Source organism: Ideonella sp. (genome assembly GCF_036277275.1).
Taxonomy (GTDB): Bacteria; Pseudomonadota; Gammaproteobacteria; order Burkholderiales; family Burkholderiaceae_C; genus Ideonella.
The window spans coordinates 1-113,392 of the sequence record NZ_DASUNH010000052.1 but is presented as its reverse complement, the minus strand read 5'-3'; the positions used below and the strand labels follow the sequence as shown (position 1 = coordinate 113,392).

Here is a 113,392-nt window from a genome sequence, read left to right as displayed (position 1 = left end):
TGAAGTGATTTGTTTGTATCCAACTTGTCCAAACAGAATCGGCGTGAGTCATGCCCGAGTTCCCCGCCATCATCTGCACCGTCGACATCGCCTTGCTGACGCTGCAAGACGATGCCCTGCACGTGTTGCTGCTCAAGCGTGACCGCGAGCCGTTCAATGGCTCGCTGGCCTTGCCGGGGGGCTACCTGCATGCACAAGAAGACCAAAGTGCCGAAGACGCCGCCACCCGGGTGTTGCGCGACAAGGCCGGCATTGTCAGCCCCTACCTCGAGCAGTTGGCCACCTTTTCCGGCCCGGGGCGGGACCCGCGAGGTTGGAGCATCTCGATCGCGTACTACGCGTTGCTGCCGGCTGGCGTGCTGGCGGTCGACGGCACCGGGCGCCAATTGCGCCCGGTCGCCAAGTTGCCGGCGTTGCCGTTCGACCATGGCCGCATCGTTGCCGCGGCCGTCGAGCGTGTGCGTAGCAAGAGCCAGTATTCGTCGCTGCCGGTCTACCTGTGCGACGAAGCGTTCACCTTGCCGCAGCTGCAATCCGTCTACGAAGCGGTGCTGGGCGAGCCGCTCAACAAAGTGAGCTTTCGCCGCAAGATGGACGAGCTCGGCATGCTCGAGGCAATCCCCGGCGCGCAGACCTCGGGCGGCGCGCACCGCCCGGCGCAGCTCTACTGCCTGCGCCGCGAGTTCCGCCATGCGTTGTCGATGTTGGATCGGGGCTTGAGTGTCTGATCCAATCACCCTGGCGGATCGTTTCGCGGGCTGCCTGCTGGGTCTGGCCTGTGGCGACGCGGTGGGCACCACCGTCGAGTTCAGCCCGCGGGGTTCGTTCCCGCCAGTCACGCCGCTCCCATTGCCCAGGCCAGATGGCGCAGGACAAGCCGACTCCCGGCCGCGCGCGGCGGTCAAACCGGCGCCTTGACAAGAAACGAAACACGCCGATACCGCGGCGAAAGGACGCGGGGGGCTCCGGCCGGCACGATGGCGACACCTGAACTTCCCATTCGCCGTCAAAGGAGCCGACCATGCGAACCTGGATCAAGAACACCCTCATTGCTGCCCTGGGTGCGAGCGTCGCGCTCGGTGGCATGGCCTTCGCCAGCAACGTGCGCGATGGCTGCGGCTGGCACGGCCACGGCTCGATGAACGAGGCCGACTCGGCCAAGTTCCGAGAGAAGATGGTCGAGCGCGCCAGCAGCGTGCTGGAGCTGGACGCGACGCAGCGCCAGCACCTCGTCGCGTTGGGCGAGACGCTGCACGCGCAGCGCCAGAACTTCATGCCCGGCGGCACCCACCCGCGCGAGCAGTTGCAGGCGCTGATCGCCGGCGAGCGCTTCGACGCGACCCGCGCGCAAACCCTGGTGCTGGAGAAGACCGAGGTCGTGCGCTCGGCGAGCCCGGCGGTGATCGCCGCGATGGCGACCTTCTACGACAGCCTGAAGCCCGAGCAGCAGCAGAAGCTGCGCGACTTCATGGCGCGTCGCGGTCACCACGGCTGGAGAGGTTGAAATGTGGCCGCACCGGCCGGTCGGCCGCGCGTTGATCACGCTGGCGATTGCGCTGGTCGGTGGCCTGGCGCTGCTGCTGGACGCAGCGGCGCCGCCATCCGACGGCGGCCTCGTCGCCTGGCACGCCGTGAGCATGCTGGTGCTGGCCGCGCTGGCCTTCTGGGCCCTGTGGGCGCCGCAGATGCCGCAGGCGGTGGGCCAGGTCGTCACCGGCGTGCTGGGCCTGCTGCTGCTGGGCGGCCTGGCGGTGGCGGTGCAGCGCCTGCCGATGCGCGACGAGGCGACCATCTGGAGCGCCATTGCCAGTGCGCTGGCGCTGGCCGGGACCTTGTTTCTTGTCGGCACGCGCTGGGCGCGGCGCGAAATTCGCTGGTGAAGACGTGGCACACCCGGCGCTGGCGTACTGGCGCCACCCATCCGGGATGGTGGCGCGACCGCTTTGGGCGACGCCGGACGTCAGGATGCGCCAATGCATAGCCTGACGCCTGGACAGCCGGCTTGGCTTGCAAGCCAAGCCTTGGACCGGCCGCGCGCTGGCCGCGCGTGTAGCAATGCGGGGGCTGCGGCCATTGCAGCCCCCGGAGGGAACGCACGGGCCCCCGGCCGTGCGACGATAACGACATGCCCCGCATCCTGCTGATCGACGACGACGAGCACCTGGCACCGCCGCTCGCCACGTACCTGAAACGTTTCGACTTCGAACTTGCCTGGGCAGGCCGGCCCAGCCTGGGGCTGGCGCGCCTGCGCGAAGAGCGGTTCGACGCCGCCATCCTCGACGTGATGCTGCCCGAGATGGACGGCTTCGAGCTGCTGCGCACGATCCGCCAAGGCGGTGGCGCGATGGCCGACCTGCCACTGATCATGCTCACCGCCCGCGGCGAGCTGCCCGACAAGGTGGTCGGGCTGGAACTGGGCGCTGACGACTACCTGCCCAAGCCTTTCGAGCCGCGTGAGCTGGCCGCGCGCCTGCACACCGTGCTGCGCCGCCACCGCGTGACGGCGGCTTCGGCGCCGAGCGTGGCGGTGTCGCCGGACCAGCTTTGCTTCGAAGAGATCTCGATCGACCTGGCGCGGCGCGAAGTGCGCCGCCAGGGTGCCGTGGTCGAGTTGACCGGCACCGAGTTCGAGCTGCTGGCCCTGCTGGCCAGCGAGCCGCGCAAGGTCTTCAGCCGCGATGAGATCCTGAATCGCCTGCGCGGCCACGACGCCGAGCTGGCCACCCGCGCGGTCGACATCCTGGTCTCGCGGCTGCGCCGCAAGCTCGAGCCGCTGGACTGCATCAAGACGCTGCGCAACGCCGGCTATGCCTTCGCCGGTGCGCCGACCGAGAACGGCGCGAAATGAGAACACATTCGATGCCCTCCGGCGCAGCCCGGCGCAGTCCGTGCCCGGGCAACGCGAGCTGGCATCAGCGCTGGCACCGCCGCATGCGCCACTCGCTGGGCCTGCGGCTGATCGTGCTGTTCCTCGCGCTGGCGCTGGCGATCAGCTGCACCTTCATGTTCGGCATGCAGCGCGCGTTCAGCACCGGTTGGCGCGACGTGATCAAGCCGCTGGTGGCCGACTATGTCGACCGCCTGGCCGACGACCTGGGCAGCCCGCCGGACATCGCACGGGCGCAGGCGCTGACCGAGAAGTTGCCTCTATCGGTCGAGATCGACGGGCCGGTGGTGCACTGGCGCTCACCGACGACCCGTCCGCAGTTCATGGATGAGCACCCGCACGAGCTGCTGGTGCGCACGACCGCCGACGGCCACCGCATCCGCTTCGGGCTCGATTCGCAGGCCTGGATGCAGCGGCCGCGGATGATCGGCTGGATGACGCTGACGGTGCTGCTGATGCTGACGGCGGTGGCATGGAAGCTGGCACACCACCTGTTCGGGCCCTTGAAGGCGATCGGTGCTGGTGTCGAGCGTTTCGGCCGCGGCGATTTCAGCCAGCCGATCCAGTTGCACAGGCACGACGAACTGGGTCAGCTGGCAGAGCAGGTCAACACGATGGCGGCCGATCTGTCAGGCATGCTGGATGCGAAACGCGCACTGCTGCTGGCGATCAGCCATGAGCTGCGTTCACCCCTGACGCGCGCGCGGCTGAATGCCGAGCTGGTGCCCGAGGGCCCGGAGCGCGACGCGCTGCTGCGTGACCTGGCCGAGATGCGCGACCTGATCACCAGCCTGATCGAGAGTGAACGCCTGGCCCAGCCGCACGTCGCGCTGCAGCGCGAGCCGACAGATTTCTCGGCGCTGGTCGCCAATCTCCAGGCGGGGCCCTTCATCGGCAAGCCGCTGATGGTCGACATCCCCGCAGATCTTCCGGGCGCCGAGGTCGACCGCACGCGGCTGACGCTGCTGATGCGCAACCTGATCGACAACGCGCTGCGCCACGCCGTCGATGCACCTCAGCCACCCGAGCTGCAGGCGCGCCTGGCCGATGGGGTGTTGACGGTCACCTTGCGCGATCATGGCCCCGGCGCGCCGCCCGAGGTGCTGGCTCGCCTGGCCGAGCCGTTCTACCGTGCCGACGCCGCGCGCCAGCGCGCCACCGGCGGTGTCGGGCTGGGGCTGTACCTGTGCCGGCTGATCGCCCAGGCGCATGGTGGCAGCCTGCGTTTCGAGGCGGCCGATCCGGGGCTGCGCGTGGTGCTCAACCTGCCTTGGTCTGGAACAGCGCGTCCATCGCCTGGTTGAAGACGCCGAAGTCCAGCGGCTTGGTCCAATAGTCGGCAAAGCCGCTCTGCAGCGCGTGGCGGATGTCCTCGGGCATCGCGTTGGCTGACAGCGCGATGCACGGGATGCGCAGCGTGCGCGGGTCCTTGCGCAGCTGGGCCATCACCTCCAGCCCGTGCAGATCGGGCAGTTGCATGTCCAGCAGGATCAATGAAGGCGCGACCTCGGCCGCCTTGCGCAGGCCGCTGCCGCCGTCGGGCGCGCTGTGGAAAACCAGGCCGGGCCGGCGTTCGGCCAGCTCCTGCACGATCATCACGTTGACAGGGTTGTCTTCGATGTAGAGCAGTACCGGCTCGTTGCCGGGGGGCGCCGGAGCAGTGGCTGCCGCGGGGGCTGATGCAGGCAGCGGGGTGGGTGGAGCGGATGGCGAGACGGGCCGCGACACCACGATCGGAGGTCGGGGTGGTGGTGGCGCCGCTTGCTGTTCAACCACGACGAAGCTGCGGGCCTGGGCCGCCTCACCGTCGGCCCGGCCCAGCCACAGTTCGAACTCGCTGCCGTGGCCGGGTGTGCTGCGCGCCGACACCTCGCCGCCCATGCGCTCCATCAACGTCTTCACCACCGCCAGGCCGATGCCCACGCCGGGCACGCCCGGCTGGCGCTCGGCGGCGCGGTGAAAGGGCTCGAACGCACGCTCCAGCGCCTCGGCCGACATGCCGTGGCCGCCGTCGCGCACGGTGATGCAAACCCGATCGTTCGGCACCGTGCGGGCGCTCAGGTCGACCCAGCCACCAGGTCGGTTGTACTTGACGGCGTTGGTCAGCAGGTTAAGCAGCACCTGCTTCAGCCACAACGCATCGGCCTGGGCGGCCAGGCCGGGGGCGCATGGATCGCGCCGCAGCGTCACGTTCCACTCCTGTGCCATGCCTTCGATCAGCGGCAGGCTGTCGGCGAACAGGTCGTCCAGCGGCACGCGGCCCAGCGGATGCGCGGTTTCGGCCTCGCCGCCGGGGCGGGCCAGCTCCAGCACATCGTTGATCAAGGCCAGCAGGTGGCGACCGGCGGACTGGATGTGTTCGAGCCTGGCGACCCGGGCATTCGCACTTTGCCGCTCGCCGTCGGCCAGCATCAACTCGGTGAAGCCGAGGATCGCGTTCAGCGGTGTGCGCAGCTCATGGCTCATGCGTGCCAGCAGCTCTGACTTGGCCTCGCTCTCGCGCTCGGCCACCGCCTTGGCCTGGCGCTGCGCCTCGGCCTCGCGGCTGGCGGTGATGTCCCAGTTCACGCCGAGGCGGCGGATGATCTGGCCCTGGTCGTTGAACACCGGCACCGAACGTGAGGCCAGCCAGCGCGCCTGTCCATCGGGCAGCATCACGCGGAACTCGTACTGCGTGGCGCCGCGGCCGCCGATGGCGCGCTGGATCTGCTGGCTCACGTAGTCGCGGTCTTCGGGATGCAGCAGCTGCGTCATCTCGGCGATGGTCGGCGCCTGTGGCTGCGGCGGGAGGCCGCGCAGCAGGAACATCTGCTCGTCCCAGCGGCTGGTGCCGTCGGGCAGGTCCCATTCCCAGGTGCCGATGCCGGCGGTGCGGGCGATCAGCGCGATGCGCTGGTTGGCATCGCGCAGCCGCTGCTCGGCCAGCAGCCGCTCGCTGACGTCGATCGCCATGCCGACGAAGGCCACCAGATTGCCTTCGTCGTCGCGCACGGCCATGCGGCGGGTCAGCACCTGGCGCCACTGGCCGTCCTCGTGCCTGAAGCGTGCCAGCGCCTCGACCTGCTTGCCCTGCTCGCGCGCGCGGTGCGCGGCCTCGACCATCAGTGGCCGGTCGTCCGGGTGGATCGCCAGCATCATGTCGTCCACCAGCCAGCCCTCGGGCCGCGGCGGCAAGCCCAGCAGCCGGAAGCCGGCGGCATTGGCATGCACCCGCTGCGTGGCCAGGTCGAGCCGCCAGATGCTGACGTTGGACATGTCCAACGCCATGTGCAGCTGGTCAAGGTCGAAGCTCGGGTCGCGGGGCGTGGCGGTCATGGCGGGTGAAGCGCAGCCGTCGGCGGCTCGGGCGAGTTTAGGCCGGCGTCGCGACTTGCCTCCAGAATGAGCCCATGAAATCCGTCAGCCTGTGTTCTCCGGTCCAGGGTGTGGTGATCGCCGTCGAGGCCGCGGTGGGGGACGCGGTGGCCGCCAACCGGCCGGTCGTCGTGATCGAGTCGATGAAGATGGAAGTGCCGGTCGAGGCACCGTTTGCCGGCTGCGTGCGCGCCCTGCACATCGCGGTGGGCGACACGGTGGGCGAGGGCGAGGCCTTGGCGCGCTTCGAAGAGAGCGCCGAGGCATCGTCTGCCGCGACACCGGCCGCCACGCCCGTCGCGGCGGCGGCGCACCCCGAGCTGCAGACGCTTCAGCGCCGCCGCCATCAGCTGACCGATGCCGCCCGCCCGGAGGCTGCCGCGCGTCGCCATGCGGCCGGTGGTCGCACCGTGCGAGAAAACGTTTCCGACCTGTTCGACGCGGGCAGCTTCAGTGAATATGGCGCGCTGGCCGTGGCGGCGCAGCGCAGCCGGCGTTCGCTGGATGACCTGGTGGCCAACACGCCGGCCGATGGCCTGGTCACCGGCATTGGCACGGTCAATGCGGTGGAGGTGGGCGCGGAACGGGCGCGCTGCGCGGTGATGGCCTACGACTACACCGTGCTGGCCGGCACGCAGGGCGTCTTCAACCACCGCAAGAGCGACCGACTGCTCGAGCTGGCCGGCCGCTTGAAGCTGCCGGTGGTGCTGTTTGCCGAAGGCGGCGGCGGCCGGCCGGGCGATGTGGACTGGCCGATCGTTGCCGGGCTCGACTGCACCACGTTCGCCCGCTGGGCCGCGCTGGCGGGCCAGGTGCCGCGCGTCGGCATCGTCGCCGGGCGTTGCTTTGCCGGCAACGCCGCGCTGCTGGGCTGCGCCGACGTGATCATCGCCACCGACTCGGCGAGCATCGGCATGGGCGGCCCGGCCATGATCGAAGGCGGGGGCCTGGGCAAGGTGGCGCCCGAAGACGTCGGGCCCGTGTCGGTGCTGGGGCCCAACGGCGTGATCGACCTGCGGGTGGCCGACGAGGCTGCGGCGGTGGCCGCCGCCAAGCGCTACCTCGGCTACTTCCAAGGCGCGCTGTCGGCCGGTGAGGCGGCCGACCAGGCGCCGCTGCGCCATGCGCTGCCGGAAAGCCGCAACGCGCTGTACGACCCGCGCCTGATCATCCGCACGCTGGCTGACGTGGGCTCGGTGATGGAGTTGCGTGCCGAGTTCGGCCCCGGCGTGATCACCGCGCTCGTGCGCATCGAGGGCAAGCCGGTCGCGCTGGCCGCCAGCCACCCGCGCCACCTGGCCGGCGCGCTGGACGCCCCGGCCTGCGACAAGCTCGCCCGCTTCATGCAACTGGCCGACGCCTTCGAGCTGCCACTGGTCACGCTGGTCGACACGCCCGGCTTCATGGTCGGCCCGGCGTCGGAGGCCACGGCGATGGTGCGCCACGCCGCACGCCTGTTCGTCAATGCGGCCGCGCTGCGGGTGCCGGTGTTCAGCGTGGTGCTGCGCCGCGGTTATGGCTTGGGCGCGATGGCGTTGACGGCGGGCCACTTCCACGCCCCGGTGGCGACGGCCGCCTGGCCCAGCGCCGAGTTCGGCGCGATGGGCATCGAGGGCGCCGTGCGGCTGGGCTTCAGGAAAGAGCTCGACGCGGCAGGAGAGGGCCGCCAGGCCTTGTTCGACCAGCTCGTGGCCGAGCACATCGCCCGCGGTCGGGCGATCAACATGGCCAGCCACCTGGAAATCGACGACGTGATCGACCCCGCCGAAACCCGGGCGTGGCTGGCCCGCGGCCTGCGGGCGACGGCCGGCGCGCCACTGCCACCGCGGCGGGGTTTGCTGGACACCTGGTAGGGGGACGCTCGAGCCGCGCGTCCCAAGCCTTGTCACAATCCCACCATGCTGCTTTCACCACCCATCTGCCCGCCAGACCAGCAGGACGCCGCGCTGGCTGAACTGGGCTTTGCCGTTCTCGGGGCCGCCGGTGCGGCCGAACTGCTGGGCGAGCCGGTGGCCGCGCTGGCGCGCTGGCTGCCGTTCTGGGACGAGCTGCCGCCCGACGCGTACTTGAAGGACGGTGGCCGCTACCGGCGTCGGCGGCACGGCTGCTTCATCATCGATGGCGAATCCGTGCTGCCGCAGCCGCACCGTCCGCATTGGCAGCCGGTCGAATACAACGCGCTGCACGGGGGCATCGAGCGCCATTTCGATCCGCTGCCCGAGGCGCTGGTGGCCGACCCGCTGTGGTCGCGCTGGCTGCTGATGGGGGCCGCGCGCGCCTCGGCGCTGGAGTCGGCCAAGCGCCGCGCCCGCGGCGACTCAGCCCCCGCGGGCGGCCCGGGCGTGCAGCCGTGGTACGTCGAGGCGCATCTGTTCCGCATCGATACCACCGACGGCATCGGCCGCCCGACACCAGAGGGCGCCCACCGTGACGGGGTCGACCTGGTCGGCGTGACGCTGATCGCTCGCGAGGGCATCAAAGGCGCCGAGACGCGGGTCTTCGCCGCCGAGGGCCGCGAGGGCCTGCGTTTCACGCTGAGCGAGCCGTTCTCCACCCTGTGGCTCGACGATGCGAAAGTGATCCACGAATCCACCCCGATCCAGCCGCTGCAGCCCGGCGGCAGCGGGCACCGCGATACCCTGGTGCTGACCTACCGCGCCGGCGGTTTCCAGGGCCCAGGCAGCTGACGCAGAGCAGCGCCTCCGACAACACCACAAGCAGAGGGATACGACATGAGCGAGACAACCAGGTCGACGGCGGCCGAGAAGGAAGAAGCGAACAAGCGCCAGCGTGCGGCGGTCGACCAGGCCCTGTCCGAAAGGCCGGCGTGCAGCGGTGGCAGCGTGGTGCTGGGCGGCCGGCGCCTGGCCTACCAGGTCGACGCCGGCTTCGTGCCGGTGCGCTCGGGCACCTTGGGCGAATCGCACGGCGAGCCGGACGCGGCGATCTTCATGACCGCGTACCAGCTGGAGGGTGAGGCCGCCGCCCACCGCCCGATCTGTTTTGCGTTCAATGGCGGCCCCGGCTCGGCGTCGATGTTCCTGCACCTGGGTGCGCTCGGTCCGAAGCGCGTGCGCGTGCGCGACGACGGCGGCATGCCGGCGCCGCCGTACCGCGTCGAAGACAACCCGCTGTCGTGGTTCGAGCACTTCGACCTCGTCTTCATCGACCCGCCGCACACCGGTTTCTCGCTGACCGCCAGCGAAGACGCACGCAAGAAGGCCTTCAGCGTCGACGGCGACGTGGCGATGCTGTGCGAGGCGATGCGCGCCTGGCTCGGCAGGCACCGCCGCTGGGGTTCGCCCGTCTACCTGTGTGGCGAGAGCTACGGCACCACGCGCGCCGCGACGATGGCCGAGTTGTTGTGCGAGCAGGGCGTGGCACTGGCCGGGTTGATCCTGGTGTCTTGTGCGATGGACATCCAGGCGCTCGAATTCGCGCCGCGCAACGACCTGCCGTACGCGCTGTTCCTGCCCGCGTTCGCCGGCACGGCGCAGTACCACGGCTGCCTGAAAGGGCCGTTGGCCGAATCGGCCGACGCCGCGCGCCAGGCCGCGCAAGACTTCGTGCACACCGACTACCTGAGCGCGCTGCACCGCGGCGCGACCTTGACCGACAAGGAGCGTGACCGGATCGCCCGCCGCGTGGGCGAGCTGATCGGCTTGCCGGCGGCGGTGGTCGAGCACATGCACCTGCGCGTGTCCGACTTCCGCTACTTCCACGAGTTGCTGCGTGATCGGGGCCAGGTGCTGGGCCGGCTCGATGCGCGAGTCGCCGGCCCGATGGGGCCGGACCGCAAGCGCGAGTGGGAGTTCGACCCGTCGATCGACGCGCTGGTGGCGCCCTACACGATGGCGGCGATGGATTACTTCCGCAGCACGCTGGGCATCGGCGAATCGGAAGGTTCGGTCGAGCGTGTCTACGTGCCGATGTCCGAACAGGCACACAAGGCGTGGAACTGGAACCGCGGTGACGGCCAGGGCAACAGCTTCACCTGCACCAGCACCGATCTTGCGCGTGCGATGCGCCGCCTGCCGCACCTGGGCGTGTTCGTCGCCAGCGGCCAGTTCGACCTTGGCACGCCCTACAGTGCGACCGACTGGAGCCTGGACCAGCTCGACATCAACGCCGAGGTGCGCGCACGCATCACCCACCGCTACTACGGCGCGGGCCACATGATGTACACGCGTGAAGCCGACATTCGCCAGCTGAAGGCCGACCTGGCCGATTGGCTGACCGCGCTGCCCCGCTGACCAGGTCTTTTCATGCATCCCTTCCGCTGGCTCAGCCTGCGGCAGCTGCTGACCCTGCCATATGTAGCGCTGGTGCTCGGGCTCGCCGTGGTGCTGGGCCTGCTGTCTTACCGCACCGGGCGCGATGCGGTCGACGAGCTGTCCGAGCGGCTGCTGGCCGAAACGGTGGGCCGCATCGCACGCGCCGTCGACCAGCAGCTCGAAGGCTCGCGCCGCGTGCTGGACATCGCCTTCCCGGCCGGCGAGCCCGCGCCCGACGAGATCGAGCCTGCACTCGAGGGCTTGCGCATGCGCTTCTGGCTCGCCACCTCCGTCCACCGTGAGCTGAACAACTACGCCTACTACGGCGACGAGCAGGGCCGCTTCTTCGGCCTGTGGCGCGACGGCGTCGACTCCGCCGAGTTGCGCCTGCGCCTGCGCGGCGAGGGCCCGCGCACGCTGTTCCGCTTCGAGGGTCCGCGCGGCCTGCTGCACGACAGCATGCCCGAGGCCAAGGTCTTCGACCCGAGGTTGCGGCCCTGGTACCAGGCGGCCAAGGCGCGCCCTGGCGACGGCTGGTCGCCGATCTACATCGACTTCCGCACGCAGGAGCTGGTCACCACGCGCACACGGTCGGTGCCGGGGCCCGACGGCCAGATGCGTGGCGTGGTCGCCACCGATGTGTCGCTGCGCCAGCTGAGCGAATTCGTTCAGTCGCTGCAACCCAGCGCGAACGGCGTGGCCTTCGTCGTCGAGCCGAATGGCGACTTGATCGCCACCTCGCGCGGCGTGCATCTGCAGCGTGACACCGACGGCAGCGCCAAGCGCCTGAACGCCGCCGCTGCGCAAGACGCCTTGCTGTCGATGACCTATGCCCACGTGAAGGCACTGATCGACGAAGTGGGCGAGGGCGCGGCCACGCGGTCGACGCGCATCGACGGGCCCGATGGCGCGTCGGTGCAGGTGGCCTCCGCGCGCCTGCGTGACAACGCGGGGCTGGACTGGATCATCGCCGTCGCCGTGCCACGCAGCGATTTCTTGCACCGCGTGACGGCCAACCTCTACCAAAGCCTGGCGCTCGCGCTGCTGGCGGCGCTGGCGGTGGTCGGCGTGGGCTGGATCAGCCTTGGCGTCGTCTCGCGCGACCTGCGTGCGATTGCGGTGGCGGCGCGCCAGATCGGCGATGGCCATTTCGATACACCGCTGACCATCGATCGGCACGACGAGATCGGCGACCTCGCGCAGAGCTTTGCGACGATGCGCCACAAGCTGTCGACCGACCGCCTGACCGGCCTGGCGAACCGCGAGGCGACGATCCGCCGCATCAGCGACCGCATCGAGCAGCACCGGCGCGACAGCGACACACAGCCGTTCGCGCTGCTGTTCCTCGACGTCGATGGCTTCAAGAAGGTCAACGACCACTACGGCCATGGTGCCGGCGACCAGGTGCTGCGCGAGCTGGCCAACCGCATGGCCGCGTCGGTGCGCGAGGGCGACCTCGTTGCCCGCTGGGCCGGCGACGAATTCCTGATCGTGCTCGACGGAATCGGCCAGGTCGAGCTGGCGCGGCGCATCAGCGATCAACTCGAAGCCCGCCTCAGCGAACCGATCGACGCCGCCCGCGACGCGCAAGTCGGCGTCTCGATCGGTGTCGCTCTGTACCCGCGCGACGGCGACGACGTGCCGTCGCTGATCCAGCAGGCCGATGCCGACATGTACCGGCGCAAGCGCAGAAGCTGAATCGGGCCGGCGGCGCCGGAGCGACGGCAAGAGCGCTGACGGCAGTTTCATTTCCGAACGCACGGGTGCTGCCGCGCGCCCCACACTGCAAGCCTTGCCGGGTACCAACGACCCGGCCCGATGGGACTGCGCACGTGGAGCAAACGCCATGAAGGTTTCGTTGCCGTTGACCCTGGGCAGCCGCCGTGCGGCCGGACCGGAAGTGAGGGTTCTGGTGGCGGCCCTCGTGTGCATGGTGACTTGCGCGGCGGTGGCCAACGAGCCACGGGGGTTGACGGCCCCATCGACATCGGCCTATGACGACCGGGTGCTCGCCGACAGGCCGGTGATGTATCTGCCGCTCGGCGGCGCCAACGGCACGAAAGACCTGAGCGGGCGCGGCCATGACGGCACGCCGTACCACGGCCCGACCACGACGACCTTCGCCAACGGCGACCCGGCACTCAAGTTCGACGGCGTGCGGCAGTACGTCGAAGTCGCCGACCGCGACGACCTCAGCGTCAGCTCGTCCGGCGTGCTGACGATGGAGGCTTGGCTGCGGCCCGACGTGTTGAACTTTCCGAACGAGGAATCCGACACGACGCCCTACGTGCACTGGCTCGGCAAGTCGACCAGCGGCCAATCGGAGTACGTCGCGCGCATGTATTCGCACGATGCCGATTGGGCCGGCGACGGCATCGACCCACCGCGCCCCAATCGCATCAGCGGCTACGCCTTCAACCTGAGTGGTGGCCTCGGCGCCGGCAGCTACTTCCAGGAGCCGGTGGTCGCCGGTGAGTGGATCCACTACGTGCTGGTGATCAACACCCGCAAGACCAGCGCCGACTACCCGACCGGCTACACCAAGGTCTACCGCAACGGAAAGCGGTGGGACCAGGACTCGCTGCTCGACTACCAGATCGTGCCGAAGAACGGCAGCGCCCCATTCCGTATCGCCAGCGTCGGGCTGCGCGGGTACTTTCAGGGGGCGATTGCGAAGGTGGCGGTGTACAAGCGCGAGCTGCCGGCGAAGGCTGTTCTGGCGCACTACAGCATGGTGCGGCCGTAGGCGGCAAAGGCCCGCCCGGTCGACACTGCTGGAGCGGCGCCTGCCGGCGTCAGCCCCGGCGGGCTGCCTCGATGGCAGCGATGTCGATCTTTGTCATCTCCATCATCGCGTCGAAGGCGCGCTTGGCGGCCCGGCGATCGGGGTCGGTGATCGCATCAGTGAGGGCCCGTGGCGTGATCTGCCACGACAAGCCCCACTTGTCCTTGCACCAGCCACAGGCACTTTCCTGGCCGCCGTTCTTGACGATCGCGTTCCACAAGCGATCGGTCTCGGCCTGGTCGTCGGTCGCCACCTGGAACGAGAATGCCTCGTTGTGTTTGAAGGTCGGCCCACCGTTCAGCCCGAGGCAAGGAATGCTCATCACGGTGAATTCGACAGTCAGAACGTCACCTTGCTTGCCATCGGGATAGTCGCCCGGCGCGTGAAGAACAGCCCCCACGGCGCTGTCCGGAAACGTTTCGGCATAGAACCGCGCGGCCTCCAAGGCGGTGCCGTCGTACCAAAGGCAAATCGTGTTCTTGCTGACCATGTCGTTCTCCAATGGGTTGGGGTGCGTGCGATCGAACCACGAACCACGAAGCGCGGGCAACTGGCGTTCCCTGGCGTGGCGCGCGCAGGGTGGACTGCGGATGGTGCGTGGCCGATCTTGGCCGATCGCGCCCGCCGTCGGCCGAGCAGCAGGACCGGCATGCCGAGTCAGAAGCGGCGCCGACGGATGTGGGTTCGCATGCGCTTTTTCGTCCCCAGCTGGCACAGCGAGGCCGACATCGCGGAGACAGTACAGCTCCTTGCCTGGGAAGCGTGCGCTGCAGCGGCGTGTCAGCGCCGGATCTGCGGGTTCGACAGATTGTCCCTATACCATTTGACGGTCATGGTCAGCCCGGCCTCGATGCCCACCTCGCAGCTGAAGCCAAGTTCAGTGCGTGCCTTGGTGACATCCAGACAGCGGCGCAACTGGCCTTCCGGCTTGTCGGCAAGCCAGCGGACGCCACCCATTGGATTGATTTGGGCTTGCAAGTGCCGGACCACTTCCGCGATGGGTGTCTCCACGCCCGAAGAGAGGTTGACCACCTCCGCTGCTTCATAACGCTCGGCGGCCAGCAGCAGCCCCCTGGCAACATCGGTGGCGTAGATGAAGTCACGGGTCGATCGGCCCGTGCCCCACACTTCGACCGGCTCGCCGCTCTCCTGCGCCGCCAAGAACTTGGTGACCAAGGCGGGCACCACATGAGCCTCCGCCAAGCGGTAGTTGTCCCACGGGCCGTAAATGCCTCCTACGATGCAGACGACAGCGGGGAAGCCATACTGCGCATAGTAGGCCGCCGACTGCATGCACAGCATCCGCTTGGCCGAAGAAAAAGGCGCGCTCTCTTTTTGCGGCAGGCCGTTCCACAAATTCGTTTCCTTGACCGGCATTTCCGCGTCCGCCGGATAGCCGCATCCCGCTGCCGTCGCGACGAATCTGGAAGCGCCCGACATCGCCGCATGGTGCAGGACCTGAGCGTCCATGAGCAGGTTTTGATAGTAGAACTCCGCCGGGCGTTGCTTGTTGGCGAGAATGCCGCCGACCAGCCCGGCCAGATGGAAGACGACGTCGGGTCGGTGCTGCGCGAACAACCGCTGGACGTCCGAGCCTTGAGTGAGATCGAACTCGCCGTGCGCCGGCGTCCACAGCGCTCGCGGGTTGAACTGGCGCAACAGGGCGACGAGGTTTCTGCCGATAAAGCCGGCGCCGCCGGTCACGAGGACTGTCTTGTTTTGCCAAAAATCAGGGTTCATTGTTGACCTCCCGTTGCTCTTGATATTTCCAGTCGGCGTTGGCGGTTTCAACCACATGGCCCGCCAGGCGGAAATCGATGACGCCTTTGACGAACTCCGCCTGATCAAACGCGCGCGCTCTGGTTCGGCCCAGCAGCTGCGCCAACATTTCCGGTGCGGCGTTCAGCGAGCACCGGTGGGTGATAACGCAGCCGTAGCGGTCTGCCGCTTGCGACAGGACGGTTTGCGCCAAAGCCAAGTGGCGGAGGGCGGTGCCACGGTGGCCGGTCACGTGGATTCTTTTGCCGTCCGCGCACACTCGCTCTGCCACGATGCCCGGTTGCGGGATGCCACACACGTTGGCGCGACGCACGCTGTTGAGGTCGAGCCCTGGCAGCGCGGTGATGCAGTCGCCGTCGGCGAAACCGCCTAGCAGATCAGTGCAGCCTCCTTGCCGCAGGGCCGGCAGGATGGACTCAAGCATCGACGTTGCCGCCGTCCTGGGCGTGCATAGGAACGCGGCGTCCAGTTTGCGGCCCGCCAGCCGCTGCGACACGGCGGCGGCGAGGTTCTCCTCGCCGGCAACCAAAACGAACCGGGCCGGCAAGATTCCCCGATTTGCCACCCACTGCCGCCGACGTTGAGAGTTAGTGATCAACAGCACCTGGGCCGCGCCCAAGTCTTGGGCCGACAGCACGGCCAGCAAGCCGGCCGGACCGGCGCCGATGACGGCGACGGTTTGCATCGCCACCGCCTGTCCGACCAGTTCGAAACCGTACAGGACGGCGGCTAAAGGCTCCACTAGCGCGCCCAGCAGCGGATCCAGGTCGGAGACCTCGGCCTGCACCACCAAGCCCCAGGCAAGTTCGCTCGCCGACACCCACCGCCTTTCTTGCATCAGGCCGTCGCACGAGTGGCCGAGAATCTCGGCTTGGTTGCGGGGGTTGACAGGGTTGAAGATGACGGTGTCGCCCGCCTGAAAGCCGCACCCGTCAATGCCCGCCGCCAACACTGTGGCCATCCCTTCGTGGCCGAGGATGGCCGCCGTGTCTGAGCGGTGGTTTCTGAGGATTTGCAGGTCGGTTCCGCAAATGCCAACGACAAGGGGAGCCACCAGCAGCCCGTCCGTTCGGAGCGAGGGCGTGGGCACGGCGGCGATCTTGACCCCCGCCGGGGTTCTTGCCAGCGCCCTATGAGTTGACATGCCGACCCTGCAGTGCCTGGACGCGTCGGCAGGCGTCTTCGACTTCCGCGAACGTCACGTCGTTGCAGAATACGGATTGGCCAATTGCCGTCGGCATTGGCAGGCGCTGCCTGCCGTCGCGGTGCAGCACAGTTTCTTGCAACCCGCGCCACAACAGGCCAGGCCCGCAGCAAGGATGCGTGAGCGGAAGGCCCAACGCGGCCACCAGGGACACGATCCTGTCCCACACCATCCGCCCTATCATGCCGCGCTGCCATGCGATGGTGGATGACAGCACCATGTCAATGGCCACCGCCTCGCCGTGCAACAGCTCCTCCGCTGCCGCCATTTCCACCACCGGGCTGAAGGAGTGGCCAAAATCGACGACGCGGTCGAGGTTTGCCTCCCACAAATTCGGTTCAAGCTGGTCGAGCATGAGGACAGTGGCGCGGCGCATGAGTTGCGCGCCCGCCGAAGACTGGAAGCGTTCAGCTATCAGTTCGCGGCCATGCAGTTCGAGCATGGCGACCAGTTCGGCGTCCAGCATCAGGGCGATTTTCAGAACCTCCGCCAAGCCATTGCGTATGTGGCGCTCGGGCAGCACAGTGAGGAATGCCCTGTCTATCAGTACAGCGGTGGGAGGATAGTAGTAGCCCAGGCGGCTTTTGCGGCCATCGAAGTTGACCCCGACCTTGACCCCTATGGCCGCGTCCACCATGGCCAACAGCGTGGTCGGTACACGGACATAGGGAGTACCGCGCCGGTATTGGCTGGCGGCCATGCCGACGATGTCAAGCAACACGCCTCCGCCCATGGCGATGATCGGGGTGCGCCTGCGCGTCTTGGCGGCGTCCAGGCAGCGCACCACTTGTTCGGCTCTCTGCAGCGTCTTGGTCTGCTCTGCGCAGTGCAGGACGAGGAAGCTAGGTGCTGCCCCGCGGGCGGCGAAATAGGCCCTGATCCGCTCGCCGAAGTGCTGCTCCACTTGGCTGTCGATGACCACCACGCCGCACGCGGGAGCGTCGGCCAGGGTGGCCAGGGCGTCGTTGAGCGGATCCAGCGCCGCCGTCGTTTCGTGGACGGCATAGGCGACGGCTTTCGCTGTCGACAAGACGCGGAGAGTTTGGCAACTGCGCAAAGGTCGCAGAGCTGTCTGCCGGAGGCGCGATGTGGCCAGCCGTCCACAGCCGAGTAACGCGGAGTCGTCGCTGGTCTCGTCCAGCACGATGCGCTTCCGGAAGAAGGTGGGGTCGGAGGTGGTGACTTGGTACAGGCCGAGTCTCTCAAGGTGTGCCACGAGCGGGCGATAGTGCGCCTGCCCCAGGCCGCGGGCGACGCCCCCGCTGAGGATCAAATGCTCTACCTCGGGATCCAGGGCAAACAGCCTAAGAATCATCTCCGCCAGCGGCAAGGTGATGGCGGAGAGCAGTTCCAGGGCGAGTGGGTCGCCGGCGGTGGCCAGGCGGGCGAACCGTCCGGCGTCGAAAACCGGCGGCGAGCCGCGGGCGTCCTCCAGAAGATGCCCGGCTTCGCCCGGCATCGCAGCGGCCAGATGGCGCACCAGTGCTTCCAGCCCCCTGCCCGAACAAAAAGCGTTGAGGTGGTCTTGTCCGCCGCAGTCGCAAGGCAGGTGGATGGCTTCGCCTCTGAACGTGAAAGCTATGGGAATGTGACCGATTTCCCCTTGAATGCCGTGGACACGGTCGACGGGGTAGGCCTCGAGCCGTCGATCGTAGGTTCGCAGTGCGATGCCGGTGCTGACCGTGACCAGCGACAGACGCGAAGCCTTGGCATAGCAGGGCTGGGCCACGTGATAGGCCAACGCAGCTGTCACGTCGTTGACCACGATCCATTGCACCTCGGAGTCGGCCTCGGCGAGCGCGGCGGGAAGGTCGAACGGCAGGCAGTTCGGCCCCCAAAGCGGCCCGGAGTTCAGCACGAAGCCGGTGTGTGCGTTCAGGGCCGCGCCCATGGATACGGCGGCGCATCCACCGGCGCCGCCCAATCGCCGGGTTTCGCTCGCAAGATAGTCCACCAACGAGGCTTGCAGCGCCCGGACTGGAAGGCCAGGGTTGTTATGGAAACTGATGGCAGGGGTGCGGCGAATGTCTTGCAGCGTGTTCCCGTCCAATAGCAAAGCGCTGCGGAACCATGTCCCGCCGATGTCGAAGACACAAATCGGGGGGGAGCCAACCACGCTCATGGAGTGTCTCCATCATTGGCCGCAGCCACGTGCCTACCCACTTCCACGACGCGGCCATTGAGGCCCGCGCCGAGGTCGCACACCAGTCGGCAGATGGGATCGGCGAAGGCCGAAGGAGGGATGTAACCGGCGAAGTCGAAGAACGGTGGACGCCGCAGCCGCAAACCCGGCGTGACCACCTGCCGCGTGGGCAGCAGTTGCACGACATTGACACCGCGCCCGACCATTTCGGCGGCCAACCCTTCGAAGAGCGCACGCGCCGCCGCCTTAGACGCGGCATAGCCGACGCGCAACGGGCCGGGAGAGAAGGCGACATCCGAAGTGACGCCGGCCACGAGCCCCCTGCCTCTTTTCAACAGATGCGGAAGCGTCGCCCGGACGGCAAGGAACACACCCCGCGCATTCACGTTGAACAGGGCGTCCCACTCTTCCAACGTCGTTTCTTCAAAGGGATGGCGCGAAGGGCTGGCGTAGTCCACCGCGCTGGCCACCACGGCGTCCAGACGATTTCCGTGGGTGCTCAACCATTGCTCCATCGCCTGCACGGCATGGACGCCCTCGGCAAGGTCCGCGCGGATCCAGTCGGTACCGGGATTCCAGCCGTCAGGCGCCGCTTCCTCCCATTGGCCGGGCGGCCTCCTCGACACAATGGCGACACGCGCCCCCCCGGCCGCCAGGCCGACCGCCATCGCATGGCCAATCCCGCTCGACCCGCCGGTCAGCAAGATGGTCTTGTTGGACAAGTTCCCGGCGTGTGTTGGCATTCCGGATTTCGGGCTAATAGCATCTGAGCAAGGTGGGCGAGACGTGCCCGATCATCGAGCTCGGGAAAAATGGGATGGCGCAGCTTTCGTCGGTTTGCCTGATGATCCTGGCCACATATTTTTCGAGGCTGTTTTCGCTTCGATAGGCGCGCCCTTGCAACTGCGCTCTTCGCCGATAGTCGGACTTGTTGTCGGCCATGTGGGCGAGCGCCGCTGCTGCTTCTTCCACGGTGTCCACTGCCGCCCCACCGCCCTGCGTGATCAAGCTGGCGCAGAACGTTTCCTTGTGCGTGAGCAGGCATTTGTCGGCGCAAATGGCCTCCACCGAGACCATCGACCCTTTGAGGCGATAGACCTTCTTGTCGTACAACTGGATCGCCACGTGGCAGGCTAATAGCAAGTCGAGGTAGCTCTCTTCCTCCAGATGCATGTCCACCAGCTGGACATAGTCACCCGGATAACTGGCGAGGGTCCTGATCGCATCGTCGATGCTCTGATTGGAGCCCACCAGCTTGGGTTTGCAGTGAATGACGAAGCGCAGTTTCCCCGGCAGGCCCAGACTTTCGGCATGCCTGACCAGTTCGGGCAGGAGCAGAAATCCCTTTTCTTCGCGGGCGGCTCCGAGGAACGTGGCCGTCAGCACATCACTGTCGTCAGCATTCAGATCCGCTGAAAACTGCCTGGGCGGCGGCAGGAGCAAGGGCCTGACGTTAAACCCGTACCTCAGCGTGTAGTGCTCTGCCAATTGCGGAATTTCCGCCCAGAAGAACACCTTCCTGTCGATCGCCGCGGCAGTCCTGAAGCGTTTCAGGTTCTCCGAAAAGAAGGTGCCCGGCTGCTTGCCAGGCATGACGTCCGGCCCGAAAGGTGTACAGGCATGGATGCAGGGGCCGCGTTGCCAGTCCGCATCCGACGTGTACAGCGCCAACGCATCGAACAGATCACCAAAGACGGTCGGAAAGAACACGTGGTCATCGACATCCAGATCGGCGATGGCATTGACCAGTTCGTTCAGCAGTGTTCGATCCGGGTGTTCCGGCAACTCATGCTTGCGAACGGGATGAAAGCGGTCGTACATGGTGACGGAAAAGACGGCACGCGCCTTGACCTCATCCGCAGGCTCGGGAACGAAATGCTGGTGGGTCAACCAGACGACATCCAAGCCCAGCAGCCGCGCCGCATGGGTGATCTGCCGGGCCAGATAGAGGTGGTGGCCTTGTTCGTCGTACAAGGAGGGGTCTGCAACGACGAAGCGCGGCTTGCCGGCGGCCATGTCACGTCCCGGTTCTGGTGGGGCGGTGACCCTGGTTGTTCAGGGCGACAAGAAGGCACAGGGCTTCTTCCCACGCAAAGAAGCGCTCGATGGTGGCCGATGGGTGGTCCAGCGAGGTGACGTCGATCCTGGCCTTGATGTCGGGCGTGAGCGCGAGGCGGGTGAACTTGAGATAGTTCTCCTCGCTCATCGAGTAGCAGTCGATCAACTGCCGCAGCACCGGCATCAGTCTCCGGCCGGTGGTGGCCCACCCGCAGCGTCGAAACCGGCCGCAAGGTTGGCCGTAGACGGAGAAGACAGCCTTGTCGTTCCTGAATCGGTCGAGGGCCTGACGAAACTCGGCGACCGCGTTGTCCGAGGGGAAGCAATCCTCCTCCAGGATCAGCATGTCCTTGTAGCTGTTGCACATCTCGACCAGGCCCTGGATGACCAGCTTGTCGCGCCCCACCCGGCCCGCTTGCCTGTGAATCTTCCTGATCGGGTACCTCTTGAGCAGGGCGTGGACCTCGTCGGTCCTGCGCCGCAGATCCTCATCGCCTTGATGGCCGTCCAGCCATGCTTCCGCCCAGGGCAAGGCATCCTGCCTTTGCAAGCCTTCCAGAACCACAGCCATCGACTCCGCGTTGGTATGTCCGAAGATGGCAATGCCGAAGTCGTCTCGCTTCTTCAGCGGCAAGGGGATGCTGCTCGCCGTGACGCACAGCGGGTCGATCGAAGGCATGGCGCGGACACGCGCCAAGAGCTCGCTTCTTTCGAACTCGAGCCGGCCGATCCGATCGTTGAGGTCTTCAACGAGATCACTCTCCCCGGTCCAGCTCCGCCACGCAGCCAATGCACGAACGCCGATGCGAGTGCCCATGATTCTCCTTCTGCAAGTACCGCCTAGGCATTCCTCCAATGGGTCCGGATCTCCAGCGCCCGGACGATCTTCAGGACTTCGGTGAGGCCTTCCGCCATGTCGACCTGCGGACGGAAGCCGAGGTCGCGGAAGCGAGCGTAGCTCACGGCATAGTCCCTCGCGTCCGCGTCGGCGCCAACGCCGGTCTCGTAAATATGGAACGGCGCCTGATCTTGAATCGCTTTGGCCACTTCCGCTTTGGTGAGGTTGAGCGACTCGTCGCCGACGTTGAAGCAACCACCCGCCAACTCGTCATGATGTTCGAGCGCCACCAGGAAGGCGGCAGTCATGTCACGCACGTGCAGGAATGTGCGCCTCGCGCCGGGCTCGTAGAGAATGGCCTGCCGCTGGGTGACCGCCATGTAGGCCAGATCGTGCACCAGCAAGTCCATGCGGAAGCGAGGCGACACGCCGAACGCGGTCGCGAGCCGAAGGCACACGCCGCCCGCCGCGAGAGCGGTTTGCTCGGCGCTGGCCTTGGTTTCGCCATACAGCGTGAGTGGACTGAGCGGGGTGTTTTCCGTGCATAGCCCGTCAACCTTGCCGTAGACGGAACCCGTGGAAGCATGAATCAGCCGCTGGCCCTTGGCCAGGCTGCGACAGACGTTTTCGGTTCCGCCGACGTTGATGGTTTGGGCAGCGACGGGGTCGCGGGAGCAAGCGGGGTGGCCGACTATCGCCGCGAGATGGATGACGGCGTCGTGCTTAGCCACCTCCTCGCCCACCAGCTTTTGGTTGCGAACATCGCCGCGCACGATGCGCAGCGCTGGATGGCTCGCCACGTGCAACAGCGGTTCGATGCCGTACATGAAGTTGTCCAGCACGGTGGCCCTGAAACCACGGGACAACAGCAAAGGCACGAGCGTGCTGCCGATATACCCGGCCCCGCCGGTCACCAAGATGCTCATGCCCACGGCTTAACTCCTGAAGTGGCGTTGGTTTTCCAGAAACCATCGGTACGCGTCGCGCAGCCCGTCCTCCAGGCTGATACCGGCTTGCCAGCCCAGCGCCTTCAGGCGGGAGACGTCGAGCAGCTTGCGCGGGGCGCCGTCGGGCTTGCTGTTGTCGAACACCAGCCGGCCCTGGAAGCCGGTGACGCGGGCGACAGTCTCGGCCAGCTCGCCGATGGTGCAATCCTTCCCCGTGCCGACATTGATGTGCGACAGCATGGGCCGGGTGTGGGCTTGGTACACCGCTTTATCCAGCTCCATCACATTCACGCAGGCCGCCGCCATGTCGTCCACATGGAGAAACTCGCGCATCGCTTTGCCGCTACCCCACACCACCAATTCTTCCGCCCGCGCTTCGACTGCCTCGTGGAAGCGGCGTAGCAGGGCCGGGATGACGTGGCTGTTCTGCGGGTGGAAATTGTCGTTCGGCCCGTAGAGATTGGTGGGCATCACCGAGCGGTAGTCGCGCCCGTGCTGGCGGTTGTAGCTTTCGCAAAGCTTGATGCCGGCGATCTTGGCGACCGCGTAAGGCTCGTTGGTCGGCTCCAAGGTACCGGTCAGCAGCGCCTCCTCGTTCATCGGCTGCCCGGCCAGCCGGGGGTAGATGCAGGAAGATCCGAGGAACAGCAGCTTGTCCACTCCCGCCTGATGGGCGGCGTGGATGATGTTGCCCTCGATCATCAGGTTTTCGTAGATGAACTCCGCCGGATAGGTGTCATTGGCGTGTATGCCGCCTACCTTGGCCGCCGACAGATACACCTGGTCGATGGCGTGGTTCTGGAAGAACGCCTCGACGTCGGCCTGACGGGTCAGGTCCAGCTCGCTTCGGGCGGCGGTGAGGATGTTTCGGCAACCTAGGGCCTGCAGGCGGCGCGTTATGGCCGAGCCAGTCATGCCACGGTGGCCGGCGACGAAAATGGTCGCGTTCAAATCCACGTCAGTTCTCCGACGAAATCGGGACGATTTAGATCATGCGCGAAGCTCAATGCTCGAACGAATGATGAGCGGATGCGCTAACGCAGTTCACACCATCCGCGGCAGACCATCCGATTGAAACTGCCGAGCTGCTCTCGAAAGCAGCACCTCTCGGTTCGCCAAGCAGCGAGTCGAAGAGATAACACGCATTGCGACCTCCTTCGGAGTTGCGCGAAGCGCCATTCTGAAACTGCGCTGCGCCATCCAGAGGCGCAAAACCCTTCCCCGAGCTAGTGTTCTGTCCCCCTGATACGAGAGTGAAGTCGGTGCAGCTTTTCGAGGATCGAATCGGCAGTGGCTGTCCTGCGGAAGGGCTGACAGTTGGTGTCGTGCGAGGCCACGAAGTGATCGATGCGTTGCACGAGTTGTTTGACGCTGGTGAACGAACCATTGCGGATGGCCTTGTCGGTGACTAGCGAGAAGAAGCGCCGACCTGGCAGCCAGCAGCTGTAGGTCGGGATGAAGTGCATGTGCCAACGTGGACGCTGCGCCAGCCAAGCCTTGATCTTGGGGTGGGCCAGTCGTCGGAGCAATGTGTACTTGGGCCAGAGGTCACTTGACGATGAGTCTTTCCACAATGCATAGGCCGAATGAGCGGCGAATCCACAACATTGAGGTTGCGTGGGATTCGGGTTCTTTGCGATGGCGCAGGTTCGGGGTAGATCAATCGACCTCTCCCGGTGTGGATGTAGTGGCTGAGCAAGAGGGGCAATTGGTCGGCGTGATGAAACGACCATGAGGCAGTCCGCCGAAGACGATCAGCACCGCATAGGCTCAGACTCGGGCAACTACGAAGCGGTCTACTGCTTTGCGAACTTGGAGAGTCCGCCTTGGGTCGGTACTTTCGGTTCGCGCCGGGGGGCGTTCGCTGGGCCCCTGCCGGCTGGTTGCGTTCGAGCGCCCCATTTCAGATGGCGCGCTCGCGCGCCCGGCCATCAGGGCAGATACGCTGGGTATCTGCCCAGGCGTCCGGGCGCACGATCATCACCATCTGGTCGAATCTCAATGACAGTTATTTACGGGACAGGACCCTAGTCAAGGGTTGTCGGAGACCCGCCCGTGCGCGAGGCTAGTCGCACCGAGCTGAGAGGGCAGGTGTCGGACAAGCCTCTAGGGAGGGAACCGCGGGGCACGCCGCGACGCGGCGAAAAGCGCCCGAACCTATGACGATTCGGCCGGCCTCATCCGCATGTCAGGACTGACGGCCGTGCCGAACCAGGTGCCCCAGTGGATGGTGGCCGCGGCGAAGGCACCGGTGGAATGCCAGGTGGCAAGCAGTTTGTCATGGCGAAGGCGCGTGCGGTGGTGCGCGGATTGATTGCCCACGTCCTTCCATCGGAAGGTGACGCCGCACTCGTCAATGGCGAGCAACCGGCTGTTGGGAATGGCCACCCGATGCGTGTAGCGCGAGAGATAGGCCAGCACAGCCTGCGGGCCGGCGAACGGGCGTTTGGCGTAGGCCACCCACTCGCACGTGCGCAGTGGCAGCAGCCAGTCCTCGAATACCTTGGCATCGGCCAGCGCCGCGTGCTCACCGAAAAACCGCAGCCGGCCCGCCTGATGCAACTGCTGCAGTTGTTCGACAGCACCGGCGGAACAGTCTGGACAGCACCCGCACCGACAGGAAGAAGCCGGGCCTACAAGCGATCCAGCGCTTGCCATCCGGTGCCAACCCACCACCGGGCACGATGCCGTGCACATGCGGATGGTGCGTCGTCGCCGAGCCCCAGGTGTGCAGGACCAGCGTCGCGCCGATGCGAGCTCCCAGGTGCTGGGAGTCGGCGGCGATGGTCAGCAGGGTCTGGGCTGCCAACGTCGAACAGCAGCCCATAGACCCGCAGCCTTGTTCTGGTATGCGATATCGGCGATCGGCGCCGGCAGCGTGAACACCGCGGTCGTACTCCGCCGACAACAGATCGGCATCGGCCTGGCGGGCTTCGAGCCAGCGCTTGTCAGCCGCGCTTCGACGCGCTTTTGTCTCGTCCGGCCTGCGCACGCGTCGTCTTGCTTGCGTTGTCGACATGACCATCGATGCCTGCATGGCGGAAGCCGCCACGTCGGATGCACGGCCGGGACGTTTGGTTGCAGGGTCCCCTAATTCGAGGGTCACCAAAAGCCCGCTGCAGCGGTTCGCCCTGAGCGGTTGGGCTCTATATTGCCTGCAGCGCATGGGCGAGTTGCCCTGCGCACCTAACTGGACAATCCAAGGGACACGCACAGATGAGAAAAACCACCCGCTCCGCGCTTGCCGCCGCGGCATTCGCGTGCATCGGCACGGCCGCCTTCGGTGCCGCCACCTACCGGGTGGTTGAACTGCCGCTCGCCGGCGATGCAGCCAGCACTCACCAGAGTCATGCCAGTGCGATCAACGACAAAGGGGTCGTCACTGTGAGCTCGCTGCACTACGGCAAAGATGGCCACCGATGGGACCGCGCGCAGGTCTGCCCGCCCAAGCGCGCGTCGTGCAAGGTGATCGAGAGCCTGAGCGACACCCGGCCTCGCAGCGACGGCGCTTCCGATGTGAACACGGCCGGGCAGGTCGTCGGCTACAGCATGGTCGACGGGTGGCAGAAGCCGTTCCTGCGAGACGTCGACGGCACGGTGCATTCGCTCGGCTCCTATGCCCCGAATCTGCCGGCGTGGGCGACAGGGATCAACGATGCCAGCGTTGTGGTGGGCTACGGCCACATCGACAACGACCGCCAACGCGGCTTCGTCTGGAAGGATGGCGCCATGACCTGGCTGCCCACGCTGGGCGGCGATGCGTACTCGCAGGCGACCGGCGTCAATGCCAAAGGCCAGGTCGTGGGGCTGGCCGCGGTCGCGGGGTCTTGGCCCGCCGCACACGCCTTCGTCTACGACATCACCACCGGCGTCATGACCGACATGGGTACGAACGGCGGTGAGCAATCGGTCGGCCATGCGATCAACAGCAGCGGCGACATTGCTGGCGCATCCGCGACGGCACTGTCTCAGGGCCACATGCATGCCATGCGCACGGTGGGCGGCGTGATGCAGAACCTCGGGACGTTGCCTGGCGACGAGTACGCTGCCGCATACAGCATCAACGATGCAGGTGATGTCGTCGGGGGAAGCTCTCCGCCCATGGCGTTGTCGCGCGGTTTCATCTACACGAGCACCAAGGGGATGCGGGACCTGAACGACCTGCTCGCGCAGTCCGACCGGGCCGCCTACACGGTGGGGGCGGGACAAGATATCAACAACGCGGGCGATATCGCAGCCGCGGCGCGGCGAACGTCTGATGGCAAGCTGGTGGCCGTCAAGCTCGTTCGCTTGCGCTGAGATCGACCGTCGAGGCGTTCAATCCGGAGTTCTGGCGCGCTCGCGCCAGAACTCGGCGTCGAACAGCTGCTCCGCGCCGGTGCGCTCGTTGATCAGCCAGAACTGCCGGCCGTCCGGGCTCAGCCGAGAGACTTCGCCGGTCTGACGCCCCGTGGTGACCCGCTTGCCCATGGTGTTGGCCGGGAAGTCGGGTTGCTGAGCGAGATGCCGCAATGGCACCGCTTCGCGCTCGTCGCCGGCCAGCCGCAGCCGCTGCATGATGGGCGCGAGCAGCGGGTTCGCCGCATCGGCGGGCGACAGGTAGACCACGATCTTGGCCTGCGCGCGGCTGAGTGCAACGTTCACCAGCCGTTGCGCCTGCTCGGTGCGCAGGAAGGGCTGGGCCCCGTCGGCAGGGTCGAACAGCACCACCGGCGCCTCGCTGCCCTGCGCGCGGTGCACCGTGCTCACCTTGACCACCTGGTGCACGCCGAGCGTGAGAAGGCGCTGGCGGATCAATGCCCGCTGCGCACGAAATGGTGTCAGCACGATCAGCTCATTCGGCTGCCAGTGGCCACTGGCCAGCGCAGCGGCCACGGTCTCGGCGATGGCCTGCGCTGATTCACGGCGCACCGGGCCGCGATCGGCAGCGGACCAGGCGCCATCGGTCTTCAGGCGGTGCACGTGCACATGGGTTTGTGCGTCGATGTCGCCCAGCGCACGCAATCGCGCCGATTGCCATTCGGACGATGCCCGGGCGTCAGCCGCCACCTGCAGCTCACCGTCGTAGTAGACATCGCTGACCAGTTCGCAGATGGGCCCGGCCATGCGCGACTGCTCGTTCAGCAGTCGAACCGAATCGCCTCGACGCGGCATTTCGGAAAAGGCCGAGCGGCCCAGCCAGCGCTGAACGCCCCGGTCGGGGCTTCGCACCACGGGCGAGAGCTGTTGCGGATCACCCGCGAACAGCCGGCTGCGGCCCAGCGGCATCAGAACCAAGGCATGGGCCAGGCTCACCTGGCTCGCCTCGTCGAAGACCACCAGGTCGAACGGTGGTTCTTCGTCGGTGGCCAGTTCACGCAACGTCTTCAACGTGAACGCAGCGCGCGTGGTCGTCATGCTGGCCAGCCGGCAACGGCGCAGCACCTGCAACGAGGCGGCCCGCATTTGCTCGCGCAGCGCCGTCACGCGGTCGGACCAGGCCTTCAGCCCGGATGCGTTCCGCGGCGACGGCCGGGCCGCTTCGGCACGCGCCAGCGCATCGATCAGGCCTCGGTCACCGGTGGGGATCAGGTGCTCGCGGCCGTCGTAGGCGGCGGCATCGAAACGCGTGCCGAGCCGCTGCACAGCGTCGCGCCAGTGGCCTCGCTGGCCTTTTTGCAGTGCCTTGTCGACCGCGATCGTCGCCAGGTCCACCGCGTGGTTGGTGGTGGACAGCAGCAGCACGCGGGCGTGAGGGCGGCTGTCCAGATACTCGGCCAGCAACACGCCCAGCGTGGTGGTCTTGCCCGTGCCCGGCGGACCCCAAAGAAACGAGCTGCTGTGACGCACCAGTGACAGCGCCTCGCGTTGCGCGGGGCGCAGCCAGCGGAAGGGGGCACCGGTCAGCGCCGGGCCGCTGTCGGCGAGGTGTGGTCGGGCCAGGTCACCCACGCAGTCGATGGCGCGGCTGGCCCAGGGCGTGTCGAACCAGGCATCAGCGACGGCGTTGAGGAACCGGGGCGGGTACAGGCGGATCAGGTAGTCGGCACCCGGCGGCGCGGCCGTGGCGTTCTGCAGCAGCAGTTGATCGTCCTCGGCCAGCACGGCGAGGACGCTGGCGCCACCCTTCTCGGGCGCCCCCCACCAAGCCGAGGCGCCATCCAGGCTGTCGTCCAGCAGCACCTGAGCCGACGACCGGCCCGGTGGCTGGCCGTCGGCATAGACGTGGCCCGGATCGAGCGTCACGCGCCAAAGCGCGCCGTCGCGTTCGGTCCGCAAGACCTTGAAGTCGTAGTACTCGGGCGTGGCGGCGAGCTCGGCACTCACCGCGGCGCGCAGGTCGGCGAGGCTCATGGCAGAAGGCGAAGGCGCAGGCAGGATGGCGATGTGAGGGCGGGACTGTAGCCGCCGTTGCTGCCAAGGGTTGCCATGGTGTGCTGGCAGCACTCCATCTTCTAGACTCCCGGCACCAACGAGGAGGGAGTTCCACTTTGCAAAGTGATGCGCTGTCGGGCGTCTTGCTGCCCCTGGCCCTGGCTTTCATCATGTTCTCGCTGGGCCTTGGCCTGGGGGTCGACGATTTCCGGCGCATCCTGCGGCAGCCCAAGGCGCTGCTGGTCGGCGCCGTCTGCCACTTCGTGCTGTTGCCGCTGGTCGCGTACCTGCTGATCAGGGCGACCGGCCTCACCGGCGCCTTTGCGGTGGGCTTCATGATTGTGGCGGCCTGTCCGACGGGCTCGACCTCCAACTTGCTGACGTATGTCGCGAGGGGGGATGTCGCGTTGGCCGTCAGCTTCACCGCCGTGGCCAGTGTTCTGACGATCTTCACGCTGCCGGTCATCCTCTCCTGGGCGCTGCAGGAACTGGCCGGCACCACGCGGTCGATCGAGGTGCCGATTGGCAGCATCATGGCCCACACCTTCCTGATGCTCGGCGTGCCGGTCGCGCTGGGGATGCTCTTTCGTCACCGGGCGCCCGCGCGTGCGATGGCCTTCGAGGCGCGCGCGACCCGCATCGCCACCGGGCTGTTCGTGCTGATCGTGGTCGGTGCAGTGGTCAAGAACTGGAGGCTGCTGGTCGACGGCTTTGCCGTGCTGGCGCCCGTGGCGTTGACCCTGAACGTGGCCATGCTGCTGATTGGCTTCGGCGCGGCCTGGGCGGCTCGGCTGCCGCAGCGCCAGGCCATCACGCTGGGCATCGAGAGTTCGGTGCAGAACGCCACGCTTGCGTTGGTCATGGCCAGCGCGGTGCTGAAGGAAGACGCGATGGCCGTGCCGGGTGCCGTCTACGGTGTCTTGATGTATGCGGGCGGGTTGGCATTCGCCTTCGGGATGCGGCGGTTCACCGGGACGCAACTGCCCCAACCAGGCCAGGCTTCGTCCGCGACGACTTGAACCGGGCAGACTGGCCAGTCTGCCGCCGGAGAGGGCGAGGGGTGCCGCGGCGAGCCGCCGCCAAGCCCATGCCCGAGGTGGCTAGGCCGCCTTCCATGTCAGTACTGCAATACCCCCGACACCGCAAAGTGGTCCGACAGATCGTGATCCATCCACAGTGAGGGGTTCAGGCTGCGGTAGATGCGCACGGTGTTGTCGGTTGCGCGCGGGGAGCGATGCTGCGTGTCGGCGAACACATAGTCCAGGTACTCGCGGCCGCCGGAGCCGAGTGCGTTGACGGTCGAGTCGTAGGTGTACGGATGGCCGATGTAGCGGGGCTCGGCGGCGTGCAGCAGGCCCAGCATCTGCACGTAGTCGTCCGGCGTCGCGTAGCGGTCGACGTTCAGGTCGCCGGCGTAGACCACGGGCTCAGTGGCAGGCACGCCATGGGCGGCCGGGTAGCGGCCCATCTGGCCGAGCTGGCTCAAGCGCACCTGGCGGTCTTGCATGCCGTTGTAGGCGTTGGTGTGCGTGCCCAGCACGTGGAAGGCCTTGCCCTGCTTGATGATCTCGAAGTAGATGAAGCCCTTGTTCGAGAAGCAGTTGTCGCCCGTGCAGTCGGGGTAGACGTGCACGTCCTGCGCGGCGATCGGCCAGCGGCTGACGGCGATGACACCGCCGTTCATGATGTTGCCGGGCTCGTCCACCAGGCGCGTCTGGTACGGGTACTCGGCACGCAGATCGCGCAGCAGTTGTTCTCGGCAGCCGCCGTCGAAGGCCTCCGACAGCACGATCGCGTCGAAGCCGGTCATGGCCGATGGCATGGCGGCATAGCGTTCGCAGATGCGCGGCGCGACGAAGATGCCCCAGGTGTTGTAGGCCAGCACCTTCAACGTGTTCGGGTCATCGGTGCGCGCTTCCTTCACGTTCGCGTCGTGAATGATGTAGTAGACGTCGTCGTAGCCACCGGTGAACTCGGCCTTGAACGACAGCTGCTCGTCCGGCACGACGGTGTGGGTGTGGATCATGCGGTCGTAGTACCAGGGCGTCTCGAACGACGCTGCCTTGGCACCTTGCCACAGCGACGAGCCGATGAGCTTGCCGCGCAGCCGCTGCTTCAGCACCTGCGGCCCGCCGCGGGCGCCGGTGACGGTGGTGTCGAAGTAGAAGTTCTTGCCGTTGGTGATGCCTTCATCGCGGTTCATCCAGGCCACGCGGCGCGTCGCGTAAGGCGGGATCACCGGGTCGTAGGTGCCCCATTCGCGATTGCGCACGAGGGCCTTGTCGCCGTACTGCACGGTCGACACGGTCAGCGGGTTCGCGGTGGTGTTGGTGACATAGACGTAGGTCTCGGCCTGAGCGGCCAGGCCGCTCATCAGCGCGATGCCGGTCAGCAGCCGCGCAAAGAAGGAGGTGAGTTTCATCGGGGCTTTCTGTTCTCAGGGTTGAAAGCTGTCGGGGAAGACTTCTCGCCGCAGTGCGTCGAGCTCGGCATCGCGCTGTTGCAGCGCGGCCGGGGTGTCGGCGCCGGTGTAGCGGGCCTGGATGGCCAGCTTGCGCTCGGCATATGTCGCCATGCGGTCGCGCTGTTGCGCATCGAATCGGTCGTTGCGGGCCAGTTGCGCCACCTGCTCGGGTGGGAAGAACTGGCTGCGCACCTGCGCCGACAGCCGCGCCCTGTCGGCCTCGTCGGTCGCGTCCAGCAGGGTCAGGCGCAGCGTGAGCTGGTACTGGCGGGCCCGCTCGTTGGGATCGTCGACCGACGGCGCGGTGTCGTGTTGCAGCAGCGGTGCGCGCAGCGTTTCGGCCGCCGCCAGACGCTGCGCCAGCGGCAGGCGGGCCGCATCGCGCTCGATGAACTGTTCGAGTTGCGCCTGGTAGCGCAACTGCGCCTCTTGCCGGCCGAACAGCAACTGCGCGTTGGCCGCGCCCAGCACCTCGGCCCGCATGCGGCTGATGGCGTCGATGCGGTCCAGCATCGGTTGCCCGGTCGACATCAGCAGCGTCGACAGCCGCGGCCCCAGGAGCGGCAGCCGCGCCAGGATGTCGGTCAGCGTTTGTCGTTGCGGCGCCGACAGGCCTGTCAACACTTCGTCGAGGCAAGGGCCGGGGGCCGTGCTGCCGCACAGCCTTTCCAGCTGCTTCAGCGTTTGCAACAAGTCTCCCGCACCGGCAAGATCGGCTGCGAGCCGGCGGCTCAGGCTCGTCCGCTCATCACGGGTGCGAGGCTTCTCGATCTTGTCGACGGCTGCGGCCCCCGCCGCTGCGGCCAGCGCAGCAGGCGGGGCGGTGGCGCCGGGGCCGAGCGATGCAGCGGCTTCCTGGATCGCAGAGTCGCCGCTGACGGCCCACCCGAGCAGCACGACGCCTGTGCAGGCCGCCGCCAAGGCGATGGAATGAAACGGCTTCATCGTTTTCTTGTTATGGCGAGGTCGGGCCACCGCCTCGTGAGCGGTGCCCGACGATAGTCAGTTCACTTGAAAGGTTCGTGACGTGCCGGAGTAGGCCGAGATGGCACCCGTCCAACCGCTCTTCCAATGGCCGAAGTGGCGGATGCGGTAGGTGCCGGGCAGGGCGGTCGGCGGGATGCGCCATTCCACGTCGACGCGCGAGTAGGCGATGCCCTCGCGGCGCCAGGTGTAGGTGGTCTCGAAGTCCCAGTCGTTGGCCACCGTGTCCCAGGTCGAGCCGTTCAGGCGCTCGACCTTGAGGAAGGTGTCTTGGGTGCGCAGGTTGTTCTTCGGGTGCCCGGCGCGGAAGGTGGCCACCGCCTTGGCGCCGCGCGCGTAGCTGGCGGCAGGCTGGTTCAGCACATGGCCGAAGCTCTGGAACAGCGGCTTGTCGTCGAACACGACGCCGGGGCGTTCCAGCCGGAGCTCGTTCGACTTGTCCAGCGGCGTGCCGGTGTCGTTGATGCCGCTGCCCTGCGCCAGCGCCGTCGACAAGTCGCCAACGATCTGCTCGACCGCTGCGCTGGCGTAAGGCCCGTACTCGGTGCTCGCGCCCTCGTAGTGCTGCAGCTGGTATTCCTCGCGCGTGGCGAGGTAGCCGGAGTAGCTGTTCGACAGGCCGGCGATCACCGCGGTGGTCACGCCCTGGCCCGCCAGCCGCTGCAGGACCTGCGCGCGGATCCGGCGGCCGGACACCGTCGTCACCTCGTACGGCACGCCGATGATCGCCAGCGGGCCCACCACCATCACCTGGTGCGGCAGCACCTCGGGCACCCAGTCGAGTGCGCCGGTGGCCAGCATGTTGGGCTTGGGCCGTTGGCAAGGGTCGTCGGCGCCGAGCGTGACGACATTGAACGTGAACAGGATCGCGCCTGCCAGCGGTGACGTCAGGAACAGCTCCGCTGCCGTGGCCAGGTTGGTGTTCTCGTGGGTCATGCCCTCGTACATGCCGGGGATGCTGCCGGGCCCGTTCTCGCCGCCGGCGGCCATCGAGTAGCCGCGGGCGGCAGTGCACAGCGTCTTCGCCGAGGTCTTGGTGAACTCGGGCCGCACGACGAAGCCGTTCATCGCCGTCCACTGGTGCCGGTAGTCGAGGCGGTCGTACAGCCGCTGGCCTGTCTGCGCGTACAGCTCCTTGGCCTTCTGCAGCTGCCGGGTGCCGTCGACCTCGACGTTCGCGTACTCGTCGGGGCTGCCTTCGTAGCCCGGTGCCGAGTGCGCGTTGCCGTGGGACGAAACGACGTCACCTTCGTCACTGTTGGAAAAGGCTGCGACGAAAGTCTCGCGGGCGCCGTAGTCGCTGGCCTTCGAGCGCTCGAAGAACGATTGGGCGTAGCCCTTGCTGTCCGAGCTGATCTTGGTCTGCAGCATGCTCAGCGCGGTAGGGTGGATCGCGAACCAGTTCAGCAGGCCGACCTCCTGGCCGTTGTCCTTGCGGAACTTCAGCTGGGTCATCGTCTTGTTGGTGTCATGGGGCGACTGATAGGCATCCGGGTTGGCCTGGTAGGCCAGCACCGACCGGTTGCGCGTGGCGCCCAGCAGGTCGCCCTGGACCAGCTCGATGCTGCCCGGCGCGAGGTTCTGGTGCGCCCGGTCGATCGCGGCAACGATGCCGTTGACCGCGGCGTGGTAGGCCTGCGAGCTGTAGCCGAAGAGCGACTTGTCGGCCGAGGCCAGCGTGTAGAGCGCGTAGTGCGAATGGCCGGCGTTGCCTGAATGGGTGTGCGTGGCAGCCAGCATCACGTTGTCGTGGCCGTACAGGGTGCCGTACTTGGCCTTGAGCTTCTTGACGACCTCCAGCTTGATCGACTGGAACATCGCGCCCAGATCGGCGTTGACGTAGACGACCCTCTTGCCGCTCGTGGGGCTCTGGATGATGAAGGCCCGCGCCCGAAGCCGCATGTGCAGGCCATCGGCCTCTTGCTGCGCGACATAGCCGAACAGGCCCGTCTCGGCCACCGGCCCGGTGATGTCGTAGACACCGGTGCCGATGTTGAACTCACCTGCCGACGCGCCGTGCCCCGTCAGGGCCAGGGTCGCGGCCACCAGCCCGTGTCGGGCTAGCGTATTCGCCCCGTGGCGGGCGAACGTGGTCAGCCCGCGGTGGGCTGGGATCCCGTGCTTCATGAATGCCTCTCTAGGTTGGCTCGAAAACGAACCGCCCCGGCCCCCTTGGCGGCGGCGCAGGGTGGAGGACATGAAGGCGCACACGAGGGGTGCTGAATGGCCCGACAAGGCCTGGCATCGCTCTATTCAGTGCACGAGGTCAGACTGCAAGACCCCGGAATGCACGACGAACGCCATTCATAGTCATGACTATTAGGTAGTCATGACTACTCAACCATCGGGAACTACCCGATGCTGGATGCGTCCGGGGCCGTGTTCGCCGCGTCGTCGGAAACCAGCTGTTGCAACTCGACCAGGCGGCGGTAGAGGCCGCCTTCGATCTGCATCAGGTCTTCGTGCGGCCCCAGCTCGGCAATGCGGCCGTGGTTGAGCACGACGATGCGGTCGGCATCGCGGATGGTCGACAGCCGGTGCGCGATCGAGATCAGCGTCAGCTTGCCGTGCAGCTTGGCCAGGGCCTGCTGCACGACGGCTTCGGTTTCGCTGTCGATGTGCGAGGTGGCCTCGTCGAGCAGCAGGATGCGCGGCTGGCCGGCCAGCGCGCGGGCGATGGCGATCAGCTGCTTTTCGCCGACGGCCAGGCGTGCGCCGCCTTCGCCGAGCTTGGTGTCGTAGCCTTGCTCGAGCCGGCTGATGAAGCCATGCGCACCGGCGGCGATGGCCGCGGTCTCGATCTGCGCGTCGGTCAGCGGCCGGCCCATCGCGATGTTCTCGCGCGCACTCGCCGCGAGCAGGAAGGGCTCTTGCGGCACCAGGCCCACCGCGTCGCGGAAGGCGGCCTCGTCGAGGCTCGCGATCGGTTGGCCATCGATCAGCAACTGGCCGTCGGCCACCGGGTAGAAGCGCAGCAGCAGCGACAGCAGGCTCGACTTGCCGCTGCCGGTGGGGCCGACGATGCCGATGAACTCACCTGGCGCGATGTCCAGCGACACCTGGCGCAGCACCGGCGTGCCGGGCGCGTAGGCAAAGTTCAGCTGGCGCATGCTCACGGCGCCGGCGGTGACCCGGCCGTCAGCCGCGGGCCGGTCAGCCTCGGCTTCGTCGAGCAGCGTGTTGACGCGTGCGGCGGCGATGATCGCCTGCTGCAGTTGCGAGAACTGCATCGTCAGCTGGATCAGCGGCTCGGTCACGCGGCCGACGTAAGAGACGAAGGCGTACAGCACGCCGACCTCGATCGCACTCAGCGAGCCGCCACCTTCGCGCAGGCCGAAGACGGCGATCACGACCGCCAGCATCGCGACGTTCAGCAGATCCAGTGCCGGGCGCAACAGCAGCGCGTTGGCGCGCAGCTCGGTCTGGCGCGACTGGTAGTGGTCGTTGTTGATGCGGGCGTAGCGTTCGCCATAACCATGCGCAGCGCCAGTCGCCTGCAGCACCGCCATGCCCGAGATCGACTCTGCCGTCTGTGCGTTCAGCTCGCTGCGCAGCTGGCGCGTGCGCGCGACCGCAGGCGCCGACAGGCGCTGGTACAGGTAGACGATGCCGAACACCGCGGGCACCAGCGTCGTCACGATCAGCATCAACCGCCAATCGAGAAACGCCATCGTCACCAACAGGCTGGCCAGCATGATCAGGCAGTCCAGCATGACGAACAGCACCTGCACGTACAGCTGCTTGACTGCCTCGGTGTCGTTGGTGACGCGGCTGACGAGCTGGCCGGTGATGGCCTTGTCGAAGAAGCTCATCGGCAGCCGAAGCACATGGCCGTAGACCGATTCGCGGATGCGCCGCACCGAGCGCATTGCCACCCCGGCCAACCGCGAAAGCTGCCGATAACGCACCCAGCTCGCCACCCAGCCGGCGACCAGCGCACCGATCAGCAAGGCGGCGATGTTGGCGATCGCCGGGTCGCGCGGCAGCAGGTAGCGGTCGATGTAGGCCTTGCCGAGCACGGGGCCGAGTGCGTCGAGTGCAGCGGCCACCGCGAGCCAGGCCAGGCCAATCCACAGGTGACGTGACTCGGGCTTGGCGGCGCGCCACAGCAACGCGGCGGCACGGCGGCCGGTGGAGTTGGTGTTGTCAGTGGTCTTCACGCGTTGGGGTGCCGCTGCGAGTCGAAGGCAGGGCAGAGTTGTGCCGAGGTCAAGAAATGCGGAGCCTGCAGCTGTCGCGGCGGCAGGGTGGTGGCGGTGTCCCCGGTCGCCGTCCGCTCGCGGACTGCCGTGGGTGCACTGCGCGCCGCATCTCCATCAGCACCGTGGTGCTGCGCCTGCGTTGGGGCGACCGCGAATGAGGTCCGGCGCCCGGGGACACCACCACCACCCTGCAGGCACCGTCGGTGGTTTGGCACGCCGTGGCATGCCGCCCGGGGTGCCAGGGTCGGTGGCTTGGGGTGCGTTCGCAGGCCTTCATTCGCGGTCGCCCCAACCGATGCAAGAGAACACGGTGTCAATCGAGAGACCATGGCGAGCGCACCCCGGCTGCCCGCGAGCAAGGCCGGAGAACGTGCCCCAAGCCGCCGGCCTTGCTCGACCGTTGTAGTTGGAGTTGACGCAACTTCAATCCGCCTCAAGCGACGCCTCCAACTGCTGAATACGCCACTGCTGCGCGTACCAACTGTGTGCCAGTCCCTTGGCCAACAGTTGTTCATGCGTGCCGCGTTCGGCGAGATGACCATGGCGCAGCACCGCAATCAAGTCGGCATCGGCGACGGCCGACAGGCGATGGCTGACGATGATGACGGTGCGGCCTTTGCGTTGCTCGCGCAGGTGGGCCAGGATGCGGTGTTCGGTCTCGGTGTCGACGGCGGATAGCGCGTCGTCCAGCAGCAGCAGGGGGGCGTCGGCCAGCAGCGCGCGGGCAATTGCCACGCGCTGGCGCTGCCCGCCGGAGAGCGTGACGCCGCGTTCGCCGACCGGCGTGTCGTAGCCCTGGGGCAGGCGCTGGATGTCGTCGTGCACGTCGGCCAGCTGGGCCACCGCCTCGACCTCGGTGCGCGTGGCGCCGGGCTTGGCCAGCGCGATGTTCTCGGCCACGCTGGCGGAGAACAGGATCGGCTCCTGCGGCACCCAGGCGATGCCGGCGCGCAGTGCGTTCAGCGTGTAGTCGGGCAGGCCGACACCACCCCAGGTGATGCCACCGGCCTGCGGCATCCATTGGCGCAGCAACAGCTTCAGCAGCGTGCTCTTGCCCGAGCCAGTCGGGCCGACCAGGCCCAGCGTCGAGCCCGGCGCGATGTGCAGCGACAGGCCATCCAGCGCCGCATTGTTCGCGCCCGGGTAGGCGAAGCGAACGTCGCGCAGCGCGATCTCGCCGGCACGAACGGCCTCGACGCCACCGTCGTCGTCGATCGCCAGCGGCTCGTCCAGTACCGCGGACAGCCGCGTCCACGCCGCGCGGCCGCGTTGCCACAACGCCAGCACCCAGCCGGCCGCAAACATCGGCCAGATCAGTTGCACGAGATAGAGCTGGAAGCTGGTCAACTGGCCGATCGTCAACTCGCCGTGCCACACCAGCCAGCCGCCGAGCGCCAGCGACAGCACGACCGAGGTCGCCAGTGTCATGCCGACCGCGGGCTCGTAGCGCGCCTCCCAACGCTGCGACCAATAGCTGGCGTCGGCGGCTTTCTCGGCCAGCTCGGCAAAGACCTTTGCGCTGCGCGCCTCCAGGCCCAGTGCGCGCAGCGTGCGCACGCCGGACAGCGTCTCCTGCACATGGTCGTTCAGGTCACCGAAACGCTCCAGCGCCTCTTTCGAGCGACCATGCACGTGGCTGGAGATCCAGGCGAAGCTCCATGCCATCAGCGGGAAGGGCAGCAGCGCGATCGCGGCCAGCCGCCAGTCGACACCGAGTGCCATGGTGGCGACCACCAGCACCAAAGTCAGCGTGCCATCGAAGCCGGCGAGCATCGCCTCGCCGGCGGCCATCTCGACCGCGTCGACGTCGTTGGTGGCCAGCGCCATCAGATCGCCGGTGCGGCGCGTCTGGTAGAAGCGCGGGCCCTGGTCGGCCAGGCGCTGGTACAGGCGGCGGCGCAGCTCCACCCCCATCTGGTAGGCCGCGGCGTACAGGCGCACACGCCAGCCGACGCGCAAGAAATAGATCGCGACACCGGCCGCCAGCAGCAGCGCGAGCTGGCGCCACAGCGCCGGGCCTGCGAGCTCGCGGGCGACGATCGCGTCCACGAGGTGACCGATCTGGCGCGGCAGCCACACGGTCAGCAGTGCAATGCCCAGCAGCATTACCGCCGCACCTGCGTAGGCCGCCGCATGACGGCGGACGAAGGCGCGGATCAGGGCAGCGAGCGTCATGCGAAAGGCGAGGCAAAGCGGGCGATTCTAGAGATTGGGGCGAAACTTGCCGGAGCCGGGACAATGGCCCGGCCACGACATTTCGTAGGCGGCCAGAGGGCTGCCGAGCCCAACCTGAGGAGCACCCGCATGGCCAAGGATTTCAGCGGCATGGAAGACTCGAACTCCAGTGCCAACCCGAGCATCCACGAGGTGTCGGATCCGGCGCGGCGTGTGTGGCTCGGGGGCGGCCTGGCGCTGGCCGCTGGCAGCTTGTTCGGCCCTGGCCTGCTCACCGCCTGCGCCAGTGCGGCGCAACAGGCGACAAATCCCGTCACGCTCGGCCGTGCGATCGGCTTCAAGAGCGTCGCGATGGCGGCGATCGACGCCGTGGTCGTGCCCGAGGGCTACCGCGCCCAGGTGCTGTACCGCTGGGGTGACCCGGTCGGCATCGCCGGGCAGATGCCGGCCTTCAAGCCCGATGCGTCGAACACGGCGGCCGAGCAGGCGCTGCAGGCCGGCATGCACCACGACGGCATGGCCTTCTTCCCGCTCGACGGCGGCACCCGCCGCGGCGTGCTCGCGATGAACCATGAATACACCGATGACGGCATGCTGCACACCGATGGGGTGAAGACCTGGAGCGCCGAGAAGGCCTTCAAGTCGATGGCTGCGCACGGCGTCTCGGTGATCGAGGTCGAGAGGGCCGACAGCGGCTGGAAGGTGGTGACGCCGTCGCGCTATGCCCGCCGCATCACCGCCCGCACGCCGATGCGCATTGCCGGCCCCGCAGCCGGCCACGCGATGATGAAGACCGCGGCCGACCCGTCCGGCACGCTGGTGCTGGGCACCTTCAACAACTGCGCCAACGGCCGGACGCCGTGGGGCACCTACCTGACCTGCGAAGAGAACTGGGCCGGCTACTTCGAAGGCCCCGAGCTGCCGGACGCGCACCAGAAGCGCTGGGGCCTGAGGAAGGGCGGCGGCAATTACTTCCGCTGGCAAGTCGCCGACGAGCGCTTCGACGCGACCAAGCATCCGAACGAGTTCAACCGCTTCGGCTGGATCGTGGAGATCGACCCGATGGACCCGACCAGCACGCCGGTCAAGCACACTGCGCTGGGCCGGGCCGCGCACGAGGGGGCGGCCACTGCATTGACGGCCGGCGGCAAGGCCGTGGTCTACATGGGCGAGGACGCACGCTTCGAGTACATCTACAAGTTCGTCAGCCGCGATGCGATGAAGCCCGGCGGCCTGGCGGCCAACCGCGAGCTGCTCGACCACGGCACGCTGTACGTCGCGCGTTTCGATGCCGGCGGCAAGGGCGAGTGGCTGCCGCTGGTGCACGGCCAGGGCCCGTTGACCGTGGCCAACGGCTTCGCCGACCAAGGCGAGGTGCTGATCAAGTCGCGCCAGGCCAGCGACGCGCTGGGTGCGACCAAGATGGACCGGCCCGAGTGGACGGCCGTCGACCCGATCACCAAGCAGGTCTACTGCACGTTGACCAACAACAGCGACCGTGGCAAACCAGACCGGCCCGGCGCCGACGCCGCCAACCCGCGTGCGCCGAACACCATGGGCCAGATCATCCGCTGGCAGGAGCAGGGCGACCTGGACGGCACCAAATTCAGCTGGGACCACCTGGTGCTGGCCGGCGACCCGGCCCAGCCGCGCGAGGGCGCCAGGGGCAACGTGCGCGGCGACATCTTCGGCAGCCCGGACGGCCTGTGGATCGACCCGCGAGGCGTGATGTGGATCCAGACAGACGCTTCTTCGTCGGTGATGGGCAAGGGCGACTACAGCAACCTGCCGAACAACCAGATGCTGGCCTGCGACCCGACCAAGGGCGACATGCGCCGATTCCTCGTCGGCCCTACCGGCTGCGAGGTGACCGGCATCGCCATGACCAGCGATCTGCGCACGCTGTTCGTCAACATCCAGCACCCTGGCGAGTCGCCGTCCGAGCGCAGCGACCCGGAGGCCCCCAGCCGCTTCTCCAAGTGGCCGGATGGCGGCCGGCCTCGGTCCGCGACGGTGGTGATCACGAAGAACGATGGCGGGGTGATCGGGACCTGACGCCCGGCCGCGGTTTGCGCGGCCGTAACACGTTTCGGTGCGGCGCAACCCATTGAAAAAGGGGTCTTGAAGTCCGGCAGGCTGCCCCTAATTCGGTGGCATGCGGCGCTGACGAACCATTTTCCGGCGCCGCGTTCACCCCGAAAGGAGCAAGCCATCATGTATGAAACCCTCTGGAGCTTCCCCGGCGGCGTGCTCGGCGAATTCGAACGCCTGCGCCGCGAACTGGACGACGTGTTTGGCGGCAGCGGCATGCCCAGCAGCATCCGCTCGGCGGCGCCCGGCGCCTTCCCGGCGATCAACGTGGGCCAGACGCCCAGCAGCGTCGAGCTCTATGCCTTTGCCCCAGGCATCGACCCGGCCAAGATCGATGTCGTCATCGATCGTGGCGTGTTGACGATCTCCGGCGAGCGTGCTTCTGCGTTGCCGCGCGGCGATGCCAAGACCAGCATTTACAACCGAGAACGTGCCAGCGGCACCTTCAAGCGGGCGATCAGCCTGCCGGACGACGTTGACCCGGGACGAGTGAACGCCACCTACCGCGACGGCGTGCTCAATGTGAGCATTGCGCGTCGCGAAGAAGCTCAGCCCAAGCGCATCGCCGTGCAGTGACGGACCGAAACCGCTGACAAGGAGCAATGACCATGACCACTTCGAAGACCGAACTGCAAAAGACCAGCCAGACGCCGCCGGCGACGACCGAGCAGGCCGAACGCGGTGCTGACACACGGGCCCTGCTGCCGCGCGTGGACGTGTTCGAGGACGACGCCGGCATCACGCTGCTGGCCGACTTGCCGGGCGTTCCGCGCGACCAGCTCGACATCAAGATCGACGGCGATACGCTGACGATCGAGGGCGCGGTCGCTACTACCACGCCGGCGGGCCTGCAGCCGGCTTACGTCGAACTGCGGGTGCCGCGCTACCGCCGCGCCTTCACGCTCAGTCGCGAGCTGGACGCCGGCCACATCGAGGCCAACTTGAAGGACGGCGTGCTGAACCTGCGCATCCCGAAACAGGCCCATGCGCAGCCGCGCCGTGTGAACGTTCAGGTCGGCTGACGATCAGAAGAAGACGGTCCCGCCGCTTCGAACGCGCTTCGTGCGCGTGCGGGCGGCGGGCCGGCCGCGCACGAGAGCGTGCACAAGGAGATCGGCATGAACCAAGCCGCGGCGGAGACACCGCCCCAGCCCCACCGACGCCGCCGCCTTTTGGCGGCGGCGTCGTTTGTCGTGTTGGCCGCCAGCGTTGGCCTGGCCAGCTTCTCGCCTGCGCTCGGCCGTACCGACGCCGCACCGCGCAGCGTTGCCACGCGCGGGCCGCTGTCAGGCGACGAGCAGAACAACATCGCCGTCTTCAAGGCCGCCTCGCCGTCCGTCGTCAACATCACCGCGCTCACCGTCGAGCGAGATTTCTTTTCTCTCAACGTGCAGCAGGTGCCGCGCGGCACCGGCACCGGCTTCGTCTGGGACGAGCGGGGCCACATCGTCACCAATTTCCACGTCATCCAGGGCGCGAGTGCAGCGCGGGTGACGCTGGCCGATCAGACGAGCTACCGCGCCGAGTTGGTCGGCGCCTTCCCCGACCGCGACCTGGCGGTGCTGCGCATCGAGGCGCCCAAGGCGCGGATGACGGCGTTGCCGATCGGCACCAGCCGCGACCTGCAGGTCGGCCAGCGCGTGTTCGCGCTCGGCAACCCCTTCGGGCTCGACCAGACGCTGACCACCGGCATCGTCAGCGCCCTTGGGCGCGAGATCGAGTCGGCCACGAGGCGGATGATCCGTGGCGTGATCCAGACCGATGCGGCCATCAACCCGGGCAACTCGGGCGGGCCGCTGCTCGATTCGGCGGGCCGGCTGGTGGGCGTCACGACAGCGATCTACAGCCCTTCGGGCGCCAGCTCGGGCATCGGTTTCGCCATTCCCGTGGACGAAGTGAACCGCATCGTGCCGCGGCTGATCCGCGACGGGCGCATGGTGCGGCCCGCATTGGGCATCAGCGGCGGGCCACCGGCGCTGACGCGCTCGCTCGATCTGCCTACCGGGGTCGCCCTGGTCGGCGTGACCGCCGGTGGCCCGGCGCAGCGCGCCGGCCTGTCGCCTTTCCGGCGTGGCCGCGACGGCCGGGTGGTGCAGGGCGACGTGATCACAGCGGTCAATGAAGAGGCGGTGACCGACCTCGACGACCTGCTGAACGTGCTGGAGCGCTTCCAGCCGGGAGACAAGGTGACGTTGAGCGTCTGGCGTGCCGGTCAGGCTCGCAAGCAGACGGTGACGCTCGGCGAGGCGAGCGACTGACGCCGCGGCTGCAGCCTCAGCCCACGGCGTAGCGGGCTGCCAGCTCCTTGGCGGCCTTCGCCTCGCTGACCAGCCGGGTACCGCCGAGCCACACCTGGGTAACGCGGCCGCGTGCGTCGCGTTCGATGCGCGCGGTTTCGCCGTGGTTGGCAAAGCCGCCGGCGAGCGTGATCTGGCCGCTCTCGGTGCCCTGGCGCCGCCGCGCATCGGGCACGATCTGTGAGGCGTCCTGCATCGGGTTCGGCAGGCTGGGGCTGGCCACCAGGATCTTGCCGTCCACCGGCACGAAGTCGAACGCGCCCCACAGGCTCCAGTAGCGGCCGGCCCAGCCGGCGGTGCGTGGGCTTGGTGCGCCGTGCTTCGCGAACGCCTGCAGAATGTGCAGCGCGCCGTCGAGCCAGACGTGTGCAAGGCCATCGGCCGCGTTGGTCAACACCGAAACCGTCAGATCCCGCTCGGGCACGCAGCAGGTTCGGGTGATCGTGCCCTGGAAGCCGCCGGAGTGGCCGAACCATTCCCACTCGCCGAGCTTGCCCGAGATGGTGCCCAGGCCGTACCAGCGCTCGATCGTGCCGTACGCGTCCTTCCATTGGCGGCGCACCATCTCGCGCCGGCTCTCGGGCTTGAGCACGCTGCGCCTGGCGCCGGGGGCGAGGCTGCTGAAGAAGCGCGCCAGGTCACTGGCGGTGCTGACGAAGCCTGTCGCCGCGGCGAGCGCATTCGTCGGGTTGGTCGCCGGGATCACGACGCGGCGCCCCAGCGGCAGCTTGCTGGTGTGGCCGTGCGCGAAGGGCAGCTTGGCGTCGGCCGGCATGTCGGGCGTGGTGTGCTCCAGCCCGGAAGCCGCGACGATCTCGCGCGCCGTCCAGTCAGCAAAACCTTCGCCGGTGACGGCCTCGATCACCAGGCCCAACAGGCCGTAGCCGTGGTTCGAGTACTTGAAGCGCTCGTTCGGCTCGATGGTCGTGCCGCCGGCCAGGTCGGCCAGCAGTTCCTTCGCGTTCAGAAACGGCCGGCGGTCCTGCCACTGGCCGGCGTCGACGCCATCGCGGACCAGCCCGGCGGTGTGCGACAGCAGCTGCGTCAGCGTCGTCTTCGCGACGCTCGGGTGCAGACCCTTCACATGGCGCCCGACCGCGTCGTCCAGCTGCAGGCGGCCCTGCTCACGCAGCTTCAGCACCGCGGCTGCGGCAAAGGTTTTGCTGTGGGACGCGACGCGGAAGCGGTGCTGCGGCGTCAGCGGCCGCTGCTGGATCGCATCGGCATGGCCGAAGGCCGCTTCGAATACCAGCTTGCCCTTGGCCGCAACGGCGAGTGTGCAACCCGGCTGCTCGCTCAAGCGCATCTGGTGGTCAATCCATGTCGGGAGGTAGTCGAGCGCCGCCGTCAGCCATCTGTCCAAGATCGTTCCTTCGCAAGCCCTGTGTGGGAGGGCCTCGGCCGAAGCGCTGAGGCCCTGGGCTCGCATCTTGACAGGCTTTGCGGACCGGCTGCCCGGCCGAACAGCCGGGGCGGGGGCGGCACGGCCGCTTTCGGTGAGCGGCCGACGTTCCGGTCAGGGGGACGCGGTCGAGCTGTTGACGACAGGGGTTAGCAGCAGCAATTGCCACTCACCATTCACCGTACCGGCGGTCGCGATCTGTCCGGCCTGGTTGATGGTGGCGACGGTGCCGAGCTTGGTCACTGCCGCGAGCGGGTCCGTCGGGTCCAGCAGACGATGGATGCTGGTCATCTTGGTCTCCGGGTCCCAGTAGAAGCTGGTCTCCCACGCGTGTCCGCTGTGACCGCCGCCCGACCAGAAGCCCACCACCTGGCCGGCATTGTTGACCTCGAAGGCTTGGCTGATGCCTTTGCCTTCGGCCCGGCCATCGATGTCGCGCCCATGGCGCGGGCCGGCCCAGACGACCGCGTGCAGGCTGTTCGGTGTGTTGTAGCAGGAACCCGCCACTTGGCCCAGATCGTTCAGACCGTAGGCCTGGGCGCCGTTTGTCGAGCAGAACGGTGCTTCCAGCCGGGTCACCCGGCCGTCGGCTTCGAGGATCACGGCCCTCGAGCCGCCCTCGAGGTTGTTGCCCCAACCCCAGCCCACCATTTGCCCGAGCGCGTTGATGTCGCGCAGCTGCGTTTCGCCTGCCACATCCGGCAGCGGGTCGACCACGCCTGTCTCTTCGGTCCAGGTGAATGCGTGGCGTGGTGTGTGGGGAGGCCGCGGCACCCAGCCGGCACCGACAACCTTTCCGGCGTCGTTGATGCCGTTGACTTCACCGATCTCCGGGAAGTCGCCGTCGGGCGTGAACACGCGCAAGCCGTTGACCGGGTCCCACAGGACACCATCGCGGGTGACGTCGGGCTTGGTGTGCTCGGCCGCCATCACGTCGTGGTTGTTCAACGCGCGGGCGCCCAGGTAACCGGTCGGTACCTTGATTTCGATCGCGCCACCTTCCGGCGTCCAGAAGAAGGTGTGCTGGGCACAGGTGCCGACCACGTGGCCCAGGTCATTGATGGCGTTCGGGCTGCAGAGCTCGCCGAGCGGCAGCGATGGGATCACGGTGATCCGGAACAGCGGCGCCGCGACGGCGGTGCCGGAGTACAGCGTGCCGGCGATGGCGGCCCAGAGAAGTGATCGACGGGGTGAGGGGGTACGTTTCACGGCTTGTCTCCTGAGACGTTGTAGAGCGGGTGATCCCGCCCGCGAGGGCCCGGGCCAGTGGCTGTGTTTGCCATCGGCCCCAGGCAGTTCTCGACGCATTGCGTGAAATATACGTGTTAGCGGTCCCCTCGCGACGGAGCTGGTCTTGCGGTGCCCGGAGCGAGGTCTTGCGAGACCCGGTGCGAGCGTCCCGCAGGGTCAATGGTCGAAGAACTCACCGGCGCGCTGCAGAAAGCCGCGTCCCCACGGCCGCTCGTCCAGCGTCGGCCAGCAATCGAGCACCCATTCGATGGTGTTGATCATGCGGATCTCGATGTAAGCGTCGAGCTGCCGCTCGATGCCGGGTGGCAGCGGGCGCTCTTCGGCATAACCTTCGAGCAGGGCGGCGCGGTGGCGTGGGTACAGCGGCGCGTGGTCGCAGGCACCGATGACCGGGTGCTTCAGGTATTGCAATGCCGCAGCCAGGTCCAGCGCGTGGTGGCCGTAGCCGCATTCACTGAAGTCGATCGCGCCGGCGGCGGTGCCTTCGAACAGCAGGTTCCACGGGTGCAGATCTGCGTGGACGAAGCCCCAGGCGCTGCGGTCGCGCGGGAAGCTGGCCAGCTCATCGATCAGGCGCCGGGCGGCGGCCTGGACACGCCGATGGGCGGCTTCAGGCATGGCGGGGTGATGCACTCGACTGCCGTCGGCCCAGGTGGTGAGGTCGGGCCCGTCACCATCGCCCAGGCGCTGGCCGACGATCTGGCCGTTGGCGACCATGCGTTCGGCCACGCGGTGCATCGCGCCGGCGAGCCGGCCCACACGCTGCAAGTGCACCGGCCGCAAGGCCTTGTCGAGCAATCGGCCCTGGACCCAGCTCAGCACCACCGCGAGGCGGCCATCGGGCCAGCGTTGGATGAAGCGGCCATCGAGAGCTGGTTGTGGCGTCGGCACGTGCAGGCCTTCGGCGCCGAGCGCGACGAGCCAGTTCACCTCATCGGCGATCGCCGTCTCGTTGACGATGCGGGTTGGGTAGATGCGCAGCGCCAGGTCCGGCAAGCCAGGCATCGAGACGCGATAGATCTCGCAATCGAGCCGCGCGACGCAGCGCACACGGGCGACATCGATGCCGTAGAACTCGGCCAGCCAGGAATGAACGGGCATGATCCGGGCGGACGGCGTGGGGCGAAACGCGGCGAAGTCGTTCATGGGAGGCGGATCATGGCCGATCACGCCGCGAATCAGGCGCCGCGACAACGCCTTCCATCCTCAATACGAACGATGCCGCGCGCGCCGATGTGGCCCCGAAGCGCGTTTTCGGGCCCAACGCCTGGCTGGCGCCCGGCGCGGGGAGTCACATCCCCGCGTAGTTCGGCCCGCCGCCGCCTTCGGGGGTGACCCAGACGATGTTCTGCGTCGGATCCTTGATGTCGCAGGTCTTGCAGTGCACGCAGTTCTGCGCGTTGATCTGCAGGCGGTCTTTGCCGTCGTCGCTCTTGACGAATTCGTAGACGCCGGCGGGGCAGTAGCGGCTCTCGGGGCCTGCGTACTTGCTCAGGTTCACCGAGACCGGGATCGAGTCGTTCTTCAGCGTCAGGTGGGCCGGCTGGTTTTCTTCGTGGTTCGTGTTGCTGATGAACACCGACGAGAGACGGTCGAAGCTCAGCTTGTTGTCGGGCTTCGGGTAAGTGATGGGCTGGCACTGGTCGGCCGGCTTCAGGTACTCGTGGTCGCGCTTGGTGGCGTGCAGCGTCCACGGCGGGCTTTGCACGCCCAGCTTGGGCAGCAGCCACTGCTCGATGCCGGTCATCAGCTTGCCGACCAGGTCGCCCTTCTTGAACCAGAGCTTGAAGTTGCGCGTCTGCTGCAGCTCTTCGTTGAGCCAGCTCTTCTCGAAGGCTTGCGGGTAGGCGCTCAGCTCGTCGGCGCTGCGGCCGGCCTTCAATGCATCGAACAACGCGTCGGCGCAGAGCATGCCGCTCTTGATCGCGGCGTGGCTTCCTTTGATGCGTGCGGCGTTCAAGTAGCCGGCATCGCAGCCGATCAGCGCGCCGCCGGGGAACACGGTCTTGGGCAGCGCTTGCGGCGTTCCGTTGTTGATCGCGCGCGCGCCATAGCCGATGCGCTTGCCACCTTCGATGTGGGCGCGGATGGCAGGGTGCGTCTTCCAGCGCTGCATTTCCTCGAACGGGCTCATGTACGGGTTCTGGTAGTCCAGCCCGATCACGAAGCCGAGCGTCACCTTGTTGTCTTCGAGGTGGTAGAGGAAGCCGCCGCCGAAGGTGTCGTCCACCATCGGCCAGCCGGCGGTGTGCACCACCAGGCCCGGCCTGGCCTTGTCGGCCGGCACTTCCCACAGCTCCTTGATGCCGATGGCATAGCTTTGCGGGTCCTTGCCTTCGTCGAGCTTGTACTTGGCCAGCAACTGCTTGCCCAGGTGGCCGCGCGCGCCTTCGGCAAAGATCGTGTACTTGCCCAGCAGCTCCATGCCGAGCTGGAAGCCGTCGTGCGGCTGCCCGTCTTTGCCGATACCCAGGTCGCCGGTGGCCACGCCACGCACGCGGCCTTGCTCGTCGTACAGCACTTCGGCGGCAGAGAAGCCGGGGAAGATCTCGACGCCGAGGCTTTCAGCCTGCTGCGCCATCCACTTGACGACATTGCTCAGCGAGATGACGTAGCAGCCGTCGTTGTGCAGGTTGCGCGGCACCAGGAAGTCCGGCGTGCGGTTCGAGCCGGTCTCGCTCAGGAACAGCACGTCGTCGCCGGTCACGGCCTGATTCAATGGCGCGCCGAGCTCCTTCCAGTTCGGGAACAGCTCGTTCATCGCGCGCGGGTCCATCACCGCGCCGGAGAGAATGTGCGCGCCGGGCTCCGAGCCTTTTTCCAGCACCACCACGTTGACCTCGCCGCCTTTTTCAGCGGCCAGCTGCTTCAGGCGGATGGCTGTGGCCAGGCCTGCGGGGCCGCCACCGACGATCACCACGTCGTATTCCATCGATTCGCGGGGGCCGTGTTGGGCAAGCAGTTCGGGGGCGGTCATGGCAGGTCTTTCGAGTGGTGACGGCGGCCGGGCGGCCAGCGGCTCGGGCCGCGTGGGGGCAGTGGCCCCGGGGCACGGGCCCAGGCGGAGCGAGGGCATTCTAGCGGCAGCGCGGAAAAATAGAACGATCGTGCTTTTCTGTTGTGGCCTCGATGCCGCACCCGGCCTGATGGTGACCTCGCCGAGGGGTGACATGCCGGCGCTGAACCGGGCGTGCTACGCTTTTCGCTCCCTTGCCCGAAAGCGCAGCGCGCCCAAACCATGAGCTACAACATCGATCTGTCCGGCCGCGTGGCCCTCATCACCGGGGCGTCCAGTGGCCTGGGCGCGCAATTCGCCCGCACGTTGGCCAAGGCGGGCGCCGCGGTGGTGTTGTCGGCCCGCCGCGTCGAGCGCCTGAAGACCTTGCGCGCCGAGATCGAAGGCGCCGGCGGTGACGCCCACGTGGTGGCGATGGACGTGAGCGACCCGGTCAGCATCCGTGCCGGCGTGGCCCACGCCGAGACCGAGGTCGGCACACTCGACCTGCTGGTCAACAACGCCGGCGTCAGCACGACGCAGAAGCTGCTCGAGGTGACGCCCGAAGACTTCGACTACGTGATGGACACCAACGTGCGCGGCGCCTTCTTCGTCGCGCAGGAAGTGGGCAAGCGCATGGTCGCGCGGGCCCGTGGCGCGGCACCTGGCACCTTCACCGGCGGGCGCATCGTCAACATCGCGTCGATGGCCGGCGTGCGTGTGCTGAGCCAGATCGGCGTCTACGCGATGAGCAAGGCTGCGGTGATCCACATGACCCGCGCGATGGCGCTCGAATGGGGCCGCTACGACATCAACGTCAACTGCATCTGCCCCGGCTATATCGACACCGAGATCAACCACCACCACTGGCAGACCGACGCCGGCCAGAAGCTGGTGCAGATGATGCCGCGCAAGCGCATCGGCAAACCGGAAGACCTGGACCTGATGCTGCTGTCGCTGTGCGCGAAGGAAAGCCACTTCGTGAACGGTGCGGTCATCCAGGCCGACGACGGCTTTGGAGTCTGAGCGCGCTGCCGATGGAATTGCGAACTCTCACGCCCTTGGAGGCGCGCGTGCTCGGCGTGCTGGTCGAAAAGCAGCACACCGTGCCGGACACCTACCCGCTGTCGCTGAACGCGCTGCAGTCGGGCTGCAACCAGAAGACCGCCCGCGTACCGGTGATGGAGGCCAGCGAGGCCGATCTGCTGGTCGCCGTCGACAGCCTGAAGCACCTTCACCTGATCTTCGAAGTCAGCGGCAGCCGCGTCGCGCGCTACGAGCACAACCTGGGCCGTGTGCTCGGCGTGCCCAGCCAGTCGGTCGCGCTGCTGGCGGTGCTGATGCTGCGTGGGCCGCAGACCTCGGCGGAGCTGCGGCTGAACTGCGAGCGGCTGCATCGCTTTGCCGACATCTCGTCGGTCGAAGGTTTCCTCGACGAGCTGTCCACCAAGCAGCCGGCGAGGGTGGTGAAGCTGGCGCGTGCCCCGGGTGAGCGTGAAGCTCGCTGGGCCCACCTGCTTTGCGGCGAACCGGTGCAACCCAGCGCGGGATTCAGCGCAGCCGCCGGTGACGGCGGCGGTGTGGCGGCAGGCGAGGTCGCGGCCCTTCGCGGGGAGGTGACACGCTTGTCCGATGAGCTGGCCGCGCTGCGGGCCGACCTGGCCGCCGTCAAGGCCGAGCTGGGGATCGGCTGACGACGACATGCGCTTCGAACTGCCGGCCGACAAGAAGCTGACCTACGAGATGGTGATCCCCATCCGCTGGGGTGACATGGACGCGATGGGCCATGTCAACAACACGGTCTACTTTCGCTACTTCGAGATCATCCGCGTGCAGTGGCTGCACGAGGTGGGCGGTGCGCCCGATCCGTCGGCACAAGGCCCGGTGATCGTCAACGCCTTCTGCAACTTCATCAAGCAGCTGGAATACCCGGGCGACGTGCTCGCCAAGCACTACGTGGCCAACCTCGGCCGGACCAGCTTCGACACCTTCATCACGCTGGAGCGCACCGACCAGCCCGGCGTGATCCACGCCGAAGGCGGCGCGACGACGGTGTGGGTCGACTTCCCGGCAGGTAAGTCGGTGCCGGTGCCGGACTGGTTGCGGGCACTGATCGCCTGACGGCGGCCCGGCGCGAAGCCGGGCACCCGGTGAGTCGGCCCGGCCGCCAAATCGTCTTACGGCTTGTACTCGTGGGCACCGATGTCCCACGCGCTCAACGCGCGCTTGGTGCCGAAGTAGTCGTGCCAGATGCTCGGCATCACGATCGAATACTGGGCGGCGTCGATCGCCGGTGAGCCGGCGGCGAGCATGTACTCCTTCGGCGAGCTGCCGTTCGCGTCGATGAACTGCGGGTCGGCGAGCACGTCGGCATGGCTGGCGCAGGCGCCGGGCGACGTCGGTGCCCACCACAGGTTGGCCAGGCAGTCGAAGCCGACCGCAGGCACCTTGGCCACAGGCCAGGCGGAGTCGGTCTTCCAGATGTTGCTCTGGACGTGGTTGCCGGTGTGGTTGCCCGTGTCCACGATCGCCAGCGCGTTCTCCCAGGTGCGGCTGACCGTGTTGTTCAGGATGTCGACCTTCTTCAGCCCGGTCATGCTGCGCGGGTGATAGTGGTCTGACTTCTCCCAATAGAAGTTGATGCCGAAGCGGCTGTTCACCACGATGTTGTTGGTGATCCGCAGGCGGCTCAGCGGCTGGTGGTTGTCGTAGTCGGCCCGCTCGTTGGCCATGCCGATGCCGCCGGCCGGCGCGCCGCAGCGGAAGAAGTCCGTCAGCGTCGGGTCGTTGATCGACTCGTTCCGGTCCACGACGCTGTTCGACGCGTTGTTCAAGTAGTAGTTGACGCCGAAGTTGTCGTGGGCGTCGTTGAGCTTGACGGTGGCGCGCGTGGCGTCGTTGAGGGTGATGCCTTCGCCGTAATTGCGGTACACCGAGTTGTTCTGGACGATGGCGTCGTCGGTGCGGCTGACGTTCAGTGCCGACGGCCAGCCGAAGCCCTGGCAGCGCGGGGTGCCGTCGCCCTCGTTGACCCTGGCCACCAGGGTGACGGTGTTGTCGAGCACCTTGACGCCCGCATGACGCTTGCGGATCGCCCAGTCGTACGGGTCTGCCAGGTAGATGCCCGAGCCGGCGATGTTCTCGACATGGTTGCCCTGGATCACGACGTTCTCGGAGGGCCGGATCTTGATGCCGTCCTTGCCTTGGCTGCCGACGACCTTGCGAACGTTCCTGACGGTGTTGTTCGCGACGGTGGCGCCCACCGCTTCGACGATCACGATGCCGTCGCCGTCGGTCACCGTGTCGATCAGGTTGCGGCTGACGGTGAGGTTGTTGCCGAGCATCAGGTACAGGGCGGTGTTCTTGTTGTTGATGAACTCGTTGCGCTCGAAGACATCGCTGTGGTCCACGTTGCGCTGGCCGTCCAGGTAGATGCCGTAGACGTTGGAGTGCTGGAGCTTGCTGTCGCTGACCCGGATGTGGTGGCTGCGCTTGATGCGGATCAGGCTGCCTTCGGGCGTCGAGGTGCCGTCCAGCACCAGGTTGGCGAGAACCAGGTTGCTCGAGTCCTCGATGGCGATGCAGTCGGGTGTCGGGTCGGTGTCCTGGGTCCGGCGCGGGACCGCGCAGGTCAGCTGGTGGCCGCCGCCGGGCACCAGGGGCTCGCCGTTGATCGTGATCGCCTGCCCGCTCGGGTTCTTGACGATCAGGACACGACTGTTGACCGTGTAGTGGCCCACGACCGTCAACGTGTCACCGGCCTGGAGGACGTCGGTGATGGCGCGCTGCAGGTTGCCCCATGGCTGTTCCCGGGTGCCGGGGCCGCTGTTGTCGGCGGTGCCTGAGGCCGACACGTAGTAGTGCGCCGCGACGGCGGCCGACGGCAGCCCTTGCAGGGCCAGCAAGCCCGCCGTGGCCAAGGTCTTTCGAATCAGCGACACGGTCTTCCTTCACGTTTGTTTTTGGCGCGCACATTGTGGCGACGCCCGTTGTCGAACAAGGCTGGGAAGACGTTTCAAGGCGTAATGCGCCCCTTGCCAAAAGGAAGTGGCGCAGCGCCTTGCTCGGCGCCGCGCCTTGTTCCGCGCTGCGGATCGGATGTTCAGTCAGCGCGTGCCGTCACGGTGCGGCGGTGGTCGGGCAGACCATCGCATACTGCACTTGCATGATCCGGACCGACTCGCGGTTGGGCGGGAAGTCGAGCGCGCCGAGGAAGGTCAGCACCTTGCCCTTGAGGTCAGCGACGGTCTTCGGATCGTCGATCACCTTGATGTCGAGTTCGGTGTTGCGCGGGATTTTGTCCAAGTCCGACTGATCGCCCGGCAGGGCCGCCTGCAGGAATCCCGTCAGCATGAAGATGATCTTGTCGGCGTGCGCCGCGCGAATGATGACGCCATTGGTGGTGCCGCACTTGATCACGGCACCCTTGCCGACGGGGTCGACCGGCGGAACGGCGGCGCTGGTCATGGAGGGGGCGATGGTTGCCGCGGCGAAGGCGGCGGCAAGGCATGTGCGCAAGACGTTCATGTTCCTGCTCCTGTGTGAGTGGACGTGGAGGCGAGAAGGCCGCCGACGCCAGACCTGGCGGTCGCTCTCAGCCTTCTCGTTGACATGAACGTGCTGGCGGCCCTGCAACCGGACACGCCGGCCGTCTGGCCAGAAGAAAAGTGATCAGCCGCCGAGCAGCCGGTGCACCAGCTCGGGCGTGGTGCTGGCGCCGACCTTGCGCATCAGCCGGGCGCGGTAGACATCGACCGTGCGCGGGCTGATCGCCAGCCGTTTGCCGATCTGCTTGCTGGTCGCGCCATCGATCAGCAGCGCGGCGATTTCGCGTTCGCGTGGCGTGAAGTCGACCTTCAGCACACGCCGCGCCGACAAGTCTTCGAAAGTCCAGATGCCGGCGGCGTGCGGGTCGTTCGCGTCCAGCGCGCGGCCCGACACATGGCACCAGAACAGCTCGCCGTCGATGCGCTTCATCACCCGGTCGTCGGCGTAGAACCCGTCGATGCCCAGGCTGGCGACGATGCGCGCGCCGGTGCGTTCGTACTCGTCGGCGCTGGGGTACAGCGCCTCGAACGACTGGCCGATCAACTGGTCAGGCTGGGCGCGGAACATCTCCAGCACCCGCCGGTTGCAGTCCACCACCAGCCGGTGGCGAGACAGGATCATGCCGATCGGGGCCTGGTGGAAGGCCGTGCGGTAATCGAGGTCGATCGCCGGCGCCACGGACACGGCGCTCACAGCAGCGCGTAGGTGGTGGTCGCGTGGGCAGCCAGCTTGCCATCGGGCAGCAGGCATTCGATCTCGCCGAAGACGAGCTGGCGGCCGGGCTTCAACACCCGGGCGACCAGGGTCACCTCGCCGGCGTCCCTGGCCACGGGTCGCAGGAAGCTGGTCTGCAACTGCACGGTGGTCATCGGTCGGAAACCGCCGAGTTGCGCACTGATCGCCAGCACCATCGCAGTGTCGGCCGCGGCCATCAGCGTCTGGCCGCACATCACGCCGCCGCCGTGCACATGGCGGCTGCCCACCGGCAGCGCGAGCATCACGCCATCAGGCTCGACGGCGCGGACGACGAGGTCCAGTTCCTGCACCCAGGGGGCGAACATCGAGGCGAGCAGGTCTTGCAGGTGGGCGGCGTCAACCGGGCCGGCCGGGCGGGTGGGTGCAGTCATGTGTCGGACAAACCTTAGTCAAATCTACGTAACGACTACTTAATGTGTTACGTAGTACCCTTCGTGCCTATTCGAACAAGCCCGGAGGCAATTCCGAATGAACAAGGTTTACCCAAGCGCCGCTGCAGCGCTGGACGGCATCGTCAAGGACGGTCAGTTGATGGCGGTCGGCGGTTTCGGCCTCTGCGGCATCCCCGAGGCCCTGATCGACGCGCTGCAGGCCAGCGGCGTCAAGGGCCTGACGGTGATCTCGAACAACGCCGGTGTCGACGGTTTCGGCCTTGGCAAGCTGCTGAACACGCGGCAGATCAAGAAGATGATCTCCAGCTATGTCGGCGAGAACAAGGAGTTCGAGCGCCAGTACCTGTCGGGCGAGCTGGAACTGGAGTTCACGCCGCAAGGCACGCTGGCCGAGAAGCTGCGCGCCGGCGGCGCCGGCATTCCGGCCTTCTTCACCAAGACTGGGGTCGGCACCATCGTGGCTGAAGGCAAGGAATTGCGCGAGTTCGACGGCCAGACCTACGTGATGGAGCGCTCGCTGAAGCCCGAGGTGTCGCTGGTCAAGGCGCACATCGCTGACAAAAGCGGCAACCTGGTTTTCCGCCGCACCGCGCGCAACTTCAACCCCAACGTGGCTCAGGCCGGCAAGGTCACGATCGTCGAGGTCGAGAAGATCGTCGAGACCGGCGAGCTGGACCCGGACCAGGTCCACCTGCCTGGCATCTTCGTGCACCGCATCGTGCTGAACACGACGCCGGAAAAGCGCATCGAACAACGCACGACCCGCAAGGCCTGAAGGAGATCGACAAATGGCATGGACCCGCGATGAAATGGCCGCCCGCGCTGCGAAGGAACTGCAGGACGGCTTCTATGTGAACCTGGGCATCGGCCTGCCCACGATGGTGGCCAACCACGTGCCGGCTGGCGTGGAGGTGTGGCTGCAAAGCGAGAACGGCCTGCTCGGTATCGGCCCGTTCCCGACCGAAGACGAGGTCGACCCCGACATGATCAACGCCGGCAAGCAGACCGTGACCACGCTGCCTGGTTCGTCGATCTTCTCCAGCGCGGACAGCTTCGGCATGATCCGCGGCGGCAAGATCAACCTGGCCATCCTGGGCGCGATGCAGGTCAGCGAAAAAGGCGACCTGGCGAACTGGATGATCCCCGGCAAGATGGTCAAGGGCATGGGCGGTGCGATGGACCTCGTCGCCGGCGTCGGCCGCGTGATCGTGCTGATGGAGCATGTCGCGACCAAGAAAGACGGCTCGACCGACCTGAAGATCATCCCCAGCTGCACGTTGCCGCTCACTGGCCTGGGCGTGGTCAACCGCATCATCACCGACCTCGCGGTGATGGACGTGACGCCGCAAGGGCTGAAGCTCGTCGAGCTGGCCGAAGGCGTGACGCGCGAAGAGGTGCAGAGCAAGACCGGCGTGCCGCTGCACTGAGCGGTTTCTCGACCGATCCCCCAAGCAACGCCGGCGCTCGCCGGCGTTGTCGTTTGTGCGGCGGACCGTCGGCCTCAGGCCCAGGGCTCGAGGTGCGGTGCCATGACCTCGGCCAGCCAATCCATCACGGCCCGCACGCGTTGGGGCAGGTGGCGGCGGTTGGCATAGAGCAGGTGCACCGGCATCGACGGTGCCCGATGCGCGGGCAGCACTTCGACCAACGCCCCATCGGCGATGAGCCCAAGCACCCCATGCTCGGGAGCCTGGATCAGGCCGAGGCCTGCCAGGCACGCCGCCTGGTAGGCCTCGGCGTTGTTCACCGTTACCGAACCGCCCATCGACACGGTGCGCGCGCTGCCGTCGGGCTGCGCGATGTCGAACCCATCGGGTCGCGCCCCCAGCACCGGCACATAGTGCACCAGCTGGTGCTTCGCCAGTTCGTCGGGCGACTGCGGCGTGCCCCACCGCGCAAGGTAGCCGGGGCTCGCGCAATTGACCATGCGAAAGCGCCCCAGCGGCCGCGCGATGAGGCCGCTGTCCAGCACGGCGCCGGCACGCAGCACGCAATCGAAGCCCTCACGCACCACGTCGACCCGGCGGTCGGTGCTGCTGATCTCGACTTCCAGCTTGGGGTGACGCTGCAAAAGCTCTGGCAGGCGCGGGATCACCATGTGGCGCGCGGCGCCCGTCGACATGTCGATCCGCACCCGGCCGCGCAACTCGGGCGCGCTGCGCTGGAACAACGCCTGCAACTCGTCGACATCGGCCAGCAGGTCACGGCAGCGTTCGTGGAACGCGAGGCCGTCTTGCGTCAGCTGCACCTTGCGCGTCGTCCGGTGCAACAGCCGCGTGCCGAGGTGGTTTTCGAGTGCCTGGATGGTGGTCGAGACTTTGCCTTTGGGCCAGCCCAGCCGGTCGGCGGCCTGCGTGAAGCTGCCCAGTTCAGCGACTTGGACAAAAGCGTTCAGTTGGTCCAGCAGGCTCATGGCGTGTCGTTTGACTGTTCTTGCTACAAGAACAAATTGATCAATTCATGGCAATTTATCAGCGCACATGAGATCAATAAAGTCCCGTCATCGCTTCCCTTCTCCTCCTTTCCTTCTTTCCCCTGCACAAGGATTTGCCATGACGACGACAGCCTCCACCCCCTCTCTGAACATCGCCCTCGTCACCGGCGGCAGCCGTGGCCTGGGCCGCGCCGCGGCGCTGCACCTGGCGCGTCAGGGCTTCGACGTGTTGCTGACCTTCCGCACCCGCGCCGACGAAGCGTCCGATGTGGTGTCGCAGATCGAAGCGCTGGGCCGACGCGCCCTGGCCTTGCCGCTGGACATCGGCAGCACCGCCGGCTTCGCGGCCTTTGCCGACCAGGTGCAGACGGCGCTGTCGAAGCACTTCGGCCGCAACGACCTCGACGCGTTGGTCAACAACGCGGGTGCAGGTGTTCACGCGCCGCTGGCCGAGACGACCGAGGCCCAGTTCGACCAGATGTTCAACATCCACCTGAAGGGTGTGCTGTTCCTGACGCAGCACCTGCTGCCGTTGCTGGCCGATGGCGGCCGCATCCTCAACGTCTCGTCCGGCCTGGCGCGCTTCACTTTCCCGGGCTATGGAGCGTACGCGGCGATGAAGGGCGGCATCGAGGTGATGACGCGCTACCTGGCGAAGGAGCTGGCGCCGCGCGGCATCACCGTCAACGTGGTCGCGCCGGGCGCGGTCGAGACAGACTTCGGCGACGGCGCGGTGCGTGACAACGCGCAGCTGAACGCGGCGATCGCCGCGCAGACGACGCTGGGCCGTGTTGGCCGGCCGGACGACATCGGTGCCGCCGTGGCGATGTTGCTGTCACCGGGCAGCGCTTGGATCACGGGCCAGCGCATCGAGGTGTCGGGCGGCATGGTGCTCTGAGGGACTTTGCGCGACGCCACCGCCGTGCGGCGGTGGCATCATGCGCCGCTTTGCAACCAAGGGGCGCGGCGCATGGATGGCGGGGTGAACGGGCGGGTGTTTGTTTGGCGGCTGCTGCCCTGGCTGGTCGCGGTGAGCCTGTCGGCCTGCAGCCAGGCGCCGGTTCAGACACCGGACGACGTGCCCCGCGCACCCGAGGCGGCCACCGGCCTGGCCGCCGCAGCCGCGCCGCAACGCTGGCAACACTGGGCCGTGGCCACGGCCCACCCGGCAGCCAGCGAGGCCGGCGCGACGATGTTGCGACAGGGCGGCAACGCGCTCGACGCGGCGATCGCCGTGCAACTGGTGCTGGCCCTGGTCGAGCCGCAGTCCAGCGGCTTGGGCGGTGGCGCCTTTCTGCTGCATTGGGACGGTGCCGGCTTGCAGGCCTGGGACGGTCGCGAGACGGCCCCGGCGGCGGCCACCGAGTCGCTGTTTCTCGATACCGCCGGCCAGCCGATGAAGCTCGATGCCGCCGTGACCGGTGGCCGCTCCGTGGGCACGCCCGGCGCCGTGCGCATGCTGGAGGCGGCCCACCGCAAGCACGGCCATTTGCCCTGGGCCCGGCTCTTCGAGCCGGCGATCACCTTGGCAGAGCGCGGCTTCGTCGTCGGCCCCCGTCTGGCGGGCTTGCTGCGCGGTGCCGATGCCGAGCCCTTGCGCCGCGACCCTCAGGCCGCGGCCTACTTCTTCCGTCCCTCAGGCACCGGGCCGGACGAGCCGTTGGCGGTGGGCGAGCGGGTGCGCAACCCTGCGTTTGCCGCCGTGCTGCGCCGGCTCGCTACCGAGGGCAGCAAGGCCTTGCACCAGGGCAGCATGGCCGCAGACATCGTGCGCCGCGTGCGCCAGTACCCGGGCCATCCGGGCGTGTTGAGCGAGTCAGACCTCGCGGCCTACCAGCCGAAGCAGCGCGAGCCGATCTGCACGCTGTGGCGTCACCGGTACCGCGTTTGCGGCTTCCCGCCGCCGTCGTCCGGCCACATTGCGGTGATGCAGATGCTGGGCATGCTGGACCAATTGCCGGCGCCGCCTCCGCCGTTGGAAAGCGGCGTGCCGAGTCCCGGCTTCCTGCACCGCTATGCCGAGGTGGCCCGTCTGGCATTCGCCGACCGCGCGCAGTACGTGGCCGACCCTGATTTCGTGGCGCCGCCCGCGGGCCGCTGGAGCAGCCTGCTCGACGAGCCATACCTGGCGCAGCGCGCCACGCTGGTCAACGACCGGCGCAGCCTGGGCACCGCGACGGCCGGCGAGCCGGCGGCGCCGGCCCGCTCCAGCCAATGGGCGCCGCAGCTCGATCAGCCCGAATACGGCACCAGCCATATCAGCATCGTCGACAGGCAAGGCCACGCGGTGTCGATGACGACCACCATCGAGACCGCCTTCGGCAGCCGCGTGATGAGCGACGGCGGCACGGGTCTGCCCGGCGGCTTCTTGCTCAATAACGAGCTGACCGACTTCGCCTTTGCGCCCCGCGACGCCCAAGGCCGGCCGGTGGCCAACCGCGTGCAACCGGGCAAGCGGCCGCGCTCCAGCATGGGCCCGGCAATGGTCTTCGACACGCAGGCGCCGGCGCAGACGCAGCTGACGCTGGTGATGGGTTCGCCAGGCGGCTCGGCGATCATCCACTACAACGCGAAGACGCTGTTGGGCACGCTGGCCTGGGGCTTGTCACCACAGGCGACGCTGGACCTGCCCAATTTCGCCAACGACAACGGCACGACGCGGCTGGAAGCTGGCCGCTTTCCCGCGGCCACGCGCGACGCGCTGCAAGCCCGCGGCCAGCGCGTCGTCGAGCAAGACCTGACCAGCGGGGCGCAGGTCCTGCAGCGTGTCGACGGTGGCTGGCTGGGCGGTGCCGACAGGCGCCGCGAAGGCGTGGTGGTGGGTGAGTAGAGTGGGGGCCATGCCACGCACCGACGCGCCGCTTTTCATCGTACTCAACGAGGGCGCCGGGCGGGAGGACGCGGCCGATGTGCAGCAGACCATCGAACGCGTGCTGCGCGAAGGCGGTCGCACCCACCAGGTGATGCTTGCCGGCGGCGGGCGCGACCTGGCGGCGGTGGCGCGTGCGGCGGTCGAAGCGGCGCGTGGCTGTGGCGGCATCGTCGTCGCGGCCGGGGGCGATGGCACGATCAACACGGTCGCCAATGCGGTGATGGGCAGCGGCTGTGCGATGGGGGTGTTGCCGCAGGGCACTTTCAACTACTTCGGTCGCACCCACGGCATCCCGCAAGATACCGCCGAGGCGACCCGCCTGCTGCTGACCGGCGTGCCGCAGCCGGTGCAGGTGGGACTCGTCAACGATCATGCGTTCCTGGTCAACGCGAGCCTTGGGCTTTACCCCCAACTGCTGGAAGACCGCGAGGCGTACAAGCAGCGCTTCGGCCGCTCGCGCTGGGTGGCGTGGTGGGCTGCGGCCGTCTCGATGCTGCAGGCCTACCGGCCGCTGCGCCTCGAGCTCGCCAGCGGTGGCCAGGCCCGCAGCATCCGCACGCCCACGCTCTTCGTCGGCAACAACGCGCTGCAGCTCGAGCAGATCGGCATCGCGCAGGCGTCAGCCGTGTCGCAGCGTGCGCTGGTGGCCATCACCTTGCGACCGGTGGGAACGCTGGCCATGGCTTGGCTCATGCTGCGTGGCGCCTTCGGCCAGCTCGGCGAAGCAGGCGATGTGTTCAGCTTCGCCTTCGACACGCTCAGCGTGCGCCCGGCTGCGCCGCTCGGCCGCCGCCGCATCAAGGTGGCCACCGACGGCGAGGTGTTTCGCCTGCGGGCGCCGCTGCTGTTTCGCGTGGCGCCACAGCCGCTGATGCTGATCAAGCCACCTGCGGAGGCCGCATGACGGCGCTGCTGCAGGTTTCAGATCCTCACTTCGGCACCGAACGGCCGGCGGTGGTGGAGGCGCTGGTGTGCCTTGCGCAGGCCCAGAAGCCCGATGTGGTCGTGCTGTCCGGCGACATCACGCAGCGGGCGACCATCCGCCAGTTCGCCGCCGCGCGGGCCTTTTGCGACCGTCTGGGCGCGGGCGCACTGCTCGCGATCCCCGGCAACCACGACATCCCGCTGTTCGACCTGCGCAGGCGACTGCTGGATCCCTACCGGCGCCACCGCGCTGCGTTTGGCGTGGAGCTGGAGCCGGAGTGGGAATCGCCGCAGATGCGCATCGTCACCGTCAACACCACCCGCCCATGGCGGCACAAGAACGGCGAGGTGTCCGCCCGGCAGATCGACCGCGTGGCGGTGCGCGTGGCCACTGCGGCGCCGGATCAGCTGCGGATCGTGGTCGTCCACCAGCCGCTGGCGGTGTACCGCGAAGAGGACCGGCACGACCTGTTGCGTGGCCATGCCAATGCGGCACGCCGCTGGGCGGCGGCGGGGGCTGACCTGGTGCTTGGCGGTCACATCCACCTGCCGTACATCCTGGGCCTGCACGAACGCGATCCGACGCTGTCGCGCCCGCTGTGGGTGGTGCAGGCCGGTACGGCGGTCTCGTCACGGGTTCGTCACGAGGCCGGCAATTCGGTCAATATCGTGCGCCGGTTGCCGGGCGATCCACCGGGTACCTGTTGCGTCGAGCGTTGGGATTGGCGCGCCGCCTCAGGCGCATTCGAGCTCGCCGAGGCGGCCGAGTTGGCGGGCGGTCAGCGGCCGGCCAGGGCTCGCGCGATCTTCGGCACCAGCGGCGGGCCGCCATAGATGAAGCCGGTGTAGACCTGCACCAGGTCGGCACCGGCGGCGATCTTGGCCTGTGCATCTTCGGCGGTCATCACGCCGCCGACGCCGATGATCGGGAAGCGGGCACCGAGTGCGCCGCGCAGGGACCGTACGACGCGGTTGCTGGCCTCGCGCACCGGCGCGCCGGAAAGGCCACCGGTCTCTTCTGCATGCGGCAGGCCCTTGACCGCGTCACGCGCAATCGTGGTGTTGGTGGCGATCACGCCGTCCATGCCGTGCCGCTGCAGCGTTGCAGCGATGACGCCGATCTGGTCGTCGTCGAGGTCGGGCGCGATCTTCAGGAACATTGGCACGCGTCGCGACTGTTGCTGCTCCAGCAGCGCCTTGTGCTCGGTCAGCGCGCCCAGCAGTGCATCGAGCGCTTCGTCGCTCTGCAGCGCGCGCAGGTTCTTGGTGTTCGGGCTCGAGATGTTGACGGTCACGTAGTCGGCGTGCGGGAACACGCCGGTCAGCCCGGCCAGGTAGTCGTCGACCGCGTTCTCGATCGGCGTGGCTGCGTTCTTGCCGATGTTCAGGCCAAGGACGCCGCCGGCGGCCCGGAAGCTTCGCGCGCGTCGCACGTTGGCGAGAAAGGCCTCCAACCCGTCGTTGTTGAAGCCCAGCCGGTTGATCAGCGCCTGCGCCTGCGGCAGTCGGAACATGCGCGGCTTCGGGTTGCCCGGTTGCGCCTTGGGCGTGACGGTGCCGACCTCGATGAAGCCGAAGCCCATCGCACCGAAGCCGTCGATGCAGCGACCGTTCTTGTCCAGCCCCGCGGCCAGCCCCACGCGATTCGGAAAACGCAGCCCGGCCACGGTGACCGGATCGTCGACACGGCTTTGTGACCACAGGCACTGCGCCGGGGTGTTCTGCAGCCGGGCGATGGTGCCGAGCGTCAGGTCGTGCGCGGCCTCGGGGTCGAGGCCAAAAAGGAAGGGGCGGGTGAGGGCGTAAGGAACGAGTGACATGGGGCGAGATTGTCTCAGGCTGCCACCCACGGTCATTCGTCCTAGGGGGCGCACCCGGGCCTTACCCCCATCCTGGGGATGTCTGTGCGGTGGAGGCTGTCGATACTGGAGTCTTTCGTGTTTTGCCTGTCGTGCGGGAGCCGAGGGCCATGGACAAACTGCTCGAATTCCTAGCCAAGCAACTCGCCGATATCGGTGGTGCCGGTCCGCTGTTTTTGGTGGCGGCCTGCGTCGTCGGTCTGTATGCCTGGCACCAGCACCTTCTGCTGATCCGGCTGCGCGAATCGCTGGAAAAGGAAACGAAGCTCGCGCGCCAGTTGGCCGAGGACCTGACGGCGCTGAAGTCGCGCGCCGCCGAAGGCCGCAACCCCACCGACCGGCGCAGCGACGATCGGCGTGCGCCGTCGCGCGTGCTGGTGATCGAAGACAACGCGACGATGCAGCTGATCATCGAGCAAATGCTGCGGACCTGCCTGGTGGAGCCGGAGGTGCGGGTGCGCGCCTCGGCCAGCGAGGCGGTCGAAACGATCCGCCGTTTCCACCCCGACCTGTTGATCCTCGACCTGAACCTGCCCGGCGGCAACGGCCTGGAGTTGCTGAAGTACCTGCGCGGGGCGCAGTCGGATCTGCCGGTGCTCGTGTATTCCGGCTACGAAGACCAGCTGGAGCTGCTCAGCGCGTTGCGGCGCCAGGGCGGCCTCGAGAACATGACGGTGCTGCGCAAGGGCTCTGACGCCAGCGCGTTCGTCGGCCTCGTGCCGACCTTGTTCAAGCGCCGGGCCGGAGACCATGCGCAGACGGCCGAGGCACAGGCCAGCAAACGTGATCGGCGCATCGGGGCGCGCAATCGCCGCCGCGCGCTTCCGCTGGTTCAAGGGGCCGAGGCGCCTTCGGCCCGCACGCCCGCTCTGGCGGAGTCTGCGGCGTCCTGACCCCGGCAGTGGCACCGGCGCCGCGCGAATCGACCCGCTGCCATTGCGGCCATGTTCCTCGGCCTGGCGAGCCTGAGACAATCCGGCTCATGACGCAAGACGAACTGAAGGCCCTGGTTGGGCAGGCTGCGTTGGCCGAAGTGGTGCCCGGCTCGGTTGTGGGGGTGGGTACCGGGTCGACGGTGAACTGCTTCATCGACGCGCTGGCAACGATGAGGGACCGCATCACCGGTGCCATCTCGAGCTCGGTCAAGAGCACCGAGCGACTGCAGGCCCTGGGCATCCCGGTGCTCGACGCGAACGAGGTCGAATCGATCCCGGTCTACATCGACGGAGCCGACGAAATCGACCACCGTGGCCATATGGTCAAGGGCGGCGGCGCGGCGCTGACGCGCGAGAAGATCATCGCCGACCTGGCAGATCGATTCGTCTGCATTGCCGACGCGTCCAAGCTGGTCGACACGCTGGGCAGGTTTCCGCTGCCGGTGGAGGTGATCCCGATGGCGGCGGCGCAGGTCGCGCGGCGTTTCAGGCGCTGCTATGGCGGTGAAGCCACGGTGCGCGAAGGTGTGGTGACCGACAACGGCAACCTGATTCTCGATGTGCGAGGCTTGACGATCAGCGATCCGCCGGCCATGGAAGCCGAGGTCAACCAGTGGCCCGGCGTGGTCACGATGGGCGTGTTCGCGCGCCACAAGGCGAGTGTCTGCCTGCTCGGCACGCCCGAGGGTGTGAAGACCTTGCGCTTCTGAACGGCGAGGCCGGCCAGCCGCCGGCACAGAGGGTGTATCGTTGGCCCAAGGTGCCGCTCGCCGCGGCGGCATCCGCCTCTTCCCTCTGAAGCAAAGGACGGCCCGTGGCCACACCCAACTACTCGTACGAGAAACGCCAGCGCGAACTGGCCAAAAAGCGCAAGAAGGAAGAGAAGGCGGCACGCAAGTCGCAAGGAGGCCCGTCCGGTGGTGCACAAGACACCGAAGCCAGCCCGCCTGCGAACACCGCGCCGGGCAGCGGCAACGAGCCGTCGAACGCCGCCTGAATTTTTGACCCGCCGGCGCTTCAGCCGGGTGGTTGGCGACGCTGCCGCGCCACGAAGCGCGCGGGGTCGATCGCATCCAGCAAGCTGCCGGCCAGTGGCAGCGGTGCGCCGGTGATCCCGGCGGCCAGCACCTCGCCCAGCAGCGGCGCCCAGGTAATGCCGCGTGAACCCAGCCCGGCCAGCACGTACAGGCCTTGCACGCGGGGCACATGCCGCGCTTGTTCAAGCCGCCGAGCTCCCGCGCATGCTGCCGCCGGCAAGGGCACCGGGCCGACCACCGGCAGGCGGTCGTCGCATCCCAGCCGCCAGGCGACACGGCCATCGAGCACTTCGCTGTCGGCATCGAACCATGGCTGCGGAATGTCGACCTCCGTGCCGGTGAGCACCGCGATCTGCGCCAGGTTCGCACGGTGATCGGCCTCGCGCACGTGCTGGTCGTCGTCCTGCACGTGTGAGGTGGCGCCACACAGCAGGCCCCCGCCCCATGCATCGGGCAGTGCCAGCAGGTAGCCGCCGCTGGCGATCGGCACGATCGGCCGAGGCAGGGCAGCGGCTTCGGCCGCGCGGACCACCGTGATCTGGCCTCGGGTGCGGCGCCAGGGCCAGGCACCGGCGTCGCTGTGCTCCGCCAGCAGGTTGGGGGTCGCGTGCGCTGCGGCCACCACGACCAGATCAGCCTCGCCGAGCGCTGTCGCGTGTTCGTCGAGTGCCTGCCAGCGCCCGTCAGGCAACGGGTTCAGGCGTACCACCCGCGCACCGGTGCGCAGGCAGATGCCGGGCTCATGAAGCCAGGACTGCACCAGCGCCGCCGGTCGCAACCAGCCGGCCCCTGCAAAGCGCCACGCCGCGCCGGCCAGCGGGCAGCCGGCGGCAGCCGACGCGGCCTGGCGCGACAGCGCTTCGGCATAGGTTGCAGGGACCTGCTGTACCTCGATCACCGTCTGCAGGGCCGACCATGGATCGCTGCCCGCCCCGCGCAGCAGGCCCTGCAATGCGCCGGGCACCCGTCCCGACGCGATCAGTGGCCGATACACCTGCTCGGCCCGCAGCGCGGCGGCGCGCAGCAACTGCGCGTGCGGCCCGTCGTGGGCGTGCACCACACCGTGGAACAGGCCGCCCGGGTTGCCCGAGGCGCCGCTGGCGGCTTGGTCGGCTTGGTCCAGCACCGTGACCCGCAAGCCCTGGCGAGCCAGTGCGCGCGCCGCGCTGGCGCCGGCCAGGCCTGCGCCGATGACCAGTGCGTCACGCGCCCGAGAAGCAGGCTGGCGCCCCGGCGGCGGCCCGCGCCTGCGTCCAGCGGCATGCGCCACGACCTGCGCCAGCGTCATCTCGAACTTCCCCGCGAACCCGGGCACGCGCTGGACACGAAAGCCCGCGCCGGTCAGCGCGTCGCGTGCACTGCGTGCCGCGCTCCAGGTGGCCGCAGTGGCGCCAGGCGCGGCCAGGCGCGCCAGCGCACGCAGCGCTTGCGCGTCCCACATCGGCGCGTTGCGTGCCGGCGCGAATCCGTCCAGGAAGACCGCATCCACCTGAGCCTGCAACTCGGGCAGCCACAGGGCGAGGTCGCCGAGCGCCAGCAGCAACGTGACTTGGCCGTCCTCGAATTCGAGCACATGCAGGCCTGGCGTGGCGGGCGGCCATGCCGAGATCAACTGCGCGGCCAGCGCCGGCTCGGGCGAGGCCGTGTGCGCGCGAACCATGTCGTCCAACGCCGGCGGGTGCTTCTCGACTGAGACAAACACCAACCGCCGCGACCGCTGTGCGTCGGCGCGCCAAGCGGCCCAGGTCGCGAGAAAGTTGTTGCCCAGGCCGCATCCGGTCTCCAGCACGACGAAACGCTCGCGTCCGCGCCAGCGCGCCGGCAGGCCGTTGCCGGCCAGGAACACGTCGCGCGCCTGCGCGAACGCGCCGACGCGCGGGTGGTACACATCGCCGAACTCGGGCGCGAAAGGCACCCCGTCTCGAAACTCGATGCGCGCCGGAACGATCGGTTCAGTCTTCACGTTTGAATGAAAAAAGCCGGCCTTGAAAGGCCGGCTCGATCTTCATGCAAGAAACCCTCCCGGAGGGGGCAGGGGGAGCAGGAACGTTCGGTGCGCTACGCACGCAACCGCAAATGCGTCAGACGCGTTTGCGGTATTCGTGCGTACGGGTGTCGATTTCGATCTTGTCGCCGTTCTCGACGAAGATCGGCACGGAGATTTCGAAACCGGTGCCGACCAGCTTGGCCGGCTTCAGCACCTTGCCCGAAGTGTCGCCCTTGACAGCCGGGTCGGTCTCGATTTCGCGCACGACGGTGGTCGGCAGTTCGACCGAGATGGCCTTGCCTTCGTAGAACACCACCTCGACGGCCATGCCGTCTTCCAGGTAGTTGATGGCGTCGCCCATGTTCTCGGCTTCGACCTCGAACTGGTTGTATTCGGCGTCCATGAAGGCGTACATCGGGTCGGCGAAGTAGGAGTAGGTGCACTCCTTCTTGTCGAGGATGATCTGCTCCATCTTGTCGTCGGCCTTGAACACCGTCTCGGCGCCGAAGCCGCTGAGCAGGCTCTTCATCTTGATGCGCACGGTGGCCGCGCCGCGGCCGCCACGGCTGTATTCGGTCTTGAGAACGACCATCGGGTCCTTGCCCTGCATGATCACGTTGCCGGCGCGGATTTCCTGTGCGAGTTTCATGGTGAGTTTCCGAAGAGTCGGGAATCGTGGGCAGTGGCCGGCCCGGGCCAAGCCGGCGGGTCAGTTCACTGCGAGTTGCGCGGCCGGCGGGTCAGGCGCCTGGGCGATGCTGCCAAAGATGAGTTCTTCAGCAGCCATTTCAAGGCGTGCGGGCCGTGTTCCGCAAAGCCTTGAATTTTAACGCTTTTCGGCCACGAGCGCCAGCAGCTGGCCGACCAGGTCGGTTTGAGCGAGCAAGGCATCACGCCAGCCCAGGACGCGGGCGGTCCAGGCGGCCAGATCGGGCAGCGTTGCGGGCAGCGGGCTGGCCAGGCCGTTCCAGGCGGTCATCCATGCCCGCACCGGCTGGGCGAGAGCCGGTTCCGCATCAGCCAGGTGGCGTGTCAGGAACGCGTCGAGCTTGACCGCGTGGGCGCCGTCGTCCTGCGGATAGATGTGCCAGACAAATGGCTTGCCTGCCCATTGCGCTCGAACGAAGGAGTCCTCGCCACGGACAAAGTTCAGGTCGCACGACCAAAGCAGGCGGTCGTAGCCCGTTTGCGGCAGCCAGGGCAGGGCGTGGTGGCGGATCGACCCGGGCAAGCCGACGCCTCTGACCTGTTCGGTTGCCGGGCCGGGGGCCGTCAGCAGTACCGTTGGCGCATCGCCCAGGCGCTGGGCCAGATCCGGCAACGCCGGATTGGGGTAGCAGAACACGCTGACCAGGCGTTCTCCTGGCCGCCTGACGACGCCCTGGCCAGCCAGCCATGTGGCGGCATCGAAGCCGGCCTGCTGCACCAAGAGGCCCGGCTCGCGCAACAGGCCTCCGGTGGCTGGCGTGAAGCCAGGGTAGAAGAACCACTTGGTCAGACCGGCGCCAGGGCCGTTGAACTGCGGTGACGGCAGGCGGTGGCTGCGCTCGACATAGTCTTCGGCGCTGAGGTATTCGAGGTTGATCCAGACCGGCGGCTTCGGCAGTGCAGCCATCGCCGTGACGAAATCAGCCGGAGGGTCGCAGCCGAAAGCCTCGACCACCACGTCGCCCGGGTCGCTGGCGGTGGCGTCGGCCGTCCAGTGCCGGACCTGGACGCCGGCGTGGCCGCCAGGTGCGAGCCACGCCAGGGCCGACGGGTCGTCGACCCACAGGCGCAGCGTGTGGCCGCGTGAGGCCAGGTCGGCCGCCAGCCGCCAGCACACGCCGATATCGCCGAAGTTGTCGACCACGCGGCAAAAAAGGTCCCAGCGCAGGGTGGGGCAAGGGGCGGACGGCATCGCGGCATTATCGAAGCCGGGCACTGCACAATCGCCGTCCGATGGCTGAACCAGACACCTCATCCCCACCTGTTCCAGAAGCGCCGCAGGCCCAGATCGCCGAAGCGATGGCCGACGAAGCCCAGCGGGCGCTGGAAGCCGCCACCGCTGCACGTGAACGCGTGCTGGCCGAAGTGGCCGCCTTGCCCGGCCTGCCTGGCGTCTACCGCTACTTCGACGCCCATGGCCAGGTGCTGTACGTGGGCAAGGCCCGCGACCTGAAGAAGCGGGTGTCGAGCTACTTCCAGAAGGACCTGGGCGGCACCCGGATCGGCGTGATGGTCTCGCGCATTGCGCGACTCGAGACGACCGTTGTTCGCACCGAAGCCGAGGCGCTGCTGCTCGAGAACAACCTGATCAAGGCGTTGAACCCGAAGTTCAACATCCTATTCCGCGACGACAAGAGCTACCCCTACCTGAAGCTGGTCTCACACGGCTTTCCGCGCGTGGCTTACTACCGCGGCGCGGTTGATCGCAAGCACCGCTATTTCGGCCCTTACCCAGGTGCCTGGGCGGTGAAGGAGACGATCCAGCTGATCCAGAAGGTGTTTCGCCTGCGCACCTGCGAAGACACGGTGTTCAACAACCGGTCGCGGCCCTGCCTGCTGTACCAGATCCGCCGCTGCTCGGCGCCCTGCGTCGGCTTCATCACGCCCGATGACTACGCCCGGGACGTGCGCGACACCGAGCGCTTCCTGCTCGGTGAGCAGCAGCAGGTGGTCGACGAACTGCAGGCCAAGATGATGGCCCACGCCGAGGTGCTGGAGTTCGAGAAGGCCGCCGAGCTGCGCAACCGCATCTCGGCGCTGGCGCGCGTGCAGCACCAGCAGTCGATGGACGAGAGCAGCCTGTCGGCCGCCGGCAAGGAGGTCGACATCCTCGCGGTCAAGGTGGCCGGAGGGCGCGCTTGCGTCAACCTGGCGATGGTGCGCGGCGGCCGTCATCTGGGCGACCGGGCCTTCTTCCCGACCCATGTCGACGACGCCACGGCGCTGGCCGCCGATGAGTCGCTGGCGCTGGAGGAGACGCAGGGCGAAACGACGCCACCGACGGCCGAACAGCAGTTGGCGCTCGCGGAGCAGCAGGTCCTGCAGGCCTTCATGGCGCAGCACTACCTGCACAGCACGCCGCCGCCGCTGCTGGTGCTGAGCCACGCGATCGACAAATCACTGCTGGCTGCCTTGAGTGCCCAGACAGGAATCAAGCTGACCGCGCAACACCAGCCGCGCGAGCAGCGTCGCATCTGGCTGGACATGGCCATCAAAGGCTGCGAGCTCGCATTGGCGCGCCTGCTGGCCGAAGAGGGCTCGCAGCGCGAGCGCACGCGTGCGCTCGTCGACACCCTGGACCTGGCGATCGACAACCTGGACACATTCCGTGTCGAATGTTTCGACGTCAGCCACACGGCCGGTGAGGCCACGCAGGCAAGCTGTGTGGTCTATGAAGACCATCGCATGCAGAACGCGCAGTACCGGCGATTCAACATCGAAGGGGTCACCGGCGGCGATGACTATGCCGCCATGCGCCAGGTGCTGACCCGGCGCTACGCCAAGCTTGCCGAGATCACCGCCGCCGAAGGCAGCCAGGCCCAGGTGGCCGGCGCCAAGGTCCGCCTGCCGGATCTGGTGCTGGTCGACGGCGGTCGCGGCCAGGTCGCGATGGCGCGCGACGTGTTCGGCGAGTTGGGCCTCGACCTGTCGTTGATTGCCGGGGTCGAGAAAGGCGAGGGCCGCAAGGTCGGGCTCGAAGAGCTGGTCTTCGCCGACGGGCGCGACAAGCTCAGCCTGCCGCCCGATTCGGCAGCATTGATGCTGATCGCGCAGATCCGCGACGAGGCGCACCGCTTTGCCATCACCGGCATGCGTGCCAAGCGTGCCAGTGTGCGCACGGGCGGCAGCCGTCTTGAAGACATTGCCGGCATCGGGCCGAAGAAACGCGCGAAACTGTTACAGCGTTTTGGCGGTGTCCGCGGCGTCACGGCCGCAAGCGTTGATGACCTGGCCAGCGTGGAAGGCATCTCAAAGGAATTGGCAGAGGACATCTATCGTGCATTGCACTGATCAACCTGGCGGCAAAGAGCCGCATGACGACGTGGCAGACACCCCTCTTGGCGACAAGCCCCGCGCGGACTTCCGTCGCAACCCGTGGACCGGCCTGGCCGTGATGATGACCGTGGCGTTGCCAGCCGGTTGGCTGGCGGCCTGTTCGACCAAGGAGCCACCGCCGCCGCCTGCGCCGATGCGGCCCGCGGCACCTGCCGCTGCACCTCGGCCGGCGCCGTCGCCCAACGCGGCACGCAGCTGGGATGAGTACCGCTTGCGAGCGGCCCAGAAGCTGGTCTCTGCCAACCCCGCCATCACCTACACCGGCAGCGTGCCGGAGCCTCTGCTGGCCATCCCGGTGTTGTCGGTCGAGCTGAACGGCGACGGCAGCATCTCGAAGATCGAGGTGATGCGCTACCCGAGCCAGGCCAAGGACACGACCCAGATCGCGATCGACGCGGTGCGCCGTGCAGCGCCGTTTGGCGACGTGTCGCGCCTGCCCAAGCCGTGGAAGTATGTCGAGACCTTCTTGTTCGACGAAAGCCGCAAGTTCAAGCCGGTCACGCTGGACCGTTGAAGGCTTGGCGCGGCCGTGTCCACGCACGCGTTTACGCCGGGCCCGAGGACGGACAGAAGACTTGCGCGGCGATGAGCGCACGGTACGGGCGCGGTTAGAGGGCAGAATGGATCCATCATGTTCCTGACCGTTCCGACGCTGCTGACCTGGGCCCGCATCGTGGCGATCCCCTTGATCGTCGGGGTGTTCTACCTGCCGTTCGAAGACGCCACACGCAACCTCGCCGCGACGGTGATGTTCGTCGTCTTCGCGCTGACCGATTGGCTGGACGGCTACCTTGCGCGCAAGCTCAATCAAAGCTCCGCCTTCGGTGCTTTCCTCGACCCCGTGGCTGACAAGTTCCTGGTCTGCGCGTCGCTGATCGTGCTTGTCCACCTGGGCCGCGTCCATGCGCTGATTGCGCTGGTCATCATCGGCCGCGAGATCGCGATTTCTTCCTTGCGCGAATGGATGGCGCAGATCGGCGCTGCACGCAGCGTGGCCGTCCACATGCTGGGCAAGGTGAAGACGACGGTGCAGATGGTGGCGATCCCCTTCCTGCTGTTCGACGGCCGCCTTTTCAACCTGATCGACACCCATTGGTGGGGCACGCTGCTGATCCTCTTGGCGACCGTGCTGACCATCTGGTCGATGGTGTACTACCTGCAAAAAGCTTTGCCTGAAATCCGCGCCAAAGCTCGGTAAGGCGGGCCTGGTTCGCCGAGCTGGCGTGCCTCGCTGCGAGGCTGCCGGAAGCGCTGTGCGTCACGATGAAAAGGCTTGCTCTTCGCGCCTGCGACGCCGGTAGCCTTGGGGTTTACACATAGAATCCGCTTGCGCGCTTGACACCGCTGGGACCCGAGGCTGTAATGATTTTTCGCCTGCGAATCAGGCCCATTGCCCCTCGCAGCGCGCAGCGATTGCACATCGCACCAGGTCACTTACCGGACGCTTGAACCTCAAGCCAAGCCACACCATTGCGAGACCGTTGAGAGAGGGGTACCTACGTGAACAAATCCGAGTTGATCGAACACATTGCGCGCCAGGCGGACATCTCCAAGGCCGCCGCTACGCGCGCACTGGAAGCCGTGATCGGGGGCGTGAAGACGACCCTCAAGAAGGGCGGCAGCGTGTCGATCGTGGGCTTCGGCACCTTTGCCGTCACCAAGCGCGCAGCCCGCACCGGCCGCAACCCGCGCACCGGCACCGCGATCAAGATCAAGTCGGCCAAAGTGCCAAAATTCCGTCCAGGCAAGGGCCTGAAAGACGCGTTGAACTGATGGATCTTTCGGGTGCTTAGCTCAGTTGGTAGAGCGGCGCCCTTACAAGGCGTAGGTCGGGGGTTCGAACCCCTCAGCACCCACCACCGAAAGCATCGGCCGCGGTCCAGCGGGCATTGATTAGAATCCCGCGCGGCGTACGCAGACCGATGACGACAAAGGCGAACTCCGGTTCGCCTTTGTCGTTTCCTGGTGTCCCCTCTGAAGGGGGCAAGCCATCCCGGGCGGCCCGTCGTTTCTTGCGCAGCACCTTCATACAAGGCTGAGTTCCATGTTCGATTTCGTTCGCACGCACACCAGACTGCTGCAGTTCATCCTGGTGCTGCTGATCTTTCCGTCCTTCGTCTTCTTCGGCATCCAGGGCTACTCGAGCTTCACCGATGCGGGCAATGCCACGGTGGCCAAGGTCGGCGGGATGGACATCAAGCAGTCCGAACTCGACCAGGCGCACAAGCAGCAGGTCGCGCGCATGCAGCAGCAGATGCCTGGCGTCGACGTGAAGCTGTTCGATACGCCGGAGATGAAGGCCCGCACGCTCGACAGCCTGGTGCGCGATCGTGTGATGCGTGTGGCGGCAGCGAAGGAGAACCTGGTCATCACCAACGACCGACTGGATCGTTCGTTCAAGACCGACCCACAGTTCGCGCAAATTCGCTCGCCGGATGGCAGCGTCAGCAAGGAGTTCCTCTCCGCCCGCGGCATGACTTCGGCAGGGTTCGCCCAGGAGCTGCGCGACGAATTGGCCAAGACCCAGGTACTGGCCGGCGTCTCCGGCTCGCTGGTGGTCGGCAAGACGGCCAACGACTCGGCGGTGAACGCGATCCTGGAGCGCCGTGAAGTGCAGCTGCAGCCGTTCATGACCAAGAGCTACCTGGACAAGGTCAACCCCACTGATGCCGACCTGGAGGCGTACTACAAGAGTCACGAGTCCCAGTTCCGCAGCAGCGAGGAAGCTCGCATCGAGTACGTCGTGCTCGACCTCGAAGCACTGAAGAAGCAGATCACGCTGAGCGAAGACGATCTGCGCAAGTACTACGAGCAGAACATCGCCCGATACACCAGTGCCGAAGAGCGCCACGCAGCCCACATCCTGGTCAACGCCGCGAAGGACGCACCGGCCGCGGATCGCGCCAAGGCCAAGGAGAAGGCTGAAGGCCTGCTGGCCGAAGCGCGCAAGAACCCGGCCGGCTTCGCCGAGCTCGCCAAGAAGAACTCTGACGACAAGGGGTCGGCCACGAACGGCGGTGACCTGGATTTCTTCGGCCGTGGGGCGATGGTCAAGCCGTTCGAAGACGCCGCTTTTGCGATGAAGCCGGGCGAGATCAGCAACGTGGTGGAGTCGGAGTTCGGCTTCCACATCATCAAGCTGCTGGAAGTTCGCGGCGGCGAGAAGAAGCCTTTCGAATCGGTGCGCGCGCAGATCGTCGAAGAAGTCAGCAAGCCGAAAGCGCAAGAGATGTACGCGGCTGCGGCCGAGCAGTTCAGCAACATGGTGTACGAGCAGTCCGACAGCCTGCAGCCGGTGATCGACAAGCTGAAGCTGAGCAAGGCCGAGGCCACGGTGCAACGTGCGCCGGCGCCTGGTGCCAGCGGCCCGCTCGCTTCGCCGAAGCTGCTCGAAGCCATCTTCTCGACCGATGCGGTGAAGAACAAGCGCAACACCGAGGCTGTTGAAACCGGCCCGAACCAGCTGGTCTCGGCCCGCATCGTCGAACACCACCCCGAGCGCGTGTTGCCTCTGGCCGAGGTGCGTGACCGCGTGCTCGCCGCGGTGAAGGCGGAGCAGGCCACGGCGATCGCCAAGAAGGACGGCGAAGCACGCGTCGCCGCGCTGAAGCAGAAGCCCGACGACACGATGCCGGCTGCCGCGACGCTGTCGCGCCAATCGCGAGATCAACCGCGCCCGGTGATCGAGGCGGTCCTGCGCGCCGACCTGAGCAAGGGTCCGGCGGTGATCGGTATCGACCTGGGCAACGACGGCTTCATGGTCGCGCGCGTCACCAAGCGCATCGAACGCGACGCGAAGGACCCGGACAACGAGCGCGCCAAATCCTACGTGGCCCAGCAGATCACGGCCGCCGAGTCGGCTGCCTACTACGAAGCCCTGAAGCGGCGCTACAAGGTCAAGCTCGACATGCCGGCTGCCGGCGCCGATGCCGCTTCGGCCGCAGGCAAGTGATGCGAGCCCGCGAAGTCGGGCTATAATCTTCGGCTTACGGTGGTGGCTGTAGCTCAGTTGGTAGAGTCCCAGATTGTGATTCTGGTTGTCGTGGGTTCGAGTCCCATCAGCCACCCCACCGAACATCAAACGGCGACAAGCACTTAGCGGCTGTCGCCGTTTTTCATTGGTGCGCTTCATTGGGCGCTCACTCGGCGCTCCTCGGCGCTGACGGCCCAAGTGGCGCATGGATGGTCGACCCGCTTTGCAAGTCGGTCGGCGGCGTGCAAGATCGCGCACGCCGTCAATGGTTGGCGGAAGGGGATGCGAGTGAAGTTCACCCAGGATGCATTGCTGAACGCGGCCGCCACCATCGTCGGTGCACGGCTCCAGGCGCAGGCTGCGAACCACACCACGGCTGGAACGGCACCACGCCTTTCCGACAATGCCGACAGCGTCAGCCACATGCTTCTGCAGGCGATGACCGAAGTGCTGGAGGGCACCGAGTTGATGGAAGAGCATGCGAAGAACAATCTCGACCTGTGGTCGCGTGTGGTGGCTGAGTAGCCGCACGCGCTGGTGCAAAAAAGGCGCGCCGGATTCGGCGGCAGCGCCCGCGAGGACGGCCCCAACGGGGCCGTTTGTCGTTTCGGGTGGCGCGCAGGCTGCGGAATGCGTTGACAGCCGTTCGCCCGCCCGCGCAGAATGCGCCCCTGCTCCGGGGTGCACGCATGGTGCGTGCTGAGATGGTTGATCCGAACCCGAGAACTTGAACCGGTTAGTACCGGCGTAAGAAGAGCCGTCGATCCTTGAGTCGCGCTGCCCGTCTGGGCGTGCGCGCCACGGGGCGACCTTCGGAGCAACGACCTTGTTGCGAAGGACCGCCATGAACGCCCCTGAACGCCTGGACGAACTGCTGTCGCTGACACGCGCGCCGTTCCCCGCTTCCCGCAAGATCCACGTCACCGGTTCACGGCCCGACCTGCAGGTGCCGCTGCGCGAGGTCAGCCTGACCAATGGCGAGACGGTGGTGCTTTACGACACCTCGGGGCCCTACACCGACCCTTCGGTTGCGATCGACGTGCGAAAGGGCCTGCCCGGGCTGCGTGCAAGCTGGATCGCCGATCGGGGCGACACCGAGGCCTACGCAGGCCGCGCGCCGCAGGCGCTGGACGATGGCGCCAAGCACGCCGAACGTGTGGCCGACAGCCTGGCCGCGTTGCGCACCGAGGCTGAGGCCCTGCAGCGCACACCGCGCCGCGCCAGGAGCGGCGCCAACGTTACGCAGATGCACTACGCCAGGCGCGGCATCGTGACGCCCGAAATGGAGTTCGTCGCGCTGCGCGAGAACGGTCGTCGCGAGTGGATGGCGAGTTACCTGGCCGACGCCAAGCGCGAGCAGCGCCGTGCCGGCAACGGCATGGGCGCGATGTTGCCGCGTGGGTCGATCACGCCCGAGTTCGTGCGCGACGAGGTGGCGCGTGGCCGCGCAATCATCCCGGCCAACATCAACCACCCGGAGATCGAGCCGATGGCGATCGGCCGCAATTTCCTGGTCAAGATCAACGCCAACATCGGCAACTCGGCGGTCACCTCGAGCATCGAGGAAGAAGTCGAGAAGCTCGTCTGGTCGATCCGCTGGGGCGCGGACACGGTGATGGACCTGTCGACCGGTCGCCACATCCACACCACGCGCGACTGGATCGTGCGCAACTCGCCGGTGCCGATCGGCACGGTGCCAATCTACCAGGCGCTGGAGAAGGTCGGTGGCGTGGCCGAAGACCTGACCTGGGCGATCTTCCGCGACACGCTGATCGAGCAGGCCGAGCAGGGGGTGGACTACTTCACCATTCACGCCGGCGTGCGGCTGCCGTTCATCCACCTGACGGCCGACCGGGTGACCGGCATCGTCTCGCGCGGCGGCTCGATCATGGCCAAGTGGTGCATCGCGCACCACCAGGAAAGCTTCCTCTACACGCACTTCGAAGAGATCTGCGAGATCATGAAGGCGTACGACGTGAGCTTCTCGCTGGGCGACGGCCTGCGCCCCGGCTGTGCGTCCGACGCGAACGACGAGGCGCAGTTCGCCGAGTTGCGCACGCTGGGAGAGCTGACGCAGGTCGCGTGGAAGCACGATGTGCAGACCATGATCGAGGGCCCGGGCCACGTGCCGATGCACATGATCCAGGCCAACATGGACGAGCAGCTCAAAGCTTGCCACGAGGCGCCGTTCTACACCCTCGGCCCGTTGACGATCGACATCGCACCCGGCTACGACCACATCGCCAGCGCGATTGGTGCCGCGATGATCGGCTGGATGGGCACGGCGATGCTCTGCTACGTGACGCCGAAGGAGCACCTGGGCCTGCCCGACCGCGACGACGTCAAGCAAGGGATCATTGCCTACAAGATCGCGGCCCACGCGGCCGATGTCGCCAAGGGCCACCCGGGCTCGCGCGCCCGTGATGACGCGTTGTCGAAGGCCCGCTTCGAGTTCCGCTGGACCGACCAGTTCAACCTGAGCCTCGACCCGGACACCGCGCGCGACTTCCACGACGAGACATTGCCCAAGGACAGCAGCAAGGTCGCGCACTTCTGTTCGATGTGCGGGCCGAAGTTCTGCTCGATGAAGATCACGCAGGAGGTGCGCGACTACGCCGCCAACCTGGGCGTGGCCGAGACCGAGGCGCTGGGCCGCGGCATGGCCGAGAAGTCCGGCGAGTTCCGCGCTGGTGGCGGCGAGATCTACATCCCGATCCACAGCGACAAGGCCTGACGCCGTGGCCACCATGCATGTGGGTATCGCCGGCGCCGGCTTGCTTGGCCGTTTGGCAGCGTGGCGGCTGGCGCAGCGCGGTTGCAGCGTCAGTGTGTTCGACCCAGCTTCCGGGCCGCAGCCGACGTTCGACGGACAGGGCGCCGCCGCATTCACCGCGGCCGGCTTGCTGAGCCCGATGGCTGAGCGCGACGTGGCCAGCGACCGGGTCGCGCAGTTGGGCTGGCGCTCGATCGCGCTGTGGCGGGGCATCGTGAAGGCCCTGCCGGGCTCACCGTACTTCGCCGATCGTGGCAGCCTGCTCCTCGTGCACCGCGGTGACCTTGGCACGGCGCAACGCACGCTCGCGCGCTTGCCCACCCCGGGCACCGGTGCGCATGCGCCCGTGGCGCTGACGAACGACAAGCTGATCGCCATCGAGCCGGCGCTGAGCGGGGTATCTCACGCCTGGCTGCTGCCGGGTGAGGGCCAGATCGACCCGGTGCAGACCCTGCGCGCGCTGCATGAGGGCGCACCTTCGGTGCTGTGGCACTGGGGCCAGCGTGTGATCGACCTGGCACCCGGCACGCTGCGTCTGGCAGACGGCAGTTGGCGCCGCTTCGACGCCGTGCTCGATGTGCGTGGCCTCGGCGCCCGGCCCGAGTTGCCACTGCGCGGCGTGCGGGGTGAAACGGTGTGGTTGCGCGCGCACCGCCATGGGCTGACGCGACCGCTGCGGCTGCTGCACCCGCGCCATCGCATCTACATCGCGCCGCGGCCGGGTGATGTGCTGGTCGTGGGCGCCAGCGAGGTCGAGAGCGAAGACCGCAGCGAGGTGTCGCTGAAGAGTGCTGTCGAGCTGATGTCGGCGGCGCAAAGTGTGATGCCGGCGCTGCAGGAGGCGCGCATTCTGCGCCTGGATCGCAACCTGCGCCCCGCGTTGCCCGACCACGAGCCGCGCATCGACGCCCAGCCGGGCCTGGGCCGCATCAACGGCTTGTTCCGCCATGGGTGGCTGATGGCCCCGGCGCTGGTCGACGACGCACTGCGCACGATGGAGCTGGCATGACGAAGTCCCTCTCGACCAACGTCATCGTCAACGGCGAGCCGGTGGTCGACGGCGAGGGCTTGAGCCTGGCCGAGCTGCTGATTCGCCTGGGCGAGCCGGCCGATCAGGTCGCCACGGCGCTGAACGGCAACTTCGTCGCCCGCGACAGCCGGGACGACATCCAACTGGCCGGTGGCGACCGCATCACCGTCTTCAAGGCCATCGTCGGAGGTTGACGAAATGACACTTGCAACGACGCCGTGGTCGCTCTACGGCACGCCCATGAACAGCCGCTTCCTGCTCGGCAGTGCCGGCTATCCGTCGCCGCAGGTGCTGCGGGACGCCATCGCTGCGGCAGGGACGCAGGTCGTGACGGTGGGGCTCAAGCGCTCGCTCGCCGGCGGCACCGGCGACAACGGATTCGTCGACATCGTGCGCGCCAGCGGTGTGCACCTGCTGCCCAACACCGCCGGTTGCCGCAGTGCGCGTGAGGCCATCGTGCTGGCCCACATGGCCCGCGAGCTGTTCGGCACGCGTTGGGTCAAGCTCGAGGTGACCGGCGACGATCACACGCTACAACCCGAGCCATGGGAGCTGCTGGAGGCAGCGTCGCAGCTGGTGCGTGACGGTTTCCAGGTCTTTCCCTACTGCACCGACGACCTGGTGGCCTGTCGTCGCCTGCTGGATGCCGGATGCGAGGTGCTGATGCCTTGGGGCGCACCGATCGGCTCGGGCCAGGGCCTGTTGAATCCGTACGCGTTGCGCACCCTGCGCGAGCGCTTGCCCGGCGTGCCCTTGATCGTCGACGCGGGCATCGGTGCGCCACATCACGCGGCCCGGGCGATGGAGCTAGGTTTCGACGGCGTGCTGTTGAACTCGGCCGTGGCGCAGGCGCGCGAGCCGGTGCGAATGGCTGCAGCCTTTGCCCAAGCCATCACCGCTGGGCGTCTGGGCCACGAGGCGGGCGTGATGGCGCCGCAAGACATGGCGGTGCCCAGCACGCCGGTGGCCGACGGGCCGCTGTTGCTCGGCTGACGGCGGGCGCGCTCATGTCAGCGAACGGGCCGGCGAGTTGCCGAGAAACGCACAAACCCCAACGCCTTGTTGCAGGCGTGATGTCGGGTGCGCTCCAGTTCGCACTGCTTTGGCCGACAACGATCGGATACCCACGTTTCCGATCGACCCCCACCGATGTCACTGGCCCGCTCCCCTGCCGACTCCGAACGAGGCATGTCGCGTGGCGCCTTCTGGCTGATGCTGCGGCGCATCGCGGTGTTCGCCGGCTGCGTGGACATGGTCTATTTGCTGGCCTTCTTTGCGCTCGGCATGCCAGTGATGGCGCTGGTCAACCTGCTCAGCGCCAGCATGTACGCCGCGGCCTATGTGCTGCTCGGGAAGCGGCGCAACTTGCCCGCCGTGGCGCTGATGTGGACCGAGGTGCTCGGCCATGCCGGTGCCTGCACCGTGCTGTTGGGCTGGGACAGCGGCACGCACTACTTCCTGCTGGTCTTCCTGCCGGCGGTGGCGGTCAGCCGCTCGCCGCGGCACGCGATCGCCGCGATGGGTTTCGTGCTGGCGGTCTACCTGGGCCTGGATGCGCTGACCCAGGCCGTGCCGGTGGTCTACCCGCTGGCGCCGGGGCCGCTGATGGCGCTGCGCTGGCTCAGCATCACGGTCGTTTTCGTGATGTTCGCCTACACCGCGCGCTACTACACGCAACGTGTTCACGAGGCCGAGGGCCGGCTCTACGACCTGGCCACCACCGACACGCTGTCGGGCCTGTGGAACCGCCGGCAATTCCTGCAGATGGCGCATGCCGAGATCGACCGTGCGCGGCGGCACCACACGCCGCTGGTGCTGGTGCTGGCCGACATCGACCACTTCAAGCGGGTCAACGATCAGCACGGACACGACACCGGCGACCGCGTGATCCAGCATGTGGCCGGCCTGATGCGCCACCAGGCCCGCACCGGCGACCTGATCGGGCGTTGGGGTGGCGAAGAGTTCGTGATGCTGCTGCCGATGACCGATGGCGATGGCGCGCTGGAGCTGAGCGAGCGCATGCGGGCCAGCGTCGAGCAGATCGCCTGCCAGCACGGTGGCGTGACGGTGCCGGTGACCATGTCGCTGGGTGTGTGCGAGGTGTTGCCCGGCCAGTCGCTGGACCACGCCTTCAAGAACGCCGATGCGGCGCTCTACACCGCCAAGAACGCTGGCCGCAATCAGGTCTGCGTGGCGCCGCTGGCCCTGCCGGCACGCCCCACTGCCCCGCAGGCGGCGCGCAGCACCGTCGAGGCCCAGGCACACGCGCTGCCGGCCGCCTGATCCATTTCATCCGCCGAGCCCCGGCACCGGGATCCGCACCCCGTGTGGCGGTGCCTGGCACGCGAGAGCCCACGCCATGACCCTTCCGATCGTCTGGAGCATTGCCGGCACCGACTCCGGCGGCGGCGCCGGCCTGGCCGCCGATCAGCGCGCGGCAGAGGCGCTGGGCACCCACCTGTGTCCGGTGGTGGCTGCCGTCACGGCGCAGAACAGCGTGGCCGTGACCCAGGTGCAGCCGGTGCCGCCCGGCTGGCTCGACGCGCAGCTCGCGACATTGGCGGCGGACATGCCGCCGCGCGCCATCAAGTGCGGCATGCTGGGCAGCGTCGACAACCTGCAGGTGTTGCTGCGTTGGGTGGACCGCTTGCGCGCCGAGCATGGGGACATCCCGCTGGTGGTCGACCCGGTGCTCGGCGCCAGCACTGGTCGCGGCTTCGTCGACGCGGCCTTGTTGGCCGCGTACCGCGATGAGCTGCTGCCACGCGCGACGCTGCTGACGCCGAACCGGCGCGAGGCTGCGCTGCTGCTCGGCGAGCTGCCTGGCAGCGTGGGCGAGGCGGCGGCCGCACCGGCACTGGCGCGAGCGCTTCGAGCACGCGGCGCACAGGCCGCAGTGATCACCGGCGGTGACAGTGCCGCCGTCGACGGCCGCGTGCTCGACTGGCTGGACACGCCACAGGCCGCGGGCTGGCTGGCCGCGCCGCGCATCGACACGATCCACCACCATGGCACCGGCTGCACCTTTGCCAGCAGTGCTGCCGCGGCGATGGCGCTCGGCCATGTCGCGGCCGACGCGGTGGTGCTGGCCAAGATGGCCACGCTGCACGCCTTGCGGCGCGGCAGTGCGGCGGGGCAGGGCGCGGGCCCGGTGCGCGCGGGCATTGGATTCGGCGACGACCCATCGCTGATGCCGGTGCTGTCGTGGGGCGAGGCAACGGGCTTTGCACCACCACGCGAGACCACCTGTGAGTCGCTGGGCCTGTACGCGATCGTCGACAGCGCTGCCCGTGTGCAGCAAGTGCTGGCGGCAGGCGTGCGCTCGGTGCAGTTGCGCATCAAGGCGGGCGCGGCCGAGGCAGCGTCATTGCGCGACGAGATCCGGACGGCCTTGCAGGCCTGCCGTGCCGTTGGCGCACAACTGTTCATCAACGACCACTGGGCATTGGCAATCGAGCTCGGCGCGCCAGGCGTTCACCTGGGCCAGGAAGATTTGATGGCACTCGGTGATTCGGGGCGCGCCGCCCTGGCCGCCAGTGGCGTGGCGCTCGGCGTCAGCTCGCACAGCCTGTGGGAGCTGGCGCGGGCGCGGGCGCTGGCGCCGCGCTACATCGCCTGCGGCCCCGTGTGGCCCACGCTGACCAAGCGCATGCCGTGGCGCTCACAAGGGCTGGACAACCTGCGCTGGTGGTGCCGCATGGCCGATCACCCGGTGGTGGCGATTGGCGGCATCCTGGCGCCCGATCAGGCCGAAGCCGCTGCCACCTGCGGCGCCGACGGCGTGTGCGTGGTGCGAGGCCTGGGCGAGCGACCCGCGGCCACCGTGCCGGGCTTCATGCAGGCACTGCAGGCGGGGCGAGAGGCAGCGCGACCGGCGCGACAGGAGGGAGGATTGCCCGCGCCATCGTTGCCGCATCCGATGCTGGGCTGATTCCAGCCTGCTTCGCTTTCGGCTCGCCGACAACCGGCAAGCGGGGCCTCGGGGCACATTGCCCGCTCCGTTGCACGCTCAGCTGCACAGGGCCTTGATGTCCTCGGGGATCGGGATCGACTTCAGCTTGTAGCTGCCCGGCACGCGCACGACGAAGGCACGCGTCTCGCGGCCTTCGCACAGCAACTCGTCGTCGCGCAGGATGCGGTGGTGCTGGATCAGCACCTTGGCGCGCCACTCTTCGACATGGGTGTGCACTTCGAGCGTCTGGCCGTAGGTGGCGGGCTTCAGGAAGCGGGTGTTGATCTCGAGCAAGGGCGTGCCGACGATGCCGCGCGCCAGCTCCAGTTCGCGCCAGGGCGGCACGCCGCAGGCCATGAAGAAGGCCAGCGAGGCCTGGTCCATCCAGCGCGAGAAGTTCGGGAAGAAGACGATGCCGGCGGGGTCGCAATCGCCGAAATGCACGTCGACGCGGTGGATGTGCGTCTTGCTCATCAGATGCGGATGACTTCGATGGAGGGCCGGTCACTGTGCAGCGCCAGCACCTGGTCGGCGCGGCGCGCCAGCACCGCACGCTGGTTGACGTAGCCCTTGTCGGTGATCTCGCCGGCGTCGGCGTTCGGCGGCTCGGCCAGCAGCAACGCCCGGGTCGGTGCCTGGGACGAGCCGCCGCCTTCGGCCCGTAGCGCGCGCAGTGCAGCGACGACCTTGTCGGCGCGCTGCGGCGCGTCCATCGCCTTCGCGGCCGGGCTGGGAAAGACCAGCAGACCGACCTCTTCGCGGTCGTGGCCGGTGATCACCACATCCGCGGCCAACGGCGACAGCGCGGCCACCGCGCGCACGCGCAGCGTGCCCACCGAGACCCAGGTGCCGCTCATCAGCTTGAAGTCTTCGGCCACACGGCCGTCGAATGCCACGCCGTGGCCCGGTTCGTCGAGGTCCACCAGGCAGCCGGCGTCACCGATCAGGTAGTAGCCGTCTTCGTCGAAGGCCTTCGCCGTCAGTTCAGGCGCATCGCGGTAGCCGGGAAAGACGTTGGGCCCGCGCACCCGCATCTCGAGCTTGTCGCCACTCGGCACGAACTTCAGCTCGGCGCCAGGCAGCGGCGCGCCGATGCAGCCGGCGCGGTCGATCGCCCAGTGCACGCTGGTCACGGCCGGTGCGGTTTCGGTCGCGCCCCACGACGAGGTGAACCAGATCGGCCGTTCGCGTACGCGGCCGGCCACTGTCTCGATGCGTCGCCACAGGCTCTGCGGCAGCGCGGCGCCGGCGTAGAACAGGCCTTCCAGCGGCTCGAAGAAGCTGCGCGCGAAGCCTTCGTCCGCTTCGAGGAACGGCAGCAGCATGTCGAAGCCGCGTGGCACGTTGAAGTAGAAGTTCGGCCGCACCTCACGCAGGTTGGCGACCGTCTTCTCGACCAGCCCTGGCATCGGCCGGCCCTCGTCCACATGCAGGCTGCCGCCGTGGGCCAGCACCATGTTGAAGTTGTGGTTCGCGCCGAAGGTGTGGCTCCAGGGCAGCCAGTCCAACAGGCGCAGCGGGTGCCGGACCAGGAAGGGCCAGACCTGCGTCATCTGCTGCTGGTTGGCGCAGAGCATGCGGTGGCTGTTGATGACAACCTTGGGCGTGCCGGTCGACCCACTCGTCAGCAGGTATTTGGCGTGCGTTTCGGGGGTGATGGCGGCAAAGGCCTGCATCACGGCCGGTGTTTCGCTCACGCTCATCAGCTGCGAGAAGTCCAACGCACCGGGCAGCTCCGCCGCACCGCGGCTGAAGGCAATGGGCCGCGATCCGCGCGTGGCCCAGCTGGCGATCGGCGGGCCATAGACGCTCGGTTCGGCGGCGTAGACCATGGCCGGGTCCAATGCGTCGAGGATGGCGTGGATCTTGGCGTAGTCCTTGGTCAACCGGCAGTAGGCGCTGGAGACGGTGCAAACGGGCCGGCCCACATGCATCGCGGCCAGTGCCAGCAACGCGTGGTCGACGGCGTTGTCCGACAGCACGACCACCGGCTTGCCCATCGGCAGGTTGAGGTCGAGCAGGCCCTGCCCGATGCGGCCGACATGGTGGCGTGCCTGTGCGTAGCTGACTTGCCGCCAAGCGGATCCCCCCTCGCGTTCGGCCAGGAACGGCGCGTCGGGTGTCGTGCGGGCCCAATGCTCCAGCCAGTCGCCAATGCAGCGCGCAAAGGGTTGCAAGGCTTCGGCGCTGCGAAGCATAAAGGCACCACCGCCCAGGTCTTCGCGCAGTACGCGGGCGGGGGCCAAGGCGCCGGGGTCGCCGAAGGGTTGGATCAGGCTCATGGTCAGACTCCGAGACAGGCGGCCAGCGCGTCGCTGCCGGCAAGCGCCGAGGCTTCGCCGGCCAGCACGACCTGGCCTTTTTGCAGCACGACCAGACGGTCGGCCTGCGCGGCCACCTTGCGGTAGTCGCGATCGACGATCAGCGTGGCAATGCCGCTGGCGCGGATCTGGCCGATGACTCGCCAGATCTCGGCCACGATCAGCGGTGCCAGGCCTTCGGTGGCTTCGTCGAGGATGACCAGATCGGGGTGCGTCATCAGCACGCGGCCAATCGACAACATCTGCTGCTCGCCACCCGAGAGTTGGCTGCCTTGGTTCGTCAAGCGTTCGGCCAAGCGGGGAAAGGTGTCGAGCACACGTTCGAGCGTCCAATCCCGCCGGCCGTCGCGGCTCGGGCGAGCCGCCATCACCAGGTTTTCGCGCACGCTCAGGTTAGGGAACACACCGCGGCCCTCGGGCACGTAGCCGATGCCGGCGCGCGCCACCTCGTGCGGCATGGCGCGTGACAAGTCTTGTCCGCGCACGGCGATGCGACCCTCGCGCTGCTTCACATGGCCCAGCAGCGTGCGGATCAGCGTCGACTTGCCCATGCCGTTGCGGCCCAGCAGGCCCACGGTCTCGCCAGCGTTGACGGCGATGTCGACACCGTGCAGCACATGGCTGGAGCCATACCAGGCGTGGATGCCGGTGGCTTCGACGATCGGGGTGCCCATATGTCAGCGGCCTCGCCTTGATTCGTACGAAGGTGGGTGTGTCGCGGCGGGTGATGCCCGCTGAGGCTCATGCGTTCGCGCCCTTGCCTTTGGCAAGGGTTCCCTGCAGTGCTCGCGTTCATGGCCGCTGTCGAACTCACTGCGCACACTGCGTTCGCTTCGTTCAAACAATCGCCAGCGAGTCAGTTCACGAGGCTCGCTTCGCTCGCTGCCACGAACGCTGTGCGCTTCGGCGCTGCCGAAATCGCCCCATCGGACATCACCCGCCGCGAGCGCCAGCGTCGGCGGTTGCTCCGTCGCCATGAAGCCGAGCACCTGCCGCGGCCACCGACCGTTGCCTTCGCGAAGGGGGGGACCCGGTGGGGGCGATTTGTGCAGCGGCGAGAAGCGCAGGGCTGCGGTCGGCGCGCGCAGCGCGCTTCGTAGACTGACTCGCGCAGTTGTTTGAGCGCAGTGAGCGAAGCGAACGAAGCGAGTTCTGCGCGCGACCGCAGCCCGAGCATCGCAGCGAAGTCGGCGCGAGGCGCCGACCGCGGAACCATGAGCCCCTGCCGGGTGCCGCCCTTCGCGACACGCGAATGGCACGTGCAATGGGGGCGGCTGGACGGACGCAGACGCGAAGCAAACGTCCATTTCAATGCCCGCCGAGGTATGCAGCCTGCACGGCGGGGTCGCTGCGGATCGCCTGCGGCGAAGCAGAGGCGATGACCGCGCCGTTGACCATCACGGTGATCCAGTCGGCGATGCGAAACACCGCGTCCATGTCGTGCTCGACCAGCAGCGTTGCGTGGCCGGCGCGCAGCTCGCTCAGCAAGGTCAGCATGCGTTCGGTCTCTTCGGCGCCCATGCCTGCGAGCGGCTCGTCAAGCAGCAGCACCTTGGGAGACGTGGCCAGGCACATCGCGATTTCGAGCTGGCGCTTCTGGCCGTGCGAGAGCAAGCCGGCCGGGCGATCGAGCACGTCGTTCAGGCCGGCGCGTTGGCTGGCCTCGCGTGCGGCGGCGAGACTGCGCTCGCAACGCGCCGCGGCTTGCCACCAAGCCCAGGGACGCTGGTACGTGGCTTGCGCGGCGAGGCGGCAGTTCTCCAGCACGCTGAAGCTCGGGAAGATCGTGTTGCGCTGGTAGCTGCGGCCCAGGCCCGCCCGGGCGCGGCGAGGCTGGGTCCACCCGGTCACGTCTTCACCCATCAACGCCACCGTGCCGGCCGAGGGCGGGATCTCGCCCGACAGCATGTTGATCAGCGTCGACTTGCCGGCGCCGTTGGTGCCGATCACCGCATGCACCTGGCCCAGTGCAAAGTCGAGCGACACACCGTCCACCGCGACCAGACCGCCCCAGCGGCGCGTCAGGCCTTCACAGCGCAGCAGCGTCTCGCTCATTTACTGTCACCGAAGAGACGCTGCCGCACCAGCGCCGGCAGGCCGATCAGCCCGTTCGGCAGCAGGGCGACGCAAGCGATGATGGTGACGCCCAGGCCCAGGTGCCAGTGCTTGGCGAAAGGACCGAACACGGCCTCGCTTTGAAACAGCTCCTGCAGCAGCGTGAACGCAAACGCGCCCAGCACCGCGCCCCGCAAGTGGCCCAGGCCACCGAGGATGATCATGATCAGCACCGAGCCCGACAAGTGCCACGACAGCAGCTCCGGGTTCACGAAGCCGTCTTTCACCGCGAAGAGAAAACCGGCCAGGCCCGCGATGCAACCCGAGACAACGAAGGCTGCCAGCTTGTAGGGATAGGTCGAGAAACCGGCCGCGCGCATGCGCTGCTCGTTGGCGTGGATGCCGGCCAGCGCGCGACCAAAGCGCGAGCGGGCCAGCAGCGCGAGCTTGGCGAACACGCCGAGCAGGCACAGCAGCACCAGGTAGTAGAAGGGCAGCGGTTTGTCGAGGTCGGCGATCGTCCAGCCACCGATCGCGAGCGTGGGTTTGAAGTACAGGTAGATGCCGTCGGTGCCGCCGCCCAATGGCGTGTCGTGTACCACGTAGTAGGCCATCTGCGCGAAGGCCAACGTGACCATGATGAAGTAGACGCCCTTGGTGCGCAGCGACAGCGCACCCATGAACAACGCATACCCACCCGACACGGCCATGCACGCCGGCAGCAACCACCAGAGCGAGGCCGAGTCGGACTCCGGCGACAGTTTCACCGCGGCGTAGCCGGCCAGCCCGAACAGCGCCGACTGGCCAAAGCACACGAGCCCCGTCATGCCGACCAGCAGCTCCAGGCTTAGCGCCAGGATCGCAAAGATCATGATCTTGGTGACGAGGTCGACGCCGAAGCTGCCGGTCAACAACGGCAACAGCGCCAGCCCGAGCACGGCGGCGGCAACGAATGCGTGCTTGCCGAGTTGCATGCCGTTCATGCCTTGAACAGCCCGTCGGGCTTCCACAGCAGGATCAGCGCCATCAGCACATAAACCAGCACGCCGGCCGCCTGCGGGAAGACGACCTTGCCGAAGGTATCGACCAGACCGATCAGCAAGGCTGCGAGCAGCGCACCGCGGATCGAACCGATGCCGCCGATCACGACGACGACGAAGCAGATGATCAGCACCTGGTTGCCCATGCCGGGGTAGACCGACGACACCGGCGCGGCCACCATGCCCGCCAACACCGCGATCGCGACGCCGGCGGCGAACACCACGCGGTACAGGAACTTGATGTCGACGCCAAGCGACTGCACCATCTCGCGGTTGCTGGCGCCGGCGCGGATCATCATGCCCAGCCGCGTCTTCGCGAAGACGACGTACATGCCCAATGCGAGCAGCAGGCACACGGCCGAGATGAACAGGCGGTAGACCGGGTAGCTCATCAGTTCGCCCAATGCGATGCTGCCCGAGAGCCATTCGGGCGGCGCGACGCTGTGCACGTCGTCACCGACGAGGATCGAGCGCAGCTCCTCGAAGACCAGGATCAGCCCGTAGGTCATCAGCACCTGCTGCAGGTGCTCGCGCTCGTAGAGAAAGCTGAAGAAGGCCCACTCGAGCACGTAGCCCAGCAGCACCGCGAGCACCAGCCCGACGGCGAGCGTCGAGAAGAAGCCGCCGCCGAGCGTGGCGGCCACGGCCGGCGCCAACGCGTAGGCCATGTAGGCCCCGATCATGTAGAAGCTGCCGTGCGCCAGGTTGATGACGCCCATGATCCCGAAGATCAGCGTCAGCCCCGAGGCCACCAGGAACAGCAGCAGCCCGTACTGCAGCGCGTTCAGGCATTGGACTAGGAAGGTGGCGAGGTCCATGGGTGCGTGATCAGGCGGCCTCGCCGTCAGCTGGATCGGCGCAGGGCCGCCCCAAGCCGATCGCTCCCCCTTGGGGGGGCGACGCCAAAGGCGTCTTGGGAGGTCAAAGTTTGCAGCCCCGGGCGGGATCCGCGAGGGCTTTTGACGCCACCCCGATGACCTTGTTCTCCTTGCCCGAGACCTGGCGCAGGTAGAAGTCTTGCACCGGGTTGCCGGCCTTGCTGATCGTGAAGGGCCCGCGTGGGCTGTCGATCTTGGCCTTTTGCACCGCGGCGGCGAACTCGGCCTTCTTGTTGACATCACCCTTCACGGCGGCGAGGCCCATGCCGAGGATCTGGCCGGCGTCGTAACCCTGCACGGCATAGACGTCGGGCTGCAGCTTGTAGGCCTTGGCGTAGGCCAGGCGGAAGGCGTTGTCGCGAGGCGTGTTCAGGCTGTCGCCGTAGTGCAGGGCGGTCAGGATGCCGTCGGCATCGGCACCTTGCGCCTCGAGCGTGCCGTCGGTCAGGAAGCCCGAGCCATACAGCGGGATGCTCTTCTTCAGACCGGCGGCGGCGTAGTCCTTGACAAACTTCACTGCGCCAGCGCCTGCAAAGAAGGTGAACACCGCATCGGGCTTGGTGGCTGCAATCTCCGTCAGCAGCGCCTGAAATTCGACGTTAGGGAAGGGCACCGACAGGTCTTTCACCACCTGGCCGCCGCTTTTCTCGAAGGCTTCCTTGAAGCCTTTGACCGATTCGTCGCCGGCCGCGTACTTCCAGGTGATGGTCACGACCTTCTTGTGGCCCTTCTTGGCCACGACCTCGCCCATGGCGTAGCCGGGTTGCCAGTTCGAGAACGAACTGCGCACGATGTTCGGGGCGCACAGCGGGCCGGTCACTGCGTCGGCGCCGGCGTTGGGCACGACCAGCAGCGTGTTGCTTTCCTTGGCGACCTTGGCCATCGCCATCGCGACGCCCGAATGCACCGTGCCGACCAGAACGTCGACTTGGTCGCGCTTGACCAGCTTGTTGACGTTGTCGGTGGCCTTGGCCGGGTCGCTTTCGTCGTCGACCTTGAAGAACTCGACTTCGCGGCCACCCAGCTTGCCGCCCTGTTCGCTCACGTACAGGCGAAAGCCGTTCTCGATCGCGGTGCCGAGTGCGGCATAAGTGCCGGTGTACGGCAGCATCAGGCCCACCTTCAGCTTGGGCCCTGACTGGGCCGCGGCAGGGCCTGCGATCAGGGCACTGGTGGCCAGACAGGCGGTGGCGAGAAGCGTGCGGCGCAAGGTCATGAAAGTCTCCGTTGGTTGTCGACCGAGGGTATTCGCAGCCGCCCAACACCGCCGCTAGGGCAAGCACCGGGCGATCGGAGATGCATCATTGTGCTTAAGAAGGTCCTAGATTACAGCCTCAGACAATGATCAGGCAATATAGTGCATACCCTGCCAGCGGTATGCTTCGCCCAGGAGAACTTTAATCATGAACCAATCGCAGCTTCCGTCCGTCCTGGTGGTCGGCGCGGGCATCATGGGCGCGGGCATCGCGCAAGTGGCCGCGCAGGCCGGGCACCGTGTCATGTTGTTTGACGCCCGCGAAGGCGCGGCAGCGGCTGCCCGTGACAAGTTGGGCCAGACGCTGCAGGGCCTGGTCGCCAAGGGCAAGCTGACTGGCGACGCGGCCGATGCCACGTTGGCGCGCATCTCGCCGGTGGCAAAGCTCGAAGATGCCGGCGACGCGGGCATGGTGGTCGAAGCCATCGTCGAAAACCTCGAAGCCAAGCGTGCGCTGCTGCGCCAGCTCGAGGCCTGCCTCTCGCGTGACGCGGTGCTGGCGTCGAACACTTCGTCGATTTCGATCACCGCGTTGGCCAACGGCCTGCAAGCGCCGGGCCGCGTGGTCGGCATGCACTTCTTCAACCCGGTGCCGCTGATGAAGCTGGTCGAGGTGGTGTCGGGCCTGCAGACCGACCCGGCGGTCGCCGAGCGCGTCTTCAAGCTCGCCAGCAGTTGGGGCAAGACGGCGGTGCACACCCGCTCGACGCCAGGCTTCATCGTCAACCGCATCGCGCGGCCGTACTATGCCGAGACACTGGCGCTGCTGCTGGAGCGTGCGGCCGAGCCGGCCGTGCTGGATGCGTGCTTGCGCGGTGCGGGCTTTCGCATGGGCCCGTGTGAGCTGATGGACCTGATCGGTCACGACACCAATTTCTCGGTCACCGAATCGGTCTACCAGGCGAATTTCTACGACAAGCGCTTCCAGCCTTCGCTGGTGCAGCGCGAGATGGTCGATGGCGGCCTGCTCGGCCGCAAGTCGGACCGCGGCTTCTTTGCCTATGGCGAAGGCGTGGCCGCGCCGGCCTTGCCCGCGCCGCGCCAGGGGGGCTTGCCCGCCAGCGTGCGTTGGCACGGGGCCGGGCAGGGCGGACCGGCAATGGCCGCGTTCGGCCAACGTTGGCGTGATGCCCTGTCGGCGGCCGGTGTGGCGGTGGAGCAGGTGATGGGGTCCGAATGGATGGGCATCGAGTCCGAAGGCCGCCGCCTCGCGCTGACCGATGGCCGCAGCGCCACCCAGCGGGCGGCCGACGAAGCCTGCGCCGAGATGGTGGTGTTCGACCTGCCGATTGCCGAGTTGCCAACGGGCGCCTCGCTGGCGTATGCCGGCGCGGCGTCTGCCCACACGGCCTGGTTGGACCAGGCCGCCGCGCTGCTGGCCTGTGCCGGCGTACAACCGCAGCAACTGGACGACGCGCCGGGCCTGGCCGTGGCGCGCACCGTGGCGATGCTGATCAACGAGGCGGCCGATGCAGTGCAGCAGGGCGTCTGCAACGCCGAAGGCGCCGACCTGGCAATGAAGCTGGGGGTGAACTACCCGGCCGGGCCTTTCGAGTGGCTGGCGCGTTGGGACGGCGCCGCGGTGGTCGAACTGATCGACCAGCTGGATCGCTTCTACCGCGGCGAACGCTACCGCGTCAGCCCTTGGCTGCGCCGGCGCCAACCCCGTCCAGGTTCGGCACGCTGACCAGGCAGACGATGCCCTTGGGCTCGCGCTCTCGCCACGAGACCGAGCCGCCCATCAGCTTGACCCGCTTGCGGATGCCGCCCAGGCCCAGGCCATGGGACCACTTGGCCGGCGTGCGGCCCACGCCGTCGTCGCTGATCGTCACCGTGAACAGGCCTTCGTGCAGCCGCATCTCGATCAGCACCTTGGTCGCCTTCGAGTGGGCGATGATGTTGCTGATCAGTTCGCGCATGATGCGGGTCAGCGACGACCACTGGATGATCGTCAGCGTCAGGTCCTCGTCGAAGCTGGCGCTCCACTCCAACTCGCAGCGGACGGCTTCCAGACGCGCCGTGATGTCGGTCTTCCACTCGGCCGCGGCCAGCGCAAGCGAATGGGTTGACGCGGCCAGGCCGCGGGTCAGCGTCTTCAGGTCTTGCAGCGTGTGGCGGACGTAGTCCTCCATCTCTTTGCTCGGCGCCTTGTACATCAGCGTCAGCAGGCGCGCGCCGATGTCGTCGTGCAGGTCTTGTGCGATGCGTACCCGCTCTTCGCTGCGGCCGCGCTCGACCGCGCGGTCGTGCGCCAGCGCGCGCATCAGCTGTTCGACGATGCGGTCGGCCAGGCGCGCGTCTTCGGGCGTGAACAGCCGTTTGCCGCGCTCCGCGAAGCGCAGGGCGATCTGGCCGTCGAGCATCGGGCCTTGCGTCAGGTTGGGCACGGGCACCAGCAGCACGGCGCCATTCGCGACAACGCGGCTCTGCCGGCCTTGGCCACCGGTGCGAGAGGTTTCGAGTGGCTCGAACACGTGACGCAGCAGATCGGCCATGCGGTCGGCCGCGCGCTCGGGTTTGGCCTCGACCTCGCGCGCGATGCGGTAGAGGTGCTCGAACATGCGCTCGGTGGTCAGCGTTCGAGCGCCCATCATCTGGTTGACCAGCCACTGGCGGACCGCAGCGTAAGCGCCGAGCGCAAGGAACAGCGAGAGCGTGAGCGAGGCGAACTGGCTGAACGAGAAGACTGCGACGAACAGCAAGTCGACCGAGGTGGCGACGGTGCTGACGCCCGCCAGCATCGCGAACTCGCGCATCACGTTCTGCGAGCGCGAGATGAACGGCACCATCAGGATCACCGAAGCGAAGAACACGCTCCAGATGACCGGCCCGACGGCCGCCAGGGGTTGCACGTCCGGCGGCATGTGGGGCACCAGCGCCACCGCCAGCGTCAGCAGGACCAGCGCGCCCACCGTGACCGCGGCGAAGCGCCGCATCACCACGGCAAACGGGTGCGGCTGCGGCCCACTGGGCCATGCCAGGAAGACGATGCACAACAAGCCGTCGCCGATCAGCAGCGCCTGGGCTGTCCACCAATGGTGCGGCTGTTGCCCCAGCACCGCATAGACGGCGAAGCCCAGCGTGGCGCCCCAACTGAGCAGCACGGGCAAGGCGCGCCACCGGCTGCGGTACGGATGCAACGCGGTGGCGTGCAGGATCGCGGCGCCGGTGGCCAAGTCCAGCAGCGTCAGCAGCGAGTGCTCGCGCAGCACCAGTGAACTGGGCAGCGTGAGGCCCGGCACCGAGCCGATGGCCGCCAAAAGCAACTGGCCCGCCTGCGACAAGGCCATCAGCGCATAGAGCAGGTTGCGCAATTGGGGCTGGACCAGCGGCACGATCCAGCCGACCAGGAACAGCACCATCGCAAAGGCGCTCAGCAGCCAGAACATCGCACCCAGCCCCGCATAGCCGCGGGGCCGCGGCACCACGTCGACGCGGTGCCCGTCGCTGAACACCAGCACCACGTGGCCGGCCTCGACCGCCCGTGCCACCGTCAGCCGGGTCTTGATCAGCCGCTCGCGCAGCGTGTCGTCGGCGAGCCAGCGCGCCGAGTGCGTCAGCGCCAGTGCATCGAAGCCCACCGCCGAGCCGGGCGCCGTTTCGATGCCGACCAGTTCGCGACCGACCTGCTCCTTCAAACCCGGCAGGTTGGTGTAGACCAGCTCCAGCCCCCCGTCGTGGGTGACACGCCAATCGGCGGCCACGTGCGGGTTGTTGGCCATCACCCGCGCCAGCAGGAAGACGGTCAGACAGGCGACGACCGCAGCCAGCAGCAAGGCCTGACGGCGCCAGCCGATGCGTGGCGTGCCGCCTGCCATCGCAGCGGCGGCGGTGCCGCCGAAGCTGCTGGGTTCGCTGAAACGCGAATCGGTGGTGTGGGGCCAGCCGCTGTCGCCGTTGGGCAGGCTGGAGTCGGGCGTGTCGTCCGCGGCGGTGGTGGACGTCATGAGCCGCCCACCGCTTGGAACGGGGGGCGGCCCCTTTCGGGCCGCCGGACGGGGCTCAGACCAGGCCCTGCTTGCTGGCCAGGACCGCCGCTTCGGCGCGGCTCGAAACGTTGAGCTTGCGGTAGATCGACTTGATGTGATCGTTGACGGTGAACCACTTGATGCCCATCAGGTTGGCGATCTCCTTGATCGTGAAACCCTTGCTCAGGTACGTCAAGACCTCGATTTCGCGTGGCGTCAGGTGCGGCAGGTCGACCGGCTTTTCGATCGGCACCGGCTTTTGACCACCACCCGTCGCAGGTGCGCCGCTGGAGAAGCTGCTGACCGGCGCCGGCGCTGCCGAATCGGCGGCCGTGCCATGGCGGAAGTGCGTCAGCAGCCGGCGCGCAATGGCCGGTGACAACGGCGGCTGGCCGAGCACGATCTTGCGCAGCTCTTCGACCAGCACGTCGAAGCGGTCTTCCTTCAGCAGATAGCCGTCTGCGCCGCATTGCAGCGCCGGGAAGAGGTGGTCGTCGTCTGAATACAGCGTCGTCACCACTTTCGTGGCAGGGTACTGTGTCAGCTCGGCCAGCAGCTCCAGGCCATTGCCATCGGGCAGTTCCAGATCGACCAGCATCAGCTTGAACGGGTCAGCGCCGTGCAGGCCATGCGGGCCCGTCAGCGCGATCTGCTCGCGTGCGGTTTCGAGGTCCCCGGCCTCGGTGATCGAAATCGGATCGCTGAAGCTTTCCCGCAGCACACGCGATAGAAAATCGCGGGCCACCGGGTTGTCTTCGAGGATCAGCACCTTCACGGTCATTACGCGCTCCCTTTACAACCTAGCGTCGGGCGGCATGCTAGCAGTGTGCCGAGGGGGGACCGAGCCCCCTTTTGGGGGACGTGCTCGGGCCCTTCCCTCTCCCTATTCTTAGGGGGAAAGGCTCAGGAGTCCATCGCGATCTGGATCAGCGGTTGACCAACACCAGTTTGCCCTTGATGGCACGCTCTGCCATGCGGCGGTAAGCAGTGGGCAGCTCGCTCATCGGAAGCAAGGTGTCGATCAGCGGCTTGATCTTGCCCTCGGCGTACCAGCGGGCAAGCTCGCCCAGCGCGCGGGCGTTGGCGGCGGGCTCCCGGCGAACGAAGTCGCCCCAGAACACGCCGATGATCGATGCGCCTTTCAGCAGTGACAGGTTGAAGGGCAGGGCGGGGATGCCACCGGCTGCGAAGCCGACCACGAGGTAGCGGCCGCGCCAGGCGATCGAGCGGAACGCCGGTTCGGCCAGGTCGCCGCCGACGGGGTCGTAGATGATGTCCGGGCCGCGGCCGCCGGTCAGTGCCTTCAGCGCGTCGCGAAGGCTATCGCGGCTGTAGTTGATCGTCTCGTCGGCGCCGATGCCGCGGCAAGCTTCGCATTTCTCATCGGTGGAGGCGCCGGCAATGACCCTCGCACCCGCGGCCTTGGCGATCTGCACGGCCGCCGTGCCAACGCCGCCGGCCGCGCCCAGCACCAGCACGGTTTCGCCGGCTTTGAGCTGGCCGCGGTCGAGCAGTGCATGGTGCGACGTGCCGTACGTGAAGGCAAAGGCCGCGGCGTCTTCCAGCGCGAAACCTGGTGGCAGCGGGATGGCTTGCATGGCCTTGATGCAGGCATGGGTACCAAAACCACCCGAGGTGCCGATGGCGGCCACCGGGTCGCCGACCTTCAGGTGATTGACGGCCGAGCCCACTGCGTCGACCCTGCCGGCGAACTCCGACCCCGGGACGAACGGCAGTGGTGGCCGAACCTGGTACTTGCCTTCGACGGTGAGCAGATCGGGGAAGTTGATGCTGGCGGCGTGGATGGCCACGCGCACTTCGTCGGCCGCGGGGTCGGGCGTGGGCATCTCGCGCCAGACGAGGTCGGCCGGGCCGGTGGTGGTTTCGCAAAGCCAGGCGTGCATGCGGGCTCCAGGGTGTTCCGATGGGCCATGATCATAGGCACGCGATCGTTGTTTGCTCGTCGCCTGCGCGACGGTGAAGCGAGCCGGTTGGGGCGATTTCCAGTGACCGGCTGTTGCGCCTGCCTACAATCGGTCGCATGCGCATCCTCATCGCCAACGACGATGGTTACCTCGCGCCGGGCATTGCGGCGTTGGTCCAGGCTTGTCAGGGCCTGGGCGAGATCGACGTCATCGCGCCCGAGCAAAACGCCAGCGGAACCTCCAACGCGCTCAGCCTGACGCGGCCCTTGACGGTGCACGAAGCGCGCGGCGAGCCGGTCCAGGGTTTTCGCTTTGTCAACGGTACCCCGTCCGACAGCGTCCACGTGGCGCTGACGGGCCTGTTGCCGCACAAGCCCGACCTGGTGCTCTCGGGGATCAACCAGGGAGCCAACATGGGCGATGACACGCTCTACTCGGGCACCGTGGCGGCGGCGATGGAGGGTTATCTGTTCGGCATCCCCGCGATTGCCTTCTCGCAGGCCGAGAAGGGCTGGACGCACCTCGACGCGGCGGCCCGCGTTGCGCGAAGGGTCGTCGAGGCGGTGCTCGAATCGGTCATTCAGCGGCCACCTGCGCAAAAGCCCTGGCTGCTGAACGTGAACATCCCGAACCGGCCGGATGCCGACCAGCTGCCGTGGGTCACCACCCGCCTGGGCCGGCGCCATGCGAGTGAACCGGTGATCCGCCAGATCAGCCCACGCGGCGAGCCGATCTACTGGATCGGCCCGGCCGGCGACGCACGCGAAGCGGGTGAAGGCACGGATTTCCACGCCGTGGCCAACGGTCGGGTGTCGATCACGCCGCTGCAAGTGGATCTCACCGACCATGCTGCGCTGCCTGACTGGCGGGCCCGGCTGGGTCAGGCATGAGCGACAAGAAGCCCGTGCCTTCGCGGCCGGCGCGCTTTCCTGCCACACTCAACAACCGAAATTCCGTCAGCGCCCCGCAGGCGCCTGCGGTGCTGCGCCCACAACGCCTGCTGCAGGAAGCGGCGCTGGATGCGGCCCGCACCGTGGCGCCACGTGGCCTGGGGCTGGACAGTGCACCGGTGAGGCAACGCATGGTCCAGCGGCTGCGGGCCGATGGCGTGCGCTGCGAGCCGCTGTTGCAGGCCATGGGCCAGGTGCTGCGGCACGAGTTCGTCGATTCGGCGCTGGCGGTACAGGCTTATGAAGACACCAGCCTGCCGATCGGCCTGTCGCAGACGATCTCCAAGCCCTCGGTTGTCGCGCGCATGATCGAATGGTTGTACCTGGGCGAGAACGCCCGCTCTCGTGGTCAGCTCGGCCGTGTGCTCGAGATCGGTACCGGCTGTGGCTACCAGGCGGCCGTGCTGGCGCAGTTGTCGACCCAGGTCATTTCAGTCGAGCGCCTGAAAGCCTTGCACGAACTTGCGGCACGCCATCTGCACCGTCTGCAGGTGCCGCGCTGTCGCCTGGTCTATGGTGACGGCATGCGTGGCCATCCGCCCAACGCGCCGTACGACAGCATCATTGCCGCCGCGGGGGGCGATGAACTGCCCAACGCCTGGCTGGACCAGCTCGCGGTCGGCGGCCGGCTGGTGGCGCCGGCCCGCTCGGCCGATGGCCGGGGCCAGGTGCTGGTAATCGTCGATCGCACACCCGATGGCCTGCACCGCCGCCTCGGCGAGGTGGTGCAGTTCGTCCCCTTAAAATCCGGCACCCATTGACCTCGACAACAGCACAGGGATCCCACTACCCGATGAGCACCAAAAAAGGGCGTTGGACAACACGATCGCTCGGCGTCTTTGCCGCTGGCGCTGTGTTGCTACTGGCCGGCTGCGCGTCCCCGCGCAACCAGGCTCCGGTTGAAGTGCGGTCCACGGCCCCGACCGCGGCCGCCAAGCCGGCCTCGGCGCCAGACGCGGCCAAACCCGCCTCGGCTCCTGCCAGTGCGCCAGCCGATACGCGCTCGCCCACCTACACGGTGAAGCCGGGCGACACGCTGATGCGCATTGCGCTCGAATCGGGCCAGGCCTGGCGCGACATCGCGCGCTGGAACGGCATGGACAACCCGAACGTGATCGAAGTGGGCCAGGTGTTGCGCGTGATGCCGCCGGCCGGCGAAACCGCGGTCAGCACGAAACCGGTGACGGCGCCGAAGATCGAGACCAAGCCGCTGGATGGCAGCACCAAGCCGCCGGCGCCTGCGGTTTCCGGGACGGTACCGGCTGCCTCGGGTGTTGCCCCGGCCGTTCCTGCCAAGGACAACGACGACGACGTGCAATGGGCCTGGCCCGCGGCAGGGCCGGTGGCGACGCCATTCGATGAATCGCGCAACAAGGGCCTGGCGATCACCGGCAAAGCGGGCGATCCGGTCTATGCCGCGGCCGATGGCCGGGTGGTCTATGCCGGTTCGGGCCTGCGCGGCTACGGCAACCTCGTCATCGTGAAGCACAACGCCACGTACCTCACTGCCTATGCTCACAACCAGACCTTGCTGGTCAAGGAAGACCAGGTCGTGCGCAAGGGCCAGAAGATCGCCGAAATGGGCTCGTCGGACGCGGAACGGGTGGGGCTGCATTTCGAAGTCCGCCGCCAAGGCAAACCCGTCGACCCTGCGAAGCTGTTACCCGCCCGCTGAGTAACCTCCAACGCTGCTTCGGCTTCATGACGCCGCCTTCGGGCGGCGTCCGCCTTTGCGCAGCACGCACGAGATTTTCATGACCCAACCAGACGAGTGGCTGAGCGTCGAATCGCTCGACATCGAAGCCCAGGGCGTGGCCCACAACAGCGAAGGCAAGGTCGTCTTCATCGAGGGCGCCTTGCCCGGCGAGCAGGTGCAAGTCGATGTCGGCCGCCGTAAGAACCAGTGGGAGCAGGCGACGATGCGTGAGATGCGCCGCGAAAGCTCGCAGCGCGTGCGCCCGGCTTGCCCGCACTTCGGCTTGCATGCCGGCGCCTGCGGTGGCTGCAAGATGCAGCACCTGCACGCTGGCGCGCAGGTGGCGATCAAGCAACGCGTGCTGGAAGACAACTTGGCCCACCTCGGCAAGGTGAAGTCCGAGCGCATGCTGCGGCCGATCGAGGGCCCGACCTGGGGCTACCGGCTGCGGGCGCGGCTGTCGGTGCGCTATGTGGCCAAGAAGGGCACGGTGCTGGTCGGCTTCCATGAACGCAAGTCACGCTACGTGGCCGACATGAGCGAATGCCACGTGCTGCCGCGCAAGGTCAGCGACATGCTGCTGCCGCTGCGTGAACTGATCGGCTCGATGGATGGGCGCGACCGCCTGCCGCAAATCGAGCTGGCAGGCAGCGATGCCGTGACCGCCCTGGTGCTGCGCCACCTGGAGCCACTGTCGATCAACGACCTGACGCGCCTGCGCGAGTTCGCGGCCAACCATGGCGTGCAGTGGTGGCTGCAACCGAAGGGGCCTGACACCGTCCACCTGCTCGACGGCGGCGGTCCGGAGCTGGCCTATACGCTGCCTGAATTCGGCCTGACGATGCCGTTCAAGCCGACCGACTTCACGCAGGTGAACCACCAGATCAACACCGTGCTCGTCGGCCGGGCGCTGCGCCTGCTGCAGGTGCAGCCCGACGAGCGCGTGATCGACTGGTTTTGTGGCCTGGGCAACTTCACGCTGCCGCTGGCCACCCAGGCGCACGAGGTGCTGGGGATCGAAGGCAGCGAGGTGCTGGTCGAGCGCTCACGGCAGAACGCTGCTCGCAATGGCCTGGCCGCCAAGACCAGCTTCGCTGCCCGAAACCTTTTCGAGCTGACGCCGGATGACCTTGTGGCCTTTGGTCGTGCCGACAAATGGCTGGTCGATCCACCGCGCGAAGGCGCCTTTGCACTCGCCAAGGCCGTGGCCGACCTGGCCGAATCGCCGCGCACCGATTGGCAGCCGCCGAAACGCATCGTCTACGTCAGCTGCAACCCCGCCACACTGGCGCGCGACGCGGGCCTGCTGGTCCACGTTGCCGGCTACCGTTGCACTGCCGCCGGCGCCGTCAACATGTTCCCCCACACCGCCCACGTCGAAAGCATTGCGGTCTTTGACCGCGATGCTTCGGCGTAGGCTCATATCGCGCAAGCGATGTGATGCCGCAGCCAATCTCGGGGCTTCGCCCGGACATGAACAGTCCTGAGGACTGTTCGTGCCTGGCGAAGGGCCAAGCCTCTGGCTTGGCGCGGCCTTGCAGGCCTCGGCCCCGGCGGGGCCGTGGGGGCCGAACCTGCTATCCGAACATCATGCTCTTGAAGCCCCGCCACGACAGCAGGCTGCCCGGCATTCGGCGTTCATTCAGGATGTCGGACAGCCGGGCGACCATGCGTTTGCTGTGCCGGGCTCGCCAGACCACCAGGCTGACCAGGAGCGGGTAGCGGTTGAAGCTGGCGGCCTTGCGGTACATCTCGAAGCGAGGGCGCAGCCCGTCCAGGCGCTTTTGGTAGTCGGCGACAACCAGGGCGTCGCTGTCGGCCCGCGTCAACAGGCTCTCGGCGGCTGCGATGCCGGTTTCCAGTGCCTTGCCGATGCCCTCGCCAGTGAAGGCGTAAGTCGCGCCGGCGGCTTCACCGGTGACCAGCACGCCAGGGGCGGACCACTTCGCGCCTTGCAGATCGCAGCGCAGCGGTGCACCTTTCAGCTCGCCAATCGCTTCACCTTCACGCATCAAGCGCGCGGCCGGCGGATCCACCGCGAGGAAATCGTCGAACAGCTCGCGCAGGTTGCGTGACTTGCGCGGCGAGCCGTTGTCCGCCGAGGCATGGCTGTCCAGCAGGCCGACACCAACGTTGAACATGCCACCGGGGGCAGGGAAGATCCAGCCGTAGCCCCCGCTGAGGCGCCGATGCCAGATGAAGCGCAGGTTCGGGACTTCGCCGGCCATTCCCGGATGACGCACGTAGATGCGCAACGCCATGGCGCTGGGCGTGCGCCGCTCGCACAGGTCGGTCGCCAGCAGCGCGGCTGGTGTCGCGCCTGTCGCCAGCACGAGCCAGCGGCATTGGACCTCGCGAGTTGCACCGGCATGGCCCAGGCGAGCACCGATCACGCGGCCGCTCTCGTCGTGCAACGGAGCGATGAAGCGCGCCGGTGCCACCATGCACGCGCCCGCCTCGACGGCCGCGGCGCACAGCAGCGCGTCAAGCTCGCGTCGCGGCAGCACTGCCAGTTCGCCGGGCACGTCGACGTGGCTGCCACCGGGCGCCACGCATTGCACTGCCTTCACGCGGTGCGCCTGTGCCATCACCCGCTCATAGACGCCGAGCCGGCGCAACGCGGCGTGCGTGTCCGGTACCAACCCGTCACCACAGACCTTGTCACGCGGGAAGGCTTGGGCATCCACGAGCACCACATCGTGGCCGGCCTGTGCCAGCAAGCGGGCGCAAGCGCTGCCGGCGGGGCCGGCACCGACCACGAGCACCTCGCAGCGCTCCGGCAACGCAGTCAGAGGCTGGTTCCAGTCCAAGTCGTTCATCGTGAAATGATTCGGCGAAAGGCACAGGGGCGCTCATTGTGCCGTCGAGCCGCCAAGAAAAAGGGGCCACGCGGGCCCCTGGATCGACACGCACGGTGGCCGTGCCGTCGCTTCGTCAGTCGTTGTCGCCGCCGAAGATGCCCAGCAGCGCCAGCATGCTCTGGAACACGTTGTAGATGTCCAGGTACAGGGCCAGCGTGGCGCTGATGTAGTTGGTTTCGCCACCGTCGATCACGCGCTTCAGGTCATACACCATGTACGCCGAGAACAGGCCGATGCACAGCACCGACATGGCCATGAAAGCGGCGCTGGACTGCACGAACACGTTGATGATGCCGGCGACCATGATCACCAGCGCGCCGACGAACAGGAACTTGCCCATGCCCGACAGGTCGCGCTTGATCACCGAGGCCAGCGTCGCCATCACGAGGAAGACCCCTGCGGTGCCGCCGAATGCGGTCATCACCAGTGCGCTGCCGTTCTTGAAGCCCAGCACCACGGCCAGCAGCCGCGAGAGCATCAGGCCCATGAAGAAGGTGAAGGCCAGCAGCACGCCGACGCCAGCGGCCGAGTGTTTGGTTTTCTCGATCGCGAACATGAAGCCGAACGCGCCGGCCAGGAACACCACCAACCCCACGACGGGGCTCATTCCGGCGACGATGCCAGTGGAAACGCCGACCCAGGCGCCGAGCACCGTGGGCAGCATCGACAGGGCCAGCAGCCAGTAGGTGTTGCGCAGCACGCTGTTGCGTTGCGCGGCCAGCGAGCCCGATCCGGCCGCGCCGGTGTAGGTTTGCAGGCTTTCGTTCATGGAACCTCCGTTGGTTGCACTTGCGCCGAAGCGCATTGATCAGACCGGTAAGTGACGATTCTAGTTCCGCGCTTCCCCGGCTGAGCAGGAACAGGTGGCGGAAGCTGGCGGGCGGGCTTGGCCGCAGGATCGGCTCAGGCTATACTTAGCGGGTTTACCCGAAAACACAGCCGCCCAGCGAAACTCCCCCTCACGGTTTCCTCTCGAGTCCTGCCCGAGCCTTCGATTTTCAAGGCGGTAGTGGGCCCGGGCTGGGTGCGCGAACACCGGAGTTTCCATTGTTGCCGCTTCCGTCTTCCCAGGTGTCCGAATCCCTGGTGCCCGTTGTGGCGCCCGCCATCCTGGCTCTCGCAGACGGCTCGGTCTTTTCCGGCACCTCGATCGGCGCAGCCGGTCAGACGGTCGGTGAAGTGGTGTTCAACACCGCGCTCACCGGCTACCAGGAAATCCTCACCGACCCTAGCTACTGCCGGCAGATCGTCACGCTGACGTATCCGCACATCGGCAACTACGGGGTCAACGCCGAGGATGTCGAGGCGTCCAAAGTCCATGCCGCCGGCCTGATCATCAAGGACCTGCCGGTCCGCGTTTCCAACTTCCGCCAGTCGCAAACGCTTTCTGACTACCTGCGTGCGCAGGGTACGGTGGCCATTGCCGACATCGACACCCGACGCCTGACCCGAGTGCTGCGCACGACTGGTGCGCAGAACGGCTGCATTGCAACGTTTGCCGAAGGCCATCGGGTCACCGACGCCGACGTCGCGGACGCTGTGTCGCGCGCCAAGGCCGCACCCAGCATGGCTGGGCAAGATCTGGCCAAGGTCGTCAGCGCCGAAGCGACGTATCCGTGGGTCGAAACCGAGTGGAAGCTGGCGCGTGAGGACGGCACGCCCGGCTACGGCAGCCTGGTCGACCCGAAATTCCACGTGGTGGCGTACGACTTCGGCGTCAAGCGCAACATCCTGCGCATGCTGGCCGAGCGTGGGTGCAAGGTGACGGTGGTGCCCGCGCAGACACCGGCCGCGGAGGTGCTGAAGCACCACCCTGATGGCATTTTCCTGTCCAACGGTCCGGGCGACCCCGAGCCTTGCGACTACGCGATCAAGGCGGTGCGCGAGTTGATCGATACCGGTATCCCGATTTTCGGCATCTGCCTGGGCCACCAAATCATGGCGTTGGCCTCGGGTGCGAAGACCTTCAAGATGAAGTTCGGTCACCACGGGGCGAACCACCCGGTGAAGGACCTGGACTCGGGCCGCGTCTCGATCACCAGCCAGAACCACGGCTTCGCGGTCGACGAGAAGACGCTGCCGGCGAACTTGCGCGCAACGCACGTGAGCCTGTTCGACGGCACGCTGCAGGGCCTGGCCCGCACCGACAAGCCGGCCTTCTGCTTCCAGGGCCACCCGGAAGCCTCGCCCGGCCCGCACGACATCAACTACCTGTTCGACCGATTCACAGCGCTGATGACCGAGAAGAAGGCGGAGAAAGAATGATCCACCCCCACGCTCACATTCGTTCGCTGCCCCCCGAGGGCGCGCAAGCCTCCCTATGGGCGGCCCGTCGGGAGTCTTGAATGCCCAAGCGCACCGACATCCAAAGCATCCTCATCATCGGCGCCGGCCCGATCATCATCGGCCAGGCGTGTGAGTTCGACTACTCCGGCGCGCAGGCCTGCAAGGCGCTGCGTGAAGAGGGCTACAAGGTCATCCTGGTCAATTCGAACCCGGCGACCATCATGACCGATCCGGACACGGCCGATGTGACCTACATCGAGCCGATCACCTGGCCGGTGGTCGAAAAGATCATCGCGAAAGAGCGCCCCGACGCGATCCTGCCGACGATGGGCGGCCAGACCGCGCTGAACTGCGCGCTCGACCTGCACAAGCACGGCGTGCTGGCCAAGTACGGCGTCGAGATGATCGGCGCCAACGAGCACGCGATCGAGAAGGCCGAAGACCGCCTGAAGTTCAAGGACGCGATGACGAAGATCGGCCTCGGCTCGGCCAAGTCCGGCATCGCGCACACGATGGACGAAGCCTGGGTTGTGCAGAAGAGCATCCAGGCCGATGTCGGCGGCTCGGGCTTCCCGATGGTCATCCGCCCCAGCTTCACGCTCGGCGGCACCGGCGGCGGCATCGCCTACAACCCCGAAGAATTCGAAGAGATCTGCAAGCGCGGGCTGGACCTGTCGCCGACCAACGAGCTGCTGATCGAAGAATCGCTGATCGGCTGGAAAGAGTACGAGATGGAGGTCGTCCGCGACAAGGCGGACAACTGCATCATCGTCTGCTCGATCGAGAACCTGGATCCGATGGGCATCCACACCGGCGACTCGATCACCGTGGCCCCGGCCCAGACCCTGACCGACAAGGAATACCAGCTGCTGCGCAATGCGTCGATCGCGATCCTGCGCGAGATCGGCGTCGACACCGGCGGCTCGAACGTGCAGTTTTCGATCAACCCGGACACGGGCCGGATGATCGTGATCGAGATGAACCCGCGCGTGTCGCGTTCGTCGGCGCTGGCTTCCAAGGCCACGGGCTTCCCGATCGCCAAGGTGGCGGCGAAGCTGGCGGTGGGCTACACCCTCGATGAGCTGCGCAACGACATCACTGGTGGTGCGACCCCGGCGTCGTTCGAGCCGTCGATCGACTACGTGGTGACCAAGATCCCTCGCTTCGCGTTCGAGAAGTTCCCGGCCGCCGATTCGCACCTGACGACGCAGATGAAGTCGGTGGGTGAAGTCATGGCGATGGGCCGCAGCTTCCAGGAAAGTTTCCAGAAGGCGCTGCGTGGCCTGGAGACCGGCATCGACGGGTTGACCGAGCGTTCGACCGACCGCGAAGACATCATCCAGGAGATCGGCGAAGCCGGCCCGGAGCGCATCCTGTTCGTGGCTGATGCCTTCCGCATCGGCATGACGCTCGAGGAGATCTTTGCCGAGACGGCGATCGATCCGTGGTTCCTGGCCCAGATCGAACAGATCGTCTCGACCGAGAAGGCGCTGGCCGGCCGCGCGGTGGAGAGCCTGTCGAAGGACGAGTTGTTCTTCCTGAAGCGCAAGGGCTTCTCTGACAAGCGTCTGGCCAAGCTGCTGGGTACAAACCAGCACGAGGTGCGCGCCAAGCGCCATGCACTCGGGGTGCGCCCGGTCTACAAGCGCGTGGACACGTGCGCTGCGGAATTCGCAACGCAAACGGCCTACCTGTACTCGACCTACGACGAAGAGTGCGAGGCGCAGCCGACCGACAAGAAGAAGATCATGGTGCTGGGCGGTGGCCCGAACCGCATCGGCCAGGGCATCGAGTTCGACTACTGCTGCGTGCACGCGGCGCTGGCGATGCGCGAAGACGGGTATGAGACCATCATGGTCAACTGCAACCCGGAAACCGTGTCAACCGACTACGACACCTCCGACCGTCTGTACTTCGAGCCGGTGACGCTCGAAGACGTGCTGGAGATCGTCGACAAGGAAAAACCGGTTGGCGTGATCGTGCAGTATGGCGGCCAGACGCCGCTGAAGCTGGCGTTGGACCTTGAACGCGCCGGCGTGCCGATCATCGGCACCAGCCCCGATTCGATCGACGTGGCCGAGGACCGCGAGCGCTTCCAGAAGCTGTTGCACGAGTTGGGCCTGAAGCAGCCTCCCAACCGCACCGCGCGCACCGAAGAGGGCGCGATGGCGATGGCACACGAGATCGGATACCCGCTGGTCGTTCGCCCGAGCTACGTGTTGGGCGGCCGTGCCATGGAAATCGTGCAGGACGACAAAGATCTCGAGCGCTACATGCGCGAGGCCGTTCGTGTGTCGGAGAAGTCGCCGGTGCTGCTGGACCGCTTCCTCGACGACGCCATCGAGGTCGATGTCGACTGCATCAGCGATGGCCGCGACGTGATGATCGGCGGCATCATGGAGCACATCGAGCAGGCGGGCGTGCACTCGGGTGATTCGGCCTGTTCGTTGCCGCCGTACTCGCTGTCCCCGGCATTGCAGGACGAGCTGCGCCGCCAGACTGCGCTGATGGCGCGCGCGCTGAAGGTGGTCGGCCTGATGAACGTGCAGTTCGCGATCCAGGGCGAGGGCGACGAAGCCATCGTCTATGTGCTGGAAGTGAACCCGCGCGCATCACGCACCGTGCCCTTTGTCTCGAAGGCCACGGGCCAGCCGCTGGCCAAGATCGCTGCGCGTTGCATGGCCGGCCAGAAATTGGCCGACCAGCGTGGCAAGGACGGCAAGGCGCCGCGCGAGGTCATCCCGCCCTACTTCAGCGTGAAGGAAGCGGTGTTCCCGTTCAACAAGTTTCCGGGGGTCGACCCGATCCTCGGCCCGGAGATGCGCTCGACCGGCGAGGTGATGGGCGTGGCCTACAGCTTTGGCGAAGCGATGCTGAAGAGCCAGCTCGGCGCCGGCTCGCGCCTGCCGGCCAAGGGCACGGTTGTGATCACGGTCAAGAACAACGACAAGGACCGCGCCGTCAAGGTGGCCGGTGACCTGGTTGATCTGGGCTACAGCGTGGTCGCCACCAAGGGCACGGCGGCGGCCATTGCGGCGGCCGGCGTGCCAGTGAAGCTGGTCAACAAGGTCAAGGACGGCCGGCCGCACATCGCCGACATGATCAAGGCCGGTGAGATCCAGCTCGTCTTCACGACGGTGGACGAGACGCGCACGGCGATTGCCGACTCGCGCTACATCCGCACCGCGGCACTGGCTCACCGGGTGACTTACTACACGACGATGGCCGGTTGTGAGGCCGCCACCGAGGCGTTGAAGCACCAGGACGATCCCAACGTGCTGTCGCTGCAGGAGCTGCACGCCGCGTTGGTCTGATCCCACGGGGTTGGTGCGGGCTTGCGGCCCGCCCAATCTGCTCTAAACTTCCCTCCAAGCGCGCCTGTTGGCGCGTTTTCCTTTTTCCCACGAATTTCAGGGGCTTTTGCCGGCCCGCCTCAGGACGGAACCGGCGAGCCTTGACCGAAGGTATTTCCAGTGAGCACCATCCCTCTGACCACGCGCGGCGCCGAAAAGCTGAAGGAAGAACTGCAGCGGCTGAAGACCGTCGAGCGCCATGCGGTGATCCAGGCGATCGCCGAGGCGCGCGCGCAGGGCGACCTGTCCGAAAACGCCGAGTACGACGCCGCCAAGGACAAGCAGGGCTTCATCGAAGGCCGCATCCTGGAAATCGAGAGCAAGCTCGCCGCCGCGCAGATCATCGACCCCGCCTCGCTGGATGCAGGCGGCCGGGTGGTCTTTGGCGCCACTGTCGAGCTGGAGGAAGAGGAATCCGGCGCCAAGGTGACCTACCAGATCGTCGGCGACGATGAAGCCGATCTGAAGCTGGGCCTGATTTCGATCAGCTCGCCGATCGCCCGCGCGATGATCGGCAAGGAAGCCGGCGATGTGGCCGAGGTGCGCGCCCCTGGCGGCGTGAAGACCTACGACATCGTGGCGGTGCGCTACAAGTGACGCTGGCCGAGCGTGCGCGGCGCGGGCTGCCAGGCCTGTGGGCCGGTGCGCTGCTGTGCATTGCGCTCATCGCCACACCGGCGCCGTTCGCCATGCTGGCGACGCAGGACGCTGGCCGGATCGTCGGCCGCATCTTCGCGCAGGAAGCCTATCTGAGCCTGATCCTGGGTGTGGCGGTGCTGCTGCTGGAACGGGGGGCGGCCGCTTCAACCCAAGGCGGGTCTCGCCTGTCTGGCTCGATGCTGCTGGCGCTGGGGGCCGTGTTCTGCACCGTGGCCGGCTACTTCGGCCTGCAGCCGATGATGGCCGCGGCACGGGCCGGCGAGGGCAGCTGGACTTTCGGCCAGCTGCATGCGGTGAGCCTGGGCCTGTTTGGCGTGAAGACGCTGGCTGTGCTGGCACTGGCCTGGCGCGCAGCTGCCAACCCGGTCAACCCTGTTGGGCCTTCTTCTTGACGCTGGTGGTGCGCACCTTGGCGCGCTTGATCTGGCCGCCGGCGGCGACCCGCTCGTTGCCGAAGACCTTGACCTTCTTGACCGTTGGCCGGTGGGTGCCGCTCTTCGAAAAGCTGACGATCTTCACGGTGCGGGGGCCGGGCTTGCGGTCTTCCTTCTCGACCTTGGCCTTGACCGGCAGCGGCCGCCACAGCACCAGCAGCTTGCCGATGTGTTGCACGGGTGCGGCGTTCAGCGTGTCGGCCAGCTGGGCCAGGGTCGCTTCGCGGTTGGCACGATCGTCCGAGAACATGCGCACCTTGATCAGGCCATGGGCCTTCAAGGCGGCGTCGGTTTCCTTCACGATGGCGGGCGTCAGGCCCTCGGCGCCGATCATCACCACAGGGTCGAGGTGATGGGCCAAGCCCCGCTGTTCTTTGCGTTCGGCGGGTGTCAGAGTAATTGCAGGCATCCTCGTATTATGTCTACGGCCGTCGCTTGCGCGACTTCACGTCGCTGCGCGACATGAGCCTTCGTCGCAACCGGCCGGCGCCGGTTGTCACCCCAATATGAAAATCAAAACGAAAAGCAAGAAGGTCAACAAGGCGTGGTTGCACGACCACATGAACGACCCCTACGTCAAGATGGCCCAGAAAGAGGGCTACCGGGCGCGCGCCGCGTACAAGCTGAAGGAGATCGACGAGACCTTCAAGCTGATCCATCCCGGCCAGGTTGTCGTAGACCTCGGCGCCGCGCCCGGTGCATGGAGCCAGTACCTGCGCCGGCGTTTTGCGCCCAAGACGGCCGGGGTCGGTGGCGCCGCGACCGGCGAACTCGACGGCGCGATCATTGCGCTGGACCTGCTGGAGTTCGAGCCCGTCGACGGGGTCAACTTCATCCAGGGCGACTTTCGTGAAGACGAAGTGATGCAGCAGCTGGAGACCGCGCTCGGCGGGCGGGCCGTCGACGTGGTGGTGTCTGACATGGCTCCCAACCTCTCAGGCATCGCCTCGGCGGACTCGGCGCGCATCGCCCATCTGGTCGAGTTGGCGGTCGATTTCAGCGTCCGCCACCTCAAGCCGGATGGCGCCCTGGTGGCCAAGGTGTTCCACGGCAGTGGCTACAGCCAGCTTGCAGAGCTGTTCAAACGGCAGTTCCGCGTCGTCAAACCCATCAAACCCAAGGCGTCGCGGGACAGGTCATCTGAAACCTTTTTGGTTGGAATCGGTCTGAAAAGACCCTGAACCACTGGTGATGACTCGAAAACCCGGGCGTTTGGACGGTTCTGGCGCCTTTGCCCGAGGGCCCGCTCTGTCAGGATGGCAGGGTATTGAGTCGACTAGAATCAACCCTATATGCGCAGGGTGGCAGGTGGAGTTGTCCGTCTGCAGGCCCAACCTGGATCTCGCAAAGGAACCGCGGTGAACAATCAGTGGATTTCGAAGGTCGCCGTCTGGCTGGTGATCGCTTTGGTGCTGTTCACCGTCTTCAAGCAGTTCGACAAACCGCGCACCAATGAACAGGTGACCTACACCCAGTTCATGGAAGACGCGAAGCAAGGCCGTGTCAAGCGCGTCGAAGTGCAGGGCCGCCAGCTGAAGGTCACGCCGAACGACGGTCAGCCTTTCACGATCTCGTCGCCTGGCGACCTGTGGATGGTCGGCGACCTGATGAAGTTCGGCGTGCAGGTTTCCGGCAAGCCCGACGAAGAGCCCTCGCTGCTGCAGACGTTGCTGCTGTCCTGGGGTCCGATGCTGCTGCTGATCGGCGTCTGGATCTATTTCATGCGTCAGATGCAAGGCGGTGGCAAGGGTGGCGCCTTCAGCTTCGGCAAATCCAAGGCCCGCATGCTGGACGAGGCTAACAACACCACGACCTTCGCTGACGTGGCCGGTTGCGACGAGGCCAAGGAAGAGGTCAAGGAGCTGGTCGACTTCCTGAAGGATCCGCAGAAATTCCAGAAGCTGGGTGGCCGCATCCCACGCGGTGTGCTGCTGGTCGGCCCCCCGGGTACCGGCAAGACGCTGCTGGCAAAGGCCATCGCCGGCGAAGCCAAGGTGCCGTTCTTCTCGATCTCCGGTTCCGATTTCGTTGAAATGTTCGTCGGCGTCGGCGCGGCCCGCGTGCGCGACATGTTCGAGCAGGCCAAGAAAAGCGCGCCCTGCATCATCTTCGTCGATGAAATCGACGCGGTCGGTCGCCACCGTGGCGCCGGTCTGGGCGGCGGCAACGACGAGCGCGAGCAGACGCTGAACCAGATGCTCGTCGAGATGGACGGTTTCGAAACCAACCTCGGCGTGATCGTCATGGCGGCGACCAACCGGCCTGACATCCTCGACCCCGCACTGCTGCGCCCGGGCCGTTTCGACCGCCAGGTCTACGTGACGCTGCCGGACATCCGCGGCCGCGAGCAGATCCTGAACGTGCACATGCGCAAGGTGCCGGTCGGCGGCGACGTCAAGGCCGACATCATCGCGCGCGGTACCCCGGGCTTCTCGGGTGCCGACCTGGCCAACCTGGTCAATGAGGCGGCGCTGTTTGCCGCTCGCCGCAACGGCCGCGTGGTCGAGATGATCGACTTCGAGCGCGCGAAGGACAAGATCATCATGGGCACCGAGCGCAAGTCCATGGTGATGGACGAGGAAGAGCGCAAGAACACGGCCTACCACGAAGCCGGCCACGCCCTGATCGGCCGCCTGCTGCCCAAGCTGGACCCGGTGCACAAGGTCACCATCATCCCGCGTGGCGGTGCGTTGGGCGTGACCGTGTCGCTTCCTGAGAAAGACCGCTACAGCACTGACAAGATCCGCATGCTGAGCACGATCTCGATGCTGTTCGGGGGCCGGATCGCCGAGGAAGTGTTCATGAGCCAGATGACCACCGGCGCCAGCAACGACTTCGAACGTGCCACCCAGATCGCGCGCGACATGGTGATGCGCTACGGCATGACCGACTCGCTGGGCCCGATGGTCTATGCCGAGAACGAAGGTGAAGTGTTCCTCGGCCGTTCGGTGACCAAGACGACCAATGTGTCGGAAGAGACGATGCGCAAGGTCGACGCCGAGGTTCGTCGCATCATCGACGAACAGTACGGGATCGCCCGCAGGCTGATCGAAGACCACGCGGACAAGATGCACGCGATGGCAACGGCGCTGCTCGAATGGGAAACCATCGATGCCGACCAGGTCGACGACATCATGAACGACAAGCCGCCGCGTCCGCCGAAGGACTGGACGCCGTCCGCCAATCGGACCGGTGCAGGCCCCACGCCGCCGGTCAACCCGGACAGTGCACCGGCTGCGGCTTGATGCCCGGCTGAAACGGTTGCTTTCCTAGACAACGGGGCCTGAAGGCCCCGTTGTGCTTCCGGCCCTCTTCGGACGACTCTCGATTTACCGTGCCGCTGACCTGGCAGACCGCCCGATTCGCGATCGACCTCGCTGCCCGCCCACAGGTGATGGGCATCGTCAACGCCACGCCCGACTCCTTCTCGGATGGGGGCCATCACGCCGCGGCCAGCCAGGCGTGCGCGCATTGCGACCGTCTCGTGGCCGAAGGCGCTGACATCCTGGACATCGGCGGCGAGTCCACGCGTCCCGGCTCCCTGCCTCCTCCCCCGCATCTCGAACTCGAACGGGTGCTGCCGGTGATCCGGCACGCGGTGACCCTGGGCGTGCCCGTGTCGGTCGACACCAGCCAGGCCGAGGTGATGGCCGCGGCGCTGGATGCCGGTGTCGACATCGTCAACGACGTGCGCGCGCTGCAACTGCCTGGCGCGCTGTCGGTGGTCGCCGCGCATCCGCGCGCGGGCGTGTGCCTGATGCACATGCAGGGCCAGCCATTGACGATGCAGCAGTCGCCTGAGTATGAGGACGTGCTGGCCGACGTGGCCGGGTTCCTGGCACGGCGCCTGAAGGCGGCGACGGACGCCGGCATCGCGGCGGAGCGCATCGTGCTCGATCCCGGCTACGGCTTTGGCAAGGCGCTCGAACACAACCTGGCACTGTTCAGGCAACAAGCCCAGTTGCTGTCTTTGGGTCGGCCGCTGCTGGTGGGCTGGTCGCGCAAGGGCACGCTGGGTCAGCTGACCGGTCGTCCCGTAGACCAGCGCATGCCCGCCAGCGTCGGCGCTGCCCTGGCAGCCGTGGCGCGCGGGGCACGCATCGTTCGTGTGCACGACGTGGCCGCCACGGTCGACGCGCTGAAGGCCTGGAACGCCGCGGGCCTTGGCGCCGCAGTTGACCCCGCTTTTTGATCAGAACTCAAGAGGAGCAGAACAACATGACACGCCAGTACTTCGGCACCGACGGCATCCGGGGCACGGTGGGGCAAGACCCGATTACCCCCGACTTCGCGCTGCGCCTGGGCCACGCGGTGGGGCGCGTGCTGCAGCAGGGCCTGCAACGGGGCGGCAGCCCACGTGCACCGGCGGTGCTGATCGGCAAGGACACCCGGATCTCCGGCTACATGATGGAGTCGGCGCTGGAGGCCGGGTTTGCTTCCGCAGGCGTGGATGTGCTGCTGACAGGGCCTCTGCCGACGCCGGGCGTGGCTTACCTCACCCGAGCGCTCCGGCTGGATCTGGGCGTCGTGATCAGTGCCTCGCACAACGCCTTTCCCGACAACGGCATCAAGTTCTTCTCCGCCAAGGGCGAAAAACTGCCCGACACATGGGAGATCGCGGTCGAAAGTGCGCTCGGCGAGCCGCCGCAATGGGTGGACTCGGCGCGGCTGGGCCGGGCTCGCCGGTTGAGCGATGCACAAGGTCGCTATGTCGAATTTTGCAAGTCCACGGTCAGTGGCGAGATGACGCTGAAAGGCCTGAAGCTGGTGGTGGACGCGGCACACGGCGCCGCCTATCAAGTGGCCCCGGCGGTCTTCCATGAACTGGGTGCCGAGGTCGTCAGCATTGGCTGCGCACCCAATGGCACCAACATCAACGCCGGATTCGGCGCCACGGCGCCTCAGGCCTTGATCGCCGCAGTCAAGGAGCATGGGGCAGACTACGGCGTGGCGCTGGATGGCGACGCTGACCGTCTGCAGTTGGTGGATGCGTCGGGCCGCCTGTACAACGGTGACGAGTTGCTCTATCTGATGGCGGTGGACCGTCGCGCGTTGGGTGAGACGGTGCCGGGGGTCGTTGGCACGCTGATGACCAACATGGCGGTCGAAGTGGCGTTGGGCGCGCAGGGCATTGAGCTGGTGCGCGCGAAGGTCGGCGACCGCTACGTGCTGGAAGAGCTGGGTCGGCGTGGCTGGGTGCTGGGCGGCGAAAGCTCAGGCCACTTGCTGGCATTGGACAAGCACAGCACCGGCGACGGCATCGTCAGCGCGCTGCAGGTGCTCCAAGCCGTGCGGCACAGCGGCCGCGGCTTGGCTGAACTGCTCAGCGAGGTGGTGCTGTTCCCGCAGACGATGATCAATGTGCGATTGGCCGATGGCAGTGATTGGGCTGGCAACAAGGCGTTGGCGCGGGAAATTGAAGCGGTCGAGGGCGAGTTGGGCAAATCCGGCCGGGTGTTGATCCGCGCCTCGGGCACCGAACCGGTGTTGCGGGTGATGGTTGAAGCGCGTGAAGCGCGGCAAGCCAACGACTTGGCGCAACGCCTGGCCGATGTGGCAGGCGCGCCACGCTAGGGCCTGTTAACACTACGGAGCCCCGATGCGTTGCCACCAGAACAGACGAGCGCAAGGCGCAAAACGAAGCCGGGGTGCGGCCCCGGCGAGGCTTTGCAACGCCGCGGTCGGCTGTTCTGGCGGCAACCCTTCGGGA

96 protein-coding genes, 2 tRNA genes, 3 pseudogenes and 1 riboswitch are annotated in these 113,392 nt (G+C 67.2%); of the genes and pseudogenes, 56 read left to right on the top strand and 45 right to left on the bottom strand.

Annotated elements, in window-relative coordinates:
* The first annotated feature begins 50 nt into the window (after positions 1 to 50).
* The 6 genes and pseudogenes from VFY73_RS10045 to VFY73_RS10020 all read left to right on the top strand — a co-directional run bounded on the left by VFY73_RS10045 (position 51) and on the right by VFY73_RS10020 (position 4,191).
* Entirely contained in the window at positions 51 to 728 is a 678-nt protein-coding gene (locus VFY73_RS10045) for an NUDIX hydrolase (RefSeq protein ID WP_329718206.1), read from the top strand.
* Positions 729 to 732: 4 nt separating this feature from the next.
* Positions 733 to 841: pseudogene (locus tag VFY73_RS10040) on the top strand (ADP-ribosylglycohydrolase family protein); the annotation flags it as partial.
* 180 nt (positions 842 to 1,021) lie between these two features.
* Positions 1,022 to 1,504, top strand: a complete 483-nt coding sequence (locus VFY73_RS10035) for a Spy/CpxP family protein refolding chaperone (RefSeq protein ID WP_329718204.1) — start codon at positions 1,022 to 1,024, stop codon at positions 1,502 to 1,504.
* Position 1,505: 1 nt separating this feature from the next.
* The gene (locus VFY73_RS10030; protein WP_329718202.1) at positions 1,506 to 1,880 is read left to right on the top strand and encodes a hypothetical protein; all 375 of its coding nucleotides are present in this window, start codon (positions 1,506 to 1,508) and stop codon (positions 1,878 to 1,880) included.
* A gap of 245 nt (positions 1,881 to 2,125) precedes the next feature.
* Positions 2,126 to 2,848, top strand: a complete 723-nt coding sequence (locus VFY73_RS10025; protein WP_329718200.1) for a response regulator transcription factor — start codon at positions 2,126 to 2,128, stop codon at positions 2,846 to 2,848.
* Positions 2,849 to 2,931: 83 nt separating this feature from the next.
* Positions 2,932 to 4,191, top strand: coding sequence for a HAMP domain-containing sensor histidine kinase (locus VFY73_RS10020; protein ID WP_329718198.1), 1,260 nt, complete (start codon positions 2,932 to 2,934; stop codon positions 4,189 to 4,191).
* On the opposite strand, the gene VFY73_RS10015 is transcribed toward VFY73_RS10020, so the two are convergent.
* Entirely contained in the window at positions 4,148 to 6,202 is a 2,055-nt protein-coding gene (locus VFY73_RS10015; RefSeq protein ID WP_329718196.1) for a hybrid sensor histidine kinase/response regulator, read from the bottom strand. The two genes, VFY73_RS10020 and VFY73_RS10015, sit on opposite strands and share 44 nt — an antisense overlap.
* A gap of 74 nt (positions 6,203 to 6,276) precedes the next feature.
* On the opposite strand from VFY73_RS10015, the gene VFY73_RS10010 reads away from it, so the two are divergent.
* The 5 genes from VFY73_RS10010 to VFY73_RS09990 all read left to right on the top strand — a co-directional run bounded on the left by VFY73_RS10010 (position 6,277) and on the right by VFY73_RS09990 (position 13,261).
* Positions 6,277 to 8,094, top strand: a complete 1,818-nt coding sequence (locus tag VFY73_RS10010; RefSeq protein WP_329718194.1) for a carboxyl transferase domain-containing protein — start codon at positions 6,277 to 6,279, stop codon at positions 8,092 to 8,094.
* A gap of 45 nt (positions 8,095 to 8,139) precedes the next feature.
* Positions 8,140 to 8,928 carry a 2OG-Fe dioxygenase family protein gene (locus VFY73_RS10005; protein ID WP_329718192.1) on the top strand — a complete coding sequence of 263 codons (789 nt, stop codon included), beginning with the start codon at positions 8,140 to 8,142 and terminating at the stop codon, positions 8,926 to 8,928.
* Positions 8,929 to 8,973: 45 nt separating this feature from the next.
* A complete protein-coding gene (locus VFY73_RS10000) occupies positions 8,974 to 10,494 on the top strand; it encodes a S10 family peptidase (RefSeq protein ID WP_329718190.1) in 1,521 nt (506 codons plus the stop codon).
* 12 nt (positions 10,495 to 10,506) lie between these two features.
* The gene (locus VFY73_RS09995; protein WP_329718188.1) at positions 10,507 to 12,213 is read left to right on the top strand and encodes a bifunctional diguanylate cyclase/phosphodiesterase; all 1,707 of its coding nucleotides are present in this window, start codon (positions 10,507 to 10,509) and stop codon (positions 12,211 to 12,213) included.
* A 148-nt stretch (positions 12,214 to 12,361) separates the two neighbouring features.
* Entirely contained in the window at positions 12,362 to 13,261 is a 900-nt protein-coding gene (locus tag VFY73_RS09990) for a LamG-like jellyroll fold domain-containing protein (RefSeq protein WP_329718186.1), read from the top strand.
* A gap of 49 nt (positions 13,262 to 13,310) precedes the next feature.
* On the opposite strand, the gene VFY73_RS09985 is transcribed toward VFY73_RS09990, so the two are convergent.
* From VFY73_RS09985 to VFY73_RS09935, 11 genes and pseudogenes are all read right to left on the bottom strand, one after another.
* Positions 13,311 to 13,790, bottom strand: a complete 480-nt coding sequence (locus VFY73_RS09985; protein WP_329718184.1) for a VOC family protein — start codon at positions 13,788 to 13,790, stop codon at positions 13,311 to 13,313.
* A 290-nt stretch (positions 13,791 to 14,080) separates the two neighbouring features.
* Positions 14,081 to 15,040 carry an NAD-dependent epimerase/dehydratase family protein gene (locus VFY73_RS09980; RefSeq protein ID WP_329718183.1) on the bottom strand — a complete coding sequence of 320 codons (960 nt, stop codon included), beginning with the start codon at positions 15,038 to 15,040 and terminating at the stop codon, positions 14,081 to 14,083.
* Positions 15,030 to 16,169 (bottom strand): alcohol dehydrogenase catalytic domain-containing protein, encoded by a 1,140-nt coding sequence (locus VFY73_RS09975; protein WP_329718181.1) that lies wholly within the window; start codon positions 16,167 to 16,169, stop codon positions 15,030 to 15,032. Before VFY73_RS09975 ends, VFY73_RS09980 begins: the two co-directional genes overlap by 11 nt.
* 40 nt (positions 16,170 to 16,209) lie before the next feature.
* Positions 16,210 to 18,405, bottom strand: a complete 2,196-nt coding sequence (locus VFY73_RS09970) for an ROK family protein (RefSeq protein ID WP_329718179.1) — start codon at positions 18,403 to 18,405, stop codon at positions 16,210 to 16,212.
* Positions 18,402 to 19,148 carry an SDR family oxidoreductase gene (locus tag VFY73_RS09965; RefSeq protein WP_329718177.1) on the bottom strand — a complete coding sequence of 249 codons (747 nt, stop codon included), beginning with the start codon at positions 19,146 to 19,148 and terminating at the stop codon, positions 18,402 to 18,404. Before VFY73_RS09965 ends, VFY73_RS09970 begins: the two co-directional genes overlap by 4 nt.
* A 34-nt stretch (positions 19,149 to 19,182) precedes the next feature.
* Positions 19,183 to 20,442, bottom strand: a complete 1,260-nt coding sequence (locus tag VFY73_RS09960) for a hypothetical protein (RefSeq protein WP_329718175.1) — start codon at positions 20,440 to 20,442, stop codon at positions 19,183 to 19,185.
* Between the two features lies 1 nt (position 20,443).
* The gene (locus VFY73_RS09955; protein WP_329718173.1) at positions 20,444 to 21,301 is read right to left on the bottom strand and encodes a hypothetical protein; all 858 of its coding nucleotides are present in this window, start codon (positions 21,299 to 21,301) and stop codon (positions 20,444 to 20,446) included.
* 23 nt (positions 21,302 to 21,324) lie between these two features.
* Positions 21,325 to 22,248: an NAD-dependent epimerase/dehydratase family protein gene (locus VFY73_RS09950; RefSeq protein ID WP_329718232.1), complete on the bottom strand. Its 924-nt coding sequence runs from the start codon at positions 22,246 to 22,248 to the stop codon at positions 21,325 to 21,327.
* Between the two features lie 9 nt (positions 22,249 to 22,257).
* A complete protein-coding gene (fcl, locus tag VFY73_RS09945) occupies positions 22,258 to 23,226 on the bottom strand; it encodes a GDP-L-fucose synthase (RefSeq protein WP_329718171.1) in 969 nt (322 codons plus the stop codon).
* A 269-nt stretch (positions 23,227 to 23,495) separates the two neighbouring features.
* Positions 23,496 to 23,780: pseudogene (locus VFY73_RS09940) on the bottom strand (IS630 family transposase); the annotation flags it as partial.
* A gap of 811 nt (positions 23,781 to 24,591) precedes the next feature.
* Positions 24,592 to 25,216, bottom strand: a pseudogene (locus VFY73_RS09935) (IS91 family transposase); the annotation flags it as partial.
* Positions 25,217 to 25,485: 269 nt separating this feature from the next.
* Between VFY73_RS09935 and VFY73_RS09930 the strand changes: the two are divergent.
* Positions 25,486 to 26,568 carry a hypothetical protein gene (locus tag VFY73_RS09930; protein WP_329718169.1) on the top strand — a complete coding sequence of 361 codons (1,083 nt, stop codon included), beginning with the start codon at positions 25,486 to 25,488 and terminating at the stop codon, positions 26,566 to 26,568.
* An 18-nt stretch (positions 26,569 to 26,586) separates the two neighbouring features.
* Here VFY73_RS09930 and VFY73_RS09925 read toward each other — a convergent pair whose 3' ends face one another.
* Positions 26,587 to 28,602 (bottom strand): DEAD/DEAH box helicase, encoded by a 2,016-nt coding sequence (locus VFY73_RS09925; RefSeq protein WP_329718167.1) that lies wholly within the window; start codon positions 28,600 to 28,602, stop codon positions 26,587 to 26,589.
* A 137-nt stretch (positions 28,603 to 28,739) separates the two neighbouring features.
* On the opposite strand from VFY73_RS09925, the gene VFY73_RS09920 reads away from it, so the two are divergent.
* The gene (locus VFY73_RS09920) at positions 28,740 to 29,642 is read left to right on the top strand and encodes a bile acid:sodium symporter family protein (RefSeq protein WP_329718165.1); all 903 of its coding nucleotides are present in this window, start codon (positions 28,740 to 28,742) and stop codon (positions 29,640 to 29,642) included.
* Between the two features lie 98 nt (positions 29,643 to 29,740).
* Here the strand turns inward: VFY73_RS09920 and VFY73_RS09915 are convergent, their stop codons facing one another.
* The 5 genes from VFY73_RS09915 to VFY73_RS09895 form a co-directional block, all read right to left on the bottom strand.
* Entirely contained in the window at positions 29,741 to 31,045 is a 1,305-nt protein-coding gene (locus tag VFY73_RS09915) for a sphingomyelin phosphodiesterase (RefSeq protein WP_329718163.1), read from the bottom strand.
* A 15-nt stretch (positions 31,046 to 31,060) separates the two neighbouring features.
* Entirely contained in the window at positions 31,061 to 32,032 is a 972-nt protein-coding gene (locus tag VFY73_RS09910) for a lipase secretion chaperone (RefSeq protein WP_329718161.1), read from the bottom strand.
* Positions 32,033 to 32,089: 57 nt separating this feature from the next.
* A complete protein-coding gene (locus VFY73_RS09905) occupies positions 32,090 to 34,198 on the bottom strand; it encodes a neutral/alkaline non-lysosomal ceramidase N-terminal domain-containing protein (RefSeq protein WP_329718159.1) in 2,109 nt (702 codons plus the stop codon).
* 224 nt (positions 34,199 to 34,422) lie between these two features.
* Complete coding sequence (locus VFY73_RS09900) at positions 34,423 to 36,231, bottom strand: ABC transporter ATP-binding protein (RefSeq protein ID WP_329718157.1); 1,809 nt, start codon at positions 36,229 to 36,231, stop codon at positions 34,423 to 34,425.
* A gap of 465 nt (positions 36,232 to 36,696) precedes the next feature.
* Complete coding sequence (locus VFY73_RS09895; protein ID WP_329718155.1) at positions 36,697 to 38,448, bottom strand: ABC transporter ATP-binding protein; 1,752 nt, start codon at positions 38,446 to 38,448, stop codon at positions 36,697 to 36,699.
* 129 nt (positions 38,449 to 38,577) lie between these two features.
* Between VFY73_RS09895 and VFY73_RS09890 the strand changes: the two genes are divergently transcribed.
* The 4 genes from VFY73_RS09890 (at position 38,578) to VFY73_RS09875 (ending at position 42,797) form a co-directional block, all read left to right on the top strand.
* Positions 38,578 to 40,503 carry a PhoX family phosphatase gene (locus VFY73_RS09890; protein ID WP_329718153.1) on the top strand — a complete coding sequence of 642 codons (1,926 nt, stop codon included), beginning with the start codon at positions 38,578 to 38,580 and terminating at the stop codon, positions 40,501 to 40,503.
* Positions 40,504 to 40,662: 159 nt separating this feature from the next.
* The gene (locus VFY73_RS09885) at positions 40,663 to 41,115 is read left to right on the top strand and encodes an Hsp20/alpha crystallin family protein (protein ID WP_329718151.1); all 453 of its coding nucleotides are present in this window, start codon (positions 40,663 to 40,665) and stop codon (positions 41,113 to 41,115) included.
* Between the two features lie 32 nt (positions 41,116 to 41,147).
* Positions 41,148 to 41,561: an Hsp20/alpha crystallin family protein gene (locus tag VFY73_RS09880; protein ID WP_329718149.1), complete on the top strand. Its 414-nt coding sequence runs from the start codon at positions 41,148 to 41,150 to the stop codon at positions 41,559 to 41,561.
* Between the two features lie 96 nt (positions 41,562 to 41,657).
* Positions 41,658 to 42,797: a S1C family serine protease gene (locus VFY73_RS09875; RefSeq protein WP_329718147.1), complete on the top strand. Its 1,140-nt coding sequence runs from the start codon at positions 41,658 to 41,660 to the stop codon at positions 42,795 to 42,797.
* Positions 42,798 to 42,813: 16 nt separating this feature from the next.
* On the opposite strand, the gene VFY73_RS09870 is transcribed toward VFY73_RS09875, so the two are convergent.
* The 4 genes from VFY73_RS09870 to VFY73_RS09855 form a co-directional block, all read right to left on the bottom strand.
* Entirely contained in the window at positions 42,814 to 44,199 is a 1,386-nt protein-coding gene (locus tag VFY73_RS09870; protein WP_329718145.1) for a serine hydrolase domain-containing protein, read from the bottom strand.
* 153 nt (positions 44,200 to 44,352) lie between these two features.
* Complete coding sequence (locus tag VFY73_RS09865; RefSeq protein WP_329718143.1) at positions 44,353 to 45,447, bottom strand: hypothetical protein; 1,095 nt, start codon at positions 45,445 to 45,447, stop codon at positions 44,353 to 44,355.
* A gap of 198 nt (positions 45,448 to 45,645) precedes the next feature.
* Positions 45,646 to 46,635: a phosphotransferase enzyme family protein gene (locus VFY73_RS09860; RefSeq protein WP_329718141.1), complete on the bottom strand. Its 990-nt coding sequence runs from the start codon at positions 46,633 to 46,635 to the stop codon at positions 45,646 to 45,648.
* 145 nt (positions 46,636 to 46,780) lie between these two features.
* On the bottom strand, positions 46,781 to 48,466 hold the full coding sequence (locus VFY73_RS09855; protein ID WP_329718139.1) for an electron transfer flavoprotein-ubiquinone oxidoreductase: 1,686 nt from the start codon (positions 48,464 to 48,466) through the stop codon (positions 46,781 to 46,783).
* 261 nt (positions 48,467 to 48,727) lie between these two features.
* Between VFY73_RS09855 and VFY73_RS09850 the strand changes: the two genes are divergently transcribed.
* The 3 genes from VFY73_RS09850 to VFY73_RS09840 are packed head-to-tail and all read left to right on the top strand — an operon-like array spanning position 48,728 to position 50,605.
* On the top strand, positions 48,728 to 49,510 hold the full coding sequence (locus tag VFY73_RS09850) for an SDR family oxidoreductase (RefSeq protein WP_329718137.1): 783 nt from the start codon (positions 48,728 to 48,730) through the stop codon (positions 49,508 to 49,510).
* Between the two features lie 11 nt (positions 49,511 to 49,521).
* Complete coding sequence (locus tag VFY73_RS09845; RefSeq protein ID WP_329718135.1) at positions 49,522 to 50,178, top strand: YceH family protein; 657 nt, start codon at positions 49,522 to 49,524, stop codon at positions 50,176 to 50,178.
* 7 nt (positions 50,179 to 50,185) lie between these two features.
* Positions 50,186 to 50,605, top strand: a complete 420-nt coding sequence (locus VFY73_RS09840) for a thioesterase family protein (protein WP_329718133.1) — start codon at positions 50,186 to 50,188, stop codon at positions 50,603 to 50,605.
* Between the two features lie 56 nt (positions 50,606 to 50,661).
* Here VFY73_RS09840 and VFY73_RS09835 read toward each other — a convergent pair whose 3' ends face one another.
* The 4 genes from VFY73_RS09835 to VFY73_RS09820 form a co-directional block, all read right to left on the bottom strand.
* Complete coding sequence (locus VFY73_RS09835) at positions 50,662 to 52,425, bottom strand: right-handed parallel beta-helix repeat-containing protein (protein ID WP_329718131.1); 1,764 nt, start codon at positions 52,423 to 52,425, stop codon at positions 50,662 to 50,664.
* 178 nt (positions 52,426 to 52,603) lie between these two features.
* The gene (locus VFY73_RS09830) at positions 52,604 to 53,011 is read right to left on the bottom strand and encodes a hypothetical protein (protein WP_329718129.1); all 408 of its coding nucleotides are present in this window, start codon (positions 53,009 to 53,011) and stop codon (positions 52,604 to 52,606) included.
* Between the two features lie 144 nt (positions 53,012 to 53,155).
* The gene (locus VFY73_RS09825) at positions 53,156 to 53,698 is read right to left on the bottom strand and encodes a PAS and helix-turn-helix domain-containing protein (protein WP_329718230.1); all 543 of its coding nucleotides are present in this window, start codon (positions 53,696 to 53,698) and stop codon (positions 53,156 to 53,158) included.
* A gap of 23 nt (positions 53,699 to 53,721) precedes the next feature.
* The gene (locus tag VFY73_RS09820) at positions 53,722 to 54,159 is read right to left on the bottom strand and encodes a PaaI family thioesterase (RefSeq protein ID WP_329718127.1); all 438 of its coding nucleotides are present in this window, start codon (positions 54,157 to 54,159) and stop codon (positions 53,722 to 53,724) included.
* 97 nt (positions 54,160 to 54,256) lie between these two features.
* Between VFY73_RS09820 and VFY73_RS09815 the strand changes: the two genes are divergently transcribed.
* Together VFY73_RS09815 and VFY73_RS09810 are read left to right on the top strand one after the other, a co-directional pair.
* On the top strand, positions 54,257 to 54,955 hold the full coding sequence (locus VFY73_RS09815) for a CoA transferase subunit A (protein WP_329718125.1): 699 nt from the start codon (positions 54,257 to 54,259) through the stop codon (positions 54,953 to 54,955).
* Positions 54,956 to 54,968: 13 nt separating this feature from the next.
* Positions 54,969 to 55,607, top strand: coding sequence for a CoA transferase subunit B (locus VFY73_RS09810; protein WP_329718123.1), 639 nt, complete (start codon positions 54,969 to 54,971; stop codon positions 55,605 to 55,607).
* Between the two features lie 74 nt (positions 55,608 to 55,681).
* Here the strand turns inward: VFY73_RS09810 and VFY73_RS09805 are convergent, their stop codons facing one another.
* A complete protein-coding gene (locus tag VFY73_RS09805; protein ID WP_329718121.1) occupies positions 55,682 to 56,593 on the bottom strand; it encodes a LysR family transcriptional regulator in 912 nt (303 codons plus the stop codon).
* A 139-nt stretch (positions 56,594 to 56,732) separates the two neighbouring features.
* Between VFY73_RS09805 and VFY73_RS09800 the strand changes: the two genes are divergently transcribed.
* From VFY73_RS09800 to VFY73_RS09785, 4 genes are all read left to right on the top strand, one after another.
* Positions 56,733 to 57,512, top strand: coding sequence for an SDR family NAD(P)-dependent oxidoreductase (locus tag VFY73_RS09800; RefSeq protein WP_329718119.1), 780 nt, complete (start codon positions 56,733 to 56,735; stop codon positions 57,510 to 57,512).
* Between the two features lie 72 nt (positions 57,513 to 57,584).
* Entirely contained in the window at positions 57,585 to 59,444 is a 1,860-nt protein-coding gene (locus tag VFY73_RS09795) for a gamma-glutamyltransferase family protein (protein WP_329718117.1), read from the top strand.
* A 10-nt stretch (positions 59,445 to 59,454) separates the two neighbouring features.
* Positions 59,455 to 60,390: a diacylglycerol/lipid kinase family protein gene (locus tag VFY73_RS09790; protein WP_329718115.1), complete on the top strand. Its 936-nt coding sequence runs from the start codon at positions 59,455 to 59,457 to the stop codon at positions 60,388 to 60,390.
* Positions 60,387 to 61,244, top strand: coding sequence for a metallophosphoesterase family protein (locus VFY73_RS09785; RefSeq protein WP_329718113.1), 858 nt, complete (start codon positions 60,387 to 60,389; stop codon positions 61,242 to 61,244). Before VFY73_RS09790 ends, VFY73_RS09785 begins: the two co-directional genes overlap by 4 nt.
* Here VFY73_RS09785 and VFY73_RS09780 read toward each other — a convergent pair.
* Positions 61,190 to 62,230, bottom strand: a complete 1,041-nt coding sequence (locus VFY73_RS09780) for a quinone-dependent dihydroorotate dehydrogenase (RefSeq protein WP_329718111.1) — start codon at positions 62,228 to 62,230, stop codon at positions 61,190 to 61,192. The genes VFY73_RS09785 and VFY73_RS09780 overlap by 55 nt on opposite strands.
* A 149-nt stretch (positions 62,231 to 62,379) precedes the next feature.
* Between VFY73_RS09780 and VFY73_RS09775 the strand changes: the two genes are divergently transcribed.
* From VFY73_RS09775 to VFY73_RS09765, 3 genes are all read left to right on the top strand, one after another.
* On the top strand, positions 62,380 to 63,162 hold the full coding sequence (locus VFY73_RS09775; RefSeq protein ID WP_329718109.1) for a response regulator: 783 nt from the start codon (positions 62,380 to 62,382) through the stop codon (positions 63,160 to 63,162).
* An 89-nt stretch (positions 63,163 to 63,251) separates the two neighbouring features.
* The gene (rpiA, locus tag VFY73_RS09770; RefSeq protein ID WP_329718107.1) at positions 63,252 to 63,914 is read left to right on the top strand and encodes a ribose-5-phosphate isomerase RpiA; all 663 of its coding nucleotides are present in this window, start codon (positions 63,252 to 63,254) and stop codon (positions 63,912 to 63,914) included.
* A 104-nt stretch (positions 63,915 to 64,018) separates the two neighbouring features.
* Entirely contained in the window at positions 64,019 to 64,201 is a 183-nt protein-coding gene (locus tag VFY73_RS09765) for a hypothetical protein (protein WP_329718105.1), read from the top strand.
* 20 nt (positions 64,202 to 64,221) lie between these two features.
* Here the strand turns inward: VFY73_RS09765 and mnmC are convergent, their stop codons facing one another.
* The 3 genes from mnmC to earP form a co-directional block, all read right to left on the bottom strand.
* Positions 64,222 to 66,204: an FAD-dependent 5-carboxymethylaminomethyl-2-thiouridine(34) oxidoreductase MnmC gene (gene mnmC, locus VFY73_RS09760; RefSeq protein ID WP_329718103.1), complete on the bottom strand. Its 1,983-nt coding sequence runs from the start codon at positions 66,202 to 66,204 to the stop codon at positions 64,222 to 64,224.
* A gap of 118 nt (positions 66,205 to 66,322) precedes the next feature.
* Positions 66,323 to 66,877 (bottom strand): elongation factor P, encoded by a 555-nt coding sequence (gene efp, locus VFY73_RS09755; protein ID WP_329718101.1) that lies wholly within the window; start codon positions 66,875 to 66,877, stop codon positions 66,323 to 66,325.
* Between the two features lie 177 nt (positions 66,878 to 67,054).
* Positions 67,055 to 68,128 carry an elongation factor P maturation arginine rhamnosyltransferase EarP gene (gene earP, locus VFY73_RS09750; RefSeq protein WP_329718099.1) on the bottom strand — a complete coding sequence of 358 codons (1,074 nt, stop codon included), beginning with the start codon at positions 68,126 to 68,128 and terminating at the stop codon, positions 67,055 to 67,057.
* A gap of 107 nt (positions 68,129 to 68,235) precedes the next feature.
* Here earP and uvrC point away from each other — a divergent pair, with 107 nt between their 5' ends.
* The 5 genes from uvrC (at position 68,236) to VFY73_RS09725 (ending at position 72,131) form a co-directional block, all read left to right on the top strand.
* Positions 68,236 to 70,227 carry an excinuclease ABC subunit UvrC gene (gene uvrC, locus VFY73_RS09745; RefSeq protein ID WP_329718228.1) on the top strand — a complete coding sequence of 664 codons (1,992 nt, stop codon included), beginning with the start codon at positions 68,236 to 68,238 and terminating at the stop codon, positions 70,225 to 70,227.
* 31 nt (positions 70,228 to 70,258) lie between these two features.
* Complete coding sequence (locus VFY73_RS09740) at positions 70,259 to 70,786, top strand: hypothetical protein (protein ID WP_329718097.1); 528 nt, start codon at positions 70,259 to 70,261, stop codon at positions 70,784 to 70,786.
* A gap of 117 nt (positions 70,787 to 70,903) precedes the next feature.
* A complete protein-coding gene (gene pgsA / locus VFY73_RS09735; RefSeq protein ID WP_329718095.1) occupies positions 70,904 to 71,470 on the top strand; it encodes a CDP-diacylglycerol--glycerol-3-phosphate 3-phosphatidyltransferase in 567 nt (188 codons plus the stop codon).
* Between the two features lie 302 nt (positions 71,471 to 71,772).
* Positions 71,773 to 72,045: an HU family DNA-binding protein gene (locus VFY73_RS09730; protein ID WP_329718093.1), complete on the top strand. Its 273-nt coding sequence runs from the start codon at positions 71,773 to 71,775 to the stop codon at positions 72,043 to 72,045.
* A gap of 10 nt (positions 72,046 to 72,055) precedes the next feature.
* Positions 72,056 to 72,131, top strand: a tRNA-Val gene (locus tag VFY73_RS09725).
* Here VFY73_RS09725 and VFY73_RS09720 read toward each other — a convergent pair.
* Positions 72,119 to 72,301, bottom strand: a complete 183-nt coding sequence (locus VFY73_RS09720) for a hypothetical protein (RefSeq protein WP_329718091.1) — start codon at positions 72,299 to 72,301, stop codon at positions 72,119 to 72,121. The genes VFY73_RS09725 and VFY73_RS09720 overlap by 13 nt on opposite strands.
* Positions 72,302 to 72,316: 15 nt before the next feature.
* On the opposite strand from VFY73_RS09720, the gene VFY73_RS09715 reads away from it, so the two are divergent.
* From VFY73_RS09715 to VFY73_RS09675, 9 genes are all read left to right on the top strand, one after another.
* Positions 72,317 to 74,224 (top strand): SurA N-terminal domain-containing protein, encoded by a 1,908-nt coding sequence (locus VFY73_RS09715; RefSeq protein WP_329718089.1) that lies wholly within the window; start codon positions 72,317 to 72,319, stop codon positions 74,222 to 74,224.
* Between the two features lie 42 nt (positions 74,225 to 74,266).
* Positions 74,267 to 74,342, top strand: a tRNA-His gene (locus VFY73_RS09710).
* Positions 74,343 to 74,533: 191 nt separating this feature from the next.
* Positions 74,534 to 74,770, top strand: coding sequence for a hypothetical protein (locus VFY73_RS09705; RefSeq protein ID WP_329718087.1), 237 nt, complete (start codon positions 74,534 to 74,536; stop codon positions 74,768 to 74,770).
* A 142-nt stretch (positions 74,771 to 74,912) separates the two neighbouring features.
* Positions 74,913 to 75,016: riboswitch (TPP riboswitch) on the top strand.
* 73 nt (positions 75,017 to 75,089) lie between these two features.
* Positions 75,090 to 76,979, top strand: coding sequence for a phosphomethylpyrimidine synthase ThiC (gene thiC / locus VFY73_RS09700; RefSeq protein ID WP_329718085.1), 1,890 nt, complete (start codon positions 75,090 to 75,092; stop codon positions 76,977 to 76,979).
* A gap of 13 nt (positions 76,980 to 76,992) precedes the next feature.
* Positions 76,993 to 78,027 carry an FAD-dependent oxidoreductase gene (locus VFY73_RS09695; protein WP_329718226.1) on the top strand — a complete coding sequence of 345 codons (1,035 nt, stop codon included), beginning with the start codon at positions 76,993 to 76,995 and terminating at the stop codon, positions 78,025 to 78,027.
* Positions 78,024 to 78,242 (top strand): sulfur carrier protein ThiS, encoded by a 219-nt coding sequence (gene thiS / locus VFY73_RS09690; protein WP_329718083.1) that lies wholly within the window; start codon positions 78,024 to 78,026, stop codon positions 78,240 to 78,242. Before VFY73_RS09695 ends, thiS begins: the two co-directional genes overlap by 4 nt.
* Before the next feature lie 4 nt (positions 78,243 to 78,246).
* Positions 78,247 to 79,041 (top strand): thiazole synthase, encoded by a 795-nt coding sequence (locus tag VFY73_RS09685; protein WP_329718081.1) that lies wholly within the window; start codon positions 78,247 to 78,249, stop codon positions 79,039 to 79,041.
* Positions 79,042 to 79,197: 156 nt separating this feature from the next.
* Positions 79,198 to 80,331, top strand: coding sequence for a GGDEF domain-containing protein (locus VFY73_RS09680; RefSeq protein ID WP_329718079.1), 1,134 nt, complete (start codon positions 79,198 to 79,200; stop codon positions 80,329 to 80,331).
* 76 nt (positions 80,332 to 80,407) lie between these two features.
* A complete protein-coding gene (locus tag VFY73_RS09675; RefSeq protein ID WP_329718078.1) occupies positions 80,408 to 81,979 on the top strand; it encodes a bifunctional hydroxymethylpyrimidine kinase/phosphomethylpyrimidine kinase in 1,572 nt (523 codons plus the stop codon).
* Between the two features lie 78 nt (positions 81,980 to 82,057).
* On the opposite strand, the gene VFY73_RS09670 is transcribed toward VFY73_RS09675, so the two are convergent.
* The 7 genes from VFY73_RS09670 to VFY73_RS09640 all read right to left on the bottom strand — a co-directional run bounded on the left by VFY73_RS09670 (position 82,058) and on the right by VFY73_RS09640 (position 89,510).
* Positions 82,058 to 82,474 (bottom strand): acyl-CoA thioesterase, encoded by a 417-nt coding sequence (locus tag VFY73_RS09670; protein ID WP_329718076.1) that lies wholly within the window; start codon positions 82,472 to 82,474, stop codon positions 82,058 to 82,060.
* Positions 82,474 to 84,282 carry a feruloyl-CoA synthase gene (locus VFY73_RS09665; RefSeq protein ID WP_329718074.1) on the bottom strand — a complete coding sequence of 603 codons (1,809 nt, stop codon included), beginning with the start codon at positions 84,280 to 84,282 and terminating at the stop codon, positions 82,474 to 82,476. The genes VFY73_RS09670 and VFY73_RS09665 overlap by 1 nt, the downstream gene beginning before the upstream one ends.
* A gap of 2 nt (positions 84,283 to 84,284) precedes the next feature.
* The gene (locus VFY73_RS09660) at positions 84,285 to 84,995 is read right to left on the bottom strand and encodes an ABC transporter ATP-binding protein (RefSeq protein WP_329718072.1); all 711 of its coding nucleotides are present in this window, start codon (positions 84,993 to 84,995) and stop codon (positions 84,285 to 84,287) included.
* 634 nt (positions 84,996 to 85,629) lie between these two features.
* Entirely contained in the window at positions 85,630 to 86,376 is a 747-nt protein-coding gene (locus VFY73_RS09655; RefSeq protein WP_329718070.1) for an ABC transporter ATP-binding protein, read from the bottom strand.
* A complete protein-coding gene (locus VFY73_RS09650) occupies positions 86,373 to 87,359 on the bottom strand; it encodes a branched-chain amino acid ABC transporter permease (protein WP_414654440.1) in 987 nt (328 codons plus the stop codon). The genes VFY73_RS09655 and VFY73_RS09650 overlap by 4 nt, the downstream gene beginning before the upstream one ends.
* Positions 87,356 to 88,234 carry a branched-chain amino acid ABC transporter permease gene (locus VFY73_RS09645; protein WP_329718066.1) on the bottom strand — a complete coding sequence of 293 codons (879 nt, stop codon included), beginning with the start codon at positions 88,232 to 88,234 and terminating at the stop codon, positions 87,356 to 87,358. The genes VFY73_RS09650 and VFY73_RS09645 overlap by 4 nt, the downstream gene beginning before the upstream one ends.
* Positions 88,235 to 88,337: 103 nt before the next feature.
* Complete coding sequence (locus tag VFY73_RS09640) at positions 88,338 to 89,510, bottom strand: ABC transporter substrate-binding protein (RefSeq protein WP_329718064.1); 1,173 nt, start codon at positions 89,508 to 89,510, stop codon at positions 88,338 to 88,340.
* Between the two features lie 187 nt (positions 89,511 to 89,697).
* Here VFY73_RS09640 and VFY73_RS09635 point away from each other — a divergent pair, with 187 nt between their 5' ends.
* Positions 89,698 to 91,236 (top strand): 3-hydroxyacyl-CoA dehydrogenase, encoded by a 1,539-nt coding sequence (locus VFY73_RS09635; RefSeq protein WP_329718062.1) that lies wholly within the window; start codon positions 89,698 to 89,700, stop codon positions 91,234 to 91,236.
* On the opposite strand, the gene VFY73_RS09630 is transcribed toward VFY73_RS09635, so the two are convergent.
* The 3 genes from VFY73_RS09630 to VFY73_RS09620 form a co-directional block, all read right to left on the bottom strand.
* Complete coding sequence (locus VFY73_RS09630) at positions 91,187 to 93,496, bottom strand: sensor histidine kinase (protein ID WP_329718060.1); 2,310 nt, start codon at positions 93,494 to 93,496, stop codon at positions 91,187 to 91,189. The genes VFY73_RS09635 and VFY73_RS09630 overlap by 50 nt on opposite strands.
* A gap of 55 nt (positions 93,497 to 93,551) precedes the next feature.
* Positions 93,552 to 94,298 (bottom strand): response regulator transcription factor, encoded by a 747-nt coding sequence (locus tag VFY73_RS09625; protein WP_329718058.1) that lies wholly within the window; start codon positions 94,296 to 94,298, stop codon positions 93,552 to 93,554.
* A gap of 145 nt (positions 94,299 to 94,443) precedes the next feature.
* Positions 94,444 to 95,421, bottom strand: a complete 978-nt coding sequence (locus tag VFY73_RS09620; RefSeq protein ID WP_329718057.1) for an NADPH:quinone oxidoreductase family protein — start codon at positions 95,419 to 95,421, stop codon at positions 94,444 to 94,446.
* A gap of 137 nt (positions 95,422 to 95,558) precedes the next feature.
* Here VFY73_RS09620 and surE point away from each other — a divergent pair, with 137 nt between their 5' ends.
* The 4 genes from surE (at position 95,559) to rlmD (ending at position 99,505) form a co-directional block, all read left to right on the top strand.
* The gene (gene surE, locus VFY73_RS09615) at positions 95,559 to 96,332 is read left to right on the top strand and encodes a 5'/3'-nucleotidase SurE (protein ID WP_329718055.1); all 774 of its coding nucleotides are present in this window, start codon (positions 95,559 to 95,561) and stop codon (positions 96,330 to 96,332) included.
* Positions 96,329 to 97,153, top strand: coding sequence for a protein-L-isoaspartate(D-aspartate) O-methyltransferase (locus tag VFY73_RS09610; RefSeq protein WP_329718053.1), 825 nt, complete (start codon positions 96,329 to 96,331; stop codon positions 97,151 to 97,153). Before surE ends, VFY73_RS09610 begins: the two co-directional genes overlap by 4 nt.
* Positions 97,154 to 97,185: 32 nt before the next feature.
* A complete protein-coding gene (locus tag VFY73_RS09605; protein ID WP_329718051.1) occupies positions 97,186 to 98,067 on the top strand; it encodes a peptidoglycan DD-metalloendopeptidase family protein in 882 nt (293 codons plus the stop codon).
* Between the two features lie 79 nt (positions 98,068 to 98,146).
* Positions 98,147 to 99,505 carry a 23S rRNA (uracil(1939)-C(5))-methyltransferase RlmD gene (gene rlmD / locus VFY73_RS09600; protein WP_329718049.1) on the top strand — a complete coding sequence of 453 codons (1,359 nt, stop codon included), beginning with the start codon at positions 98,147 to 98,149 and terminating at the stop codon, positions 99,503 to 99,505.
* A 160-nt stretch (positions 99,506 to 99,665) separates the two neighbouring features.
* On the opposite strand, the gene VFY73_RS09595 is transcribed toward rlmD, so the two are convergent.
* Both VFY73_RS09595 and VFY73_RS09590 read right to left on the bottom strand, forming a co-directional pair.
* Positions 99,666 to 100,907, bottom strand: a complete 1,242-nt coding sequence (locus VFY73_RS09595) for an NAD(P)/FAD-dependent oxidoreductase (RefSeq protein ID WP_329718047.1) — start codon at positions 100,905 to 100,907, stop codon at positions 99,666 to 99,668.
* Positions 100,908 to 101,022: 115 nt separating this feature from the next.
* Positions 101,023 to 101,718, bottom strand: a complete 696-nt coding sequence (locus VFY73_RS09590) for a Bax inhibitor-1/YccA family protein (RefSeq protein WP_329718045.1) — start codon at positions 101,716 to 101,718, stop codon at positions 101,023 to 101,025.
* 314 nt (positions 101,719 to 102,032) lie between these two features.
* Between VFY73_RS09590 and carA the strand changes: the two genes are divergently transcribed.
* The 4 genes from carA (at position 102,033) to VFY73_RS09570 (ending at position 107,640) form a co-directional block, all read left to right on the top strand.
* Positions 102,033 to 103,214, top strand: a complete 1,182-nt coding sequence (gene carA / locus VFY73_RS09585) for a glutamine-hydrolyzing carbamoyl-phosphate synthase small subunit (protein ID WP_329718224.1) — start codon at positions 102,033 to 102,035, stop codon at positions 103,212 to 103,214.
* An 80-nt stretch (positions 103,215 to 103,294) separates the two neighbouring features.
* On the top strand, positions 103,295 to 106,549 hold the full coding sequence (carB, locus tag VFY73_RS09580; RefSeq protein WP_329718043.1) for a carbamoyl-phosphate synthase large subunit: 3,255 nt from the start codon (positions 103,295 to 103,297) through the stop codon (positions 106,547 to 106,549).
* A gap of 159 nt (positions 106,550 to 106,708) precedes the next feature.
* Positions 106,709 to 107,185 (top strand): transcription elongation factor GreA, encoded by a 477-nt coding sequence (gene greA, locus VFY73_RS09575; RefSeq protein ID WP_329718041.1) that lies wholly within the window; start codon positions 106,709 to 106,711, stop codon positions 107,183 to 107,185.
* Positions 107,182 to 107,640, top strand: coding sequence for a DUF4149 domain-containing protein (locus VFY73_RS09570; RefSeq protein WP_329718040.1), 459 nt, complete (start codon positions 107,182 to 107,184; stop codon positions 107,638 to 107,640). The genes greA and VFY73_RS09570 overlap by 4 nt, the downstream gene beginning before the upstream one ends.
* Here VFY73_RS09570 and VFY73_RS09565 read toward each other — a convergent pair.
* Positions 107,615 to 108,091 carry a YhbY family RNA-binding protein gene (locus tag VFY73_RS09565; RefSeq protein WP_329718038.1) on the bottom strand — a complete coding sequence of 159 codons (477 nt, stop codon included), beginning with the start codon at positions 108,089 to 108,091 and terminating at the stop codon, positions 107,615 to 107,617. The genes VFY73_RS09570 and VFY73_RS09565 overlap by 26 nt on opposite strands.
* A gap of 97 nt (positions 108,092 to 108,188) precedes the next feature.
* Here VFY73_RS09565 and VFY73_RS09560 point away from each other — a divergent pair, with 97 nt between their 5' ends.
* The 4 genes from VFY73_RS09560 to glmM all read left to right on the top strand — a co-directional run bounded on the left by VFY73_RS09560 (position 108,189) and on the right by glmM (position 113,256).
* Positions 108,189 to 108,863, top strand: a complete 675-nt coding sequence (locus VFY73_RS09560) for an RlmE family RNA methyltransferase (RefSeq protein ID WP_329718036.1) — start codon at positions 108,189 to 108,191, stop codon at positions 108,861 to 108,863.
* Between the two features lie 177 nt (positions 108,864 to 109,040).
* A complete protein-coding gene (gene ftsH / locus VFY73_RS09555) occupies positions 109,041 to 110,927 on the top strand; it encodes an ATP-dependent zinc metalloprotease FtsH (RefSeq protein WP_329718034.1) in 1,887 nt (628 codons plus the stop codon).
* A 95-nt stretch (positions 110,928 to 111,022) separates the two neighbouring features.
* Complete coding sequence (gene folP / locus VFY73_RS09550; protein ID WP_329718222.1) at positions 111,023 to 111,874, top strand: dihydropteroate synthase; 852 nt, start codon at positions 111,023 to 111,025, stop codon at positions 111,872 to 111,874.
* Positions 111,875 to 111,900: 26 nt separating this feature from the next.
* On the top strand, positions 111,901 to 113,256 hold the full coding sequence (glmM, locus tag VFY73_RS09545) for a phosphoglucosamine mutase (protein ID WP_329718032.1): 1,356 nt from the start codon (positions 111,901 to 111,903) through the stop codon (positions 113,254 to 113,256).
* Positions 113,257 to 113,392: the final 136 nt, after the last annotated feature.

What these genes read in the sequence shown, in the direction of transcription:
- rpiA (WP_329718107.1), top strand. Translation starts at nt 63,252, where the DNA reads ATGACGCAAGACGAACTGAAGGCCCTGGTTGGGCAGGCTGCGTTGGCC.
- VFY73_RS09930 (WP_329718169.1), top strand. Translation starts at nt 25,486, where the DNA reads ATGAGAAAAACCACCCGCTCCGCGCTTGCCGCCGCGGCATTCGCGTGC.
- VFY73_RS09800 (WP_329718119.1), top strand. Translation starts at nt 56,733, where the DNA reads ATGACGACGACAGCCTCCACCCCCTCTCTGAACATCGCCCTCGTCACC.
- pgsA (WP_329718095.1), top strand. Translation starts at nt 70,904, where the DNA reads ATGTTCCTGACCGTTCCGACGCTGCTGACCTGGGCCCGCATCGTGGCG.
- VFY73_RS09820 (WP_329718127.1), bottom strand. Translation starts at nt 54,159, where the DNA reads ATGACTGCACCCACCCGCCCGGCCGGCCCGGTTGACGCCGCCCACCTG.
- VFY73_RS09715 (WP_329718089.1), top strand. Translation starts at nt 72,317, where the DNA reads ATGTTCGATTTCGTTCGCACGCACACCAGACTGCTGCAGTTCATCCTG.
- VFY73_RS09875 (WP_329718147.1), top strand. Translation starts at nt 41,658, where the DNA reads ATGAACCAAGCCGCGGCGGAGACACCGCCCCAGCCCCACCGACGCCGC.
- VFY73_RS09955 (WP_329718173.1), bottom strand. Translation starts at nt 21,301, where the DNA reads ATGGGCACTCGCATCGGCGTTCGTGCATTGGCTGCGTGGCGGAGCTGG.
- VFY73_RS09620 (WP_329718057.1), bottom strand. Translation starts at nt 95,421, where the DNA reads ATGCACGCCTGGCTTTGCGAAACCACCACCGGCCCGGCCGACCTCGTC.
- VFY73_RS09840 (WP_329718133.1), top strand. Translation starts at nt 50,186, where the DNA reads ATGCGCTTCGAACTGCCGGCCGACAAGAAGCTGACCTACGAGATGGTG.
- thiC (WP_329718085.1), top strand. Translation starts at nt 75,090, where the DNA reads ATGAACGCCCCTGAACGCCTGGACGAACTGCTGTCGCTGACACGCGCG.
- VFY73_RS09960 (WP_329718175.1), bottom strand. Translation starts at nt 20,442, where the DNA reads ATGGCCGCCGGCAAGCCGCGCTTCGTCGTTGCAGACCCCTCCTTGTAC.
- rlmD (WP_329718049.1), top strand. Translation starts at nt 98,147, where the DNA reads ATGACCCAACCAGACGAGTGGCTGAGCGTCGAATCGCTCGACATCGAA.
- VFY73_RS09880 (WP_329718149.1), top strand. Translation starts at nt 41,148, where the DNA reads ATGACCACTTCGAAGACCGAACTGCAAAAGACCAGCCAGACGCCGCCG.
- VFY73_RS09790 (WP_329718115.1), top strand. Translation starts at nt 59,455, where the DNA reads ATGCCACGCACCGACGCGCCGCTTTTCATCGTACTCAACGAGGGCGCC.
- VFY73_RS09680 (WP_329718079.1), top strand. Translation starts at nt 79,198, where the DNA reads ATGTCACTGGCCCGCTCCCCTGCCGACTCCGAACGAGGCATGTCGCGT.
- VFY73_RS09625 (WP_329718058.1), bottom strand. Translation starts at nt 94,298, where the DNA reads ATGACCGTGAAGGTGCTGATCCTCGAAGACAACCCGGTGGCCCGCGAT.
- VFY73_RS09610 (WP_329718053.1), top strand. Translation starts at nt 96,329, where the DNA reads ATGAGCGACAAGAAGCCCGTGCCTTCGCGGCCGGCGCGCTTTCCTGCC.
- VFY73_RS10045 (WP_329718206.1), top strand. Translation starts at nt 51, where the DNA reads ATGCCCGAGTTCCCCGCCATCATCTGCACCGTCGACATCGCCTTGCTG.
- VFY73_RS09785 (WP_329718113.1), top strand. Translation starts at nt 60,387, where the DNA reads ATGACGGCGCTGCTGCAGGTTTCAGATCCTCACTTCGGCACCGAACGG.
- VFY73_RS09850 (WP_329718137.1), top strand. Translation starts at nt 48,728, where the DNA reads ATGAGCTACAACATCGATCTGTCCGGCCGCGTGGCCCTCATCACCGGG.
- glmM (WP_329718032.1), top strand. Translation starts at nt 111,901, where the DNA reads ATGACACGCCAGTACTTCGGCACCGACGGCATCCGGGGCACGGTGGGG.
- VFY73_RS09985 (WP_329718184.1), bottom strand. Translation starts at nt 13,790, where the DNA reads ATGGTCAGCAAGAACACGATTTGCCTTTGGTACGACGGCACCGCCTTG.
- efp (WP_329718101.1), bottom strand. Translation starts at nt 66,877, where the DNA reads ATGAAACTCGCACAGGAAATCCGCGCCGGCAACGTGATCATGCAGGGC.
- VFY73_RS10005 (WP_329718192.1), top strand. Translation starts at nt 8,140, where the DNA reads ATGCTGCTTTCACCACCCATCTGCCCGCCAGACCAGCAGGACGCCGCG.
- VFY73_RS09970 (WP_329718179.1), bottom strand. Translation starts at nt 18,405, where the DNA reads ATGAGCGTGGTTGGCTCCCCCCCGATTTGTGTCTTCGACATCGGCGGG.
- VFY73_RS09640 (WP_329718064.1), bottom strand. Translation starts at nt 89,510, where the DNA reads ATGACCTTGCGCCGCACGCTTCTCGCCACCGCCTGTCTGGCCACCAGT.
- VFY73_RS09895 (WP_329718155.1), bottom strand. Translation starts at nt 38,448, where the DNA reads ATGACGCTCGCTGCCCTGATCCGCGCCTTCGTCCGCCGTCATGCGGCG.
- VFY73_RS09660 (WP_329718072.1), bottom strand. Translation starts at nt 84,995, where the DNA reads ATGGGCACCCCGATCGTCGAAGCCACCGGCATCCACGCCTGGTATGGC.
- VFY73_RS09565 (WP_329718038.1), bottom strand. Translation starts at nt 108,091, where the DNA reads ATGCCTGCAATTACTCTGACACCCGCCGAACGCAAAGAACAGCGGGGC.
- VFY73_RS09685 (WP_329718081.1), top strand. Translation starts at nt 78,247, where the DNA reads ATGACACTTGCAACGACGCCGTGGTCGCTCTACGGCACGCCCATGAAC.
- VFY73_RS09995 (WP_329718188.1), top strand. Translation starts at nt 10,507, where the DNA reads ATGCATCCCTTCCGCTGGCTCAGCCTGCGGCAGCTGCTGACCCTGCCA.
- VFY73_RS09915 (WP_329718163.1), bottom strand. Translation starts at nt 31,045, where the DNA reads ATGAAACTCACCTCCTTCTTTGCGCGGCTGCTGACCGGCATCGCGCTG.
- VFY73_RS09695 (WP_329718226.1), top strand. Translation starts at nt 76,993, where the DNA reads ATGCATGTGGGTATCGCCGGCGCCGGCTTGCTTGGCCGTTTGGCAGCG.
- carB (WP_329718043.1), top strand. Translation starts at nt 103,295, where the DNA reads ATGCCCAAGCGCACCGACATCCAAAGCATCCTCATCATCGGCGCCGGC.
- VFY73_RS09815 (WP_329718125.1), top strand. Translation starts at nt 54,257, where the DNA reads ATGAACAAGGTTTACCCAAGCGCCGCTGCAGCGCTGGACGGCATCGTC.
- VFY73_RS09590 (WP_329718045.1), bottom strand. Translation starts at nt 101,718, where the DNA reads ATGAACGAAAGCCTGCAAACCTACACCGGCGCGGCCGGATCGGGCTCG.
- VFY73_RS09855 (WP_329718139.1), bottom strand. Translation starts at nt 48,466, where the DNA reads ATGACCGCCCCCGAACTGCTTGCCCAACACGGCCCCCGCGAATCGATG.
- VFY73_RS09810 (WP_329718123.1), top strand. Translation starts at nt 54,969, where the DNA reads ATGGCATGGACCCGCGATGAAATGGCCGCCCGCGCTGCGAAGGAACTG.
- VFY73_RS09605 (WP_329718051.1), top strand. Translation starts at nt 97,186, where the DNA reads ATGAGCACCAAAAAAGGGCGTTGGACAACACGATCGCTCGGCGTCTTT.
- VFY73_RS09720 (WP_329718091.1), bottom strand. Translation starts at nt 72,301, where the DNA reads ATGAAGGTGCTGCGCAAGAAACGACGGGCCGCCCGGGATGGCTTGCCC.
- VFY73_RS09905 (WP_329718159.1), bottom strand. Translation starts at nt 34,198, where the DNA reads ATGAAGCACGGGATCCCAGCCCACCGCGGGCTGACCACGTTCGCCCGC.
- VFY73_RS09830 (WP_329718129.1), bottom strand. Translation starts at nt 53,011, where the DNA reads ATGAACGTCTTGCGCACATGCCTTGCCGCCGCCTTCGCCGCGGCAACC.
- VFY73_RS09950 (WP_329718232.1), bottom strand. Translation starts at nt 22,248, where the DNA reads ATGAGCATCTTGGTGACCGGCGGGGCCGGGTATATCGGCAGCACGCTC.
- VFY73_RS09670 (WP_329718076.1), bottom strand. Translation starts at nt 82,474, where the DNA reads ATGAGCAAGACGCACATCCACCGCGTCGACGTGCATTTCGGCGATTGC.
- VFY73_RS10020 (WP_329718198.1), top strand. Translation starts at nt 2,932, where the DNA reads ATGCGCCACTCGCTGGGCCTGCGGCTGATCGTGCTGTTCCTCGCGCTG.
- VFY73_RS09775 (WP_329718109.1), top strand. Translation starts at nt 62,380, where the DNA reads ATGGACAAACTGCTCGAATTCCTAGCCAAGCAACTCGCCGATATCGGT.
- uvrC (WP_329718228.1), top strand. Translation starts at nt 68,236, where the DNA reads ATGGCCGACGAAGCCCAGCGGGCGCTGGAAGCCGCCACCGCTGCACGT.
- VFY73_RS10010 (WP_329718194.1), top strand. Translation starts at nt 6,277, where the DNA reads ATGAAATCCGTCAGCCTGTGTTCTCCGGTCCAGGGTGTGGTGATCGCC.
- VFY73_RS09980 (WP_329718183.1), bottom strand. Translation starts at nt 15,040, where the DNA reads ATGAACCCTGATTTTTGGCAAAACAAGACAGTCCTCGTGACCGGCGGC.
- VFY73_RS09910 (WP_329718161.1), bottom strand. Translation starts at nt 32,032, where the DNA reads ATGAAGCCGTTTCATTCCATCGCCTTGGCGGCGGCCTGCACAGGCGTC.
- VFY73_RS09890 (WP_329718153.1), top strand. Translation starts at nt 38,578, where the DNA reads ATGGCCAAGGATTTCAGCGGCATGGAAGACTCGAACTCCAGTGCCAAC.
- VFY73_RS09795 (WP_329718117.1), top strand. Translation starts at nt 57,585, where the DNA reads ATGGATGGCGGGGTGAACGGGCGGGTGTTTGTTTGGCGGCTGCTGCCC.
- earP (WP_329718099.1), bottom strand. Translation starts at nt 68,128, where the DNA reads ATGCCGTCCGCCCCTTGCCCCACCCTGCGCTGGGACCTTTTTTGCCGC.
- VFY73_RS09635 (WP_329718062.1), top strand. Translation starts at nt 89,698, where the DNA reads ATGAACCAATCGCAGCTTCCGTCCGTCCTGGTGGTCGGCGCGGGCATC.
- VFY73_RS09805 (WP_329718121.1), bottom strand. Translation starts at nt 56,593, where the DNA reads ATGAGCCTGCTGGACCAACTGAACGCTTTTGTCCAAGTCGCTGAACTG.
- VFY73_RS09645 (WP_329718066.1), bottom strand. Translation starts at nt 88,234, where the DNA reads ATGGACCTCGCCACCTTCCTAGTCCAATGCCTGAACGCGCTGCAGTAC.
- VFY73_RS10035 (WP_329718204.1), top strand. Translation starts at nt 1,022, where the DNA reads ATGCGAACCTGGATCAAGAACACCCTCATTGCTGCCCTGGGTGCGAGC.
- VFY73_RS10000 (WP_329718190.1), top strand. Translation starts at nt 8,974, where the DNA reads ATGAGCGAGACAACCAGGTCGACGGCGGCCGAGAAGGAAGAAGCGAAC.
- VFY73_RS09990 (WP_329718186.1), top strand. Translation starts at nt 12,362, where the DNA reads ATGAAGGTTTCGTTGCCGTTGACCCTGGGCAGCCGCCGTGCGGCCGGA.
- VFY73_RS09650 (WP_414654440.1), bottom strand. Translation starts at nt 87,359, where the DNA reads ATGAACGGCATGCAACTCGGCAAGCACGCATTCGTTGCCGCCGCCGTG.
- thiS (WP_329718083.1), top strand. Translation starts at nt 78,024, where the DNA reads ATGACGAAGTCCCTCTCGACCAACGTCATCGTCAACGGCGAGCCGGTG.
- VFY73_RS09780 (WP_329718111.1), bottom strand. Translation starts at nt 62,230, where the DNA reads ATGTCACTCGTTCCTTACGCCCTCACCCGCCCCTTCCTTTTTGGCCTC.
- VFY73_RS09655 (WP_329718070.1), bottom strand. Translation starts at nt 86,376, where the DNA reads ATGAGCGAGACGCTGCTGCGCTGTGAAGGCCTGACGCGCCGCTGGGGC.
- VFY73_RS10015 (WP_329718196.1), bottom strand. Translation starts at nt 6,202, where the DNA reads ATGACCGCCACGCCCCGCGACCCGAGCTTCGACCTTGACCAGCTGCAC.
- VFY73_RS10025 (WP_329718200.1), top strand. Translation starts at nt 2,126, where the DNA reads ATGCCCCGCATCCTGCTGATCGACGACGACGAGCACCTGGCACCGCCG.
- VFY73_RS09560 (WP_329718036.1), top strand. Translation starts at nt 108,189, where the DNA reads ATGAAAATCAAAACGAAAAGCAAGAAGGTCAACAAGGCGTGGTTGCAC.
- VFY73_RS09665 (WP_329718074.1), bottom strand. Translation starts at nt 84,282, where the DNA reads ATGAGCCTGATCCAACCCTTCGGCGACCCCGGCGCCTTGGCCCCCGCC.
- VFY73_RS09675 (WP_329718078.1), top strand. Translation starts at nt 80,408, where the DNA reads ATGACCCTTCCGATCGTCTGGAGCATTGCCGGCACCGACTCCGGCGGC.
- VFY73_RS09860 (WP_329718141.1), bottom strand. Translation starts at nt 46,635, where the DNA reads ATGAACGACTTCGCCGCGTTTCGCCCCACGCCGTCCGCCCGGATCATG.
- VFY73_RS09595 (WP_329718047.1), bottom strand. Translation starts at nt 100,907, where the DNA reads ATGAACGACTTGGACTGGAACCAGCCTCTGACTGCGTTGCCGGAGCGC.
- VFY73_RS09630 (WP_329718060.1), bottom strand. Translation starts at nt 93,496, where the DNA reads ATGACGTCCACCACCGCCGCGGACGACACGCCCGACTCCAGCCTGCCC.
- VFY73_RS09925 (WP_329718167.1), bottom strand. Translation starts at nt 28,602, where the DNA reads ATGAGCCTCGCCGACCTGCGCGCCGCGGTGAGTGCCGAGCTCGCCGCC.
- VFY73_RS10030 (WP_329718202.1), top strand. Translation starts at nt 1,506, where the DNA reads ATGTGGCCGCACCGGCCGGTCGGCCGCGCGTTGATCACGCTGGCGATT.
- VFY73_RS09845 (WP_329718135.1), top strand. Translation starts at nt 49,522, where the DNA reads ATGGAATTGCGAACTCTCACGCCCTTGGAGGCGCGCGTGCTCGGCGTG.
- VFY73_RS09885 (WP_329718151.1), top strand. Translation starts at nt 40,663, where the DNA reads ATGTATGAAACCCTCTGGAGCTTCCCCGGCGGCGTGCTCGGCGAATTC.
- surE (WP_329718055.1), top strand. Translation starts at nt 95,559, where the DNA reads ATGCGCATCCTCATCGCCAACGACGATGGTTACCTCGCGCCGGGCATT.